We start from the raw sequence: 115,343 nt of genomic DNA, 5'->3' as shown, positions 1-115,343 counted from the left end.
GAAATCCCGCTGCATCTGGATGTGCGCGTGGCCGCCGACGGTGGCGCGCCGATTGCCGTCAGCAAACCCGACAGCGCGCAGGCCAAGGCGTTTCACGATCTGGCGGCAGATCTGATCGCCAAAGGTCAGGCCTGATCCGGTGGCCGCCATGAGCGAACTCAGCTTTCCGCCTCTGATGGAGGGGCTCGCGCTCAGCGGGGCAGAGGATCCCTTTGCCCTCGCCTGCCAAAAGGCAGTGCTGGGCTGTGATGCGGGTCTGGTGGTCTACAACCTGTCCCACGACCGGTTGCAGGCTGCCCTCGTTTTCGCACCCGAGGTCGCGCTGCAGCAGGCTATGACAATGCTGCCCGTCTGTGGCATTGCGCTGCAGAACGCCCTGGGTGCGCTGGCCCCGCCAGAGGTCGCGGTACATCTTCAATGGGATGGCGGCTTGCGCATCAATGGCGGCCGGTGTGGCCGCCTGCGCGCTGCCTCCAGCACGTCAGAGCCATCAGAGGTGCCTGATTGGCTGGTCATCGGTCTGGACCTGCCGCTTTGGCCGCCGGGCGAGGGTGAAACCGGCGATCACCCGGAGGACACAGCCCTATATGCCGAGGGCTGCGCCGATGTGGACGCAGGCCAGCTTCTGGAAAGCTGGGCGCGCCACGCGCTGCACTGGATCAACCGCTGGGAGGACGAAGGCACCGAACCCGTCCATGCCACCTGGCGGGGTCTGGCGCAGGATATGGGCGAGACCATAAGCCACAAGGGCCAGACCGGCACATTTCTTGGGGTGGATGAAGATTTCGGCCTGCTCCTGCGCGATGAGACAACCACCCATCTGATCCCTCTCACCACCCTACTGGAGACCCCATGATGCAGCTTGCCCGTGCCATTCATTTCGACGAGAGCGATCAGAACGTCTTTGCCAGCCCTGCCCGCACCGGCGAGTGGTGCATTTCCGGCGGGTTTGAGTTTTCAAACTGGGGCGAGGCCGATCTGATCGGCAAACAGCGTCAGGCCTTTGCCAACGGCTGGATGGGGCTGGAAACGGGTGGGCGGGCGACGTTTGTCGCAGTGACCAAGATTGAAGAGGCCGAGATGGCGACCCTCCGCGATCTGCTGGCCCAGCATTTTGTCACCTACTACGGCGCCCCAGGGATAGAGGCCGCGCGCCCCGTCGCCCAGGAAGAGCTGGCGCACATGGCTGACCTCTGCGCCGATCATGCCCCCAACACGCTGCTGACTGTGATGCGCGAACTGACAGAGGCCGGGGTAAAGGAGAGCTTTCGCGCCATCGAAGCGCAGGACGCAGGGCTGGAACAATTCGCCATCCACGTGACCGACGACTGAGATCGACAGCCTGACCAAATGACTGGCCCGAAAAACCGACTGGCCCGACAACAGAAAACGCCGCGCAGACCAGCGCGGCGTTTTGCATTTCGTCATTCCCAAAAGGCGACAGCGTTACGGTTTGGCGTTGAACACGAACAGGGCTTCGCCGTTGATCTGGTAGCTGTTGATCAGATCCTTTGCCTTGTCCGACACCAGCCAGTTCTCCAGCTCGGCCACCAGTTTCGTTTTCACATGAGGGTGCTTTTCCGGATTGACCGGCAGATAGGCGTATTGGTTGAACAACACGGGATCGCCGGAATACAGCAGCGCCAGATCTCCCTTGTTGGCAAAGTTGAGCCAGCTGGCACGGTCGGACATGATATAGCCGTTCATCCCTGCTGCCGTGTTGAGCGCAGCCCCCATGCCTGCCCCCACAGCATTGTACCAATCGCCAAACCCTTCCGGGGACAGATCGGCGGATTTCCACAGGCTCAGCTCTTTCTTGTGGGTGCCGCTGTCATCGCCACGGCTGACAAAGGCCGCTTGCGAGGCGGCAACCTTCTGCAAGGCATCCGCAGCAGAGCCAGCCTCTGCCACACCAGCCGGGTCTGCCTTGGGCCCGACAAAGACGAAATCATTATACATGATCTCACGGCGATGGGTGCCATTGCCGCCTGCCAGAAACGCCTCTTCGGCTTTCTTGGAATGGACCAGGATCGCATCCACATCGCCCGCCTCGCCCAGACGGATCGCCTGACCCGTCCCGACAACCAGCAACTGCACCTCAAGGCCCAGATCGGCCTTGATCTCCGGCAACAGCACCTCTGCGAGGCCCGAGTTATGGAAAGAGGTGGTCACCGCCATCTTCATCTCGTCCGCAAAAGCCGCCGTGCCCATAGCAACAGCAGCCAGCGCGCCCAACAACATGTGTTTCATTCGACAATATCTCCGTTCAAAAATGCACGTGCCTGATCTGTCTGCGGCCCTGCAAAAAACGCCTCGGCCGGGGAAAACTCCGCGACCTTGCCGTGCAGCACAAACAGAACCTCATCGGCCAGGCGTTGCGCCTGCCCCATATTGTGGGTCGACATGATCAGCCGCGTCCCCGACGCCGCGACCTCTGTCAGAATTTCCTCGATCTCGCGCGTGGCCCGCCCATCAAGGGAAGCACAGGGTTCATCCAGAAAAAGCAGCCGTGGTTTGCGGATCAGCGCGCGCGCCAGCGCCAGTTTCTGCCGCTCGCCGCCTGACAGCAGGACCGCGGGTCGTTGCAGCGCATCGCCGCCCAGCCCGATCCGCTCGGCCCAGATCGTCGCCTCCGCCAATGCCTCTTGGCGTGCCACCTTGTTGAGCCGCAGGGGATAGGCGATGTTTTCCACCACGGAACGGCGCATCATCACAGGGGTTTGAAACACAAACGCCTGTTGGCGTTGCGCCTGTTCCGTCGGACAAGCCCAGCTGATCTGCCCACCGCCGAGACGCAAAATCCCGTGCAACATCTTCAGCAACGATGTCTTGCCCGCGCCATTGGGGCCAATCACGATCGACGTGCCCTGCCCACCCAGCTGCAAATCAACGGGGCCCACCAGAACCTTGCCGCGCCTGCGCACCGACGCATTGCGCACCGAAACCGGAAACAGATCGCTCACCACCGGCCCTCACTCTCGGTTTTGCCCAGCCAGTGGATGGACAAATTCACCGCCACAGCCAGCGCAATCAGCACAAACCCCAGCCCCAGCGCCATGGCAAAATCCCCCTTGCCGGTCTCAAGCGCGATCGCTGTTGTCAGAACCCGTGTGGCATGGTCGATGTTGCCCCCCACGATCATGATCGCGCCGACCTCGCCGATGGCCCGGCCAAACCCGGCCAGCGCCGCCGTCAAAAGCGCGCGGCGCCCATCCCAGAGCAGGGTGCAGATCCGCTGAAACTGCGTCGCATTCAGGGAAATCAGCAGATCGTGATAGTCGCTCCACAAATCGCGCAGCGACTGATGCGCGATGGACGCGACCAGCGGCACGATGATGATGACCTGCGCGATGATCATGGCCGTTGGTGTAAACAACAGCCCCAGCACCCCGAACGGGCCAGCCCGTGACAGCATCACATAGACAATCAACCCCACCACAACCGGCGGCAACCCCATCAGCGCATTCAAAACCGCAATCGTTGCCCGGCGCATGCGGAACCGGCGCACCGCCAAAAGGGCGGCCAGCGGCAGCGCAATCAGGCAGGCCACCGCCAGGGCGCTGAGCGTCACCCGAAGCGAGCGCAGCGTGATCTCGACCAGATCCGCATCCAGCGTCACCAGCAGCCAGGCCGCCTGCATCAATCCGTCCCAAAGATCCGACATGTAAGCGGGCCAACTCTCCCTTGGGACCGGACGCACCGCTTCCCTGACTGCGTGTTTCGTTTCTCAAAATCACAATAATGCAGCCCCCAGAAGCCGAAAATGGCCCTGCGCCGGAAAAAGGACAATTTGACCGCAGCGCGTTAGCGCCACCAGCAAATCTGCGGACAAAAGGGGACAGGCACGCCACAGGCCTTCTGTTGCCGATAGCCTCCAATTGGAGCCGATTTACCCGAGGACGCGCCGCGAAAAGCGGGATTAAGTCACTGCATTTGCTTGCGTGCGAAATATGAACATGAAAGAACACCACCCCAAAGTGCCATCTCTGGCGCAGCTTTGAGGAAATGCCATGTTCGATCTGCAAACCATGCGCGATCAGCTCGCCAACCACTACGACCTTGCCCCCAATCCGGCGCTGGCAGAAGAGATGTCCGACATCTACAGCCGCATGGACCGTGTGGTCAGCCCCGCGGACTGGGTGATGTTTGCCCCCTATGTGGCCGCCATCCTCGAGCTGAAAAAAAAGCGCAACGCGGTGATCCTTGCCCACAACTACATGACGCCGGAAATCTATCACGGTGTTGCGGATGTGGTTGGCGACAGTCTCCAGCTGGCGATCGAGGCCGCAAAGGTCGAGGCTGACGTGATCGTCCAATGCGGCGTGCACTTCATGGCCGAAACCTCCAAGATCCTCAGCCCTGACAAAATCGTCCTGATCCCCGACATGGACGCAGGCTGTTCGCTGGCCGAATCCATCACCGCCGAAGGCATCGCAGAGATGCGGGCAAAATATCCCGGCGCGCCAGTGGTGACCTATGTGAACACCACCGCAGAAGTCAAAGCGGCCTCTGACATCTGCTGCACCTCTTCGAATGCGGCCCAGATCGTCGCGGCGCTTGACAGCGACACCATCATCATGACCCCGGATCAGTACCTGGCGCAGAACATCGCCCAGCAGGTGCCGCAAAAGAACATCGTCTGGTGGGAGGGCTCCTGCATCGTGCACGAGCAATACACCGCCAAGGATCTGCGCGACTTCCGCGAGTGGAACCCCGGCACGCGCCTGATTGCGCATCCCGAATGCCCGCCGGATGTGGTGAACGAGGCGGATTTCTCTGGCTCGACCAGCGGCATCATCAAATATGTCACCGACGAGAAACCGGAAAAAGCCCTGCTGATCACCGAATGTTCGATGGCCTCCAACATCGCTGACGCTCTGCCCGAGGTCGATTTTGTCGGTCCCTGCAACATGTGCCCCTACATGAAAATGATCACGCTGGAGAAAATCCTCTGGTCGCTGCACACCATGTCCGAAGCGGTAGAGGTTGACCCGGAGGTCGCCGAAGGAGCCCGCGTGGCGGTGCAGAAGATGATCGACCTCAGCCAGAAACTGGGGATCTGATCCTTGGACCGCCCCGGCGCACAGGGCACGACTGGCAACCCCGTGACGGAGGCCCCGGCCTCTGAACATGTTGATGTGCAGGCCCTGACCGAAGGCACCGCAACCTGCGATACCAGCCGCATCATCATTGTCGGGGCCGGCATGGCTGCGCTTTATGCGGCTCTTGAACTGGCGCCGCGCCCCGTGCTGATGATCTCTCCGGAAACGCTCGGCGATGGGGCGAGTTCGGCTTGGGCGCAGGGCGGTGTGGCCGCCGCGATGGACCAGGCGGACAGCCCTGCAGCCCATGCCAGCGACACCGTGCGCGCAGGGGCTGGCACCGTCGATGCGGCCGTTGCTGCCATGGTCACGCAGGTTGCACGCGACCATATTCTCGACCTCACCGATCTTGGCACCCCCTTCGATCGCACCCCGGACGGCGGATTTGTCATGAGCCGCGAGGCCGCCCATTCGATGGCGCGGGTTGTGCGGGTCAAGGGCGATCAGGCCGGCAAGCAGATCATGGAAACACTGATCGCCGCCGTCCGCGCCACACCCTCGGTACAGGTGCAGGAAGGCACGCAGGCGGTTCGTCTGGAATGCGTCGGCGATAGCGTGACCGGTGTCTGGGTCAGCGATGCCACCGGCACCTCTGCGCCGCTTCTGATCCGCGCCCCTGCGATCCTGCTGGCTGGCGGCGGATCAGGTGGGCTATTTGCCCATACCACCAATCCCCCCCGCATCCGCGGCCAGGTCATCGGCTTTGCCGCCCGTGCAGGTGCGCAGATCGCAGATCCTGAGTTTGTGCAGTTCCATCCAACGGCCTTTGACATTGGCGAAGACCCTGCCCCCCTCGCAACCGAGGCCCTGCGCGGCGATGGTGCGACGCTCATCAACGCCGAAGGCGACCGTTTCATGCTGGCCGCCCACCCCGACGCAGAGCTCGCCCCCCGCGACATCGTTGCCCGGGCGATCTTTGCCGAAACACAGGCCGGACATCGGCCCATGCTCGACACGCGCGCAGCCTTGGGCGCCGAGGTTCTGAGCCGCTTTCCCACCGTTGCCGAGACCTGCGCCCGCGCAGGCATTGACCCCGTGACAGAGCCGATCCCCGTCGCAGTCGCAGCGCACTACCACATGGGCGGCATCGACACCGACCTGCAAGGCCGCGCCAGTCTGGAGCGCCTCTGGGTCTGCGGCGAAGCCTCCTCGACCGGGCTACACGGCGCCAATCGGCTTGCGTCCAACGGGCTGCTGGAGGCGCTGGTCTATGCCCGCACGGCGGCCCAGGATATCGCCGCCACCCTGGGCCCGGCACCGGAGGATAGCGATCAGGCGCCGCCCGAACTGCATCTGACCTTTGCGCCCGCCACGACACCTGCGGCCCCCGCCAGTGCGATTGCAAAGCTGCGTGAGACGATGACCGCTCATGTGGGTGTGCGCCGCGACGAGGCCGGGCTGAAAACCGCGCTCGCCACAATCGAGACCCTGCTGGCGCACTACGGTGACGACGAGAGTTTTGCCAATATGTGCGCCACCGCCACCCTGATTGCTGCCGCCGCCCTCGCCCGCCGCGAGAGCCGGGGTGGCCATTTCCGCGATGACTTTCCCGCCGCGGACCCGGATCTCGCCCACCGCACCCGAATTACCCTCACCGAGGCCCGCGCCATCCGCGCCGCCGCCGCACAGGATCTGACATGACCCCGTCCTTTGCCACCCTTCCCGATCTGATTGTCGAACCGCTGGTCCGCGCAGCCTTGCTCGAAGACCTCGGCCAGAGCGGAGATGTCACCACCCGCGCAGTGATCCCTGCCGCCACCACCTATGAAGCCCGCCTGAACGCCCGCGACGCAGGTGTTGTTTCGGGGATGCAGATCGCCCGGATCGCCTTTCATCTGGTGGATCCTGCTCTGCGGATCGAAACGCTGGTCCCGGATGGCAGCCCCTGCACGCCGGGACAGACATTGATGACCATTTCAGGATCTGCCGCATCAATTCTGTCCGGTGAACGTGTGGCTCTGAACTTTGCTGGGCGTCTGTCCGGCATCGCCAGCCTCACCAACAGCTTTGTCGCCGAAACCAAAGGCACCCAGACCCGCATCACCTGCACCCGCAAGACCACGCCGGGGCTGCGCATGGTCGAAAAACAGGCCGTCCTGCATGGCGGCGGCTACAACCACCGTTACGGGCTGTCGGACGCCATCCTGATCAAGGACAACCACATTGCCGCCGCCGGCGGAGTCGCCGCGGTTCTCAAGGCCGCCAAGGCCAATGTCAGCCACATGATGAAGATCGAAATCGAGGTCGACACCCTTGCTCAGCTCGAAGAGGTTCTGGCAACGGGTGGCGCGGATGTGGTTCTGCTGGACAACATGGACACATCCACCCTCGCCAAGGCGGTCTCCATGGCAAAAGGCCAGCTGGTGACCGAAGCCTCCGGCAACATGCGCAAGGAACGCATTGCCGAAGTCTCAGCCACGGGAGTGGACTATATCTCTTCGGGCGCGCTGACCCATTCGGCCCAGACCCTGGACCTCGGCCTCGACTTCTGAGCCGCGCCTTCAGAACCTGACATGCAAACGGGGGCCAGTCGGCCCCCGTTTCCGTTTTCCCCGATCAGGCAGGTCAGCCGCCATGCGGCATGTTTTCGGCCGGCTCACGAATGGGGGTCGCAGACAGCATCACCACGCTCGCCCCCTCCATGTTGCGGACCTCATAGTCCGCCCCCTCGGCACCGGCCTGCACCTCTTCGGGCAGATGCGCGCAGGCCGCAGGCTCAATCGCGCACATCACCACATCCCGCCCGGTCAGCTGCGTCAGGCGAAAGGCCACCGCCAGATCATGCTGCAGACCCGACGCCTCGCCCGAGGGCAATGACAGATAGGTGCCTGTTACATAAATCGGCCCCGAAGCCGGGCTGATCTGCGCCGCCATCGCGCGGCTGTCGCCCTGCCAGGCCGTCACGTCGCGATGCTGCAGCAGGCTGAAAGCCACATAGATCAGCGCCAAAAACGCCAGAAGATTGCGCCCAAGCCTGTCCCAGCCGCCCCCACGCAGCGCCATCTGTTGGGAAAACAGCCCCAACAGCACCGCATAGTAGAGCCACACAAACCCCGACACCCGCGGCGGCAGGATAATGCCGGTCTTGATCGTCTGCACAAAAATCAACCCCATCCCCAGAGCAATGCCTGCCAGCGGATAGATCGCCCGCCAAGGATCCGCCTTGCCAACCAGCCAAACGGCCCAGGCAAACACCCCCAGCTGGAACACCGTCAACGGCAGGAAGTGAAAGGAGACAAGCGAGGCAGAAGACGACAGGAATGTCCCAATGATGCCCAGGTTCTCAAGGGCCGATGCCAGATCATGGGCCGGGTTGGGGTTCCGCCACTCGGCCATCGGCACGCCAAAGATGCCGTGGAACAGATAGTTCAGTGTATAGATCGACCCCATCGCCAGCGCGAAGGACAGGATGAACACCCCAAGCGTCAGCGCGAGATCCTTGGCCGAACGCCGCACATCCGCCCGCGTCAGACAAAACGCCAACAGGAAAAACGGAAACGTCGTATAGGCCATCAGCGCCAGTGGCACAAAAGGCACCAGCAACCAGCGGCATGTTCTGGCCGACAGAACCGTGCTGGCCAAGGCAAAGGTGGCGACAATTGCCATGCCGGGAATGAGCGTGTTGAACCACCAAGAGATCAACAGCGACGGCGCCGACAGTCCCGCGATCAGGGCAACAGCGCCCTTGCGCCACAACTCTTCCCGCGCGCCCAAGGCGTTATGGGCCAAACAGCCCAGCACAATCGCCCAAAGCCCGTTGTAGATCAGGCAATTGGCCCAGCTCGGCAAAAGCACATCGCGCATGTGCCACAGGTAATTCACCCAGCGCCCTTCGGTCAGGGTCTTGATATAGTAGATCTCTGCATCACCAAACAGCGCCGGATAGTCGTCGTGACGGATCAGCGGATCGGGCAGCTGAAATGCTGCCGCAACCAGCAACCCCATATAGGCCACCAGAATAGTCGCCCACAGGTGCCGGGACGTTCCCGAAACCGCGCGACCACCCAGCCCGGATGCGTCAGCAATATAGGTCATGACTTCACGCGATGAACGCCGGGGGCCGTGCCAGCTGCGCGGGCCTGCCGGGCAATGACCGCCGCACGCGCCTGGGCAATCTTGGTCACCATCGGGCGCGGCATCAGCGACACAACCCCGCGACGCAAGCGCCAGCCAAAGCTGCCTGCCAGCGGCACTTTTTGCCCTGTCGGCACTTCTGTATCAAGCACCGCCTGCGGCAGGCCTTTGCGCCCCGCTTCGTTGACGTACAAAACCGTGTTGTAGCGATACCAGGGTTCCACGCCGTCGGCCGATTTCAATGCCGGGCGTACACAGTCGAACGCAGTATAGCCGCGCGCTTCAAACAGCTCTTGCCAGAACGAAAGCGGCTGCTCGTTGATGTGGAACTCGCCGCCCTGCCCCGGAACCGCGGCGGAAAACAGCACGCGGTCGGCGTGGCGGGTCAGACCATCAACCAGCTTCGCCGACGCGGCGTTTGGCAGATGCTCCCCCACTTCCAGACTTTGGGCCATGTCAAATCTGCGGCCAAGATCGAAATCCTGTGTCAGATCTGCGGCATGAAACTGCGCCGCAGGAATGGCAAGGCGGCTGCGATCCACATAATCGCCATCCACACCCGCAACATCCTCAACACCTGCCTTGGCCCACTCGCTCAGCCAGACCCCACGTCCGCTGCCCAGATCAAGTACGCTTTGCGCTGCCAGCCAAGGCTGCACAGCCGCAATCAGCGCCTGCGCCGAGCTGCGGGCTCCGGTATCGATGTAGTCGTAGAACTCGTTCGAATAAACATGCGACATGACTGTCTGCTCCTGTTTTACGCGCCGACGCCGGCGTAAACCCAAAGTCGGAAAAAGAGGTAATTCTGAACCGGCAACAAGACCGCTGCGATCCCGGCTGCCAACCACGAAGGCCAGTCCAGCGCCGGCCCGACAAGACCGGTCAGAATGGCCGAGGTCACAAAGCCAAGGCCAATGGTGATGCAAAAGCGCAGGGCCTGACCGGGTTCCGCCAACTGCTGGCGAAAGGTCCAGACGGTCTGGCCGACATACTGGACCAGCACCGCAATCCCGAAGGCGAGCGCATTGGCGGCCCAGATCGCCAGCCCCAGCGACAGAAACCCGACATAAAGCATCACATACAGCGCCGCGACCGTAACACCGACGATGGCAAAGCGGATCAGATGCGCCGGGTCTTTATCCAGCAACGCGCGGATCATGAGGCTTCCTTTTGCTCCGCTGCAGCGCGAGCCGCGCTTTGTGTGGCGTTGCGACCGCTGTCGCGCGCCTCAGGGCCGAAATCCACCGGATGCGCCATTGGCTGGCCGGTTTCCTGCGACTGGAAATACAGCGGGCGTTGTTTGCTTTCCATGTAGAGACGGCCCACATACTCCCCCAGAATACCGAGAGTGAGCAGCTGGATCGCCGAGAAGAAGGAAATCGCCAACAGAACCGAAGCCCAACCTGCAACCGTGTTGAACAGGATCAGCGAGCCAAACACATAGATCGCCATGAAAACCGTCACCAACAGGCTGACAAAGGACAGCCGTGTGGCAATTTTCAGCGGTTTGGTGGAAAAGCCGGTCAGGGCATCTGTTGCAAAGCGCAGCATGGCCTTCAGCGGATATTTCGTCTCTCCCGCGACGCGGGCCTCTCGGACGTATTCCAGACCGATCTGATGGAACCCCGCCCAGGCAAACATGCCCCGAATAAACCGCGCCCGCTCCGGCATCTGCAACACGGCATCCAGCGATCTGCGGCTCACGAGGCGGAAATCGCCCGTATCCTTGGGAATATCCACGTCAGACAGCGCATTGAGCGTCCGGTAGAACAGGAAAGCGGTCGCTTTCTTGAACCGGGTTTCGCCCTGGCGTTCGGCACGGCGGCCATAAACCACGTCATAGCCGCGATCCATCATCATCATCATGTCAGGCAGAATTTCCGGCGGATCCTGCAGGTCGGCGTCCAGCATGAAGATACGCGCGCCTGTTGCGGCCTCCAGCCCCGCGGTCAGAGCAATCTGATGGCCACGGTTGGCTGACAGGCGAATGCCACGCACCACCGGATGACGCTTGTGCGCGGCTTCCATCGCGGCCCAGGTCTCGTCGCTGGAGCCATCATCCACCAGAATGATCTCAGCCCGCTCTTTCCAGGGTTCGATGGCCTGCACCAAACGGTCCACCAAAAGAGGGATGGACTCTTCTTCGTTATAGCAGGGTACAACAACGGATAGATGCACCTTCTCACCCCAGTTCTGTTTATCGTCTGCTCCTGACCGGAAGGACCATCCATCCGGCCGCCTGACGCTGTTAAGACAAAATCAGGGGGGTATTTTGCCCTGAAATGGTTAACGCGTTGTTCCGTTTTTGGAGACATAACGTGGCCAGAACATGGCGAACTGGCGGTCAATCGGGGGAAAAACAGCGATTTTTAACTGGTTTTGATGCGAAATCACAAACAATCGCGCGGCAAGCTCTCGCGCCATTCCTTAACGCAGACCTCGTCTTCTGCCGGTCCTTCGGTTGCCACAACCTTGCGCCAAAGGTGGAAATTCTCGCGATCCCCCTGCATCAGGTTGTCGGTATCAACCTGCACCTGCCAATCACCCCGCGCAAAGGTAAACCGCCACTGGCTGGAGAATGTCGCACTCGCCGGATCATCCGGATGGATCGCATAACGCATGGCCACGTGGCTGCCGACCTCCATACCATGCACCGGATCAATGGCCGCGCCATAGTCGTCGAAGGTCTCCAAAACCAGCGTTCCGTCGGCCTCTTCATAGGTGTTGGATGTGCCAGAGGGCGCGCGCGTCACCTCTGCCTCATAGGTCGGATACTCCCGCGCAGCGCCTGGCGCCTGCGCCGCGACCTCTTCAGCGACCGACCGTTCCGGCAGGATCAGTGCACAGCCCTCCAGATGCAGCGTCAGCGACACCGGCTCGGGCGAGGGCCAGACGATCGGCCAGTAGGACGTCGACAGCGCCAGCCGCAGCTTGTGGCCTGCCCGCAGGTGATGGGCACATTCGTTAAGCGCAAACTCAACCTCATAGCGTTTGCCGGGCACCAGCGGCGCGGCGGTTTCATGGCTGTCATCATGGCACAGGTTGCGCCCCCGGTAGGTGATGCGCTGCGACACGCCATCCGGCGCCACGTCACAAAGCCGCGCCATCACCTGCGCCACGGGCTTGTCGACAGAAAACGCCAGCCGCACCCGCGCCCGCCCCAGCAGCTCCAGCGGGGCATCCAGTGGCTGCGTCTCAAAACAGGTGGACAGCGCATCATCCCCCGCCTGATCGCCCGGCAGTTCATTGTCGATCCGCATGCCCGCGCAGAAATAGCCGCTCGCAGCACCAAGGCTTGCCGGATTTGACACCACCGCCACGCCTGCATCCGGGGTGGCCTGCAACAGGCCCTGTTGACCCAGATGATGCACCACCTCGCGCACATTCGCAGACGGCCAGGTTGTTTCGGCAATCCAGCGGCCCTGCCGGGGTTTGTTTTCCTTTGTCGGATTGAAATGCTCCTGCATGTAGGTGCGATAGTCGGGCAGAGCCTCTGCCCCGCTGTCTTCGCCCTTCAGCCATCGATCAAACCAGCGCAGCACCTCTGCGTGGAAATCATGCGCCTCCAGCTTGGAAATATGGGCATAGCGGTGTTCCCAAGGACCGATAAGCGCCTTGGCCGGGGCCTGCATCTGCGCGGCAAGGGCGGGTGGCGCATTCACATAGGCATCGGCCCAGCCAGTGATCGCAAGCACCGGCGCCTTGATCGCAGACCAGTCCTCGCAGACCGATCCATGTTTCCAGAAATCATCCCGCCGATTATGACGCAGCCAGTCCGCCGCCATGAAAGGCAGCGTCTCGATCCGCTCCACCCAGGCCGCGCGCCAGTCGGGGCGCAGATCTGGATCCAGCGGACGGGTTTGGTAGGCATGCATCTGCGACGCCCAGTTGGCATTGTCGCTCAGCAGGCAGCCGCCCATGAAATGGATATCATCGGCATAGCGGTCCACGGTTGAGGCCACGCTGACCACCGCCTTCAGCGCTTCGGGCTGGCGTGCGGCCAGTTGCAGACCGTTAAAGCCGCCCCAGGAAATCCCGATCATGCCGATATTGCCGTCACAACAGGGCTGCGCCGCAAGCCAGGCCAGAACCGCCTCGCCGTCGCTCAGTTCCTGTTCTGAATACTCATCATCAAACAGCCCCTCGCTGTCGCCCGTACCCGCGATATCCACCCGCAGACAGACATAACCTTCGGCTGCAAAAACCGGATGTGTGGTGGCGTCACGCGGCGCGGTGCCATCGCGTTTGCGGTAGGGCAGATATTCAAGGATCGCGGGAAACGGCCCCTCGCCAGCCGGAAGCCACATCCGCGCGGCAAGGCGACGACCATCCGGCAGCGGGATCCAGATATGTTCTTTTACTGTCGTCGTTGCGGCCATCTGGTTTCCCTTCTCAAGTGTCTGCGTTTTGATGCACCCGCCCCCCGGCAATAAACCGAGGCAGGCCGAGCCACCGCTGCCAGCCAAGATGATCCGTTTGCGACCGTCTCGCCCAGCCGCGACATCCGCCAGCCGGTGCTGGCAATACCCCCCGCAGGCCTAGTCTGTGCTGCCCGGCAAGATCGGCGCGGATTTCTCCAGCGCCAGCTCCGCATCGGAAAACACCCAAGGGCCCCGCACACCCGGCACCCCTTCGGGCGCGATCTGCATCTGGCGGTGTTGGATCTGCGGGTCGTCAAACGCCTGCCCGATGGTGTTGATCGGTCCCGCAGGCACGGTCGCGGCCTCCAGCGCCGCCAACAGATCCGCCTGCCCCCATTGCGCCAGCGCCGCCGCCAGCATCGGGGTCAGATCCCCCCGGTTGGCCACCCGCAGCTGGTTCGAGGCAAAACGCGGATCAGCCGCAAGCCCGGCCATATTCAGAACCTCGCACAGACGCGCAAACTGACCGTCATTGCCAACAGCAAGGATCACGTGGCCGTCGCGCACCGCCATCACCTGATAAGGGGCAATATTGGGATGCTCATTGCCCATTCGTGTCGGGCTGGTGCCGGTGGCCAGATAGTTCATGTTCTGATTGGCCAGCACAGCCGTGGCACAGTCCAACAGCGACATGTCGATATGCTGTCCGCGCCCGGTGCTATGGCGCTGCTCCACTGCCGCCAGAATGCCGATGGTACCATAGAGCCCGGTGACGATATCCGTGATCGCCACACCAACCTTCTGTGGCTCACCATCTGGCGCACCGGTGATCGACATCAGCCCGGACATGCCCTGCAACAGAAAATCATAGCCCGCCCGCGCAGCATAAGGGCCATCCTGCCCAAAGCCTGTGACCGAACAGTAGATCAGGCGCGGATTGATTTCCTTCAGGCTGTCATAGTCGAGCCCGTATTTCGCCAGCCCGCCCACCTTGAAATTCTCGATCAGGATATCGGCGCCCCGGATCAAATCCAGCACCGTCTGCTTGCCCTCTTCGGTGCGAAAATCGGCAGTCACACAGGTCTTGCCACGGTTCGCAGCATAATAGTAGGCAGCGGTCTTGTCGCCATCACGCTCAATGAACGGAGGGCCCCAGCGGCGCGTGTCGTCGCCCTCCGGGCTTTCGACCTTGATGACCTCCGCCCCCAGATCAGCCAGCGACTGCCCGATCCACGGTCCCGCCAGAATCCGCGCGAGTTCGACAACTTTCAGTCCTGCAAGCGGTGTCATGGATCCCTCCCCAGCTCCACGGGCCCAGCGCCCCCTCGTAGTCTGTCAGAGACTTAGCCCATGGCCCACGGCGGCGGCAATGAATTTGATCAAAAATACCGGCGATGCGCGCAGGCGTCGCAGCCGGTCAACGCCGATCTACTCGAACCACGCGGCCCAGCCGTCCAGATAATAGCCAACCAGCGCATGAGACTGGATAGAGTTCACCTCTGCGGGCACCTTTGCCATATCCGCGCTGAAAACCTGGGCGACCTGCCAGATCTCGTCGCTCAGATAGCGCAGCTTGTCAGGCAACATCAGGTCGCGGTCGCGCAGCGGCGACTGGCTGGCCATCACAAAGCCCCAGGCACCAAAGCTTGGCACATAGGTGTGATAGGGCCGCACAAAGAGCCCCTCGCCCGGCTGCTGGGGGTTGCGCGCAGCCGCCAGCGTGTTGGCAACCGACCAGTAAGCCTCGCGCGCAAACAGGGGCGAGCCGGCCTGCGTGACAACAATGCCCTGCCCGCTCAGCCGTTCGGCCAGCGCGCCATAGAACTGGCGGGAATAGAGTTTAGACAGCGCCAGGTTCTTCGGATCCGGCAGATCCACCAGAACCACGTCAAACAGGGCATTGCTCTGCTCGACAAAGCTCCAGGCATCCGCAGTCACCACCGCGACCCTGGCATCCTGCAGCGCATGATCGTTCAGCGGGGCAAGCTGTGGATGGTCGCGAAACAGCTCGGTTACTCGCGGATCAAGATCGACCAGCGTCACCGCATCGACATCGGGCCAGCGCAGTACCTCGCGTACCGCCATCCCGTCGCCACCTCCAAGGATCAGCACAGACCGCCGCCGCGGCGCCAACGCCAGCGCAGGGTGCACCAGCATCTCGTGATAGCGATACTCATCCAGCGTATCGAACTGAATGGAATGATCCAGAAACAACCGCACCCGATCGCGGTAGCGGGTGACTGTGATCTGCTGATACGGCGTGGCCTCACTCAGGATGATATCATCCTCATAAAGGCTCGCCTCGGCCACCGAAACCAGCCGTTCTGCCTGCACCAAACCCACGATGGTCAGCACAAAGGTCAGCGCCCAGACGCCAACCTGCTGGCGCGTTGCATCCTTGCGAAACAGCCACAACGACACCCCCGCAACGGCAAGGTTCAGCGCCCCGAACGCAAGGCTCGCCGACATCAGCCCCAGATGCGGGACAATCAACAGCGGAAAGGCAAGCGAGGCCGCCAGCGCGCCGATGTAGTCAACGCTCAGGACGTTCTCGAACCGGAACTGCGGCGCGCCCACCTCTTTCAGCACCCGCGCAATCAGCGGGATCTCCATCCCCGACAGGACACCGGTCGCAATCAGCAGCCCAAACAGCGGCAGCGACACGCTGCCTGCCCAGGCGTAGCTGTAAAACACCACCGGCGCCATGAAGCCGCCCACCAGCCCCAGAAGGATCTGCGCCCAGATGAAGCCCCCCATCGCCTGCCCGACAAAGCGCGAAGCCCAGGCACCAACCCCCATCGCGGACAGGAACACCCCGATCACCATGGAAAACTGGCGCACGGAATCTCCCAGAAGATAGCTGGACAGGGTTGCCGCAATCAGTTCGTAGATCAGGCCCGAAACCGCCACCAGAAAGGTGGCAGCCAACAGCCAAAGCGCCCGCATCCGGGCCTGATCTGCGACGTGGCTCATGACAGGATGACGGCCGCGATGATGATGGAAATCGCCACAAACAAAAATCCGATGACAATGGCCAGCGCCACATTCTGATCCTGTTCGATTTCCTTCAGGATGGGAAAGGGCGTCATCCAGTCCAGCACTTTCCACACGATCCACATGAGAGAGACACCAACAAAGGTGTAGACGACGGTGCTGATGATCTCAGCCAGCTGCACAGCTGCAAAATAGTCCATAGGATCCTCTTTCGCGTTACTTCACGCTTCTGTTTAGGGCATTGCCTGCGCTTGCCGCCCGGATAGAGGCGGTCAGGTCAGAGCTCGCACCACCGTAACCGGTGCGCGCGACATAGGTGGCGCTGCCAATGGCAATCGCCGCCAGCAGGCACATGAAAATTCGAAATGCGGTCATCTGCGTCCCTCACAGGCAGCGCCATGCCGAGACGGCAGATCCTGCTGGTTTTTCAGCCATATGGTTCGGGTCAATCCTCGTCCTCCCAATCGCTGCCAGCCATCCGCATCTTGCGGTTCAGCAGATGCCGCCCGCCCGGAAAAGCCGCCAGCAGGGCAAAGCCAAGAGCAAGCATGTAAAGCGCAAAGCCGGACGCCAGACCGCTATGCGCGCGAATGCGAATTTCCGACTGCTGCTGGGGCGCGGGCCCGCCTTTGGGGTTTGTCCAGATGCCGCTCTCATCCGGGTAGAGCCCCAGCGTATAGCTGCCCGCAACAGGCGCATGGAATTTCAGCTGCGCGGCGTTGTCGCCTTCGCTCCAGTTTTCCCCGCCTTCGCGGCCATAGTAATATTCCACACCCCGCGCAGCCGAAAACAGAAGCTGATCCTCCGGGTCGGTCAGCTCCAGCTCATAGGTGGCCCAGCTGTTACTTCCGTTGCCCCGCAAATCAACACTGACCAGATCTCCGGCGTTTTCCACCTCGAAGGTGAATTCTCGCGGCAGGTCCGCAGCGCGCACAGTTTGCCCGGGCAGCACCAGATCCCCCGAAACAGCCGAAAGGGACATACCGATGCCTGCACTCAGCACCACCCCCGCAAGGCCCAGCCAGATCAGAAATTTGCCGTTGGGAGTGCGCGGCATGGGCGACAAAGGATGCATCCGGTAGGATCGCGGCATAGAACAGCCAAAGCTCTCGGCAAAGGCGTATTTGTCCAACGCGACAGAGTGGTACACCTCACGCTCCATCCCGCTTTTGGAAAACGTCAGCATAGACGGTACGCAGTCCGCAGGCCCCGCGTTTTTCGCCTCGGCCCGGCTGCGCCCGTCCATGGCCAGATGCAGCACGCTGACAGAGGATGTCACCTTGTCGCTGCGCGGCACCCAGGTGAATTCCCCTTCGGCATAGATCACCCGGCTGTTGGAGGTCTCGTAATACACATAGCGGCGCCCACGCTCCCAGACGCTGAGGCGCGAATTTGCCGTCTCTGCGCTATGCGCCGACAGCCAGCAGTCGCTGCGATGGCGGCGGGTAAAGATCACTTCGCCCTGCTCGAATGTCAGCCAGGCATAGCCATGTGTGGGTGAAAAGATCTGGTAGTCGATCCACTGCCAAGTCCGCCCGCCCCAGCGCTCCTCCAGCTGCAACAGACCGATCACGGTATAGCGAACGCCAAAAATCTCGCCGCTCTGACCGATCTCCAGCATCGTGTCCGGACGGGGCGTTTCGTTGAATTTGCGCAGGGCGCGATAGCCCTCCACCGCATCCAGAGCGGTGCCACAATAGGGGCAGACATGGACAATCACCCGCCCACCGCCAAGCACGTCGAGCCCCGCGCCACATGCGGTGCAGTTCACCGCCAAAAGATCTGCAGCGCGGCTCATGTCTGACGCCCCGCGATTTCAAACGGATCCAGCCAACGCCCTTGAAACCACGTCTCGCCGTCCTCGTCCTGCTCCAGTGACAACAGCAGGCCATCGGGGCCCTGCAAATTGACATAGCGCTGGCGATCCCCCACCGCGATACGCTCATCGAAACTGCCGCGCACGGCAATGCACTCGGCTTCCGACGTTTCCGTAGCGGTGTAGTTGCGCCCCTTATGGGCAAACTCCGTACCCAATCGCGGCCAGCCGGCGATCACCGGCGCCAGATCGCCCGGAATGCGGCTTTGCAGGATCACGTCCCCCTCATCGACCGACAGCCAATATCGCGCCTCATCCGGGGCAACCGCCCAGAATTCATCCCAGGTGCCCCGTCCATAGGAAAACCGCGCATGTCCCAGAATATGCAGCGCAACGCCCTCCACCATGACCTGATCGTCCAGATGAAACAGCAACGGCGCGTCATGCATCACCCCACTGTCGCCCGCCGCCAGCGCCTGACCTGCGGACAAAAAGACACTCGTCCCGCAGGAGGAGCAGCTCATCTGGCGAATACTCTTGAGGGCAACAGGCAGCCCCGCGCCGCAATTGGGACAGTTGAACTCGGTCATGGGGCCAAGTTCCCCATCCCTGCCACGATGGCAAGCGGGAAAAACCTTACCAAACTCCCGCTCCGCGATAGGCGGCGTAACAGCACCGCAAGCGCAACACCCGATCAAAGGCATGGACACAGATAACTTGCCTACTAACTTTGTCGTAGTTGGAGAACTGCTATATTAGGGCGTTACAAACGATCATGTTAGCGCTAACTAGTGCGCAGGAGCGGACCGGGTGATTCGCGCCCTCCGCCGCATGAGACAACGGAGACGGACCATGACCCAGACCTGGCAGAAGCTGGCCAAGCATCGCGCAGATACCGCGGGGGTGCCGATCCTGTCGCTGTTTGACACGGCAAACCGGTTCGAGACGTTTTCGGCCGAAACCGACGGTCTCCTGCTGGATTACTCCAAAACCGCGCTCGACGCCACGGCGATGGACCTTCTGGAACATCTCACAGCCGAAGCAGGGCTCGCGGATCGCATCAGCGCCATGTTCCGCGGCGAGAAGATCAATACCACCGAAGACCGCGCCGTTCTGCACACCGCGTTGCGCGCCACTGCCGACACGGCGATCAAGGTCGATGGTGACGATGTTCTGCCCGCCATCCGCCACACCCTCCAACAGATGGAGAGCTTTGCCGAAGCCATCCGCACCGGAACCATCCGCTCCAGCACCGGCGCAAAATTCACCGATGTGATCAACATCGGCATCGGTGGTTCAGATCTTGGTCCGGCGATGGCCACCCTCGCCTTGGCCCCCTATCACGACGGACCTGCCTGCCATTTCGTGTCCAATGTGGATGGGGCCCATATCGCTGACACGCTAAAGGGGCTGGACCCGCAGACAACCCTGGTCATCGTCGCGTCAAAGACCTTCACCACCATTGAAACGATGACCAATGCCGAAACAGCCATCCGCTGGCTGCAGGCAACGCTCGGTGACAAAACCCCCGAACATCTGGCTGCCGTCTCCACCGCACTCGACAAGACCGCCACCTTCGGGATCGCGCCCGAACGGGTCTTTGGCTTTGCCGATTGGGTGGGCGGGCGATACTCCCTTTGGGGGCCGGTTGGCCTGCCGATCATGATCGCCATCGGGGCGGACAACTTCCGCGAGTTTCTGGCAGGCGCCGCAGCAATGGACGCTCATTTTCGCACCGCGCCCTTCCGCGATAACCTGCCGGTGATGCTGGCAATGGTCGGCATCTGGCACAACAACATCTGCGGCTACGACAGCCGCGCAATCCTGCCCTACGATCAGCGTCTGTCCCGCTTCCCCGCCTATCTCCAGCAGCTAGACATGGAAAGCAACGGCAAGAGCGTCGCGCTGGATGGCAGCCCCCTGCCCCGCGCCTCCGGCCCCATCGTCTGGGGAGAGCCCGGCACAAATGGCCAGCACGCCTTTTATCAACTGCTGCATCAGGGCACCCGTGTGGTGCCAGCCGAGTTCCTCATCGCCGCCGAGGCCCATGAGGCGGATCTGACCCATCACCACCGGCTGCTGGTCGCCAACTGCCTCGCCCAATCCGAGGCGCTGATGCTTGGCCGCTCGCGCGAGGACGCCCGCGCCATCGCCGCCAAACGCGGCTTCACCGGTGAGGCGCTGGAAGAGATGGCAGGACATCTGTCCTTTGCAGGCAACCGCCCGTCTGTAACCCTCGCCTATCCCAAACTCACGCCCTTCGTGCTCGGCCAGCTGATCGCGCTCTACGAACATCGCGTCTTTGTCGAAGGCGTGCTCTGGGGGCTGAACTCCTTTGACCAATGGGGTGTGGAACTGGGCAAGGAACTCGCCGTCAGCCTGCTGCCGCTGGTCGATGGCTCCGCCCCGGCCGACGCCCACGAGACCAAAGACGGCTCCACCCGCGGGCTGTTGTCCAAACTCACCTGATCCCCGCCGCCCCCTCCATTCCTCAGCCGACAGAGAGAAAGCCATGGTTTCCCGCGTCATTCCCGTCCAGTCCTTTGACCTCGTGCTGTTTGGCGCGACCGGAGACCTTGCCCGCCGCAAGATCCTGCCCAGCCTGTTCCACCGCTTCCAGATCGGCCAATTCGCGGATGATTGCCGCATCATCGGGGCCTCGCGCAGCGAAATGGACCGCAAGGGATTTCAGGACATGGTGGCCGATGCCATCCGCACCTTCGGGCAGGCAGGCGAGATCACCGAAGAGGAAATCACCGCCTTTCAGGACATGCTGCATTACACCGCAGTGGATGCGCGCGGCGAAAACGGCTGGGACACGCTTGCAACCCATCTGCGCGATGACGTCGTGCGCGCCTTCTACCTGTCGGTCGGTCCCAGCCTGTTCCCCGACATCGCAGGCCGACTGCGCTCTACCGGGATCGCCACCCCCGACAGCCGCATTGTGCTAGAGAAGCCCTTCGGCCACGATCTAGCCTCGGCGCAGGCGCTGAACGCCGCCTTGCGGGCCAATTTCGAGGAACACCAGATCTACCGGATCGACCACTATCTCGGCAAGGAAACCGTGCAGAACCTGATGGCCCTGCGCTTTGCCAACTCGCTGTTTGAACCGCTGTGGAATTCCTCTCACATCGACCACGTGCAGATCACCGTGGCCGAGAGCATCGGGGTCAAGGGGCGTGGCGAATACTACGACAAATCCGGCGCCATGCGCGATATGGTGCAAAACCACCTGATGCAGCTTCTGTGCCTCACCGCGATGGAACCCCCCGCCCGTTTCACCCCCAACGCCGTGCGCGACGAAAAGGTCAAGGTGATCGAGGCGCTGAACCCCGTCGCACCCGAGGCCATCGCCCGCGGCCAGTATCGCGGCCCAAGCGGCGAAGCCTACCGCGATCACGCAGGCAACCCCAACAGCACCACCGAAAGCTTTATCGCGATGAAGGTGGAGGTCGCCAACTGGCGGTGGGCCGGCACGCCATTCTATCTGCGCACCGGCAAATGCCTGCGCGCGCGCGAGTCGGAAATCGCCGTGTTCTTCCGTGATCCGCCGCATAACATCTTTGCCGAAGACACCGGCACCGGTGGCATCAAGGGCAATGTGCTGGTCATTCGCCTGCAACCGGACGAAGGCATCACCCTGCGCACCACCATCAAGGATCCCGGCCCCGGCGGCATGCGCCTCACGGGGGCCAATCTGGACATGACCTTTGCCGACAGCCTGCCAGAGGCCGGCCGGCCGCAAGACGCCTATGAGCGGCTCATCATGGATGTGATCCGGGGCAATCAGACACTGTTCATGCGCGGTGACGAGGTGGAGGCCGCCTGGGCCTGGGCCGACCCGATCATCGCAGGCTGGAGCGAGGCCAATGATGTTCCCCAACCCTATGACCCCGGCAGCTCCGGACCAGAGGACGCGCTGCTCCTGATGCACCGCGACGGCCGCCGCTGGCGCGGTATCGGCGACTGAACCGCCTGTCCCGCTCTTTCCTTGGGCCACCCCGGCCCAAGGCCACCCTACGCCCCTGAGGCACCTGCTGACTGAAAGAGGCACCCGAATGCGACTGAATGCGACCCTTACCGCCGTCACCGAACGGATCATCACCCGCAGCGCCAAGACCCGCACCGCCTATCTGGAACGGATGCGCGCCGCAAAATCCCAGGGTCCGGCCCGCGCACATCTGTCGTGCAGCGGTCAGGCCCACGCCTATGCCGCCACCGGTCAGGACCAGTCGAAACTCGCGACCGAGTCCGCAGGCCACCTTGGCATCGTGACTGCCTACAACGACATGCTCTCGGCCCATCAGCCGTTTGAAACCTACCCCGCCGCGATCAAGGAAGCCGTGCGCGAAATCGGCGGCACTGCGCAGGTTGCAGGCGGGGTTCCGGCCATGTGCGATGGCATCACCCAGGGCGAAGCGGGCATGGAGCTGTCGCTGTTTTCACGCGACGCCATTGCCATGGCGACAGGTGTTGCGCTCAGCCACAACGTCTTTGACGCCACCGTCTATCTCGGCGTCTGCGACAAGATCGTCCCCGGTCTGGTGATCGGCGCCCAGGTCTTTGGCCATCTGCCCGCCGTGTTCCTGCCCGCAGGCCCGATGACATCCGGCATCTCCAACGACGACAAGGCCAAGGTGCGCCAGAAATTCGCCGCCGGTGAAATCGGCCGGGACGAGCTGCTGAAATCCGAGATGGCCGCCTACCACGGCCCCGGCACCTGCACCTTTTATGGCACCGCCAACACCAACCAGATGCTGATGGAGTTCATGGGCCTGCACCTGCCCGGCTCCTCCTTCGTCAATCCCGGCACCGAGCTGCGCGACGCCCTGACCCGCGAAGGCGGCAAGCGCGCCTTGACCCTGTCGGCCCTTGGCAACCACTACACGCCGGTCTGCGATATTCTGGATGAAAAGGCCTATGTGAACGGCATCGTCGGCCTGATGGCCACGGGCGGTTCCACCAACCTGCTGATCCACCTGATCGCAATGGCCCGTGCCGGTGGCATCATTCTGGACTGGCAGGATTTTGCGGATCTTTCCGATATCGTGCCACTCTTGGCGCGGGTCTATCCCAACGGTCTGGCAGATGTGAACCACTTCCACGCCGCAGGCGGGCTTGGCTTCATGATCGGGGAGCTGCTCAATGCGGGCTTCCTGCATGATGACACTAAAACCGTCGCAGGCGAAGGTCTGGACGCCTACACCCACGAACCCTTCCTAGACGGCGGCGCGCTCACCTGGCGCAAGGGCAGCAGCGAAACCCTCAATAACAAGATCCTGCGCCCCGCGTCCGACCCCTTTCAGGACACAGGTGGCCTCTCCCGGCTGACCGGCAATCTTGGCACCGGCGTGATGAAGATCTCGGCCGTCGCGCCCGAACACCGCGTTGTCGAGGCACCCGCCCGCGTGTTCCATGACCAGGACGAGGCAAAAGCCGCCTTCAAGGCCGGGGAACTGGACAAGGGCGATGTCGTGATCGTTGTCCGCTTTCAGGGACCCAAGGCCAACGGCATGCCCGAACTCCACTCGATGACGCCCTTCCTTGGCATCATGCAGGGGCGCGGCCAGAAGGTGGCGCTGGTCACCGACGGGCGGATGTCCGGAGCCTCGGGCAAGATCCCCTCTGCAATCCACGTGGTTCCCGAGGCCCTGGATGGCGGCCCCATCGCCAAAATCCGCGACGGCGACATGCTGCGCGTCAATGCTGAAACCGGCGAGCTGGAAGTACTGGAAGAGGGCTTTCTGGCGCGCGAGGCCGTCGTTGCGGACCTTTCGGCCTATCAATACGGCACGGGCCGCGAGATGTTCGCCCTGTTCCGCAATTCTGTCACCTCCGCCGACACCGGCGCCACCGTATTCGGAGACTGAACCATGGCCATCACCCCGAAAGACGCCAGCATCCGCACCCGTGAGATCTGCAATCTCGCCCCGATCGTGCCTGTTCTGGTGGTCCATGATGTGGCCCACGCCCGCCCGCTTGCCGAGGCCCTGGTCGCAGGCGGCCTGCCCGCGCTGGAGGTCACATTGCGCACCCCCGCAGCGCTAGAGGTGATTGCCGAAATGGCCAAGGTCAAAGGCGGCGTTGTCGGCGCAGGCACATTGGTCACCCCCGATGATGTCACCCGCGCCATTGCCGCTGGCGCGCAGTTTGGCGTCTCGCCCGGTGCGACAGACAGCCTCTTGGATGCCTGCGAAGCACAGGGCCTGCCCATGCTGCCCGGTGCGGCCACCGCCTCCGAAGCGATGCGGCTTCTGGCGCGGGGGTATGACATGCTGAAGTTCTTCCCGGCAGAGGCCTCCGGCGGCGCGCCTGCCCTGAAAGCGATCGGCGCACCGCTGCCACAGATCAGCTTCTGCCCGACCGGCGGCGTAAGCCCGGATAACGCACACAGTTATCTGTCGCTGTCCAATGTGGTCTGCGCCGGTGGCAGCTGGGTGGCCCCAAGCAAACTGGTCGAAGCCGGAGATTGGGACGCTATCCGCGATCTCGCCCGCGCCGCAAGCCAGCTGGCGCGCTGATCCAGCCACTGACACAGCATGAAAAACGCCGCCCTGCCGATCACAGCAGGGCGGCGTTTTCACTTCACCGTTCAGGGCCTGTCAGCTTTCCGCCTTACCCCTCCAGCTCAGAGCGCCATGGCGGGTTGGCACCGGCCCGCGACACCGTGACAGCTGCCGCCTTGGCGCCATACTCCAGGCACGCCCGCAGCTGCTCTTCGGCGATGTCGCCGCGCGCCGCATCTGTCAGCACACCCGCCGCATGGGCCGCTGCCAGAAATCCTGCGTTGAACGTGTCCCCAGCCCCGACCGTATCGGCAACAACCGCCGAAACCGCAGGCACCGCGACCTCAAGACCGGACCGCAGGATCCCCCGCGCACCCTCGGCGCCGAGGGTCAGGATCACCAGCCCCGGCCCCGTTCCTGCCTCCCCCGCGAGAACCTGCCGGATCTTTGCCTCGATCGGGGCGTCGCCCGGATAGATCCAATGCAGATCCTCATCCGACACTTTCACGATACCGGCCCCCGCCACCATCGCCGCCAGCCTGCTGCGATAGGCCGCTTCGTCCTTGGCAAACCCCGCCCGCACATTGGGGTCGATCATGATCGTGCGCCGCCCCCGCTCGCGCGCGGCAAGGGCTGCATATGTCTCGGCCGCCGCGCCATTGCACAGGGAAATCCCGCCAAAGAACAGGGTGTCCACCGCATCCGGCAGCTCCGGCAAACGGTCAGGACGCAGATGCCCCCCGGCAGAGTTCTCGTCAAAGAAATGATACTCGGCATGGCCCCCGACCAGATGCACAAAGGCCAGTGTGGTGGGTTGGGCAGACACCTCCGACAGGCTGTGATTGACCCCGGACGCATCCAGCGCCGCCACCAGCTGCTGACCGAACAGATCGCTCGACAGGCCGGTAAACAGCCCCGCCTGCATCGCGCCCCCAGTCCCCAGCCGACCCAGCGCCACCGCAGTGTTGTAGACCGCGCCACCACAATGCGGCACAAACCCCATCTGCGCCGCCGCCCCTTCGACACGCGGCACCGCCGTTTCGACAGGCGCCGGGATCATGTCGATCAGCGCCTCGCCACAACAGAGAATCATTCAGTCTGTCCCTTCCAAGTAATCTGCGCAGGCAGCGCCGCTGCCAGGATCCTGTCGGCATTCACCATATCATTGCCATCAGCCCGCGCCTCAGCCTCGGCGGTGGCAAGCCCGTGGATGTGCCACCGCTCCACCAACCGCTGCCGCAGCACCGAGCGCGGCACATCAACCCGCACCGACAGATCCCACATCGGCGCCAGATCGCGCCAGCCGTCGCTGTCAAACAACAGGTAATTGCCCTCCAGAACCGCAACCTCGCACGCCCCGTCAACAGCCCCCGCCCCGGCAATTGCCAGATCAAGAGAGCGATCAAAGATGGGATAGATCACATCCCGATCAGATGCCAAGGCCGCCACCAGCCGCGCAAAGCCGCGCTGATCAAAGGTCTCTGGCGCCCCTTTGCGCGGCAGCAGATCGCGCTCTGCCAGCAGCCGGTTGTCCAGATGAAACCCATCCATTGGCACCACAGCCGCCTGCGTGCCTGCCGCACATAGCGCCTCTGTCAGACGGCTGGCCAGGGTGGATTTGCCGCTGCCCGGCGCCCCCGCAAGCGCCACCAGACGCCGCGCGCGCCCGGCCTGTTGCGGCCGTGCCTGCACCGCGTCGACCAGATCCGACAGGGCTGTCAGCGTGTCGGTCTTGCTCATACCTCTGCGAGCTCCGCTGCAGGTTCTGCCGCGCCGGTCATATAGGCCACCGCATCCGACATGCTGTGCGCCTTGGGGTCGATCACACACAGCCGCTTGCCCAGCCGGTGCACATGGATGCGATCCGCGACCTCAAACACATGCGGCATATTGTGGCTGATCAGGATGATCGGAATGCCCCGTGATTTCACATCCTGGATCAGCTCCAGCACCCTGCGGCTTTCCTTCACACCCAGCGCCGCCGTCGGCTCGTCCAGAATGATCACCTTTGAACCAAACGCCGCTGCGCGGGCCACGGCCACGCCCTGACGCTGCCCGCCAGAGAGCGTCTCGACGGCCTGATTGATGTTCTGGATGGTCATCAGCCCCAGCTCGTTCAGCTTTTCGCGGGCGATCTCCTCCATCCGGGCGCGGTCCAGCTGCCGCAGCAAATTCCCCCGCCAGCCGGGTTTGCGCAGCTCGCGCCCCATGAACATATTGTCCGCAATCGACAACGCAGGCGACATCGCAAGGGTCTGATAAACGGTCTCGATCCCCTCTTCGCGCGCATCAATGGGGCTGGTGAACTGCACCTTGCGCCCCTCCAGCCAGACCTCCCCCTCATCCGGGATCACCGCGCCGGAGATCGCCTTGATGAGCGAGGATTTCCCGGCGCCATTGTCGCCGATCACTGCCAGGATCTCACCGGGCATCAGGTCAAAATCACAGTGATCCAATGCGGTCACCCGACCATAGCGTTTGACCAGACCGCGGGCTTTCAAAATGGGTTCCATCACACCGATACCTTTCTGATCCACTGGTCCACGGCCACCGCCGCAATGATGAGAAGGCCGATCAACAGATAGGTCCATTGCGCATCTGCCCCCAGCAGGCGCAGCCCAAGGGTAAAGACCCCGACAATCAGCGCGCCAAAGAACGTCCCAAGGATAGAGCCGCGCCCCCCGAACAGCGAGATCCCCCCGATCACCACCGCCGTGATGCTCTCGATATTGGCCAGCTGACCCGAGGTCGGCGAGACCGAGCCGATGCGCCCGATCATCGCCCAACCGGCAAAGGCGCAGATCAGACCCGACAGCATATAGACCGAGATCAGCACGCGGTTCACCTTGACGCCTGACAGCTCTGCCGCATCAGGGTCATCCCCCACCGCATAGACATGCCGCCCCCAGGCCGTATGGCGCAGCACATAGGCCAGCAGGATCACCAGCAGCACCATGAAAATCACCCCATAGGTAAAGACAGCCCCGCCAAGCTTGATCTTTTCGCCAAACAGCTGCAGCAGCGGCGCCTCGGCGGCGATGGTCTGGCTGCGGATGGTTTCATTGGCGGAATAAAGGAAATTCGTCGCCAGCACGATCTGCCACATGCCCAGCGTCACGATGAATGGCGGCAGCTTCATCCGCGCCACCAGCCAGCCATTGATGAACCCGCAAAAGGTGCCGCAGATCAAACCGCAGACAACAGCGATTTCCGGCGGCAGGCCGTAGCGAAAGGTGAACTGCCCCATGACTACGGAACTCAGCACCATGATGGCGCCGACCGACAGATCGATCCCCGCCGTCAGGATCACAAGCGACTGCGCGCAGGCCACGATGCCCACAATCCCCACCTGCTGCAGGATCAGCGTCAGCGCAAAGGGGGAAAAGAACTTGCTGCCCAACAGCAGGCCAAACACGATCACCGACAGCACCAGCACGATGAGCGGCACCAGCGACGGCGTCACATGCAGAAGATGCTGGAATTTCTGGATGAAACTCTGATGGCCCTGATCGAACTCGGCCGTTTCCTGCGGGCTACCGGCGGCAGCGGCTTCATAGCTCTGCTGGGTAGACATGGTATCCTCCAAATCACCCACGCACCGGTGGGGTCAGTCCTTGTTTTCTGTCTCGATGCCCGCCAGTGCCGGGAAACATGTGCAGGCAAACCTGCGTCGGGAAAAAAGGGCGGCCTCAATGGGCCGCCCTCCCCATCACCAAGCGGGGATACGGGGCCCCGCAGGCTGCGCCCCGTCCATCGGCCTTACCCCCAGCAGAGGTTCATGCCCTCATTGGTGTCGATGCTCTCCACACCTTCGGCAGGCTGATCGGTCACCAGCGCCACACCCGTGTCAAAGAACGCCTTGCCCGGTGTCGGCTCCGGCTTTGCCCCGGTAGAGGCCCAGGCGCTGATCGCCTCGATCCCCTTGGACGCCATCAGCAGCGGATATTGCTGCGAGGTCGCACCGATCACACCGTCCTTGATGTTCTGCACACCAGGGCAGCCCCCATCGACAGAGACGATCAGCACGTCATTTTCGCGCCCGATCGCCTTCAGCGCCTCATAGGCACCCGCAGCGGCAGGTTCGTTGATCGTGTAGACCACATTGATCATCGGATCCTTGGCCAGCAGGTTCTCCATCGCGCGGCGGCCACCTTCCTCGTTGCCTGCGGTGATATCGTTGCCAACAATGCGCGGATCGGTCTCATCCCCCCATTTGTTGGGATCACCCAGATCAATGCCGAACCCCTGCAGGAAACCCTGATCGCGCAGCACGCCCACGGTCGGCTGGCTTACCGCAAGGTCCAGCATGGCAATCTTGGCATTGGCAGCCTCATCGCCCAGGCTCGCCGCCGCCCATTTGCCAATCAGCTCACCCGCCAGGAAATTGTCGGTGGCAAAGGTCGCATCTGCCGCGTCGATCGGCTCCAGCGGCGTATCAAGGGCAATCACCACAAGGCCCGCATCCCGTGCCTGCTGCACCGCCGGCACAATGGACGAGGTGTCAGAGGCGGTCAGCAAAATGCCCTTGGCGCCATCTGCAATGCAGGTCTCGATCGCGGCCACCTGGGTTTCATGGTCGCCGTCAATCTTGCCCGCAAAGGACTTGAGCGTCATGCCCAGTTCCGCGGCCTTCGCTTCGGCCCCTTCCTTCATTTTCACAAAAAACGGGTTGGTATCTGTCTTGGTGATCAGGCAGGCGGTCACACCCTCTGCCGCAAATGCAGACCCGGCCGTGGCCGCGAAACTCAATGCAGTACCCAAAAGCAATTTCTTCATGATGTCCTCCCTCAGCATCACTCATAAACCAACAAGGCCGTCGGACTGCCTCGTTGCCCAATAGGAGCCACGATTCTGCAGCTCGGGTCAATATATAAATCAACTTGACTTATTAAGTCGATATCCGCACTTTTCTCATGTCTCAAACCGTGATTAGGGTCCGCCGCATGGAACAAGAGCAAGTCAGATCCCTCAGCGGCGGCGTAAATCAGACAGGTGTGCGGGTTTTTAACGAACGCTTGATCCTGTCCCTGTTGCAACGCAACGGCCCCATGCCCGGCAGCGCACTCGCCCGTGGCACCGGCCTGTCCTCGCAGACCGTCTCGGTCATCCTGCGCAAACTGGAAACCGACGGGCTCCTGAAACGCGGTGAGGCGCAGCGCGGCCGTGTTGGCAAACCCTCGGTGCCGATGGGGCTCAATCCGGATGGGTTGTTTTCCTACGGGCTGAAGATCGGCCGCCGCAGCGCCGAGGTTCTGCTTCTTGATGTCTGTGGTGCGGTGCGCCAGCAACTGCGCCTGCGCTACCCCTATCCAACCCCACAGGTGGTGTTTGATTTCCTGCAAGACAGCCTGGCCCGGATCAAAACCGCCCTGCCCGCCGATCAGATCAGCCGCATCTGCGGCATCGGCATCGCAACCCCCTTCCAGCTCTGGACCTGGCACGAGCAGATCAACGCCCCGAAGGCCGCGCTGGATGACTGGAGATCACTTGATTTCGCAGCGGAAATTTCCCGGTTCAGCGATCTGCCCGTCCATGTCGTAAATGACGCAACAGCCGCCTGCCGCGCCGAACATATCTACGGTCGGGGCAAAGCCTATCGCGACTATGCTTATTTCTACCTTGCGGCCTTTATTGGCGGGGGCGTGGTGCTTAATCACCGCGTTCTGGAAGGCCCGCATGGCAACGCAGGTGCGCTTGGCTCGCTGCCCACGATCACCAAGGACGGCAAGGACGCAAAACTCCTTGATGTGGCCTCCATGCACCTGCTCGAACAGCGCCTCACAAATCAGGGCGAAGACCCGGACCGCCTGTGGCAACAGCCAATGGACTGGAGCGGGCTGGAACCCGCAGTAGAGCCCTGGCTGGATCAAGCCGCCGAGGCCATTGCCCGTGCCAGTCTGACCACCTGCGCCGTGTTTGATTTCGAGGCCATCCTGATCGACGGAGCCCTGCCCGCCGCAATCCGCACAACGCTGGTACAGCGCACCCGCGCCGCCCTTGCCACCCTCGACGCCCGCGGCCTGATCCTGCCCAGGATCGAAGAGGGCTCCATCGGCCCCAACGCCCGCGCCCTCGGCGCCGCCAGCGGCCCCATCATCTCCCAATACCTGCTCGACACCGACTCCGTCTTCAACGCAGCCCTGTAGCGACAATCTGTGCAGAATTTTACCAAATATTGAGCAGACGCCACCATCATGCTGTCAAACTGAAAGACTGCTTTTCGACAAATTGAGAGTTTTCTGCATGGCCTGCCTGCTTCTTCCGACAACCCCAAATAACCCGTTGCTTTCTCCAGATGACGAGCAGCGGGTCGGTGCGATGACATTGCGCCGGAACAGAAGGCTGCAGTTTGTCGAAAACGCATCGTTTGATCCGAGCATAACTTACTACGATGCCTCTTATGAGAATAGCCAGGCACACTCGACTCAGTTTTCCCAGCACATGGATGACGTGCTCAAACTTCTGATTGACCGTTATCCTGCTGGAAGTCGCCTCGTCGAAGTTGGCTGTGGCAAGGGCGATTTCCTCGACAAAGCAAATGACACAGGTCACTTTGTCTGCAGAGGTTTTGACACCACCTATACAGGGAATGCTCCCTATATCGAAAAGCGCTACCTGAAAGAAGATGATAGGATTGAAGCTGATATTGTTGTGCTAAGGCATGTCTTAGAGCATATCCCGCAGCCTCATACTTTTATTTCCATGCTAGCCAAGATCTTCGGCGAGGCTGAAATTTACGTTGAAGTACCAAATCTCGACTGGATTCTGGAAAACAATACCTTTTTTGACATCACCTATGAGCACGTAAACTACTTTAGCCAATATGCACTTTCCGCCCTATTCGGGTGCAAGACCAAGATGGCCAACCTGTGCTTCTCGGATCAATATCAGTTCGTCATCGCAAATCTTGCTGAAGCCACCACCCAATTCACCAGTGCGTATGATGGCGAAAACTGGGATGATGTTAGCTTCGACGATTTGTTTCCTGCGCTGACAAAACAGATAATAAATCTGGAAGGAATGACACAACATACAGGGAAATGTTACTTCTGGGGAGCAGCAACAAAGGGGTGTATGTTCCTTTGGCATGCGAACAGGCTCAATCGACTGGTAGACGTCGTACCATACGCAGTGGATATCAACCCAGACAAACAAGGTCGTTGGTTGCCAGGATCCAAAACAGCGATACGAGCCCCTGAAGATTTTTACAAAGACGCAAAGCCCGGTGACCTTCTCGTCATTTCCAACCCGGCCTACCAGCAGGAGATAAAATCCGAACTCTCCCACCGGGATCTCGATTTTGTTTCAGTGACCTGTATCTAGGCTCATTCGAGGTCTCAGAAACGCCAGCTTGTCATTTTGGCTTCTTTGCTCTCCCCACCAGTCAAAAAGCGCAGCTGATGCTGCGCTTTTTATTGTCTGTGGCGTTGTCAGAACTGGGTCAGCGGATACGTCGCAGGAAACCGCCTCTGGCCACCGTGATCAGCAGCCGGTCATGGATATCGGCGTCGATCTCGAACCGGTCATCTTCGCGCAGATAGGCTTCAACTGCGGTGCGGGGATTGTCCCCCTTGCCCCAGGGCCGGTCCGGGTAGGTGTCGTCATCCATGTCCTCAATCAGCGTATCAAACACCACGCAATAGCTGTCGACAGAGGTCAGATCCGCATAGGCGCGCAGCTCTTCCAGAACATGCTCGTGGGTGTGATTGCTATCCAGGCAGATCAGCACCTTTTTGTAGCCCTTGGCAAATTCCCTCACCTGCTGCACCACCGCCCCATCGATAGAAGAGCCCTGGATCATCTCGATGCGAGAGCGCATGGGATGGGCCTCAATGGCGGCGCGATTGTGGGGACGGATGTCGATGTCGATACCCAGAACCTTGCGCTGCGATTGCGCCGGGTCCAGCGTGGTGCCCGCTTCGATGGCCTCATGCATGTCCAGCTGCGCCAGCATCGACGCCGAGAAGATAAGTGAGCCGCCATGGGCAATCCCGGTTTCGATGATCAGATCGGGTTTGATCTGCCAGATCAGCTCCTGCATCGCCACGATGTCCTGCGGATACTGAATGATCGGACGCCCCATCCAGTGGTAGTTGTAGGAATACTGCGTATGCGCCGAGGCCCGCAGGAAGGCGAGTGCAGATTCCTGCAAACCGGTGTGGTTGCGCATCATATCGAGGCGGGCGGGGATATCGGCGGCAAAGGCTGTCATCTCTGGTCTCTCATTCTGTGTCATATGCTGTCTCGTGGATCAGGCCGGGATGGGATGTGAAATGGGCAAACGGGCCGGCGTGCTGTCGTCCGGTGGGCGCAGGCCGATCACCACCGGCGGATCATCCGGGTTAGCGGGGCGGGCGCCAAAGCGCAGCAAATCACGGCGGCCATATGTGTCGGCGATCGTCTCGGCCAATTGGCGCACCGTCGTGCCGGTGCCGCTTGAGATATTTACAGCGCCCTGCCGTGTCCCCAGCAGCTCGCGGATCAGCAGCTCTGCCGCCACATCAACGTCGAGAAAATCACGTACCTGATCCCCGGCGGACAGCTCCACGCTGTTCCCGGCCGCCAGCTGATGGTGCAGATAGGCAATCAGCCGGCGCGGATCCTCGCCTGCCCCATAGAGATAAAACAACCGCGCCCAGAGAAAGGAAACGCCAGCCAGCGGCAGCATATGCCCAAGCGCCAGTCCGCACGCCGTCTTGGCCGCTGCATAGGGCGAGCGCGGCGCAAGCGGGGCATCAGCCGCCACCGCACCCGGGCTCAGGTCATATTCCAGGCAGGTGCCGACCCCGACAAAGCGTTCCACCCCGGCCGCAATCGCCCCTCGCGCCATTGTCAGCGACCCGCTGAGGCAATCAAAGTTGCGCTCCGACAGCTGATACTGCCCAGGCTCTGCGTACCAAGCCAGGTGAAGCACACCGTCACATCCCGCACAGGTCTGCGCCCACCAGTCCTGCGACTGATCAAAAAGATCGGCGCATTCCACCACCTGATCCGCGGCCCCCATCCCATCAATCCGCCCATCGCTGCCCGCACGCACCACATGGCGCAGCGGAATACCCAGACCGCGCAGCTGCCGGGTGACAGCGCGTCCAACAAATCCCGTCGATCCGGTGAGCAATAGGCGCGAAATCGTCATGGCAGCACCGTCAGGCAAACTTTTGCATCAGATCACCCTCAGTCAGCGCCACCAGCGCCTGCTCGGCGGCTGCGACATGCAACGGGTTGTCCGCCTGCCCAAGGTTGAAGACGATATCATTCTCGCGGATATCAGGCGCTGCCTCGACGTGGCGCAGCGGCACGCTTGCGATCTCTTTCAGCACCTGCATCGTCTCCGCAGGACAATTGCCAAGCACCGCAACGCCCTCCGCTTGCAGCAGATCGGGCAGAACGACACAGATATATTGCAAGGCCGCCGCAAGCCGGATCTGCGCCATCAGATTTCTGATCGCTGGCCCCTGTCCCAGCCCGCGCAGACGCGCCGCCAAGGTGTAGGTATCAATCGGGTCACTGCCATTTTGCACCCGCAACGACAGCGCGACCAACATCCGTTCGATGATGATATGCTCAATCTGGCTACGCCGCTTTTGCAGATCGCTCAGCCCGCCTTGCTCTCTCGCCAGACCAAACAGGTAATCAAGCCCACCACGATAGAGATCCCAGCCTGACTGCACCTCATCAAGGCCCTGCTGCGCCCGTTCATCCCCTTCAAAGTGGCGGCTGACGGAATAGTAAAACGGCTCGGCCCCAAAAATCACATCCCCCGCACCCAAGTATTCGCAGGGCATGGTAAAGGCCCAGAAGGCAAGGTCATTGGCAAGCGGCGTGAGGTGTTTCTGCACCGTAACGCGAACCACCGAAATCTCTGCAAAAACCTTGTTGTCCAGCACATGCTCCAGCAGGCCCACATAGTTACCCTGGGGGACGGTCACCTGACCTTGCTGCTGATAGAGCGGTGCTCCATAGGCGCCTGTAACCAGATCCTTGTTGAGCCAGGGCGCATAGTAGATCCCGGCTTTTGGATTGGCATCCATTTGCTCAATCGCCCGGATCACCCCTTTGTAGGCGAGCCGATCATCATCCGCCAGATAAACCGCATATTCCCCAGCCGAGGCGCGCAAGGCCTTTTGCATGTTGCGCAGCGGCCCGATGTTTTCACTCTGGCGCATGTAACGCAACGGGAGCTGACCCTCCATCGCGGCCACGACCTCGGCGGTCTCATCTGGTGAGGCATTGTCCGACACAATCACTTCGACAGGCCACGGCAGCTGGTGCAGATCCTCAGCCAAAGACGCAAGCAACGTCCTCAGGTAAGAGGCCCGGTTAAAGGTCGGGATGCAGATGCTCAGTTTGATATCAGCCATGGTCAGCCTGCTTTCTTTTCGTAGATTGCACCCTGCAAAGGGGACACACGCCCCCCTTGAGCCGAGGCAGACAGTGGCGCGATGCTGGCGCTGCACTGCTGGCCTTGGGTGGCCTGCACCGGCGCCGGGCGTGGCATCACGGTCCAAAGTGTGGTGCCGTGGGTTTCAGTGATCCAGGCCAGATCGGCAGCGATCTCTTCGCGCAGGTTCCAGGGCAGGATCAGCAAGTGGTCCGGGGGGCTCTGATGCAGGGCATCTGGCGCCACCACCGGAATATGAGCCCCCGGCAGAAACCGCCCCTGTTTAAACGGGGCCGCATCCGCGATGTAGCTCAGCAGGCGACTGTCGATGCGGGCATAGTTGAACAGCGTCGTGCCCTTGGCCGCAGCCCCATAACCGGCAACCGTCTCACCCCGCGACCGGCAACGCACAAGGAAATCAACCAATGCGTCCGCCGCCTGATCTGCCTGCGCCTGCAGACCTGCGTAATAGCCCGGATCCTGAACACCCATCGCCCCCTCAGCCCCGCCTGCAGGCGGCACCGCCGTGGCTTCACGCGCGAGGAGCGCGCTGACGCTTGCCTCGGTCGCGTGCGCCGCGTCATCATGGCAGGCCCAGACCCGCAGACTGCCGCCGTGGGTGGACAATGTGCTGACGTCAAAAACCCGCAGGCCCGCTCCGGCCAGAATGCGCTGAACCGTGGTCAGCGACAGGTAAGAGAAATGTTCGTGATAAACCGTATCAAACTGCCCCTGCTCGACCAGTTGGCACAGATGCGGAAACTCCAGCGAAATCACCCCTTCACGTGCCAGCAACCCGGCCAGCCCCTTGGTGAAATCGTTGATATCGGGCACATGGGCATAGACATTGTTGCCGACAATCAGGTCAGCCCCTTGGCCCTTGCGCTCCTGGCGCAGGGCCTCTGCCGTCGCCGCGCCGAAAAAGGCCTGGCGGGTCTCGACCCCCTTGGAGCGGGCGACCTCAGCGGTGCTGGCGGTTGGCTCAAACCCAAGGCATGGCACCCCGGCGGCTACGAAATTCTGTAGCAGGTAGCCATCGTTCGAGGCGATCTCGACCACAAAGCTGTCGCCCCCAAGCCCCAACCGTTCAATCGCGCCATTGCAGAAACGGGTCGCATGGTTGAGCCAGCTGCGGGAGGTCGAGGAGAAATAGACATACTCCGCATCAAACAGCTCTTCTGCGGCGGCGAAATCCTCGGTCTGGACCAGATAGCATTGCGGGCAGAACAACAGGCGCAGCGGATAGTGAACCTCTGGCGTGCGCAGCTGTTCCGCCTTGAGATAGGCGTTGGACGGGGGCGCGTGGTTGAGGTTCAGAACCTCCTGCGACAGCTCGGTCGCGCAATGCCGACATTTCATGACAGCACCTCCTGTTTGGTGCGGGATGGACTAAGATTTGGTGCAATTTCGCAAAGCCGCGGCAGCGTCAGATCGCGCTCAGACACGGCGACCGGGGGCAGCGGCCATTGGATCGCGAGGTCGGGATCATCAAAGGCCACGCCTGCCTGATGGGCCGGGCTGTAGGGGCGCGAATGACTGTAGTGCAGCATCACATCGTCGCTCAGGGTCTGAAACCCGTGCGCAATGCCTTCGGGGATATAGACGCCACTGCCCGACGCCCCGTCCAGTTCCAGCGCGCACCACTGCCCGTAGGTGGCAGATTGCGGTCGCAGATCAACCAGCACGTCATGGATGCGGCCCGCAAGGCAGACAAGCAGCTTGGTCTCGGCAAATGGCGCGGTCTGATAGTGCATGCCCCGCAGCGTGCCCCTTCGGGTGCTGCGCGACAGGTTGGTCTGTGCCCACCGGCTGACCAGCCCCGCCTCTGCAAAGGTCTCGGCGCAGAACAGGCGACCAAAGGCACCACGGGGATCGGGATTGGCCGACCAGCCAATGCGATAAACCCCCTCCATTGCAAACGGTTCGATCTTCATGCGGCGGCCTCGAACCGGGCGATCTGCGCTTCGCTCACCTCACGGGGGTCGGCGCCGCCCTGCACCGCAGCGTACCAGCGCATGGTCTCTGCCACGCTGTCCTCAAACGCCCAGCGAGGCTGCCAGCCAAGCCGCTGCTGCGCCAGGGTGCTGGACAGGCACAGGCGTCCGGTTTCCACCGGATGAGCCGCTTCAGGGCCATCGCAGATCACGTCCAGATCTGCGCCGGGATAGGCACTGCCGGCCGCTTTGACCAACTCAGCCACGGATTTCTCTGCCTGGGCATCCGGCCCGAAGTTCAGCGCATCAGGGACGCTGCTGTCCTCCGCCTGCGCCAGGGCCTCGGCCAATTGCATATAGCCTGCAAGCGGGTCCAGAACATGTTGCCAGGGGCGCACAGACTGGGGAAAGCGCAGATGCAGCGACTGACCCGCCGCGATGGCGCGCACGATATCCGGCACGATCCGGTCATCCGCCCAATCGCCACCGCCGATCACATTGCCAGCCCGCGCGGTCACGATGCGAATGTTTTCCCGTTCGAGAAACGACGCCCTGTGGGAGGCCACCAACAGCTCGGTGGCCGCCTTGCTGGCGCTGTAGGGATCGTGGCCGCCCAGCTGATCGTCTTCGGTAAAGGCATGGCTGCCCGAGACCGGCGCATAGACCTTGTCGGTGGTGGCCACCACAACGGTCATCGCTACCCCATCCCGGCGCCTGCGGTTCATCACCCGCAGCAGTTCCAGAAGGTTCAGCGTGCCGGTCAGATTGCTGTCCCAGGTTTCAACCGGGTCCAGATAGGACTGGCGCACCAGCGGCTGCGCGGCGAGGTGAAACACAACATCGGGGCAATAGGCTGCGTAGTTGTCGATCAGGGCCGACCGGTCGCGCAGATCACAGATATCGCCGGGGATCAGCTCTTGCAGATTGGCAGCGGCAAACAGGCTCTGGGTCTCTGCAGGCAGGGCAAGCCCGCGCAAACGCGCCCCCTGTCGGGCCAGCATCAGCGCAAGCCAGGCCCCCTTAAAGCCGGTGTGACCGGTCACAAGGACCGATTTGCCCTGCCAGAACCCGCTCACGCCCAAACCTTCCACGGCGCCTGACCCGAAGACCAGAGCCCTTCCAGGTAATTCTTGTCGCGCTGGGTGTCCATTGCCGCCCAGAACCCACTGTGTTTGTAGACAGACAGCTGCCTGCGCGCGGCCAGACGTTCGATCGGCTCTTTTTCCCAGATCGTATCCGGCCCCTCGATACCATCAAGCGCAGACGGCTCGCAGACGAAAAAACCACCGCTGACCCAATGGTTGTCGCCCGCGGGCTTTTCCACGAACCGGGTCGCCGTATGCCCGTCCATCTCGATGCTGCCAAAGCGGCCTGCGGGCTGAACAGCTGTCACCGTGGCCTCTGTGCCCTGCGCACGGTGGAACGCAACCAGTGCCTTCACATCCACATCCGCAACCCCATCGCCATAGGTCATACAGAAGGTTTCATTGAGATACTGGCGCGCATGGGCCAGACGCCCGCCCGTCTGGGTCATCTCGCCGGTATCCAGCATGGTGACTTTCCAGGGCTCACAGTTCTTTTGCAAAAGCGCCAGCTCACCGGTGCGCATATCCACGCAGATATCCGCGTTATGCAGCACGTAGTTGGTGAAATATTCCTTGATCATATAGCCCTTGTAGCCACAGCAGATCACGAAATCGGTAAAGCCCTGCGCGCCAAAGGTTTTCATGATGTGCCACAGGATCGGTTTGCCGCCGATCTCGATCATTGGCTTCGGCCTCAGATGGCTTTCTTCGCTGATCCGGGTTCCCAGACCACCGGCGAGAATAACGACCTTCATGCGTTCCTCTTTTGCGTTGCAGTTTCACCGCGTGGCACCGGGATCGCATGGACGTGGTTAAGGGCGGGTGAATCTTACCGCAAAGACGACAAATTTATTCAATCCGCAGGCGGTTTCGCCAAAACGCAGTCCCGTACAAACACATCGTTGAGATAAGATTGCCCCTCCAGCACAAACGCAGTCTCTCCTGCCCGGTCAAACCCCTGGCTCAGGTAAAACCGTTTGGCAGGCAGGTTTTCGGCGTTTGAGGCCAACCAGACAGCGGGCACGCCCTGCTTTGCGCAATGGGCCAGCGCCGCCGACAACAGCGATCGCCCCAGACCGCGACCGTGGTGGCGCGGCTGAACATAAAGCGTGCGGATCTCGACATCCGGGCCACCCGCAACAGGCGCGGGAGCCCCCATATCGACGCGGATATAGCCATCAATCCCCATGCGGTTCTGCGACACGATGATATGACTAGTTGGCGCGGCAATCACCGCCCGCATCCGCGCGGGCGTGTATTCTTGCAGCACATAATCCGCAAATGCGGCCCCCACCCCCTCGCGCAGATAGGTCGCCACCCAGACCTCGACCGACAACGCCGCCAAGCTGGGCGCATCCGCCATTTCCGCCACCCGCAGGGTGAGATCCGGGTGGTCGGTCATGGCGTCATTCCTTGGTCTGCAAATACGATTGCGCGCTAGTGAACATGGACGCCCACAAAGGCACGCGACCTACGGGCGCAGGTCGGGCGCGGCCCGGCCTCTCAGCCGGGCAATCTCGCGCGCCTCACGCTCAAATCTCCTCCACATCCATCACGCCGTCCAGTGATTTCAGCGCGCCTTTGATCTGGGGGTTGATGGGAAAGGGCTGGCCCAGGTCCATCTCGACATCGCCGGGCAAGGCGGGGTCCTGGAGGTACATATAGACCTCCCCCCGCGAGGCGTTGCGGGCGGCTTTCTTTGCGTCTTCAAGAACTTGCGCAACCGTCGCCACCGCCTTTGCGTCCGAAACATAAACCCGAAGGGATGACCGGCCCGCATCGGCAATGGCGGCATCCACGGGCCCGACAGACCGCACCAGCAGCTTCAGCTGATCGCTTTCCATCGTCGCCTCTGCGGTGATCACCACCTTGGCGCCGGTGTCCAGAAACTCACGGCTCTTCTCCAGCACCTCGGAAAACAGCGTGACCTCATAAGCGCCTGACGTATCCGACAGCTGGGCAAAGGCAAAGCGGTTGCCGCGGGCGGATTTGCGTTCCTGTCGCCCGGCCACAACCCCGGCCATCTTGGCCATGAACGGGCCGCGCTCTGCCTTGGCGGTGACCTCATCCAGCGTCATCACATCCTTGCGCTTGAGCGCAGGCATATAGTCATCCAGCGGATGCCCCGAGAGGTAGAAACCGATGGCCTTGAATTCCTCGGACAGGCGTTCGGCGGGCAGCCAGTCGGGCACGTTGGGCAGTCGCGGTTCCGGAAGGTCTTCGCCCGCCTCGCCAAACAGCGACACCTGATTGGAGTTCTTCTGCTCCTGAATGGCGGCCGAGTAATCCACCAGCGCGCCGAGGCTTTCAAACACCCGGCGGCGGTTGCTGTCCAGCTGGTCAAAAGCCCCGGCCCGCGCCATCATCTCAAGCGGACGTTTGCCGACCTTTTTCAGATCGACCCTGCGGGCAAAATCAAACAGCGTCGCAAACGGTTTGTCCTGGCCGCTTTCACGCCGCGCCGCAGTCACCAGGCGCATCGCCTCCACGCCGACGTTTTTCAGCGCGCCCAGCGCATAGACCAGCTCTCCCTTGACCACATTGAAAGTCGCCTCCGAGCGGTTCACGCAGGGGGGCACATAGGGCAGGCCCAGGCCTTTCTTGACCTCTTCAAAATAGATCGCCAGCTTGTCGGTCAGATGGATATCGCAGTTCATGACGCCGGCCATGAACTCTACCGGGTGGTTCGCCTTCAGCCAGCCGGTCTGATAGCTGACCACCGCATAGGCGGCCGCGTGCGATTTGTTAAAGCCGTAGTTGGCGAATTTTTCCAGAAGGTCGAAAACCTCCGAGGCCTTCTTGGCAGGCACCCCGTTTTCCGCCGCGCCCTTTTCGAACTTGGGGCGTTCGGCGTCCATCGCCTCCTTGATCTTCTTACCCATCGCGCGGCGCAGCAGGTCCGCACCACCAAGGGTATAATTCGCCATCACCTGGGCGATCTGCATCACCTGTTCCTGGTAAACGATGATGCCCTGGGTTTCCTCAAGGATATGGTCGATCAGCGGATGCACGGATGTGATCTCGCGCTGGCCGTTCTTTACCTCGCAGTAGACCGGGATGTTTTCCATCGGGCCCGGACGATAAAGCGCCACAAGCGCCACGATGTCCTCGATACAGGTGGGTTTCATGCGCTTCAGCGCATCCATCATGCCGGTGGATTCCACCTGGAACACCGCCACCGTCTTGGCGCGGGAGTAGAGGTCATATGTAACCTTGTCATCCAGCGGAATGGCGTTGATCTGGTTCTCCGCCCCCTCTGGCGGGTCATAGAGCTGGGTGCCGTCTGCGGCGATATGCAGGTCGCGGCCCGACTGGAAAATCAGATCCATCGCGTTCTGAATGACGGTCAGTGTCTTCAGGCCGAGAAAGTCGAACTTTACAAGACCGGCCTGTTCCACCCATTTCATGTTGAACTGGGTGGCGGGCATGTCAGAGCGCGGATCGCGGTAAAGCGGCACCAGCGCATCCAGTGGCCTGTCGCCAATCACCACACCCGCCGCGTGGGTACCGGCAGAGCGCAACAGCCCCTCGACCTGCATGCCGTACTTCAGCAAGCGGTCAACGACCTCTTCGTTCTCCGCCTCCTCGCGCAGACGCGGCTCTTCCTTGAGCGAGTCCGCAATCGACATCGGCTTGACGCCCTCGACCGGGATCAGCTTGGACAGCCGGTCCACCTGGCCATAGGGCATCTGCAAAACCCGCCCCATGTCGCGCACCGCCGCCTTGGACAAAAGCGCGCCAAAGGTGATGATCTGCCCAACTTTATCGCGACCGTATTTCTCCTGCACGTATTTGATCACCTCTTCCCGGCGGTCCATGCAGAAGTCGATATCGAAGTCGGGCATCGACACCCGTTCCGGGTTGAGGAAGCGTTCGAACAGCAGGCTGTAGCGCAGCGGGTCAAGGTCGGTGATCGTCAGCGCATAAGCCACGAGAGAGCCCGCACCAGAGCCCCGCCCCGGCCCGACCGGAATGTCGTGGTCCTTGGCCCATTGGATAAAGTCCGCAACGATCAGGAAGTAGCCGGGAAAGCCCATCCCCTCGATGATGCCCAGCTCGAAATCGAGCCGCTCCTGATATTCCTCGACGCTCACCGCATGGGGGATCACAGCCAGACGCTGCTGCAGGCCCTCATTGGCGATGCGGCGCAGTTCGGCCACCTCGTCATCGGCAAACTTCGGCAGGATCGGATCGCGCCGATACGCCATAAAGGCGCAGCGTTTGGCGATCTCTACGGTGTTTTCCAGCGCCTCTGGCAGATCGGCAAACAGCGCGACCATTTCTTCCTGGCTTTTGAAATAGTGCTGCGCAGTCAGGCGGCGGCGCGGCTCCACCTGATCGACATAGGCCCCCTCTGCGATACAGATCATCGCGTCATGGGCCTCGTACATTTCCGTATTGGGGAAATAGACGTCATTGGTGGCAACCAGCGGCAGGTCCATCGCATAGGCCATCTCGATATGGCCGCGCTCTGTCAGCTGCTCCGCTTCGGGCTGGCCGTGCTCGCCCGGATGGCGCTGCAATTCCACATAGAGACGATCCGGAAAGATCGCTTTCAGCCGCTGCATCAATGCCTCGGCCGCCGAGCGTTGCCCCATCTGCAACAGCCGCCCCACCGGCCCGTCAGGCCCACCGCTGAGACAGATCACATCCCCTGCATATTGGGCCAGCTCTTCCAGCGTGACATGCGCCAGCTCACTGCCTTCGCGCATATACAGGCAAGAGTTCAGCTTCATCAGATGTTCATAGCCTGTCTCGCTCTGCGCGAGCAGCACCAGCGGCGCAGGCGGCTTGGGCCGCTCGCCGGGGGCGGGATCCGTGAACCGCAGATCCACCTGACAGCCCATGATCGGCTGCACCCCTGCACCGCTGGCAGAGACCGAAAACTCCAGCGCAGCAAACAGGTTGTTGCTGTCCGTCACCGCAATTGCGGGCATCTCGTATTTCTTGCACAGATCCGGCAGCTTTTTCAGCCGCACGGCACCTTCCAGCAACGAGTATTCGGTATGGGTGCGCAGGTGAATGAATCGGGGATTTTGGGTCATGGCGCCAAGCTACCGCCGCAGGCCGCCAGAAGGAAGCGGGAAGGCAGCGACGTGACGCCCAAGTCCGCGCAACCACTCGCAAGGAATGCGCAAAAATAAGGCAGGATTATTCCGCTTTGTTTGAAACTCTTTCCGCACCCTGCGCGCCAACCCAAGGCCAGAGAGGGTGAAACGGTTTAAAAATAACGGCATACAGCGGCACACCGCAATGATCTTGCGCCCCAATATTGTCTCATGGCAGAGTCACTTTTCCTTGCCAGACGGACAGCGCCCTTTCTAGGCTGTTGCCAACACAGGGAAAACCAACATCAAGACGCCCGCCATGTCTTCTACGTCGCATCGAAGGGATGGCACCCAGGGAAAACCAAGGTAACGCGACGGGTTTCTAACATGACGATCACCTTTCGATTGAACGGTGAAGAGGTCTCGCTCAAGGATGTTTCTCCGACGGCGACACTGCTGGACTGGCTGCGCGAAGACCGCGGGCTGACCGGCACCAAGGAAGGCTGCAACGAGGGCGACTGCGGCGCCTGCACCGTGATGGTGACCGACGCCAAAGGCGCCAAGCCGCTGAACGCCTGCATCCTGTTCCTGCCCCAGCTGCACGGCAAATCCATCCGCACCGTCGAAGGCGCGGCAGGCCCCGATGGCCAGCTGCATCCGGTGCAAGAGGCGATGATCACCCATCACGGCAGCCAGTGCGGTTTCTGCACGCCGGGCTTCATCATGTCGATGGTGACCGCCCACAAGAACGGCGCGTCCGACCACGATGACCAGCTGGCAGGCAACCTCTGCCGCTGCACCGGCTATGCCCCGATCATTCGCGCCGCCGAAGCCGCCAGCGCAGCACCGGTCCCCGACTGGATTCGCAGCGAGGATGCAGCCAACCTGCCAGCAACAGACGGCGATGCCGCCTCCCTGCGGCCCGGCTCTGCCGACGCATTGGCCGAAGCCTATGCCGCGCGGCCCGAGGCGACGCTGATTGCGGGCGCCACGGATGTCGGGCTCTGGGTGACCAAACAGCTGCGCGATCTGGGGGATGTGATCTTCCTTGATGGCTGCGATGACCTGAAAGACATCACCGAACAGCCCAACGGCAGCCTGCGCATCGGGGCGATGGTCGACATGAACCGCCTGCGCAGTACCCTCACCGCGCGCCACCCGTCTTATGGGGAAATGCTGCGCCGCTTTGCCAGCCAGCAGGTGCGCGCCGCCGCCACCATCGGCGGCAATATCGCCAATGGCTCCCCCATCGGAGACAATCCGCCCGCGCTGATCGCGCTTGGTGCAACGCTTGAACTGCGCAAGGGCGTCAGCCGCCGCAGCCTGCCGCTTGAAGAGTTCTTCATCGACTACGGCAAGCAGGACCGCCAGCCCGGCGAATTCGTCGAGGCCATCACCCTGCCCGCACGACCTGCCGAACAGGGTGATGCCCTGCGCGTCTACAAGCTCTCCAAACGCTTCGATCAGGATATCTCTGCGGTTCTGGGCGCGTTCAATCTGACCGTTGAGGACGGCCAGATCACCGCCGCACGCATCGCCTTTGGCGGCATGGCAGGTGTGCCCAAGCGCGCCAGCCACGTAGAGGCCGCGCTGATCGGCCAGCCCCTGTCCTCTGCCACGCTCGCCACTGCGCGGGGCGAGTTTGCCCGCGACTTCACCCCGATGAGCGATATGCGCGCCTCTGCCGACTACCGGCTGGAGGCGGCGGCAAATATGCTCGCACGCTATTTTGACGATCTGGGCCAGACGCAGACGCCCACCCATGTGCTGGAGGTGAAGTGATGGCTGTTGCAAAACCTCTCCCCCATGACGCGGCGCGTCTGCATGTGACTGGTCAGGCGCGTTACGTCGATGACATCCCGTCGCCGCGCGACACGCTGCATCTGGCCTTTGGCCTGTCGACAGTGGCCCACGCAGGCATCACCGCACTGGATCTGGATGCCGTCCGCCAAAGCGACGGCGTGGTGGCCGTGCTCACCGCTGACGATCTGCCCTTTGACAACGACGTCTCGCCCTCCGCCCATGACGAGCCGCTGTTGGCCGATGGATCGGTCCACCATATCGGCCAGCCGGTGTTTCTGGTGGTCGCCACCTCGCATCGTGCGGCACGGGTTGCGGCGCGCAAGGGTCAGATCAGCTATGCCGAACGCCCTGCCCTGCTGACGCTGGAGGACGCGCTGGCCGCAGACAGCCGCTTCGAAGACGGCCCCCGCATCTACACCAAAGGTGACGCAGACAGCGCCATCACCTCGGCGGCCCATGTGGTCGAGGACACATTCGATCTTGGCGGGCAGGAACATTTCTACCTTGAAGGTCAGGCCGCAATGGCCCAGCCGCAGGAAGACGGCGGCATGCTGGTCAACTCCTCGACCCAGCACCCGACCGAAATCCAGCACAAGGTGGCAGAGGCCATCGGCCTGCCGATGCACGCCGTCCGGGTCGAGACCCGCCGTATGGGCGGTGGCTTTGGGGGCAAGGAAAGTCAGGGCAACGCGCTGGCCGTGGCCTGCGCCATCGCCGCCCGTGCCACCGGCCGCACCTGCAAGATGCGCTATGACCGCGACGACGACATGACCATCACCGGAAAGCGTCACGCCTTCCGCATTTCCTATCGCGCGGGATTTGACGCAGAGGGGCGCATTCAGGGGGTGGAGTTCACCCATCTGGTCGATTGCGGCTGGGCACAGGATCTGTCGCTGCCGGTGGCGGATCGCGCCATGCTGCACAGCGACAACGCCTATCTGATCCCCGCAATTCGCATCGAAAGCCACCGGCTGAAAACCAACCGTCAAAGTGCGACCGCCTACCGTGGCTTTGGCGGGCCTCAGGGCATGGTCGGGATCGAGCGGGTGATGGACCACGCAGCCCATAAGCTGGGGCTCGACCCGGTAGAGCTGCGCCAGCGCAATTATTACGCGCCGATGCAGTCCGCCACCGCGCCAGCGGGCGCGCCCCACGACAGCTCTGTCCCCGCGCCGGATGCGGCAGGCGATCTTGCCTCTCGCGGGGCCCCGGCTGACCCCGCCGATGTCACCACACCGGCGGCAGATGTGCAGACAACCCCCTACCGTATGCCGGTAGAGGATTTCATCCTGCACGAGCTGACCGCCGAGCTGCTGAACACATCGGACTATGCAGCCCGCAAGGCGGACATCGCCACGTGGAACGCCGGGAATGACCGCTTCAAGCGCGGCATCGCGTTTTCGCCGGTAAAATTCGGTATCTCCTTCACGCTGACCCATCTCAATCAGGCGGGCGCGCTGGTGCATGTCTATCAGGACGGATCGGTCCACCTGAACCACGGCGGCACCGAAATGGGCCAGGGCCTGTTCCAGAAGGTCGCGCAGGTCGCTGCCAGCCGCTTTGGCATCTCGCTGGAAAAGGTAAAGATCACCGCAACCGACACCGCCAAGGTGCCCAACACCTCGGCCACGGCGGCCTCCTCCGGGTCGGACCTGAACGGCATGGCGGTCAAAGCCGCTTGCGACACCATCCGTGACCGCATGGCAGCCTATCTGGCCGAGCGCTACCAGCAGCCCGTTTCAGCGGTGCGCTTTGAGGGCGATCGCGTCATCATCGGCAGCGAAGAGCTGAGCTTTGAGGCGGCGGCGATGGAATGCTACACAGGCCGCATCAGCCTGTCGTCAACCGGGTATTACAAAACCCCGAAACTGGAATGGGACCGCATTCAGGGCAAGGGGCGCCCGTTTTTCTACTTTGCCTATGGTGCGGCCATCACCGAGGTGGTGGTGGACCGGCTCACTGGTGAAAACCGGACCCTGCGGGCAGATGTTCTGCATGACGCGGGGGCCTCGCTGAACCCCGCGCTGGATATCGGCCAGGTGGAAGGCGCCTATGTGCAGGGGGCTGGCTGGCTCACGACAGAGGAACTGGTCTGGGATCAGACCGGCAATCTGCGCACCCATGCGCCCTCAACCTACAAGATCCCCGCCTGTTCGGACCGGCCCGATGTGTTCAATGTCGCGCTTTGGAACGGCGAGAACCGCGAGGACAGCATCTATCGCTCAAAGGCAGTGGGGGAGCCGCCCTTCATGCTGGGCATCTCGGCCTGGCTTGCGCTCAGCGATGCGGTTGGGGCCTATGGCGGCAGCTACCCTGCGCTGAATGCGCCCGCGACATCCGAAGAGATCTGGCGCGCGGTGCGCCGCATCGCGCCGGAGGCCTAGGCAATGGGGTTCGACCTACAGGATCTGAGCCGCCAGATCGCGGCGCATGGGCCGGTGGTGCGGGTGGTGATTGCCGCCATCCGCGGCTCCTCCCCCCGCGAGGTGGGCGCCGCCATGCTGGTCTGGGACGGCGGCCAATCCGGCACCATCGGTGGCGGCACCCTAGAACATGAGGCCGCAGATGCCGCCCGCCGCCAGTTGCAGACCGGCAACCGCCGCCTGCAGACCACCCGTGCGCTTGGCCCCGATCTGGGCCAGTGCTGCGGTGGCTCTGTCACAGTGTGGAGCGAAATCTACAGCGCCGATGACCTCGGTGATCTGGACACAGACATCATCCTGCGTCCACTGGATCGCAAAGGCGCAGACACCCCGCCACTGGCACTACGCCGCCAGATGGGGCTCGCCCGCAGCCAGGGACAGCGCCCGGAACCGCAGCTCAGCGATGGCTGGTTTCTGGAACCCGTGCACCGCCCCGACACCCCACTGTGGATCTGGGGGGCGGGCCATGTCGGCCGCGCCCTGGTCGATGTTCTGGCGCCTCTGCCTGATCTCGACATCACCTGGGTCGATACCGGGCCCGAGCGGTTTCCGCCGGATGTGCCGGGCCATGTCACGGTTTTGCCCGCTGCTGATCCTGCGCTTTTGGTCAGCCATTGCCCTGAAAATGCACATCATTTGGTGCTTACCTATTCCCATGCGCTGGATCTGGCGCTATGCCACGCCCTGTTGCAGCGGGGGTTCTCCTTTGCCGGGTTGATCGGATCTGCGACCAAATGGGCGAGATTTCGGTCGCGGCTGGCGGATTTGGGGCATCGCCCTGACCAGATCGCAAGGATCACCTGCCCGATTGGGGATCCTGCCCTCGGCAAACATCCGCAGATGATTGCGGTCGGGGTGGCGGCAGAGCTCTTGCGCATGGGCGCCACAGACGAGTTGAAGAAGGACAGACGCGCGTGACACACCCTCTCCTGAGCCTGCAGGGCCTGACCAAGGCCTATCCCGGAGTGGTCGCCAACGACCAGGTCTCCTTTGATATCGGCGCAGGAGAGGTTCACGCCCTGCTTGGCGAAAACGGCGCCGGGAAATCGACCCTGGTCAAGATGATCTACGGGCTGGTGAAACCCGACAGCGGCACCATGCTGTTGCGCGGGGAACCCTATACCCCAAGCGAGCCGCGTCAGGCCCGCGCCGATGGCATTGCGATGGTCTTTCAGCATTTTTCGCTGTTTGACGCGCTGAACGTGGCGGAAAACATCGCCCTTGGCATGGAAAACCCGCCCGCGATGCGGGATCTGGCAAGCCGCATCCGCGAGGTTTCGGAAACCTATGGCCTGCCGCTTGATCCCTATCGCACGGTTGGCGATCTCTCAGCAGGCGAACGCCAGCGGGTCGAAATCATCCGCTGCCTGCTGCAAGATCCCAAGCTGCTCATCATGGATGAGCCCACTTCGGTTCTGACCCCGCAGGAGGTGGATATCCTGTTCCAGACCCTGCAGAAGCTGCGCTCCGAGGGCACCTCGATCCTGTATATTTCCCACAAGCTCGAAGAGATCCGCACCCTGTGCGATCACGCCACCATCCTGCGACTGGGCAAGAATGTGGGCGAATGTGTCCCGGCCGAGACCTCGGCGCGGGATATGGCCGAAATGATGGTGGGCACAGCGCTGCAGACACCCGAACGATCAGGCCGCGCCTTTGGCGATGTGGCGCTGGATATCACCGGGTTGTCGGTGCCTGCTCCATCGGCCTTTGGCACCGCGCTGAAGAATGTCCATCTCACTGTTCGCAAAGGGGAAATTCTTGGCATTGGCGGGGTTGCAGGAAACGGCCAGGACGAGCTGCTTGGCGTTTTGTCGGGCGAGACGCTGACCACCGACGATGCGGTCAAGCTGGAGGGCGCGCCGGTCGGCCACCTCGGCCCGGTTGCCCGCCGCCGCCTCGGCATTCTCGCAGCACCCGAGGAACGTCTGGGCCATGCCGCAGCCCCGGATATGAGCCTGACGGAAAACGCCATGCTGACCGCCGCCACCCGCGAAGGGCTGGCGAGCCGGGGGTTTCTCAAATGGGGCCTGGCGCAGGAGTTTGCCGAAAAGGTCATCGAGCGCTTTGACGTGCGCACCCCTGGTCCGCAAAACGCCGCCCGCTCGCTGTCGGGGGGCAATCTGCAGAAATTCGTCATCGGCCGTGAGGTGCTGCAAAGCCCCGAGGTTCTGGTGGTGAACCAGCCGACCTGGGGCGTGGATGCCGCCGCCGCCGCCGCGATCCGCCAGTCGCTGCTGGATCTGGCCGCGGGCGGCACCGCCGTGATCTGCATCAGCCAGGATCTCGACGAGCTGATGGAGATCGCCGACAGTTTTGCCGCCCTGAACGAAGGCCGCCTGAGCGCACCCCGCCCCACCGCGGGGCTGAGCGTTGATGAAATCGGCCTGATGATGGGTGGCGCGCATGGGATGGAGGTTGCGCATGTCTAGCGCAGCGACCCTGCTGATCCCCACCAAGGGCCGCGTGTGCGGGTCGGTCGGGACTGTGAGTATTTTTGGAAAGATGACAGGCACGCAGGCACAGATCTGCGACCGGGGGGAACAACAACAATGATCCGGCTAGAAAAGAGACCACAGCCGTCGCGTGTCTGGTCGATGGCAACGCCGCTGGTGGCGGTGCTGGCGACCATGATTGCAGGCGGGCTATTGTTTGCGGCGCTTGGCAAGAACCCGGTCGAGGCGATCCGCACCATTTTCTGGGATCCGCTGTTTGGCGAATTTGCCTTTTACTACCGTCCGCAGCTTTTGGTGAAGGGCGCGCCCCTGGTGCTGATCGCCATCGGCCTGTCCCTGGGCTTTCGCGCCGGGATCTGGAACATCGGCGCCGAAGGCCAGTATATCATGGGCGCCATCTGTGGCGCCGGTGCAGGCCTTGCGTTTTATCCCGCGGATTCTGCGCTGATCTTTCCCCTGATGGTGGTGGCCGGCGCGCTTGGCGGCTGGGCCTGGGCGATGATCCCCGCTGTGCTGAAGACCCGCTTTGGCACCAATGAGATCCTGGTCTCGCTGATGCTGGTCTATGTGGCCGAGCAGTTCCTGGCCTCGGTTTCGCTTGGCCTGTTGAAAAACCCCGAAGGCTTTGGCTTTCCCGGTTCGCGCAACCTGCAGTCCTGGGACGCCGCCCATAATGCCGAGCTGATCACCGGCACCGGCATGCACTGGGGCGTTGTGGCGGCGCTGATTGCGGTGATATTTGCCTATGTGCTGCTGAACCGTCACATGCTGGGCTACCACATCCGCCTGAGCGGCGAGGCCCCGCGTGCCGCACGGTTTGCAGGCGTGAACCCCACCCGGCTGGTGCTGTTCTGCCTTGGCACCTCTGGCGCGCTGGCGGGTCTTGCGGGCCTGTTTGAGGTCTCTGGTCCCTCTGGTCAGATCTCCATCGATTTCAACGTGGGCTACGGCTTTACCGCGATCATCGTCGCCTTCCTGGGCCGGTTGCACCCCGTGGGCATCCTGCTGGCCGGGGGGCTGATGGCGCTGACCTACATTGGCGGCGATATCGCGCAGTCCAACATGGGCCTGCCTTCGGCGGCGATCCAGGTGTTCCAGGGGATGCTGCTGTTCTTCCTGCTGGCGCTGGATCTCCTGACCAATTTCCGCATTGCGCTCAGCAAACCCGAGGTGGTGTGACATGGATCTTTCTGCAATCAATCCCGTCCTGCTGGTCGCCTCACTGATGGTGGCGGCCACACCGATCCTGATCGCCGCGATCGGAGAGCTGGTGGTGGAGAAATCAGGCGTTCTGAACCTTGGCGTCGAAGGCATGATGATCACCGGCGCCATCGCAGGTTTTGCCACCGCGGTGGAAACCGGCTCCCCCCTGCTGGGCTTTTTTGCGGCCGCCTTTGCCGGGGCTGCGCTGTCGGTGCTGTTTGGCTTTCTGACACAGATTGCGCAGGCCAATCAGGTGGCGTCGGGTCTGGCGCTGACGCTGTTTGGCCTGGGGCTGTCGGCCTTGATGGGACAATCCTATGTGGGGGTGAAACCGCCGCAGATGAGCGACATCCACATCCCCGTCCTCAGCGATCTGCCGGTGGTTGGCCCGATCCTGTTTGGCCATGACATCATTCTCTATTTCGGCATCGCGCTCACCGCCGCGGTCTGGGCGCTGCTGAAGTTCTCGCGCGCCGGGCTGGTGCTGCGCGCGGTGGGGGAAAACCACGATGCCGCCCATGCGCTTGGCTACAAGGTGATCCGTATCCGTCTGATGGCGATCCTGTTTGGCGGCGCCTGTGCGGGCATTGGCGGCGCCTACATCAGCCTCATCCGGGTACCGCAATGGACCGAAGGCATGACGGCTGGTGTTGGCTGGATCGCGCTGGCGCTGGTGGTCTTTGCCAGCTGGAAGCCCTGGCGCGCGCTGCTTGGTGCCTATCTTTTTGGCGGCGTCACCGTTGTGCAGCTCAATCTGCAGGCCGCAGGCGTTGCCATCCCGGTCGAGTATCTGGCAATGTCGCCCTACGTGATCACAATTATCGTGCTTGTTATCCTTTCCGCGGACAAGAGCAGCGCACCCGCCGCCCTTGGCCGCAATTTCCACGCCTCCCGCTGATCTGGCGGGGGTCGCTCATCGTCCAGGGCCCTCTCCTGGGCGTAACAACCAAAACGGGGAGTCCGTAAAGATGAAATTGAACAAACTGCTGACCAGCGCCGCTGTGGCGTTTGGCCTGGCAACCGGCGCCGTGGCCGCAGATGACAAAACCAAAGTCGGCTTTGTCTATGTTGGCCCGGTGGGCGATGGTGGCTGGACCTACGAACATGATCAGGGCCGCAAGGCCGTGGTCGAGGAATTCGGCGACAAGGTCGAAACCGTCTACGTCGAAAACGTGGCCGAAGGCCCCGACGCCGAGCGCGTCATGACCCAGATGGCGCTGGAAGGCGCGGATCTCATCTTCACCACCTCCTTTGGCTACATGGATCCAACCATCAACGTTGCCAAGAAATTCCCGAACGTGAAGTTCGAGCACGCCACCGGCTACAAGCGCGCTGACAACGTCTCGACCTATTCTGCCCGCTTCTACGAAGGCCGCGCCGTTCAGGGCCACATCGCAGGCCAGATGACCGAGAGCAACATCATCGGCTATATCGGCTCCTACCCGATCCCCGAAGTGATCCGCGGCATCAACTCTGCCTATCTGCACGCCAAGGAAGTCAACCCCGACGTTCAGTTCAAAATCGTCTGGGCCTTCACCTGGTTTGATCCTGCAAAAGAAGCTGACGCTGCCAAGGTCCTGATCGAACAGGGCGCAGACGTGATCCTGCAGCACACCGACTCCACCGCGCCGCAGGCCGCCGCTCAGGCCGCAGGCAATGTGATCACCTTTGGTCAGGCCTCGGATATGGCGGAATACGGCCCCAAGCCGCGCGTCTCCTCCATCATCGATGACTGGGCGCCTTACTACATCGCCCGCACCAAGGCGGTTATGGACGGCACCTGGGAAAGCAGCGACACCTGGGACGGCATCGGCGCCGGCATGGTGAAAATTGGCGAGATTTCCGACGCTGTTCCGGCAGAGATCAAAGCCTCTGCCCTGGCGCTCAAGGCTTCGCTGGCAGATGGCAGCTACCACGCCTTTACTGGCCCGATCAAGAAACAGGACGGCTCTGACTGGCTGGCAGACGGCGAAACCGCCGATGACGGCACCCTGGCCGGCATGAACTTCTACGTCGAAGGTCTTGAAGGCGACATCCCGCAATAAGCGGCTCGCACCGTCTGACTGATGAAACAACACGAAAGGCCCGCCTCCTCTGGCGGGCCTTTTTCGTGGGGCCATGACCGGCCAGCGGCGATGGCAGACGTCGCAGGGGCCCATGCCCTTGCCCCGTCATCTTTCCATAAATACTCAAATTCGGGGCGCGCGGCGCAGCACCTCAGTCGCGGCGAAACACCCGCAGCGCCAGCAGCACGCGCGAGCCCGCAGTCACCAGACACAGCGCGCCAAAGACCCAGGCCATGGGGGCAAACCATGCAGGCAGCAGACACAGGAGCACGAAAAAGCCGATGGTCTCTGCCCCTTCCAGCAGTCCGCCAGTGAAATAGAGCGTTTTGACGCCGCGCGCATCGCTCTTCATCTTGTGCTTTTCCGCCAGCACCGCGTAGCCCAGAAAACTGGTGCCATTCACATAGAAGGTCATCAGCAAAAACGCCCCGGCGACGCCGTTTTGCACAGGATCGGCCAGCACAAAGGCAAGCGGCACCGCGCCGTAGAACAGGAAATCGCAGGTGATATCAAGATAGCCGCCAAAGTCGCTGGGCTCGCTGGCGCGCGCCACCGCACCGTCCAGACCATCGGCCAGCCGCGACAGAAGCAACGGCAGCAAGGCCAGCGCAAACAGGCCACAGGCGATCATCACCGCCGACAGCAACCCCAGCGTCAGCCCCAGCAATGTCACCTGATTGGCACTGATACCTGCGCGCGCAATCACTGCGCCCTGGGCGTTCAGAACCGGATCAATCAGCGGGCGGATCTTTGAATCAAACATATCTGTCCCTACTCCGAGCCCGGTGTCATTGCCATTCACGATTGCGCCACGGCTTTGAAACAGGCCAGCGCGCGCCTGCGGTGATTTTGCACAACATATGGGATTTTTGGGGCTTTTGGTTGCTGCGAACTCATGCCACGCTCTGCGCCATGAACACCGATTTGATCAGCCTGGATGGCACCCCCGCAAGCGCCCTTGCCTTTGGCACCATGCAATTTGGCGGCCGCGCCGACGCCGCCCAATCAGCCGAGATGTATGCCGCCTGCCGCGCTGCAGGCATCACCCATTTCGACACCGCCTGGGTCTATACCGACGGGCGCAGCGAAGAGATCCTGGGCCAGTTGATCCGCGACGCGCGTGACAGTCTGCTGATCGCCACCAAGGTTGCCTATACCGGTGGTGCGGGCGCCGAGAATATCCGCCGCCAGCTGGATCAGTCGCGCGCGCGGCTGGGGCAGGATATGGTCGATATCCTGTATCTGCATCGCTACGACGAAGACACCGATCTGCGCGAAACGCTTGCCACACTGGCAGAGCTGCGCGCGGCGGGGCAGTTTCGCTATCTCGGCCTGTCGAACTTTGCCGCCTGGCAGGTGATGAAGACGATCATGATCGGGCAGGAATTTGATCTGCGCCCGGCGATCCTGCAGCCGATGTATTCGCTGATCAAACGTCAGGTCGAGGTCGAGATCCTGCCGATGTGTGCCGATCAGGGGATTGCCGTTGCGCCCTATTCTCCGTTGGGCGGCGGGATGCTGACGGGGAAATACGCTGCGGGTCTTGCGGGCGACACGGCCGCGGGCAGCAGCCGGGGGCGGCTGGATGATGATCCGCGCTACCGCGAACGCTATGGCCAGCCCTGGATGCTGGACAGCGCGCGTGCCCTTGCGGATCTGGCCGCAGAGCTTGGGGTAGAGCCTGCGAGCCTCGCAGTGGCCTGGGCGGCAGGCTATGGCGCGCAGGTGACACCGATCATCTCTGCCCGCTCCCTGGAGCAGCTGCGCCCGTCGCTGGCGGCGCTGGAGATTGACATGACGCCCGCGCTTTATGAACGGATTTCGGCGCTGTCGCCGCGCCCTGCCCCGGCAACTGACCGGTTGGAGGAACAGGCATGAGCGATCAGATCCTTGATGTGATCATCATTGGTGGCGGGCTTGCCGGGCTCAGCGCCGCAGCCGCGCTCAGCCCTCTGCGCAGCACCCTCGTGCTGGAGAGCGAAAGCGCGCTCGGCTATCATTCTTCCGGGCGTTCTGCCGCGATGTTCGAGGCCCATTACGGCCCCGGCCCGGTGCAGGTGCTGACACAGGCCAGCGAGGCCCATCATCGCAGCAATGGCTATCTCAGCCCGCGCGGCATGATGCTGGTCGCAGGCCCCGATCAGGCAGAGGAATTTGCCGCCGATTGTGTGAGCCTGTCGCTGACAGAGATTCCCGTGGAACAGGCGGTGCAGATGGTGCCGGTTCTGAACCCCGCCGCGGTGGGCTTTGCCGCCTATCACGACACAGCCGAGGATCTGGATGCCGACCGTCTGCTACAGGATTTTGCCAAGGTCACGCGCAGCCACGGCGGGGTGATCCGCACCGATGCGCAGGTTACGGCGCTGCAGTATGCTGCCCCTGACGGTATGTGGCAGGTCGACATCACCACTGGATCAGGGGCCGCGCGCAGCACCGAAACCCTGCGCTGCCGCAGTGTCGTCAATGCCGCCGGTGCCTGGGCCGATGAAATCGCCGCGCTGGCGAATATTGCCCCGATTGGGTTGCAGCCCAAACGCCGCTCCATGGCGCGGCTGCCTGCCCCCGGTGGCCATGATGTCACCACCTGGCCGATGATCATGGGGGTGGGCGAATGCTGGTATGCCAAGCCGGACGCGGGCAAACTGCTGGTCTCCCCTGCCGATGCCGATCCGGTCGCGCCCCATGATGCCTATGCCGATGACATGGTGCTGGCCGAGGGGCTGGCCCGCTACGAAGAAATGGTCAGCGAGCCCGTGACGCGGGTGGAACACAACTGGGCCGGTCTGCGCAGTTTCGTCAGCGACGGCGTGCCGGTGATGGGTCCCGATCCGGATCAACCCAGCTTTGTCTGGTGCGCCGGTCAGGGGGGCTATGGCGTGCAGTCCTCACCGGCTGCCGGGCGGTTGATTGCCGCTTTGATGACAGGCGCGGCACCGGAGATTGACGCGGCCACTTTGGCCGCTCTCAGCCCGGCACGTCTGCGCGGGGTGTAACCGGTCGGGCAAGCGGGCCAATTCCAAACGGCCCGACACACATGAGCCCGACACATATGGAAAGGACAAACAATGGCCGTGAGATCCGTCCCTGGCGCAGCCTCTGTCGTGGCCCCGGCTGATGACGCGACCTCGCCCAAGCTGTTCTCTCCCTCTGCCGCGCGCAACCTTGCGCCGCTTGCAGATCTGATCGCCGCGATTGCCCCTGCCGCGCGCCCGGACCGCCCCCAGCCCAAGGCGCTGGAAATCGCCAGCGGCACCGGTCAGCACATCACGGGCTTTGCCGCGCGCTGCCCGCATATCCTGTGGCAACCAAGCGAGGTCGATCCGCTGCGCCGGGCCAGTATCGATGCGCATGTGCGCGATCATGTGAGCAATCAGGCGAGCCCAAACATTGCCCCGGCGCTGCATCTTGATGCCACCGAAACCGACTGGCCCGCAGGGCTGGGGCGCTATGATCTCATCACGTTGTGCAACCTCCTGCATCTGATCAGCGCGCCCGAAGCCAGAACCCTGATTGAAGGTGCCGCGCGCCATCTGGCGCCGGGGGGTCGGCTGATGATCTACGGCCCGTTCATGCGCGCCGGAGAGCTGACATCCGAGGGCGACCGCAGTTTCCACGCCAAGCTGACCGCCCATGACCCCGACGTGGGCTACAAGGATGACTTCGACGTCATGGACTGGATGCAGGCCCAAGGGCTGGAGATGGCAGAGGTGGTGGAGATGCCCGCCAACAATCTTGCCCTGATTGCGGAAAAACCGGCCTGAGCCGCCCCAAAACCGCATCCGGCTGATCGAGATCAAAGTCCGGGACCGGGTGTCGCCTTACGCATTCCATTACCTGAATGTGAAAGGACCCCACATCATGAACTGGCATGACAAACTCACCCAGACTCGCGACCGGCTGCGCCGGCTGAACCGCGCCATTCCCCAGACCGCGCAGGCCTTTGGCGGGCTTGGCAAAGCAGTCAAGGAGGGGGGCGTTCTGGAGTTCAAGCAAAAGGAATTCGTGGCCCTTGGCATCGCGGTCGCGCTGCGGTGCGAGGACTGTATCGGCCTGCATGTCGAGGCCCTTGTGCGGGCGGGCGCCAGCCGCGAAGAGCTGGGCGATGTGCTGGCCATGTCGATCCAGATGGGGGGCGGCCCATCGATGATGTATGCCTCAAAGGCGATGGCCTGTTTTGACGAGCTGACCGCCTGATATCGCGCCTGTCTTGGGTGCCGGGTCGGGCCACTGATGGTCCCTGGCCCGCCCCCCTTCACCCGGCCACGGCAGAGCGTAGACTAAAGGCCCCACAAAAAGCCCAGAGCCAGCAGACCAACCGGGGCGCCCCTGCCACAACAATGCCCGGTTCCCTTTACCGAAAATTAGATGCGAATGCCCAATAGTCGCCGCAACGCATTTGCCTCAAAACAAGGGAAAATTGAAAGTTGCTTGAAAATCAGACGCCTGCCCCTTCCCCGATGCCTGCCTCGCCCGCCCAAAGCCCCGCCGCCGCTGTCGATGCCGACCATCTGGTCGCATTGGCCAAGGCCACATCTTTGGGGGATGGCGGCCTGCAAACCGCGCGTCTGCTGAATGAGGCGCTGGCGCTTGACCCCCAGCACCACGAGGCCCAGATCCTGCGCGAACGGCTTTATCAGACCTTTGTGCCGCGCTGGCATTTTCCGATGCTGGCCGATCAGGCCCGCAATCAGGCCTATGCCGCGGCCATTGCTGCCAAGGTGCGCCCCGGTGACATCGTGCTCGACATTGGCTGCGGTGCCGGGCTGACCGCCATGCTGGCCGCGCGGGCCGGCGCGCAGCACGTCTATACCTGCGAACAGCAACCCCTCATCGCCGAAGCCGCCCGTCAGGTGATCGCCCGAAACGGGCTGGCGGATCGGATCACCGTCATCAGCAAATGGTCCCATGAGATTGTCATTGGCAGCGACATGCCGGAGCCTGCGGATGTGGTGATTTCCGAAATCGTCGATACGGTTCTTCTGGGCGAAGGCGCGCTAGCGACGCTGACCCATGCGATGGGTGCGCTGGCCAAACCCGGCGCACGGGCCATTCCCGAAACCGGGCGTCTGCTGGCACAGCCTGTCGAGGCGGCGCATCTGGCGCAGCAGTGGCAGCCGCAATACGCCGAAGGCTTTGATCTCAGCGCCTTTCACCATTTCGCCAATGTGGCGCAGATCACTCCGGGGGAGTTTTCCGCCAGCCCGCCGCGCTCGCTTGGCCCGGCGCAGGAGCTGTTCACCTTCGACTTCACCCGCCCCAGCATCGATCCCGGCCACAGCCAGCGCAGGCTGACCTGCGCCATGCCCGGCACCCTGCATGCGGTGCTTGTCACCTTCGAGATGCAGCTGGCAGAGGGCATCGCGGTCAACAACGGTCTGGCCTCTGATGGTCACTGGGGGCGCACCGCCTATCTGACGGAGACCCCATGTGTGGTCAAAACCGGCGCGGTGGTGTCGCTCACCGCGCAGCATGACGCCGCGCAGCTGAGCCTCAGCATCGACAGCACCCGCCCCGCCGCAGCCGCCCCCCAACCCGCGCAGGACAGCGACGCCGCCATCTGGCTGAACCCCGCCTGGGCCGTCCCGCAGGACACCACAGGTCCCTGGCTGCCCCCTGCCCCCTCCCCCGAGGGCCGCCCGACCATCCCCTCGCAGGCGGCCTTTCACTAGGCGGGGCGACATGAGAACAAAGGCGGGGCCACCCTCCCCGCCTTTGTCTTGCAGGAAGGTTTGGGCTTGAATTACTTTCACGTATTTCAAAATTCCAAGAGCACACAGAGCATGAGTAACACCAGTTTTAGCCCTTCAGTTTGCAACGATTTAGGGAATTACGTTTACCGTCTGATCGACCCACGCAACGGGGAAACGTTCTATGTTGGCAAGGGGAGAGGAAACCGAGTCTTTGCCCACGTAAACGCCGCCCTGACGCTCGAAGCCACTGAGGACCAAACCAGCGCCAAGATTGAGCGAATTCACGATATCCGCCGAAGTGGGCTGGAAGTTATCCACGTCATCCACCGCCATGGCGTGCCAGATGAGGCGATTTTTGAGGTCGAGGCCGCCCTTATCGATGCTTACTCCGGGTTGTCCAACATTGCAGGAGGTCATAACAGCAATGACCGGGGCCCAATGCACGCGACCCAAATTATTGACAAATACGACCTTCCGGAAATCGATTGGGAACCAGAACACAAACTGGTCCTCATCAACGTAAATAAATTTGAGTCATCTGGACGCGATGCACTCTACCAACAGGTTCGTTTTTCGTGGCGCATTGATCCCCGCAAGGCGGAAAAAGCCGATTATCTCCTTGCAGTTGTACGCGGGGTTGTGGTTGGAGCATTTGAAGCGGATACGTGGCACCCAGCGACACCGGAGTTTTTTCCAGAGATTGAGCACCCCGACGCCAAGCGACACGCCTTTATTGGACGACCGGCATCTGATGAAATTTGGACACTTTACTGCGGAGAGCGAGGCAAACGCATCGCCGTCGACAAGATGAAACACATCCAAAACCCAATTCGGTATTGGAATATCTAAACCCCTTCCCTCCAACGAAAAAAGCCCCGGCGCGGTGCCGGGGCTTTTGTTTTTGGTCAGGCTTAGCCGTTGACGCGGATGGTTTCGTTCTTCGGATCGTAGGGGCTGTCGCAGGTGACGACGGCGTCCCACAGTTTGTCCTGGATCTTCACCTTCAGCTTGGTGCCTTCCACCGCCATTTCAGGCTTCACGTACCCCATGCCGATGGATTTCTCGAAGGCGACCGAGTAGCCGCCGGAGGTCAGACGGCCCACACGGGTGCCATCCTCGGCATAAAGCGCCTCTCGACCCCAGGGATCGGCATCTTCCGGGCCGTCGATCAGCAGGGTGCAGCACTTCACGCGGACGCCGGTTTCGACCAGCTTGTCCTTGCCGTGGAAGTCCTTCTCCAGATCAACAAAGCGCGGCAGGTCGGCTTCCAGCGGGGTCGCGTCGCGGCCCAGCTCGTTGCCGAAGGCGCGGTAGGATTTCTCCTGGCGCAGCCAGTTCTGGGCACGCGCACCCACCAGCTTCATGCCATGCTTCTCGCCGGCTTTCTCCAGCAGGTCGAACAGGTAGTTCTGCATCTCGATCGGGTGATGCAGTTCCCAGCCCAGCTCACCGGTGTAGGCCACGCGGATCGCGTTGACCGGGCACATGCCCAGTTCGATCTGACGAGCCGACAGCCAGGGGAAGCGCTTGTTGGACAGTGCGGTTTCCGGATCTGCGTCGACGATCACCTCTTTCAGCACATCGCGGGACTTGGGGCCTGCGATGGCGAAGACGCCCCACTGGGTGGTCACGTCCTGGATCTCGATGTAGCCGAATTCCTCCATCTTGTCCTCAGCCGCCTTGCGCAGGAAGTCGGCGTCATACTCGGACCAGGCACCGGCGGAGACGAGGTAGTAGTTGTTCTCGCCGTTGCGCACGATGGTGTATTCGGTGCGGGTGGTGCCGAAGGCTGTCAGCGCGTAGGTCAGGTTGATGCGGCCGACCTTGGGCAGTTTGTTGCAGGTGAACCAGTCGAGGAACTGGGTGGCACCGGGGCCTTTGACGACGTGCTTGGTAAAGGCGGTTGCGTCGATCAGACCAACGCCTTCGCGGATTGCCTTGGCTTCGTCCACAGCGTGCTGCCACCATTTGCCACGACGGAAAGAGCGGCTCTCTTCGTCGAAGTTTTCAGGCGCATCCACGGGGCCGAAGTAGTTCGGGCGTTCCCAGCCGTTGACCCAGCCAAACTGTGCGCCGCGCGCTTTCTGGCGGTCGTAGGCGGGGGCGGTGCGCAGCGGGCGGGCTGCCGGGCGCTCTTCGTCCGGGTGGTGCAGGATGTAGACGTGCTCATAGCACTCTTCGTTCTTGCGGGCCGCGAACTCGGTGGTCATCCAGTTGGAGGAGTAGCGTTTCGGGTCGAGCGACGCCATGTCGATCTCGGCTTCGCCATCCACCATCATCTGCGCCAGATAGTAGCCGGTGCCGCCAGCGGCGGTGATGCCGAAGGAGAAACCTTCTGCCAGCCACATGTTGCGCAGGCCCGGTGCCGGACCAACCAGCGGGTTGCCGTCGGGGGTGTAGCAGATCGGACCGTTGAAGTCGTCTTTCAGGCCGGATTCGGCGCAGGAGGGCACGCGCTCTGCCATTGCCATGTACTGGTCGGCAATCCGGTCCAGATCCAGTGGGAACAGGTCGGCGCGGAAGCTGTCGGGTACGCCGTGTTCGAAACGTGCAGGCGCGCCGTGCTCGTAGATGCCGAGGATCCAGCCACCGCGCTCTTCGCGGGCGTAGGATTCATTGTCGGCGTCACGGATGACCGGGTGCTCCGGGTTGCCGGCTTCGCGCCATTTGACCAGCTCGGGGTCCTGATCCATGACGATGAAAGTGTGTTCAACCGGGATCGCAGGCATCTTGATGCCCAGCATCTTGGCGGTGCGCTGTGCGTGGTTGCCCGATGCGGTCACGACGTGCTCTGCGGTGATGACCACCTGCTCGTCGCTCTCGATGAGGTTGCCGCCTTTTTCCACCATCTTGGTGCAGGTGACTTCCCAGTGGGTGCCGGTCCAGTGGAAGGCATCGGCCTGCAGTTTGCGGTGGATTTCAACGCCGCGCTGACGAGCGCCCTTGGCCATCGCCTGGGTCACGTCTGCGGGGTTAATGTAGCCATCTTCGGTGTGGTAGATCGCGCCTTTCAGGTCGCCGGTCTCGATCAGCGGCCAGCGTTCCTTGATCTGCTCGGGGGTGAGCCACTCGTAGTCCACGTCGCAGGTTTCCGCGGTGGAGGCATAGAGCATGTATTCGTCCATGCGTTCCTGGGTCTGCGCCATGCGCAGGTTGCCCACCACGGCGAAACCCGCGTTCAGGCCGGTCTCTTCCTCAAGGGTCTTGTAGAAATCGACCGAGTACTTGTGGATGTGGGTGGTCGCATAGGACATGTTGAACAGCGGCAGCAGGCCAGCTGCGTGCCAGGTCGAGCCGGAGGTCAGCTCGTCCCGCTCGATCAGCATGACATCGTCCCAGCCTGCCTTGGCCAGATGATAGGCAATGGATGTCCCGACGGCACCACCGCCGACGACCAATGCTTTGACTTGGGTTTTCATGGGCCCGATCTCCCGAATAGATGACTCGTTGCACGGAGTTATGCCCGGCCTTGCGGTTTCGCTCCAAATCCATCCGACCCAAAACATGACAAAACCGACCTAGGGTCGCCCAGAATGGCGGTTTCTGGGGGGATCTGACGGATTTGAGGGAAAGCGTTGCGGGTTTGGCCTCTGGTTTTGCACCAGTTTGTGCCCCGCCACAGCAGGAGATTCCCGGCGTCGCCGGGTGCGGGCACGTGGCCCAGGCGTCGGTGTCTGACGTGCCGTTGGGTATTCGGTCTGTCGGCCAGTCTGCGTTTCCAGATGCCGGGGCCATGCTGTGTAATGAGGCCCCGGAGCGGGTAGAATAAGAAGGCGGCGCCGCCCATGGGCGGAAGGTGGATGGGGGTTGCCCCCATACGCGGGATATCAATCATGCGTGCCCCTGCCAAAGGGCCCGTTTCCTTGGGGTGACAGACGTGCCAGGCCTGCCAGAGATCGCGATCCTGACCAATATGGCAGAGCCATCCAAAGCAATTCCGACCACAGCGTGCGCAGCTATGGCAACACCCCTGCCCCCGGATCTGGCACCGGACCTGGCTATGGATCTGGCTATCGATCTGGCCGCGGGGTCAAACCTGCCCGCACCAAGGCGGTCAAAAGAGGCCCAACGCCGCGCCGATCATCCAGAGGCTGAGGCCAATCCAGGTCGCAGACAGGCCCCAGAACAGCAGCGGATTGCGCTGGCGGTCCACGGGGTCAATGAAATCCGCCCGCCCCGCGCGCAATGCGGACCAGCTCCACAGCAGAAACAGGATCCCCCAGAACAATGGCAGTTCCATCACCACGGCGAGCCAGATGCAGAGCAGGCCAAGTGCCGCACGCCAGGGCCGTGGGCTGTGGTCGGTTGCGGGGGCGGCTGTTGCCCCGGCAGGATCGCCCGCCGCCTGTACCATGAACGCCGCCCCCTGACTGTCCGCCGCCATCAGGCGGCCATCCTGCAGATCCCTGGTGATTTCTCCCCCGATGCGCTGCACCGCGCTGCGCGCACCATCCAGCGAGGGCACGGCAAAACAGGGCATCCAGTAGCGGAATTTGCCACGGATCGTCTCTGGCACCTCTTCGGCCTGCGCCACAAGGCTGCCGTCGGGGTGGCGGATGTCATAGACCGGCCATGGGGTCTCTGCGATCTTGTGAAAGCTCCAGCCGAACAGCGCCCCGTAGAACCCTTCGATCAGGGTGATATCGGGCACGTGGTGATACCGGCGCAGCACCTGACCCGGAGTGGCCTGATGCGGCGATAACTGCGGTGCGGGCGCCATCAGGGTGCTGCCCTGAACAAGGGTGAACCCGGCCCCTGCCGGATCCCGTACAAGCGCGATGCGCGTTGCCCCGTCAAAGTCATGCGGCTCGATCTCGATGATGGTGCCGGGGTGGCCGCGTGCGATGTCGACGGCCTTGTCCAGATCGTCAACCTGCACATAAGACATCCAGAAGGAGGGCATGTCGATCTTGGCCAGAAACTCCGGCATCGGGAAAACAGCCGCAGCCGGATCGCCGTTTTGCGTGGCAAAAGCGTAGGTTGTGTCCTGCTCAAATCGCCAGCCAAAGAGGGTGCTGTAGGCTGTCTTGGCCGCAGCCATGTCGTAGGTGGACAGGTCCGTCCAGGTGAAATGTCCGACAGAGGTCATGTCGTCTCCCATATGCAAATTCATCCCGCAGCTAGCACGGGCCAAACGGACAAATCTTGCGGAGTTGGTGGTGGCAGGGCGCTGGGGTCAATCGCAGCTGAGCGTGCTGCCGCGACGAATGCAGATCCCGACGCTGCGCGCCGTGCTGCCGTTGCCGAACGCCTGACCGCTGCGGCGCGCAGGGGCGGCGCCATCCGCCCCCAACAGGCCCTTCACCGACTGAAACAGATCGTCTTGAACTGCGGGCATATTGCGCGCGACGCCAGAGCCTGCGGCAGACACCATGCTGCCGATGAGCCCTGCTCTTTCGTCTGCGGGGGCAAGGCCGGTCTGCGGCAGATGCGCCGCGATGCGGGGGCCGGTGGTTTGCGACCTGGTCGCCTGGGCATGGCCGGGTCGGGTTTGACCGGGATGCAGCGGGTCGCGGGGCGCGGTATGGGTTTCGTCAGCCTGCCCAAACCGCAGGCGCACGCTGGAGACATAATCGCCCACGCTCAGATCCTGCCACTGGCCAAACGGGTCGCGTGACTGGCGTTCATAGTCGACAGCGGCGATGATTGCGGCACAGACAAGGGCAAAGGCCGCCACGCTTTTGATACTCATACCCGGATCCCCGACTCGTCCCGCATTGATCCCAACCTGATGCCACACCGTTTTTGGAGGCTCTGCCCGAGCCCCCTTAGTTAAGACGCCTTAACCAGCAAATCAGGCGAGAGTTGGGCCAAGCGGGCAACCACGGGATGATTTCTGTCCTACCGGCCCCTGCTGGCGCAGCAGGCGGGTCACATTTCCAGGATCTTGCCGGGGTTGAGGATGTTTTCCGGGTCCAGCGCTGCCTTGATCGCGGCCATGTAGCGGGTGGTGTCGCCCAGCTCTTGTGTCAGGTAGGGGCGTTTGCCCTGCCCGATGCCATGTTCGCCCGTGCAGGTGCCCTCCATCGAGATTGCCAGCTCGTTCAGCCAGCCGACGTAGGTGTCTGCCTTTGCGCGCTCTTCTGCGCTGTCCATGTCGATCAGCAGCAAGGCGTGGAAATTGCCGTCGCCCACATGGCCCACCATCGGCGCCAGCAGGCCCATGTCTTCGGCTTTGGCCCGTGCGGCGCTGACACATTCCGCCAAACGGGAGATCGGCACGCAGACGTCGGTAGAGATACCCTTGGCGCCGGGTCGCAGCTGCAGGCAGGCCCAGTACATGTCATGGCGCGCTTGCCACAGCTTGCTGCGCTCCTCGGCGGTAGAGGTGGCCGCGATGTCAAAGCCTCCGAACTCTTCTGCGATGGAGGCAAACATATCCGTTTGCTCGACAACACCGGCGTCGGAGCCGTGGAACTCCAGCAGCAGCAGCGGCACCTCGGGCAGGTTGAGACCGGAATAGGCATTGGCCGCGCGCACGCTGAGCGCATCCAGCAGTTCGATGCGAGCCACGGGAATGCCGTATTGAATGGTCATCATCACCGCCCGGCAGGCATCATCGACGCTGTTGAAGGCACAGCGCGCCGAGCGGATCGCCTCAGGGATGCCCTGCAGACGCAGGGTGAGTTCGGTGATGAGGCCAAGCGTGCCTTCGCTGCCGACCAGCAGCCGGGTCATGTCATAGCCTGCCGACGACTTTCGGGCCCGCTGCGCTGTGCGGATCACGCCACCGTCGGCCATCACCGCCTCAAGCGCCAGAACATTGTCCTTCATCGTGCCGTAGCGCACGGCATTGGTGCCAGAGGCACGGGTTGCTGCCATGCCCCCGAGCGAGGCATTGGCACCGGGATCGATGGGAAAGAACAGGCCCTGATCGCGCAGATAGGTATTGAGCTGCTCACGGGTCACACCGGGCTGCACCACCACATCCAGATCCTCCGGGTGCACGGCGAGGATCTTGTCCATTTTCATCATGTCGATGCAGATCCCGCCAGCGGGCGCGTTGACGTGTCCCTCCAGCGAGGTGCCGGTGCCAAAGGGGATAACCGGAACGCCATGTTCGGCGCAGGTTTTGACGATCTCGCTGACCTCTGCGGCTGAGGTGGGAAAGACCACCGCATCGGGGGCCTGATTGGTGATCCAGGTGGTTGTGTGGCCGTGCTGTTCGCGGATCGCTTGGCCCGTCTGCAGCTGGTCGCCAAACCGCGCTTTCAATGTGTCGATGGCAGCGGCGATTCCCGCCTCGTTGCGCGGCAATGTGGTGGCTTGCACCATGGTTCTGTCTCCCCCCCTCAGGCCCGGCTGGATGGGCCGGACATTTCACCTGTTAACCTAAGGTCCGGCAATGGGGTTGGGCAATACCCAGTAGCGGGTATCCCGCAGGCTGGCGGAGATTTACCGCCGCACCTGCGTCAGATGGCCCGCCCCCGCTGGCCGGGGGCGGGCAAGAAGCAGGCGGGGCGCAGATCAGACCCCCAGTCTGCCCCCCAGTCCGTCCCTCGGGCAGCCCACCAAGTCAGCCGCCCAGGGCGATACCCTCGCGGCGGGGATCAGCGGCGCCTTTCAGCCCTTCACCGATTTCGATCACATGCAGGCCTGAGGTCAGATCGCGGGTGTTCACCTCGAACCCCATCTCGCTCAGCGGCTGTTCAAGGGCTGTGGCCTCGGTGCCGGCTTCAAGATCATAGGTGCCAAAGCGGTTGACCAGATGCGGCAAGCCGACGGCCTGCTGGACATCCATCCCCCAGTCAGCCCAGGCGACGATGGTCTTTGCCACATAGCCGATGATGCGGCTGCCACCGGGCGAGCCGACCGCCAGCGCGGGTTTGCCGTCCTTCAGAACGATGGTCGGCGCCATGGAGGAACGCGGCCGCTTGCCCGGTTCAAGCCGGTTGGCAATCGGCACCCCGTCGCGATGCGTCCGGAAGGAGAAATCGGTCAGTTCGTTGTTCAACAGGAACCCCGCCGCCATCACCCGCGAGCCAAAGCCGTTTTCGATGGTTGTCGTCATCGACAGGACGTTACCGTATTGATCCACGATGGAGATATGCGAGGTCGAGGGAAATTCGATCGACTCGTCATCTGCAAAATTCAGGGCGTGATCAAAAGCGGGATTGCCCGGTGCCACCTCTGGCAGCGCATCGTCCCCCGACAGCAGGTTTGCCCGGTCAGCCAGATAGTCCTGTGCCACCAAGCCCTTGGTCGGCATTGGGACGAAATCGCTATCGGCCATGTAGCGGCCACGATCCGCAAAGGCGAGACGCGAGGCATCGCCGATCAGCCGCCAGGCCTCGGGATTGTCAGCGCCAAGGGCTGCGAGATCATAGTTGCCCAACATGCCAAGGATCTGGCCCACGGTCAGCGCCCCGGAGGACGGCGGCCCCATGCCACAGGCCTCGAATGCGCGGTAGGTGACACAGACGGCGGGGCGTTCCTTGACCTGATAGAGAGCCAGATCCATCGCCGACAGCAGCCCCGGATTTCCCTCTGCCCCGCGCACTGCAGAGGTGATCGCCTCTGCGACGGGACCGGTATAGAACCCCTGCGCGCCATCGCGGGCGATATGGCGCAGCGTGTCGCCATAGGCGGGGTTGGTCAGGGTTGCCCCCTCTGCCAAGGGTGTTCCACCCGGCAGGAAATAGGCGGCGGTCTCAGGCCAGCGCGACAGGCGGTCAGCGTCGCGTTCGATCAGACCGGCCAGACGTGGCGACACGCTAAAGCCGCCATCAGCCAGCGCAATCGCGTCCTCGAACAGGCTGGGCCAGTTGGCCTGTCCCCAGCGCCGGTGCGCGGCCTCCATCAAGGCAGGTGTGCCCGGTGTGCCGACAGAGCGCCCGCCGACAACGGCATCAAAGAACTTCATCGGTTCGCCGTTTTCGTCCTGAAACAGACGTGGCGTGGCCGTCAGCGGCGCGGTTTCGCGACCATCCAGCGTGGTCACTTCGCCGGTTTTGGCATCATACCAGACCAGAAACGCACCACCGCCAAGGCCGGAGGATTGCGGCTCTACCAGACCCAGCACGCTTTGCACGGCGACCATCGCATCTGCGGCCGTGCCACCTGCCTTCAGCACCTTGGCCCCGGCAGCAACCGCATGAGGATTGGCTGCGGCCACCATCCAGTTGTCGGCCTGCACCGGTGTCCCTGCGGCCTTGGCCTGCAATGCGGCGGCGACCTCTGGGCTGATGTCGGAAAACTCTGCCGCAACGGTTGCAGCGGCACCTTCCGGGGCAACGGCGTCGGCGGCCTCCTGCGCCATGGCGGCGCCTGCAGTGGCACCGGCGGCGAGCATCCCCAAAACAACGGCTGAATAGCGCATGATCCTCTCCCTGATTTTTGTGAAATGACAGCAAATATGATGCCATTCACCTTAGAGGAGAATTCCGCGCTGAGAAGGAAAAAGGGCAAGGCCCCCTGCACGGTTCCGCATCACTGGCGGATCCCCGCAAAGGGCCACTGCTGCCGCTTCCTCACAACATCGAGGGCACAACCTGATCCGGCGGTCGGTGGCCGTCTTCGAAGGTCTTGATGTTCAAAAGGACCTTTTCGCCCATCTCAAGGCGGCCTTCGATGGTGGCAGACCCCATATGCGGAAGCAGCACCACGTTTTCCAGCTCGCGCAGGCGGGGGTTGATGTCCGTGCCGTGCTCGTACACGTCGAGCCCGGCCCCCGCGATTTCACCGGCCCGCAACATCCGGGTCAGCGCGTGTTCGTCGATCACCTCTCCGCGGGATGTGTTGACGATCACCGCGTCGGGTTTCAGCAGCTTGAGCCTGCGGGCGTTCATCAGATGAAAGGTCGAGGGGGTCGAGGGGCAGTTGATGGAAATCACATCCATACGGGCCACCATCTGATCGAGGCTTTCCCAATAGGTGGCCTCGAACCGCTCTTCGATCTCAGGGCGCAGGCGGCGGCGGTTGTGGTAATGCACCTGCATGCCAAAGGCCCCGGCGCGGCGCGCCACAGCCTGACCAATGCGCCCCATGCCGAGAATTCCCAGACGGCGCCCGGCCAGACGCCCGCCCAATAGCGCCGTGGGCGACCAGCCTTCCCAGTCGCCTTTCTGCATGATGGCGAGCCCTTCGGGGATACGGCGCACAACGGCCATGATCAGCGCCATCGCCATATCGGCAGTGTCATCCGTCAAGACACCCGGGGTGTTGGACACCAGAATGCCGCGCTGGCGGGCGGTGGCGACGTCGATATGATCCACACCTGCGCCATAGTTGGCGATCAGCTTCAGCCGCTCTCCGGCCTGGCCCAGAAGACCTGCATCGATGGTGTCGGTGACGGTTGGCACCAGCACATCGGCGTCCTTGACTGCGGCGGTCAGCTCGGCCCGGCTCATGGGGGTGTCATCGTCGCGCAGACGCACATCGAACAATTCGCTGAGCCGGGTTTCCACCGGTTCCGGCAACCGTCGCGTTACGACAACACTCAGACGTTCTCTTGCCACTGCTGGTCTCCCTCACCATTGCAATTCTTGTTCCTTTTGGCATCGTGGCTCAGGACGCGGGCAGGCACAAGAACCATCCCGCGCACCGGTCCATCTGACGCGGTTTTCTTTCAGGCAAAGGTGCAGACCCGGACGCAGATCGCGGGCAGATCACCGGGGCGGTTGCGTCCCTCACATAAGAAACCCGCACCCCCATCAGCCAGACCGGTCACAGCAGGCATGACACAGCGTCAGAAAGAAGCGAGCAGGCAGTGAACACAACGAAGGCATCTTTTCTGCGGTCCGCGTTGGCCGCATTTTGCGTGACCCTTGCAGGTTTTGGCGGCGCAGCCGCACCCGGCGTGGCGGAGGCCAAGGAAGCCCGTGGCCCGGTGACCAATCTGCCCTTGCCCCGTTTCGTGTCGATGAAAGCCGCCGAGGGCAACGTGCGCCGTGGTCCCTCGCTTACGCATAAGATCGACTGGGTGTTCAAACGTCGCGGCATGCCGCTGGAGATCACCGCCGAATACGGCCACTGGCGACGGGTCCGCGACCGCGATGGTGCGGGCGGTTGGGTGCATTATGCGTTGTTGTCCGGGGCGCGCACCGTGCTGGTCGAGGAAGACATGCTGACCGTCCGCGCCCGTCCCGAAGTGAATGCCCCGGTCACTGCAGCCTTTGAAATGGGCGTCGTTGCACGCCTTGGCAAATGCCACCTTGATTGGTGTTCGATCTCTGCCGGTGGCTATCGCGGCTGGGCGCCCAAGGAAAAGCTGTGGGGCGTGGCCCCGGACGAGCTGCGCGACTAGGATCAGCCCCCATCAACGGGGCGGATCGCCAGTGCGGTGCCGCCGAGATTGCGAAAGCTCTTCTGGCGGCAGGAAAAGACCAGGATCTGCAGATCGCTTGCCTGCAGGGTCAGCGCGTCAAATAGGGCCTCGATCCGGGCGTCATCGGTGTAGACCAGCGCATCATCCAGAATGACCGGAATGCCCTGACCGGACTGCGCCAGAAGCCGCGCAAAGGCCAGCCGGACCAGCAGCGCCAGCTGTTCCTGCGTTCCGCCCGACAGCTGGGTCAGGCTTTCTTCTGTTGCCCCCCGTGCGAGCTGGCTGGGCAGGACGCTGTCGGCATCCACCTGCAATTCCGCCTCGGGCCAGAGCCTGCGCAGAAGCGGGGCGAGTTCGCCCATCAGCGGGCCAAGATACTGGGCCTGCGCCCCGTCCTGTGCCGCCTCAAGCGCCTGATCGAGCCGCTGTAGCGTCGCCATCTCGAAAGTCACGGCGGCATGGGCTTTTTCCTGCACCGCGAGCAGATCCTGCACCTCTGCCAGCTCTTCCTCGACGGCGTGGCTGGCGTGGGTTTCGATGCGACTGTCGAGCACGGCGAGATCACGGGCGATATCCTGCAGGCGCGCCTGGGTTGTTGCCTGCACCGAGCGGGCCCGCTGCGCTGCGGCACGCGCCTGATCCAGATCGGGGGCTGAGGCCAAGAGCCCCTCGAGCTCTGCCTGGGCGCTGTGCACATCCTCTGTCAGCCTTGGGCGGTCGGCCTCCAGCTCTGCGAGAGTGGCGCGCGCGGTGGCGTTGTCTCCCAGCACCTGCGCGGTGCGTTCCAATTCGGCCAGTGCCGCCTCGGCGCGCGCGCGGGCCAGCTGCGCCGCCTCCTGTGCGCTGGCCTGGGTGTGCCGTGCTTTGGTCAATGTGGCCTGGGCCTGCGTCAGCGCCTGTTGCGCCTCTGCCTGTTCCGCCTCCAGCACTCTGCGATCCGCCTCTGTCCCCTCGGCATCAGCGGGGGCTGCGGGCAGTGCATCCAGTTTGGCCACCAAGGCCTCCCGCCCGTCGGGGGCAAGGGCGCGCTGGGTGGCTTCTGCCTCCTTGAGGCGACTGGCGGCTTCGCTGCGGGTCAGATGCGCGTCACGGGCCGCGTCCAATGTGTCAAACCCGGCCGCGTGCAGAGCCTCCGCCAGCGCGCTTTCGGCCTGTGGCAGGGCATCGCTGTCCCCAGTGCGGGCGGGCTGCACTGTCAGCGCGGCCAGCCCCGGCACATCCAGCGTTGCGGTATCGGTCAGCGCGACCTCTGCCCCGTCGGAAAGCACTGCGCCATCCAGTGTCAGCACGGGATCTGCCCCCGCGTGATACCGCACAGACAGGGTTGCCGCCGATGCCGCACGGGCATGACGGGCCAAAGCCACCGCCTGGGCCTGCTGTTCAAGCCGCGTGAGGCATTGGGCATCCGGGCCCTGCGCCGCCAGCCTGCGGTCCGCCGCCATCGCCGCCTGCAATTTGTCATATTCTGCCAGCTGCGCCGTCAGTTCGCGCCTGCGCCCGGCTGACAGGCGGGCATTTTCGGCCTGCAGCGCATCGGCAACCGCCTTGCCCGCCGCTGTGACCCTGTCCTGCGCCGCCCTTGCTGCGTTTTCGGCCAGCTGCAGTTCTTGCGTCGCGGTCTGAGCGGTTGTCGCCGCGCGCTCCTGTGCGGTGGAGGTTGTCTGCACGGCGTCCTTGGCGCGGGCGTGATCGGCCAGACGTGCTGTCAGTGTCTCAATGCGACCGATGGCCTGATCAAGCCGCACCCGCGCCAGATCAAGCCCGCGGGTGGCCTGTTCGCATTTTTCGCGATGGCGCTCGGCTGTGGTCAGTGCTGCCTCGGCCTCGTCCAGGCGCTGCTGGCGGGCGCGCTGTTCGTCGGGATCCTGCAGCTCTGCCTCTTCGCGGCGCAGGGCCTGACGCTGATCCAGTTGGTCGCGCAGCTCTCGCACCTGTGCCGCCAATGTATCGCGACGCTCTGTCAGTTCGGCCAAACGGGTTTCGGCCTCTGCCAGCGGGCCATTGGCGCGGGCGCGGCCCTGTTTGGTCACCAGCCGGTCAAGTTCGGCGCGGATCTCGCGGCGGAGGCTCTCCATCTGCTGACCGCCGGTGACTGCGCCGATTTCGCCACTCAGCGACGACATCAGGTCGCGGCGTGCGCCCAGTGTTTCCTTGGCGTCGGAGAAATCGGTCAGCCCCTGCCGCACCCAGAGCATCGCAGCCGGGCCATCGTCCTTGGGCGGGGTGATGAGATCCCTGAGCCAGGCCTCGGCGGCATCAGCCTGATGCAGGAGCGTCCCGCCCTGCCAGACCCGCACGCTGCCCTTGCCTGCAGATTTGGTGAAATGCTTGGCCACGCGGTAGTCAACGTCCCGATGGCTGAGCGTGACTTCGATCTCGGGGTCCCCCCCGGCGTGAGGCGCCAGCGCGCGCACGTCCTTGTCCCAGGATTTTGCATCCTTGAAGAACAGTGCATGCAGCGCGTCAAAGATGGTGGATTTGCCCTGTTCGTTTGGCGCGCTCAGCAGGTTGAGGCCGGGCGCGATGCCGTTGATTTCCACCGGGTCGGTAAAGCGTCGGACGTTTTGCAGCCGGATCGAGGTCAGTCTCATTCGGCGTCCTTTCGCACAAAGGCATAAAGCCGGTTGAGCGCAGCCGCAGCCACATCGCGGCTGTCCTGTGACTGCGCCACATCCTGGCTGTCGTGCAACAGAGCCTCTGCCGCGGCACGCAGCGCACCGGTGGTGGCGATCTGGTCGAGATCCTCGGCCCGGTGTTCGACCCGCAGCCCCGAAGTGTCGAGGTCGAGATGGCGAAAGGCGGGGGCGTGGTCCTGAACCTGTTGCATCAGGGTGATGCGCTGATCCGCCCGCACCCAGCCGCGCGCGCGCAGCCGCACCAGCGTTTCCCCCCACGTGCTGCGATCCTGCGGCAAGACGCGCATCAGCTCTGCCGTGATGTCCTGTGTCGGGCTCAGCTCCAGCGCCAGATCCTGCCAGTCGAACTGGCCCACCGGGATCTCCTTCACCACGGGTGGCGCGCCGGGTTGGGAGAATTCGACCAAAAGACAGCTGCCGCGACCGGGATGTTTGAAGCGGTCGCGCTCTGGCGTGCCGGGATACTGGCTGCACGCATCCAGGGTGAACCGCCCATGCCAATCGCCAAGCGCGAGATAATCCAACCGGGCACTGGCGGCGCGATTGCTGGCAATGGTGTCGGCGCCGTTCTGGTCGCGGTCGAAATCAAGCACCGCGCCGTGGGCCAAGCCGATGCGCAGCTGGCCGTCTGTTGTGGCGGCGGTGTCCATCCAGGCCGTGCGGTCATGCCCTGCAAACCGGTGCAGACAGGGCGCAGGCAAAAGCACGGCCCCCGGCGCCATCTCGACCGGCTCGGCCGTCATCAACAGGTGCACATTGTCCGGCTTGTGGCGCGCCATTTCGGCCCACAGGGGCTCGGCTGCGCCACTGTCGTGATTGCCGGGAATGATCCACCATGCGACGCCATCTGCCCCGCCCATCGCAGCAAGCGCCTGGCGGATCACCCGCGACGACGGCGTTTCGGTATCAAAGAGATCCCCCGCAATCAGCACATGGCCCGCCTGTTCAGCCACTGCGATCTCTGCCAGGCGGGCAAGACTGGCCTGACGGGCCAGCTGGAGCGCGGCGCGGGTGTCTTCGTCGAATTGGCCAAACCTCTTGCCCAGATGGAGATCAGAACAATGCAGAAAGCGCAGGCGGGTCATGCAGGGTGGTGTCCTTTCGCGGGCGTCTTGGCTGGCGGTTTCGGCCCGCCGCGGGGCGGGGAGATCTTGCGGGGCTGAGCAGCAGAAGTGACAGAGCCACGCCGGGCCGTCAACGGAGGCAAACCCTCCCCTGCCCGCCCGCCCATCGCAGGCAGTGAGTCGCAAATCCGTGTCATCAGCGCGCAAATTGGAGCCAATCGGCGCAGAAAACCCGCGATAAACTCAAAAGCGCGGCAATATGCGGCCCTCTTACCCCAAGCAGGCAATTGCGCCCGCGGCTCAGCTGATTTACATGGGGGACCGTATATATGTCCGTTTCCCCTGCGGGACAGATCCGCACCGCCCCTATGGCTGGTCCGCGTCCCCCGCTTGAAAGACCCCACGGGTCAGGCAACGGCGCCCATCCATCAGGTGCAGCGGCTGATCGCTCACCCCAGTTTCCGATATCGCTGAAAAAAGGTTGTGGAATATGGCAGAAAATTCGACCCCCGACATTTTGTATACCATCGTAGACGAAGCCCCCGAGCTGGCCAGCGCCTCGCTGCTGCCGATCATCCGCAGCTTTGCCGCAGCGGCGGGCGTCTCCGTCGGGACCAAGGACATTTCGCTGGCTGGCCGTATCCTTGCGACCTTCCCCGAAGCCCTGAGCGACGAGCAGCGTCAGAGCGATGACCTGGCAGAGCTGGGCCAACTGGTGAAGACCCCCGAGGCAAATGTCATCAAGCTGCCGAACATCTCTGCTTCGGTGCCGCAGCTGACCGCGGCCATCAAGGAACTGCAGGCGCAGGGTTTTGCGTTGCCTGATTATCCGGCGGATCCGGCAACCGACGCGGAAAAAGAGATCCGTGCGCGGTATGACACCATCAAGGGGTCGGCGGTGAACCCGGTGCTGCGCGAAGGCAACTCTGACCGTCGCTCTGCCAAGGCCGTAAAGAACTTTGCCCAGAACAACCCCCATTCGATGGGCGCATGGTCCGCAGACAGCAAGACCAAGGTCTCCTCGATGCCGGGCAATGATTTCTATGCCAACGAAGTCTCTGCCACCATTTCTGCCGCACAGGCCGGCACCGCGAAGATCGAATTCGTCGGCAAGGATGGCGCAGTCACCGTGTTGAAAGACAGCTGGCCGCTGGAAGAAGGCACCGTTGCGGATGCGACCTTCATGTCGGCCAAGGCGCTGTCGTCCTTCCTCAAGGACGCGATCGAAGACACCAAGGCCGACGGCACCATGTTCTCGCTGCACATGAAGGCCACCATGATGAAGGTCTCTGACCCGATCATCTTTGGCCACGCGGTAAAGGCATGGCTGGGTCCGGTCTGGGACAAGCACGGCGCAGCCATCGAAGCGGCTGGCGGGTCTGCGAACTCGGGTCTGGGCGCGGTTCTGGCGACCATCGACGGCATGGACAACGCCGACGAGATCAAGGCAGAGATCGCCGCACTGGACCGTCCGTCCATGTATATGGTCGACAGTGACAAGGGCATCACCAACCTGCACGTGCCGTCGGATGTGATCATCGACGCCTCGATGCCTGCGGTGATCCGTGCAGGCGGCAAGGGCTGGGATGAGACCGGCGCCAAGGGCGACACCAACTGCGTGATCCCCGACCGCTGCTATTCCACCGTCTATGACGAGACCATCAACTTCTTCAAAGCCAACGGCGCGCTGGATGTGACCACCGCGGGTTCCGTCGCGAACGTTGGCCTGATGGCACAGAAAGCCGAAGAGTACGGCTCGCATCCGACCACCTTTGAAGCGCCTGCCGATGGCACCATCCGCATCGTGCTGGCCAATGGTGAGACGCTGCATTCCCACGAGGTCGAAGCGGGTGATATCTGGCGTTCCTGCACCGTGAAGAAGGCCCCGATCGAGAACTGGATCGAACTGGCGATGGATCGTCAGCGTCTGACCGGTTCCGAGGCGATCTTCTGGCTGGACGAAAACCGCGCCCATGACGCGGAGCTGATCAAATACGTGAAGCCCGCATTGGAAGCGGCAGGCAAATCCGACCTGTTCCAGATCCTCGCCCCGCGTGAGGCGACAGCCCAGTCGCTGAAAACCATCACCGCAGGCAAGGACAGCATCGCCATCACCGGCAACGTGCTGCGCGACTATCTGACCGACCTGTTCCCGATCCTGGAACTGGGCACCTCGGCCAAGATGCTGTCGATCGTCAAGCTGATGAACGGCGGCGGTCTGTTTGAAACCGGTGCTGGCGGGTCGGCCCCCAAGCACGTGCAGCAGCTGGTTGAGGAAAACCACCTGCGCTGGGATTCCATGGGTGAGTTCTGCGCCCTCGGGGAATCGCTGAACTTCCTCGCCGACAGCAAGGGCAACGCCAAGGCCGGTGTGCTGGGTGCCGCTGCAGAGGCGGCGACACAGGGCATTCTGGATCACAACCGCTCGCCCTCGCGCAAGGTGGGTGAGCCGGACAACCGCGCCAGCCACTACTGGTTCGCCCGCTACTGGGCCGAAGCACTGGCTGCGCAGGGTGATGATGCCGAACTGGCGGCACATTTCGCCCCCATCGCGGCTGAACTGGCGGCCAAGGAAGAGGCCATTCTGGCCGAGTTGGCGGCGGTTCAGGGTCAGGCGGCTGATCTGGGTGGCTACTACCACACCGATCCGGCCAAGACCGCAGCGATCATGCGCCCAAGCGCGACGCTGAACGCGATCATCGGCTGATCCGGCCCAACATTGAAAACACCAAAGCGCCCGGAGAGATCCGGGCGCTTTTGCTTTGTTTGGTTGAATGTGCGGCGTCTCAGCCGGTGCGCTGATCCTGATGCGGCACCTCTGCGTCGGTTTCGATGGCAGATGCTGCCCGCACGAATGCCCGAAGAAGACGACGCTGCGCCCGTTTGTGCAGCAGGTATTCCGGCGCCCATTGAACACCCACAAAGAACGCGTGGTGAGGGTCTTCGACGGCCTGGATCATTCCCTTGCTATCGCGCCCCACGACCTGAAGCCCCCGACCCAGAACGCTGACGGCCTGATTGACGGTGCAGTTCACCTCCAGTTCCAGCCGGTCCATCACGCGACGCAGGCCGCTGGTGCTGATGAGAGAGACCTCTTGCCGGGCCATCAGCCGGGTGTCGAGATCCACCCCGTAGAAGGCTGCGGCGTCATTGTAGATGCTGCCACCCCGTGCCAGATTGAGCCACTGGCACCCGCCATTGACCGCTAGGACCGGGATCTGGCTGCCGCTGTCGTGACGCAGCAGGTCCAGCAGATGCGGAGGCAGGACAACGGACCAGCCGTGGCTCTGGAACTGGGCAAAGGGCACCACGTTGTCAGCGGTGATCTCTGGCTGCTCGGCCACCTTGCTGCCGACGATCGCGATGCCATCGACGTAGTCGCGGTCGACCGGTTGCGTCCAGGGCTGTTTGACGACCCGCGCTCCCGCCAGGCGCAGGGCAGCAGCCAGAAGGCGGGCCTCGCCGGTGGGGTGTTCTGGTGGCGTCAGCAGTGCAATAACAGGTCGCATACTCGGCACTCCGTCAAAATCTGGAATGAACGTCTTGGCCGAAACGATCCGATCCACTGCCGGTGGCAGGGGGGCCCAAAGCAAGTTCTGGGGTGGCTCACGTTCATTCAGTGAAGGTCTTGGGGGCACAACACGCCAGATGGGTATCCGTTCCAAGGCCGCTACAATTTTAACGTCTTATTTGCGCGGGATGCGCGCAGATCGCCCCATTTGGCGGCCCCAGATCAGCAGCGCAGGCCGAATAATTCAGGATAACGCGAACGATAACAGTAGGTTGCAAAAATGCGCCGCGACCCGCGCAAAGTTGCGGATCAGCCCGCCGTGTGATCCGCGATCAGCCCCCGCAAGACAAAGTCGGCCGTGCTTGGGCTGTTGGCAAAAGGAAGGTCATAGACGATGGCCAATCGGCTGAGCGCCTTGACGTCGACATCGTGGGGCATGGGTGACATCGGGTCGATGAAGAAGAACAACCCGTCCAGCCGCCCTTCGCAGATCATCGCGCCCAATTGCTGATCGCCACCCAGCGGGCCGCTTTTCAACCGCGTCAGATTCAAATCCGGCAACAGGTCAAGGATACGTCCCCCCGTGGTGCCGGTGGCAAACAGCTCTGCCTTGGTCAGATCCTTGGCATGGGCCTGCACCCAGCTGACCAGCGCGTCCTTTTTGGCGTCATGCGCGACAAGAGCCAGCCGCAGTGGCGCGTTTTGTGATCTGTCAGCCATTCGAGCTCTCCGGTGGGTGGGGTGTTTCATCGATAGACTAGACAGCTATCGGTCGGCGGCAAAGGGCAATTCCTGAGCCGCTGTGCGATCCTGCAGGGCAACCTGTGCACCTGCCTATGCGATGGGCAGCTTGCATCGTGGATGGCGCACGCCTATTTCTGACTGTATTAGTCAGGTTTAAGGATTTCAACATGACACACGCCCCTTCCGCCCCGTCTCAGCCCAAGCCCCCGCGCCCCCTGCCCCGCATCCTGACCGTCAAGACGGCCTATCGGCTGACCCCCAACATGATCCGCGTGACCTTTGCCGGGCCTGAACTGGCAGGGCTGCCAGAAGGGCGGGAGGGGGCCAACTGCAAGCTGATGCTGCCCGAGCCGGGCGAAAGCCGGGAGGGGTTTGTTGCGCGGCTTCAGGACGGCCAGCAGCCCCTGCGCCGGACCTACACGGTGCGCCATTACCGGCCAGATCTGCAGGAAATGGACATTGATTTCGTGGCTCATGGCGACACTGGTCCGGCATCACGTTGGGCCCATCACGCGCAGCCGGGTGATTTTCTTGGCTTTGCCGGTCCCGGCCCTGTGAAGGTCGCGCAGTTTGACGCAGATTGGTATCTGGTGGCGGCGGATCCTTCTGCCCTGCCGGTGGCGGCCGCAACGCTGGAGGCGATGCCACGCGATGCCAAAGGGGTCGCCATCTTCGAGATCACCGATGCGGCTGACCGGCAGGACATTGACGCACCTGCGGGCATTGAAATGCACTGGCTGGTTCATCCCGATCCGCTGAACGCCTCTGACCAGCAGGAGCGGCTGATCCGCTCGCTGGACTGGCCAGACGGGCGGGTGCAGACCTGCATCGCCGGGGAGTCCGGTGTCATCCGTTCGCTGCGGGCCTTTCTGCATCAGGAAAAGGCATTGGCGCGCGCAGATACCTATATCTCGGGCTATTGGAAAATTGGTCTGGTCGAGGATGAACATCAGGCCATGAAACGCGCCGAAGGCTGATGCAGATCAGGCGCCCCTCGCCTTGGGGCGCCTGCGGTCCCGTCATAACGGCGTGCGGCGGCGAGTTGTTGCGCCTTGCGTGTCAAACCGGTGGCGGGTGCGGTTGGCCAGCGCCACAAGGGTGAGCATCACGGGCACTTCGACCAGCACCCCCACGACCGTTGCAAGAGCTGCGCCGGAGTTGAGGCCGAAAAGGCTGATGGCGACGGCCACGGCCAGCTCGAAGAAGTTCGATGTCCCGATCAGCGCACAAGGGGCCGCGATCCGATGCGGCACCCGCAGCGCATAGGCCGCACCATAGGCAATAAGAAAGATCCCATAGCTCTGGATCAGGATCGGCGCTGCAATCATTGCGATCACGGTCGGGCGTTCCACGATGACCTGCCCCTGTAGCCCGAACAGGATCACCACGGTTGCGATCAGACCGACAACCGACAGCGGTTTGACCGCGGCCAGAAACCCATCGATCCGATCCTGGTGTGCAAGACGCTGCCGCGTCCACAGCCCAGCCAGAAGCGGCAGCAGCACGAACAGCACCGCCGACAGGATCAGCGTGCTCCACGGCACCTCGATATCGGTGACACCCAGCAGGAATGCCACGATGGGGGCAAAAGCCACGACCATGATCACATCATTCACCGACACCTGCAGGAGCGTGTAACTCTCGTCCCCCTTGGTGAGCTGTGACCACACAAAGACCATTGCGGTGCAGGGCGCTGCACCCAAAAGGATCAGTCCCGCGATATATTGCTGCGCATCACCGGGCGCGATGAAGGGGGCAAAGACCACCTCGAAGAACAGCACGCCCAGCGCCGCCATGGAAAAGGGCTTAATCAGCCAGTTGACCACAAGCGTGATGGCCAGCCCCCTGGGCTGACGGGCGACGTCCTTGAGACTGGCGAGATTGACGCCGATCATCATCGGATAGACCATCGCCCAGATCAGAACCGCAACCACCAGATTGACGCTGGCGATCTCGGCTGCGGCGATGGCGGCGACCAGCCCGGGCGCCACATTGCCCAGGCAGATCCCCGCCACCATTGCCAGGGCGACCCAGAGGCTGAGATAGCGTTCAAAGATGCTCATGCCGGGTGGCTCCGTTCTGTGGTGTCATTGAGCCGCCCCGCTACCAGCGCGCTGACGGCAACCATTGCCGCCGCTGTCCCAAGGCAGGCAGGCACCCCGCCGAGTTGATAGGTCAACCCTGACAGAACCGTGCCCAACAGGCGCCCGCCCGCGTTGGCCATGTAGTAAAACCCCACATCCATTGTCACGCGCTCCTCCTTTGAGAAGGCGAGGATCAGATAGGAATGGAGGGAGGAATTCACTGCAAACAGGCCGCCAAACACCATCAGCCCCAGCACCAGCAAGACTGTCAGCCACATGGCAGGCGCGCCGGCCAGCAGCACGGCAATGGCAAGCGCGGCAGGGACAATCGCAAGCAGCGTGGCCCAGTTGCGGGCTGCGGCGATCAGGTCTGCCTCGCTGCGCTGGGCAGCGCGCAACAGCCGTGGAGCCGCAGCCTGAATGGCTCCGTAAAAGATGATCCAGACCGCCATGAACGTCCCGATCATGAAAAAGGCCGCGCGATTGCCCGCCGCGCTGCCATCTGAAAGCACCGCGTAGAAATAGACCGGAATGCCAACCACGAACCACACATCCCGCGCCCCAAACAGAAAGACGCGGGCGGCAGACAGCCAGTTGATATTTGCGGACTTGGAGAAGACTTCCGAGAATTTGGCGCCCTTGCGCCCGGCGGGCAAACCGGACGGCATTGCCAGCCCCACCGCAAGAAGGATCGCCGCCAGCACCGCGGCCATAGCCAGCGTGGCCCCGGTAAAGCCAACCGTGGCCAAAAGCGCCGCGCCCAAAAGAAAGCCAAGCCCCTTGACCGCGTTCTTGGAGCCCGTGAGGACTGCCACCCAGCGAAACAGGCCATCGCCCTCCTTGGGGGCGAGCAGCTTGACCGCAGATTTGGAGGCCATCTTTGCCAGATCCTTGGCAACGCCGGAAAGCCCCTGCACCACCATCACAAAGACGACGGAGGTTGCGATCTGCCAGCTGGGATCCAGCTGTGACAGCGCCAGAAGCGCGCCAACCTGCAGCGCGAGCCCGGCATAGAGTGTCCTGGTCAGACCAAACCGGGCGGCGAGCCAGCCCGCCGACAGGTTGGTAACCATGCCCGCGATTTCATACAGCACAAACAGATAGGCCAGCTGCACCGCGCTGAAGCCCAGCGTGTGAAAATGCAGCAAAACCAACATCCGCAGCGCCCCATCGGTCAGCATGAAGGCCCAATAGGCTGCGGTCACCGCCACATAGGCCGACAGTCCCTTTGGGGGCTCGGCTGTTTTGGGGGCCGGTGTCACAGGCTGTCACCCACCATGCGGGCGACATCGACCAGACGATGGGCATACCCCATTTCATTGTCGTACCAGGCGTAAACCTTCACCTGCGTGCCGTTCACCACCAGGGTCGATAGTGCATCCACAATCGAGGAGCGGGTGTCATTGGTGTAGTCCGCCGACACCAGCGGGCGTTCTTCATATCCGAGGATTCCGGCCAGCGGGCCTTCGGCGGCGGCCTTGAACAGGGCGTTCACCTCTTCCGCGGTGATCGCGCGGTCCAGTTCAAAAACGCAATCGGTGATCGAGGCATTGAGCAGCGGAACCCGTACAGCATGGCCGTTCAGCTTGCCCTTGAGGTCCGGGTAGATCAGCGTGATCGCGGTGGCAGAGCCCGTTGTGGTCGGGATCAGCGAAGTCAGAGCCGACCGTGCGCGGCGCAGATCCTTGGCCGGACGGTCCACAATGGTCTGGGTGTTGGTCACATCATGGATCGTGGTGATAGACCCATGTTTGATCCCGATTTCCTCGTGCAGAACCTTCACCACCGGGGCCAGGCAGTTGGTGGTGCAGCTCGCTGCGGTCACGATGCGGTGGCGGGCCGGTTCATAGACGTCGTTGTTGACGCCATAGACGATATTGGCCGCATCCCCGTCCTTGACCGGGGCGGAGACGACGACCTTTTTGACGCCCGCGTCGAAATAAGGCGCCAGCTTTGCCTCGGTCTTGAAGACACCGGTGCAATCGATGACCACATCGACACCTTCAAGCGGCAGATCCTCGATGCGCTGTGTGCAATGGACCGGCAGGCGGGTGCCGTCGATAGTGATGCTGTCGGCATCATGAGAAAACGTCGCCTGCCAGCGGCCATGAACGCTGTCGAACTCCAGCAGATGCGCGTGCATCTCGGGCGAGCCGACCGCGTCATTGATCCATGCAATTTCCGCTCCGCTTTCCAGCAGCGGTTTCAGGGCCAGTTTTCCCATCCGGCCAAGGCCATTTAGCGCATATACAGTCATGTTCATTCCTTTGTCCTGAGCGGCGCTGGGTTGCAGGCGCAGTCAGTGGTTGCGGGCGATGTCATCCACCGCATTTTGCAATGAGATCCGATCCAGTTCTGCCAGCGGCAGCGCCGCAAAGGCGAGGATCCGGTTTTTCAGGGTTCCGTAGGCCTGCTGAAACGCGAGGCTTCGCTCTGCCTCGGTGCCCTCGGCCTTGACCGGGTCGGGCATGCCCCAATGGCCGGATATCGGCTGACCTTCCCAAGTGGGGCATTCCTCGTTTGCGGCCTGATCGCAGACGGTAAAGACAAAATCAAAGCGCGGTGCATCTGCACCCATGAACTCCCCCAGGTTTTTGGCGCGCAGGCCAGAGAGATCATGCCCCTTGCTGCGCAGCACCTCAAGCGCGAAGGGGTTCAGTCTGGAGGACGGCAGCGTTCCGGCAGAATAGACGTCAAAGCGGCCTCCACCGACACTGCGCAACAGACATTCGGCAATGATGGAACGGGCCGAATTTCCGGTGCAGATGAACAGCACATTATAGGGACGGCTGGGCATGGTCGCCTTGTCAGGCTCTGGCAGAGGCGAAGTGGACGGCAGGCACAGTTCTGGGCGGCCACGGCAGCAGTCGCGCATCAGCGCATCCAGTGTTTCGCGCATTCCGCCCATGTCGACCTGATAGTACAGCCAGGTGCCCTCGCGGGTCTGCGTCACCAGCCCGGCCTGCATCAAAGCAGACAGATAGGACGACAACGTACTGGGTTTCACATCAAGTGCAGTGCTGATTTCGCCAGCGGGCACACGATCGGGGAAACGGCGCATGAGCAGCCGAAACACCGCGAGACGCTGAGGGTGTCCAAGGACAGACAGGCGGAGGGGAATCATTTGTTCCATATTTCGCGTTTTATCGAAATATAGCTATCAAGCAATCCTCTATTTGTGCAGGCACAGGAAAAACGGGCCCGCAGGCCCGTTGTTGTATTGCTGGTGATTCAGTCGATGCGATCAGGCTAATGCGCCCTGCTGCGGTCTCAGTCGTATTGAAGCTGTCCGGTGTAGGCCTGCCGCGACACGATCCCATGCACCATGGCCGAGAGGGTTGTCAGATCCGCCACCGGAAGGCCGATCGCCTGTTGCAGCCTGTGCGCATAAGGCGGCAGATCCGTGCATTCCAGCACGATGGAGGTCACATCGGGATAGCGCGCCACCAGATCCCGCCCCACGGCGCAGAGCTCCTCTGCCAGCAGATCTGCGTCGATGTCGGTTTTCTCATCCTTGAGGATCACGCTGGAAAATTCGGGCTGGTCCTGCATCCCTGCAACCGCGACCGGCACGTGCCCGGCACCGACGGCTTCGAAGTGGGCATCGGTCAGGGCAGACTGGCGCGCGGTGATGACCCCGACCCTGCCCTTGCCGCCTGCCATCTGATGCATCAGTGGGATCTGGATCAGGCTGGAGGAAAACACAGGGATGGAAACCGCTTCGGCCAGTTCCTTTTGGTAAAGCGCCATGAACCCGCAGCTGCCGGTAATTGCAGCACAGCCTGCCTGTTCCAGCGCCTTGGCGCCTTCGATGAACGGGGCAAAGAATTCAAGGCTCGGGCGCTCCAAAAGCTCTGCAATCGTAGCGCCGCGCACCAGGTGTTTCATGATCTTGAACGGCTGGCTGTTCACACAGCGGATATGGCCCGGCGGCTTGGCAAAATGGGTGTCCAGACACAGCACACCAATCACGTTTTCAGACATCAATCATGCCTCTTCTTCTGGGGTTTCAAGGTCAGTTAAAGCGGGTCGTTTCGTAAGGGCGGCAATCAAGGTTCGGGGCCCTTCCGCTCAGCATGTCGGCCAGCAGCTCTCCCGTTTTGGGCGCCATCATCAGCCCGTAGTGGGAATGGCCAAACCCGGCAAAGAGGCCCGGATGATCGGGGAACTCTCCAATCATCGGCAAGCTGTCCGGAAACGAAGGGCGACGCCCCATCCAGAAGGTTGCGGTCTCTGTGTTCAGATCCGGGAATGCCGCCTTGGCCTGGGCGCGCATGCGCGGCTCCTTGGCGGGATCGACGGGGGCGTCGACCGCTGCGAATTCGGCCTGACCCGCCACCCGCAGCCCGCCCTCCATCGTGCTGGCGACGAACTTGGCGTCTGTGTCCATGACGGAATTGTTCAACTCGATCCCGGCGGCCTGAAATTCCAGGTGATAGCCACGCTCTGCCGCAAGCGGGACAGAGATCCCCAGTGGTTTCAGCAGTTCAGCCGACCAGGCACCCATGGTGATGACCAGCTTGTCACCTGTGAGCGTGTCGCCATCGCACTGGACGGTCCAGCCGGTTTCCGTTCGCAACAGCGCAGTGACAGACTGGCGCAGGATCTCGACACCCAGCCTCTGGGCCTTGTCTGCGAGCACTTCCATGATGCGGCCCGGCGACAGGGCACGGGCCTGATTGTGGATCAGGACAGCCGCCTGAAACTCTGACGACAGGGCGGGTTCGATCTGGCGCAACTGATCGGCGCCCACCAGTTCCAGCTGCGCCCCCTTCTCTTGCCGGATGCGATAGTCAATCGACGTCAGCACATCCGGATTGATCTGGCGAAAAGCGTGGACATAGGCGCTGTCCTTGACCAGATGTTCCTGCCCGGTGCCCGCCAGGTGCCTGCGGTAAAGATCAATGGAGGGCATGCAGAGCGCTTCCATCCCGTCGGAGATCTCGCGCACCCGGTCAGCGCGACCGTGGCGTAGGAATTCCAGCCCCCAGGGCACCATGCGCGGCCAGTAGGTCGGCCGCACGCTGAGGGGGCGATATTTGCCAAACAGCATTTCCGGGATCTTTTTCCAGGTGCCTGGCATGGACTGGGGAATGATGGACCAGGGGGAAATCACCCCGGCATTGCCATAAGATGTCTCCTGCCCCGGCGCGCCACGATCCACCAGCCGCACCGAGAGGCCGCGTTCAGCCAAGGAGAGGGCAGTGCAGAGGCCAATGGCCCCTGCGCCCAGGACGATAACCTGTTCCTGCATCAGATCAGACCGCCTGTGCCTTGGCTGCGCGGGATTGCACCAGCTGGCTGATGATTGCCGGGCTTGCGATCAGCAAGGCAACGAGATCCGCCTGCAAGGACGGTGCGATGAACACCAGGCCTGCGACCGCCATCAACACCCTGAATGCCACCCCCATCGGGGCCAGCCAGTAGCCGACCACAGCTGCGGACAGGGCGATCACCCCGGCGATGCAGCTCGCGGCGGTGTAGGTGAACTCCCACAGGTCAAACCCGGTGGAGGACACGAACAGCAAGACAGGCGCATAGACAAAGGCCATCGGCGCCACCACCTTGCCAAGCCCGAGCGAGAAGGCCGACAGACCTGTGCGGAAGGGGTTGGAGTTCGCAATCGCCGCCGCTGCGTAGGCAGAGGTACAGACCGGTGGTGTGATCTCGGCCACGACCCCGTAGTAGAGGACGAACATATGGCTCGCGATTGGCGGGATGCCCAGCTGCGCCAGCGCAGGCTGTGCCACCGAGACCAGCATGATGTAAAGCGCGGTGGTCGGCACGCCCGCCCCCATCAGGATGCAGGCAATTGCGATGAAAACGAGGCTGATGAACAGGGTGAGATCGGCAACCGAGAACAGCTCCCACGCGCCGAAGGTAAACAGCCCGTGCAGGTCAGAGCCAAGGTTCGCCGCCGCCTGCGTCACCATAAAGCCGATCCGGAAACCAACGCCGGTTGTGTTGATGACACCGATCACGATGCCCACAGCCGCCGACGCAGCGCCCACAGCCAGCGCGTATTTCACCCCGGTTTCCAGCGTGTCTGCCATCTCTGGCAACGTCGTGCGCGTCTGCGGATTGAAACAGGCCAGCACGGCGCCTGCCACCAGAAGGGCCGACATGCCCGGTTCAAACCCGCCGCCCAGATATTTCCAGACCACAAATCCGATAAACAAAGCCGGATAGATCAGCGTTGCCGGTGTCTTGATACGGCTCATGCCAGCAATCAGCGCAAGCGAAATGCCGCAGAAGGCCGACATATAGGGGGTGTAGCCCGAAAACAGCACCGCCAGCAGCCCCACAAGAGGCACCAGATTGGCCCAACCATCGCGCCAGACTGCGCCCAATTTGGGCAGCATCTCGGCCGACATCCCCTTGAGCCCAAGGCGACGGGCCATCAGGTGCACGACGGCAAAGACGCCGACATAATGCAACAGCGCCGGGAAGATCGCCGCAATCACGATGGTGGTGTAGGGCACCTCGAGGAACTCGGCCATGATGAAGGCAGCAGCCCCCATGATCGGAGGCGTGATCTGCCCCCCGGCCGAGGCCGCGGCCTCTACCCCGCCTGCGAAATGGCCGGGATAGCCCAGACGTTTCATGTTGGGAATTGTCAGCGCTCCGGTGGATACGGTGTTGGCCACCGATGAGCCGGAGATGGTGCCGAAGAAGGCCGAGGACACCACGGATACCTTGGCCGGACCACCGGTGTAGCGGCCTGCCAGAATGGTTGCGTTGTCGATGAACAGCTGTCCCAATCCGGTGCGCTGCGCGATGACGCCAAACAGCACAAAGTGGAACACGATGGTCGACACCACCCAAAGAGTGACCCCAAAGATGCCTTCCTGCGGGAAATACATCGAGGACACAAAGGTGCGGAACTTTACCCCCGGATGTTGCAGCAATCCCGGGAACCAGGGGCCAAACAGCGCATAGGCAATGAACACGCTGATGATGAGCGGCAGGATCCAGCCAAGCGTGCGGCGGGCAATGTCCAGGACCAGCAGGATGAGGATGCAGCCAAACACCATGTCGTAGGTGTTAGGATTGCCCATGCGAAAGGTCTGCTCTTCAATGCCAAGCGCAGGCACCCCATGCCAGGCAAACCCCAGATACAGTGCAGATGCGGTGCCAAGCATCATCAGAAGGATGTCGAAATACGGCACCCCGCCCAGACGGAAGGCGCCGCCTTTGGCCCCTTTGTCGCCTTTGGATTTGAACAGGGGAAACAGTGCGTAGGTCAGGATGAACAACCCCGACAGATGCCAGCCCATGTGCCAGAAGTCCGGCGGCAGGGCAAAGCCTGCTGTCAGGTAGTGATAGGTGGCAAAGGCCAGCGCGACATATCGCAGGAACTTCGCAAACCCGTCCGAGACCTGACGCGTCGCAGCGCCTTCGTCATATTTTTCTTCAATCGCGGCGAGTTCTTCTGCGGTGAGGTCTCGCGCCTCAATGTGCGATGTGTCGCTCATTGCTCACCTTTCTGGATGCAAGGGAGTAAAAAACGGGCGGCGTCATTGACTGACGACCGCCCGGGGGGAGAGGGTCGGTTTTCAGGTGCGCGCGGTCTTAGTCGAGCAGACCGGCTTCCTTGTAGAACTTCTCGGCGCCAGCATGCAGCGGCACGCCCAGTGCAGCGATGCCATCCAGCGCGGTGTCCGGGGTGATCTGCTTGCCCTTGGCATGACCATTGTCGAGCAGCTTGCGGGTGTTGTCGTTCCACAGCGCCTGAGTGATGCCATAGACCAGCTCTTCCGGCAGGTCAGAGGAAACCACGAGAAGCGCCGAAACCGCAGGGGTCTTGACCTCGTAGTCAACGCCTTCGTAGACGCCGGCCGGGATCTTGGAGGGGATATAGGCAGGGATCAGTTCGTTGATCTTGGCCAGGTCCTCATCCGTGAAGCTGTGCAGTTCCATGCCCTTGGTGGTGGCAAGCTGCACCATCGCGGAAACCGGCCAGCCTGCGGCATAGAAATAGCCATCCAGCTGACCATCCGCGAGCCGTTCTGCGGACTGGCTGTTGTTCAGCTCTGCTTCGTCCATGTTGTCGCGGGTGACGCCCCAGGCTTCGAGCATCTGCAGCACAGCGACTTGCGTGCCCGAGCCGGCCTGCGCGATGCCAACACGTTTTTCTGCCAGATCACCCAGATCGCCCAGCGACTGGCCCTTGGGCAGCACCAGGTGCAGGTCTTCGGGGTAGAGGTTTGCCACGATGCGCAGTTTCGGATGCGCCTTGCCCTCGAACTTGCCCTCACCCAGATACATGGCGCGGGTCACGTCGGCTGCTGCCATGCCGGCCTCCAGCTCGCCGTTTTGAACTGCGGTGTTGTTGAACACAGAAGCAGTGGTGGATTGGGCAATCGCGATCAGGCCGGGAACGCCACACTGACCACCCTGATCGCAAGGGCGCGCGCCGGGCGGCGAGGAAATGCCGTTTGCGATGGTCCCACCGATGGGGAAGTAGGTACCACCGGCACTGCCTGTACCAATGCGGAAGAATGTCGGGCTCTGGGCGGCTGCGGCTCCGGCCAAAAGGGCAACCGCAGCAACGGCGCCGCTCAGTCGGGAAATGAAACTCATTGAACTCTCCTGTTGGTTGGCCGGTCTTGGTGCACCGGCACGTTATCGCCTAATCATGGGATAGAGGTTGGATAAATACAAATTTTAATATCTTCACTTAAGCAAAGTTTGACTTATGAATGAAGCTGGGATTTTTCCCACCAACAGGAGGCCACATGAACCTGTCTCAGATGACCGCCTTTCGTGCCGTGATGAGCTCTGCCTCTTTGTCGGAGGCGGCAGAAAAGCTGGGCCGCACCCAGCCAGCGGTCAGCCTGGCGATCCGGTCTCTTGAAGAAACCCTTGGCCTACAATTGTTTGAGCGGCGTGGCAGACAATTGGTCCCGGTGCCAGAGGCGCAGTATCTCTATGCCGAAACCCGCGAGATCCTGGACCGGGTGAACAGCGTGACCGGCACAATGAAGAGCCTGCAGGCAGGACAACGCGGCAGTCTCAACCTTGCCTGCATGCCGGGGCCATCCACCTTTTTGTTTCCCCGCTTTGTCAGCCGCAGTGTCGGGGACAACCCGGAAATCCACGTCTCATTGTCGTCGCGGACCTCCCCCCAGATCCGGGAACTGGCCGCGACCCAAGGCATTGATTTCGGTTTCGCAGATATGATCGGGCGGGCCCCTTCGCGTGGGACGTTCCGCCAGGAGACGATTTCGGCGGATTGTTACTGCGCAATGCCCCACGACCATCCCCTTGCCGCCAAAGAGACAACGGACTGGGAGGATCTCGACGGGGTTCCGCTTGGGCTTTTGCAAAGCACCCATATCAGCCACAAACAGACCGTGGCCCAGTTGCAGGCGGTGGGCGCGCAAGCCAATGTCGTCTTGGACAGCCAGTTCTTCCTGCCGATGATGCCCTTTATCAGCGCCGGGCGCTGCCTGTCGGTTGTGGACCCGCTGACCGCCGTCACTGAGCAAGAGATCAGCATGACCGGTGGTCAGGTCGTGTTTCGCAGAATGGCGCATGGGTTTCGCTATGAATACACCATCGTCTCTCCCATTTTCCGGCCTCTGTCACAGCTGGCGTCGCGGCTCAAGATCGGCTGGCAGGAAGAGGTCATGGGACTGTTGCATCAACTGGGGGCCAATCCGCAGATGACGGCGGATGACAGCGCAGAGACTGCCCCCTAGGATCAGGATGCATCCGCGGCCAACAGCGTCCCCACACCATCCAGCGCCTGACTGAGCCGTTTCACAAACTCTTCCGCCAAGGCAGAGGGCGGGCGGTGTGCCGGTTGCATGATCGAGATATCAAGCATCACATTCGGCGCAAAGGGCCGGAACACCACCGGACGGGGGCCGGGCGCGATATTGAGATAGCCCGCCGCAGTGATCGGATCGCAGATGCAATAGCAAAGGTCGCGCTCTACCAGGGTCAGGGCAGGATGAAAGGTGCGCAGCTCAAACCGGTGTTCAAACCGGGATTTCTGCTGATCAAAGGCCGCAAGTGTCGCTATCAGGTTGGGGTGGCCTTCCTGCAGCGCAGCCATCGGTTTGCCCGACAGGTCGCGCGCTTCGATCTGATCCTTGGCCGCCAGCGGATCGCCTGCTGGCAGGGCGCAGACGCATTCCATCCGAAAATCCACCGTCCGGATCGCTGCAGATGGTTTGGGGGTCTCACCGAGACCGATGTCATATTGCTGGGAGGCCACCCATTCCTCGATCACCGGCGAGGCCCGCATCATCAGCGAGGCGCGCACATCCGGTTTGTCCTGCAGGAACTCCCCCAACAACTGCGGCATCAGCAGGTTTGCCGCGGCAGGCATGCAGGCAATGTTCAGTCGGCCCTTCGTCAGCGCGCCGATTTCCCGCATGGTGCGCGTTGACAGGCTCAGCCGCTCCAGGATGGCCTCTGCCTCGCCGAGGAAATACTGCGCTTCGGGCGTTGGGACCATCTTGCCCCGCTGCCGCAGAAACAGCGCGATCTCCAGCTCTGCCTCCAGATTGGCGATAAGGGCGCTGATTGCGGGCTGAGTCCGGCCCAAAATCCGGGCGGCCTCAGAGACTGATCCGCTGCGCATCACTTCGCGAAAGGCCTGAAGTTGGCGGATGCTGAGATTCATGGCGCATTGATATCCTTGAGCATTTTCCAACCCCATAACAAAAATCTATTCGTTAATCAATTTAATCGCTTTGACTTAATACGTCCCGATCGCGAGGGTCGCCCCACCAATGCAGTGCCTGCAGAGCTGGCCTGCACTCAACACATGGGAGGGGAAGATGACCCGTGCCTTCAGTATCCTGCTAACCGTGCTGATATGTCTGGTCGCACTGGGTCAGTTCGTCCAGGTGATCACCCGCTACGTGCTGGAAATCCCGGTCATGGGGCTTGAGGAAAGCCTGCTTTACCCGACGCTGTGGCTGTACATGCTGGGGGCGGTGAACGCCTCTCGCGAGAACACGCATATTCGCGCCAATGTGCTGGAAATCTTTCTGTCGAGCGAGCGCCAGCATCAGGTTCTGGCGGTCATCGGCGAAGTCATCAGCCTGGCCGTTGGCCTGTGGCTGACATCTTGGGCGTGGGATTTCTGGAAATACTCCCAGCGGGTCTGGCGCGAGAGCCCGACGCTCTATCTGCCGACCTTTTACGTGGATGCCGCGCTGTTCATCGGCATGGCCCTGATGATGATCTTTACCGCCTTGCAGCTGGTGCAGCACATCCGCGCCCTCCTGTCGCCGATTGCGGCCCACACCTCTACCCCAAAGGAACTCTGAGATGATCGAGATTGCGCTTCTCGCGGTATTTGTGCTGGTCGTTCTTCTGACGCTTGGCGTGCCGCTGCCCTACTGTTTCGGCGCAGGCCTGATGGTGATGTATTTCGTCGGCGACGTGGTCATGAAGGGCAATATGCTCTGGGGCTTTCAGCAATTGGGCAATCCCGTCCTGCTGGCGATCCCGCTGTTCGTGCTGGCAGGGACGATCATGTCTGTGTCGGGCATTGCGGCCAGTCTTCTGAACTTCGTCAATATCTTCATCGGTCACCTGCGCGGCGGCCTGGGCGTGGTTGCAACCGTGTCCTGTGCGCTGATTGGTGCGATTTCGGGCTCTGGCCTGACCGGTGTGGCGGCAATCGGCCCGCTGTTGATCCCCGAAATGGAGAAACAGGGCTATCCTCGTGAATACGCAACTGCGCTGATTGCCAATGCCTCTCTTCTTGGCCTGCTGATCCCGCCCTCTGTCACCATGATTGTTTATGGCTGGGTCACAGACACGTCGATCCTGGCCTGTTTTCTCGCCACGCTTGGCCCGGGCCTTCTCATCATGACCAGCTTTTCCGTGGTCAACATCCGCATGGCGCGCAAGTTCCCGCTGCAGCTGAACGACCCCCCGAAGGGTGCGGCCTTTGTCGCCGAGGCGACCAGCCGCGGGCTGAAGGCCACCCCGGCCCTGCTGATGCCCGTAATCATTCTGGGCGGCATCTATGGCGGCATCATGACCCCCACCGAAGCCGCAGCCGTGGCCGTGATCTATGCCGTGCCAGTGGGCTTTCTGATCTACAAGGGTCTTGATCTGCGCACCTTCCTTGGCGCGGGTCGTGAGGCGGCGACCTCTGTGGGGGCGATCATGCTGATGATCCTGTTTTCGATGATCCTCAGCCAGATGTTCGTGCTGCAAAGCGTGCCGCAGGCCATTGTCGAAGGCATCTTCTCCATCACCGAGAACAAGGCGCTGCTGCTGATCCTCATCAACATTCTCTTGTTCCTTGTCGGCATGGTGGTGAACGACGTGACGGCCATCATTTTGATCGCCCCGCTGTTGTTGCCGCTGATGCAGGCCATCGGCGTGAGCCCGATCCAGTTCGCCGCAATCATGGGCGTCAACACCGCCATGGGTGGCGTCACCCCGCCTTATGCATCGATCCTGTATCTCGGCGCCCGCGTCGGTCAGGTGCCGGTGACAAAGGTGATCCGCCCGGCCATGACGCTGATCCTGCTTGGCTATCTGCCAGTGGTCTTTCTGACCAGCTTCTGGCCGGACCTGTCGCTCTGGCTGCCGCGTGTCTTTGGCTACTGAGACCCGCCAGCCTCTCCCTTCACAACAACCAAACCACCAACAGAGGAAACCACAATGAAGACCTTTCTGAAGTCCACCTGCATGGCAGCGGCCATGATCGCAACCGCGGGCCTCGCGATGGCAGACACACTGAAGATCAGCCACATCCGTCCGCAGGGTGCGACGATCGACAACGAACTGCGTGCCTTTGCTGAGGATCTGTCGGCCGCGACCAATGGCTCGCTGGAGCTGAACCTGTTCCCGGCCTCTGCGCTTGGCGACTATACATCGGTGCAGGAACGCATCTCTGTTGGTGCAATCGACATGGCCGTTCAACCCGCCGCAACGGCCGTTGATCGCCGCATGCAGATCTCTGCCTTTCCTTATGTGGCCGCGAACTGGGCCGAAGCCAAGAAGATCTACGGCCCCGGCGGCGCCATCTATGACGCGATGAAAGAGCTGTATGCCAAGCAGGACATCACCATGCTGGCGGCCTATCCGGTGTATTTTGGCGGCGTTGCGTTGAACACCGAAGCGGTTGATCCTGGCAATCCGACCTCTGCCAAGGGGATCAAGGTGCGCGTCCCCGGCATCAAGAGCTTCCAGCTGACAGCGGATGCGCTTGGCTATATCTCCTCTCCGATCCCCTTCTCCGAGGCCTTCACCGCAGTGCAGACCGGTGTGGTTGACGGCGTGGTCGGCTCTGGTGCCGAAGGCTACTATGCCTCCTTCCGCGATGTGACCACCACCTATGTGCCGGTAAACACCCACTTTGAAGTTTGGTACATGATCATCAACTCCGGCACCTTGGCCGAGCTGTCTGACGCAGATCGCGCAGCACTGGAACAGGGTGCAGTGGCGTTTGAAGCCAAACGTTGGGAAACCGCCGAGGCAGATCAGGGCGCCTTTGAACAAAAGCTTGCAGACAATGGCGCCACCATCGTGTCGCTGAGCGACGCCGAACTCGCCGCCACGGCAGAGCACGTGCGCGCGCAGGTCTGGCCGCAGGTTCTGGAAGATGTCGGCGCTGACTGGGGTCAGGCCATCCTCGACAAGATTGCAGAGTAACCCCTGCAATCCTGACGGAAAGGCGCGCACCTCCCCGCGCCTTTCCTTTTCTCCCCAATTCATTTTCCTCTCTTGCCCCTCAAAGGAGCCACAGAGATGTTCAGATCCCTACGCCCGGATGGGGCGGATGATGTCACCCTGACACTCAACGGCCAGCAGATCACCGTCCCTGCGGGCCAATCCGTCTGGTCTGCGATTGCCCTTGCCGGTCAGCCGATCACCCGCAGGGCCGCCCTCTCCGGTGCGCCGCGCAGTGCCTATTGTGCGATGGGGGTCTGTTTCGAATGCATGATGGAAATCAACGGCGTGCCAAATCAGCAGGCCTGCCTGCGTCAGGTCGAGCCCGGCATGACGATCAACACCCAGACCATTCTTGAAGACAGCAGGATCACCGATGCAGAGCTTTGACTGCGCCATCGTAGGGGCGGGCCCCGCCGGCATGTCCGCCGCTCTCACCCTTGCCGAACGCGGCCTGCGGATCGCCGTTCTGGACCGCGGGCAGCGGGCCGGTGGGCAAATCTATCGCTCAGCCAGCCAAAGCCCCCTGCCCGATGCCTCCGTTCTTGGCCCCGACTACACGAAGGGGGCTGATCTCATTGCGCGGTTCGAGAAGGCCGACGTGACCCATCTTAGCGGGGCAGACGCCTGGCACCTGGGCGATGATGGCCGCATCCTGTTTTCGCAGGATCACTGCACCCATGAGCTGCACTGCCGCGAGATGCTGCTCTGCCCCGGGGCGATGGAGCGCCCGATGCCAATCCCCGGCTGGACCTTGCCGGGGGTGATGACCGCAGGTGCGGCCCAGGTGATGCTGAAATCCGATGCAACCGTGGCCGATGGCGCAGTTTTTGCCGGCTCTGGCCCGCTGTTGTATCTGATCGTTGCGCAATATCTGCGCCTTGGTGTGCCGATTGCCGCAGTCGTGGATACCACGCCCAAGGACAACTATCTCGCCAGCGCCCCTCTTTTGCCCCGCGCACTGAAACAGGCCCGGCAACTGGCCAAGGGGCTCGGCCTTCTCAACGAAATCCGTCGCTCCGGCGTTCCGGTTTTTCGCTTTGCCAGCAAGCTGCAGGTGCCCGGCCGCGAAACAGCCGAAGGGCTGCGGTTTGATGCAGGGGGCAAGACCCATGACATCGCGGCTGAGACCGTGTTTCTGCACCATGGGGTTCAGCCGAACCTCAATATGACCCGCGCGATGGAGCTGGATCATATGTGGAATGCGCAGCAGCTGTGCTGGCAGGTGGTGACAGACCCGTTTGGTCAGTCTTCTGTGCCGCATGTCTCTGTCGCCGGTGATGGCGGGGGCATCATCGGGGCTGACGGTGCATGCCACGCAGGGCAGCTGGCCGCTCTCAACATTCTATACCGCCTGAACCGGATCACCCTCGCACAGCGGGACACAGAGGCCGCATCCCCCCTTGCGGAACTGGCCGCGATGGCCCCGTTTCGCGCCTTTGTCGATCGGCTTTACCGCCCTGCGGAGGCCCTGCGTCTGCCCCAGGAAGACGACACGCTGGTGTGCCGCTGCGAAGAACAGACCCGCAGAGATCTGCGCAGGGGCTTTGACCTTGGCGCCCGTGATCCAAACGCGCTGAAGTCCCTCACCCGCTGTGGCATGGGGCCCTGTCAGGGGCGCCAATGCGGCCACATCGTTGCGGGCCTGCTGAGCGACTGGCGTGGCGATAGCGCCGAAGACACCGGCTATTACCGACTGCGCAGCCCGCAGCGCCTGCTGACGCTGGAAGAGCTGAGCCGGTTTGACCACGTCGCCCCAGCGCAGGCACTCCCCACAAGGCAGCAAAACGAGGCCCCGGAATGAAATCGGATGTTCTGATTATCGGTGGCGGCATTCAGGGCTGCGCCACTGCCTATCATCTGGCCCGCGAGGGCGTCTCTGTCACGGTGGTCGAAAAGGATTATGTCGCGCGCCATGCCTCTGGCGTCAACGCAGGCGGCGTCCGCCTTCTGGGCCGCGACATGGCCGAAGTCCCCCTCTCCAAGGCTTCGATGGAGATGTGGCAGACCCTGGATGACGATCTTGGGCTCGACACGGGGTTTCGCCGCCAAAGCATCATCAATATCGCCGCAGATGACCAGGACATGGCCACGCTGCGGACCCGCGAGACCAAGATGCACGCCGAAGGCTACACCCACGAACGCATCATCGATCAGCCCGAACTGAGAGAGCGGCTGCCCCAGGTCAACCCGTCCTGCGTCGGCGGCGTGATCTCGGAACTGGACGGCTATGCCATCCCCTACAAGGCCACCTCTGCCTTTCGCCTCGCCGCTGAACGCCACGGGGCACGTATCATCGAAGGCGAAGAGCTGATCAGCCTGCGCCGCCTTGGCCCCAGCTGGCTCGCTCAGGGCAGTCGCAACCGTTTTGAAGCGGACACCGTGGTCAATTGTGCAGGCGCCTGGGCCGACCGCATTGCCCTGATGATCGGTGACAACGTCCCCCTCAGCCATGCGGCCCCGATGCTGATGATCACCACCCGTGTGCCGCATTTCGCCTCTCCCGTGGTGGGGGCCGTGAGCCGCCAGCTCAGTTTCAAGCAGTTTGAAAACGGGACGGTTCTCATTGGCGGTGGGGCCAAGGGCTTTGCCGATCGGGCCAAAAACCAGACGCGTCTGGACTATGCCAAACTGGCGAGTGCCGCCCGCACCACTGCCGATTTCTTTCCGATCATGCGACAGGCAAGCATCAACCGCATGTGGGCCGGGCTTGAGGCATATATGCCTGACAACCTTCCCGTCATCGGCCCCGCCGACAATGCAGATCGCGCCTTCCATGCCTTTGGCTTTTCGGCCCATGGCTTTCAGATGGGCCCCATCGTGGGTCAGGTTCTGGCCGATCTCATCCTCAACGGACAAAGCCGTTTTGGCTTGTCCGCCTTCCGGATCAACCGCTATGACCGCAAGGTCCTCTAACAGGAGCCTCACATGAGCATCACCCGCATCGAAACCGGCCAACGCATGAGCCGCATCGTCAAACACAATGGCACCGCCTACCTCTGCGGCCAGACCTCGCAGGCGGCAACCGTTGCCGAGCAGACCCGCGAGATCCTCGCCAAGATCGAGGACCTTCTGGAAAAGGCAGGCAGCGACAAGACCCGCATTCTGCGCTGTGAGATCTGGCTCGCGGATATGGCGGATTTCGACGAGATGAATGCCGTTTGGGATGCCTGGGTGCCCGAAGGCCACGCCCCTGCCCGTGCCTGCGGCGAATCCAAGCTCGCCCGCGAGGTGCTGAAGGTGGAAATGCTGGTGACCGCAGCCTGCGACGCCTGAGGGCGCCCTGCCGATAAACGGGGGCGACCACATCGGGGCTCCCGCAGGTTTCATGCGCGGACCACACCCCGACTGCCCCCGCCTGTCGCCCCTTCCGACAATGCCAAGACCGCCTCCGGGCGGTCTTTTCACGCCATCGACACTCTCAGGTCCGCCTCCCGATGACCTGAACAGGGGCATGACCCTGCCTGCGTGCGGCAGGAGGCCACCTCATGCACGCTGATTTCGACCGTGCGACCTTAGGGTTGGTGAAGTGGGAAGTCCGCTGGACTATTCCAAACGGAGTCTCGCCATCGCATATGCGAGCAAAAACGCACATGCCGCTCCGGCACAGATAAATGTGGCGCGCAAGGCGAATTCTCGACCGAGTTCCTGCTCCAGAACTGAGACCAGCAGCCCGCCGGTCATGGCCCCCAATGGCATCGAGCCCCAGCCGAAGAAACGGTAAATGCTGTTGACCCGCCCAAGCAGGGCTGACGGAATACGCCTTTGCCGCCACGATACCGTGATGACATTCCACAGCATTGCTGCGGCCATCACAAAAAACAGCGCCGTTGCCATGGCATAGGCAGACTGGCTCAGTCCGATAGATAGATAGCCAGCACCCCAAGTCGCAATTGACAGATACAGGCATCTTTGTGTTCCGAAAAAACCGACGAGCTTTGGGGCAAGAAGGCTTCCCGTAACGGCCCCAAGTGCCGCGACAGACAGAACGAGCCCGTAGGCATAGGCGGACATCGCCAGCACATCCTGCGCAAATAGAACCTGAACTGTGATCGTCGCCGTCGCGATAAAGTTGGCGATCCCCAAAACGACGGCAAGCCGCAGCAGCAAGGTATCGGCTCGCATGAAGGCGACCCCTTCCACGAGAGCTTGGCGAAAACGCGTCTTCGTCTGCGCCTTTGGCGCGAGTGTGATCATCCAAACAAACCCGGCGGACAAAACCAGAAGGGCCGCGTCAACACCGAAGGGGATGCCGATGCCCGCAGCGATCAGCGCACCAGCCAGTGGTGGCCCGATGAACTGATTTGTCAGTTGCTCACTGCTCCAGAGTTGCCCATTGGCCGCCTCCAGGTCTTTCGAGTCGACGATGGACGGCAGCATTGTCTGAGCGGCATTGTCTCTCAACACTTCCGCTGAGCCCAAAACAAAAGCTAACCCCGCCAGCACCCACACTGCGCCCTCCGCTGGCTGGTTCACAGCCAGCATAAGGATCGCCAGCGCGATAGCAGCGCGCAAGAGGTCGGCTCTGGCAATCAGCTTGTTGTGTTCAGCATTGTCGATAATGACGCCCGCCGGAATCGCAAAAAGCAGCCACGGCAGCCGACTTGCCGCTGCTACCGCACCAATGGCCATTGGATTTTGCGACATCAGGGTCGCCAGCCAGGGCAAAGCGAGGACAACAAGTCCATCGCCAAGATTGCTCAAGGTGCCAGCCCCCAAGAGAAGGCGGTAATTCCGGTTTCTGATAAGAAGAGGTGCCGCCAATATTCAACCCTTTTGCAACTTGATACATCGTGGCATGGCCCAGCAGGTGCGGCAAGCTAACAGGGATGGATTTGCGGAACGCTCACCTTTCAGGTGAGCATCTTTGGCCTTATTGGACGACTTCGGCGGTTCGGTCCTGTCTTGGTGAGCAGCCGAATTTGCGGGCATATTCTCTCGAGAACTGAGCCGGGCTTTGGTATCCGACCCCATAGGCTATCTCAGAGACTTTTGCGCCGGTGGTTTGAAGTTCATTGCGGGCATGAAGCAGGCGCAGGTCTTTCTGGTATTGCAGCGGAGAGTTGCCGGTAACTGCTTTGAACTGTTCAAAAAAGGCCGAGCTGCTCATACCCACGCGGGCGGCGAGCTCTCTCACGACAAGGGGTTTGCCCAGGTCCGACCGGATCTCACTTGTTGCCACGAAGATCCGGCTGGCCGTGTTTTCATGCCACAAAAGTTTCTGAAGCGTGCCGCCATGTTGCCCGATCAGCAGACGAGCGTGGATTTCCCGCGCCGTGATCGGCGCCAGCATGTGCCGTTCCTCTTCGGTTTTGCACTGGCAAAAATATCGGAGCAAGGCCGCCTGCAGATCGTCATCAGTGGGTGTGAGGCAAATTGAAAACGGATCTGACCCATGGTTGGCAGATGACTGGGGCACACCCGGAGCAAGGGCGCGAAGGACATCCAGATCCAGCGGAAAGACAAGCGCGACATAGGGATGATCGGGCGTGGCCTCGGTGATCCTGGAAACAACGGGCAGCGCATTGCTGACGATCAAAGACTGCCCGGCCCGCACGGTGAGCGTTCTGGTGCTGGTCCCAACTTCTTTCGCACCTTGCAGGACCGCGCACAACAACGGACGGTAGACGTTTGCGTCATGTTGGGTGGTCGTTGGATGGATGAGAAACACCGCCCCGCCATCTTCACATCTCAGCGCACCTTCGGTGACGCCTGAGTGATCAAGCCGCGCCCAAACATAGTCCAACAACGCCTGAGGTCCCATGAATGCCTCCTTTCGGTCGCCCCACCCGTAGCACGCATCCAAGGCAAGCACTTGCCCAAAACTTCAGATTGCGGAGGATTGTGCAAGAAAACTGGAGAATACCGAAAGATACATCCCGCCTTGGTGAGTATCGTGTGAACAGGACGCGAGGGAGTTGAGATATGAAAACCATACTTATTACCGGGGCTTCGTCGGGCATTGGCGCGGCGACGGCCCGGCATTTTCAGGCAAAGGGTTGGAATGTCATCGCCACGATGCGCACCCCAGCAAACAGCCCCGAGCTTGGCGCGTTGGAAAACGTGCATCTGGCCCGACTGGATGTGACGGATGCGGGTTCAATTGCCACGGCCGTCGCCGAAGGCATCGAACGGTTCGGGCAGATTGATGTTGTGCTGAACAATGCAGGCTATGGCGCTTATGGGGCGCTAGAGGCCTTTTCAATGGAGCGGATCCGGCGTCAGTTTGACACCAATGTACTTGGGGTGATGGAAGTGACCAAGGCCGTTCTGCCCCATTTCCGGCAGAACCGGTCGGGCACGATCATCAATGTCTCGTCCTTTGGCGGGCAGATCACCTTTCCACTTGGCGCGCTTTATCACGGCACCAAATTTGCAGTTGAGGGGCTTTCGGAGGCGCTCCACTACGAGTTGGAGCCCCTTGGCATTCGGGTCCGGATTGTCCAGCCGGGCATGATAAGAACCAACTTCGGGGGCAGTTCATTCGATTTCGCCATGGATGAAAACCTGCCCGACTACGCACCGATGGTAGAAGCGATGGGGCGCCTGTTTGGTAAGCTGGCGGCGAACCCTTCTGCGCCTGAAACCGTTGCGCAGGTCATTTGGGATGCCGCCAACGAAACCGGAAGCCGCCTGCGATTTCGCGCGGGACCTGACGCAGAAGAGCTGCTCGATGCGCGCAAACATCAGGATGACGAAACCTTCATCGGTGGTCTCAAGCAAATGATGGCGCCCTGAAGATTGCCAAACACTTCATAGAAACAGAGGATGATCCATGTATCGCAAAGCAATCGAAAAAGGCGGCCTGGCCGTCGTGACCGGGGCGGCAAGCGGCGTCGGCAAGGCCGCTGCCCAGCGATTTCTGCAAGACGGTCTGGGAGTTGTGCTTGTCGATCTGGCGGGTGAGGTTTTGGACCAAGCCGAGGCGGAACTGCGCGATCTGGCAGGCACCGACGCGATCGTTCAGGCCATTGCCACGGATGTCTCTGACGCCAACGCGATGACCGCCTTGGCGGATCAGGTCTTTGCCCTCGGAGAGGTGGCCGTCCTGATGAACAATGCCGGTATCGCACTGCCGACCGGCAGCTGGGAAAAAACGGAAAACTGGCGCAACCTGTTGGAGATCAACCTCTTTGGGGTGGTAAATGGCGTCCATGCCTTCCTGCCACGCATGATCAAAGCTGCGCGTCCCGCCGTGGTCATCAACACGGGGTCGAAACAGGGCATCACCACACCGCCCGGAAACCCCGCCTACAACACCAGCAAAGCCGCCGTGAAGGTGATGACAGAAATGCTGGCACATGATCTGCGCCAGGCCGAGGCGAAAATCTCCGCCCATCTGTTTGTGCCAGGGTTCACCTATACTGGCATGATAAAGAAGTTCATGCCGGAAAAACCCAGCTCTGCCTGGACGAGCGAAGAGGCAATCGACTACCTGATGATGCGCATGTCGAACGGGGATTTCTATATTCTCTGTCCGGACAACGACGTGTCAGAAGAGCGCGACCGTAAACGTGTTGAATGGGCCCTGGGCGACATTATCAACAACCGCCCGGCGCTCTCACGCTGGCATTGCGACTATGCCGATGCCTTTGCCGCACACGAGGCATCGGACTAGCCATCCCAGAACAGCAAACACCAGATAAGGCCGGTGCACCTGTTCGGGCAACACTGCTGACACCTCGCCTAACCGGCTGGCAGAAAACTATAAAAGCGCAGTGGCAAATGTCCTGTCCGCACATGTCCCACCGTCCCCCAAAAAAATTGATGGCGGCACACCTGCCAATGAACCTGCCAATGAATTCGTCTAGGCCGCGGAACTGTCTTTTTCGGGCTCTGTCCGCTCATGAAGCAACCCTTGCCATTCGCTATCCAATGTTGCTTCGGCTCGTGACTGAAGATCACATAACCAAGCGGGCACCACCGGGTGGGCATCATCTTCGCTGGTAAGTTTTATCGCGGCGCCGGCCTGTTCTGAGCTGACAATGCTTTTCAGCATCCTGATCCCCAGTCTCCAGTCGTGTGGATCATCGAATTTGCGCATCCGGTCCGTGGTGAACAGCTTGTGGATCAAGCGGCGCCTTAGCTGTGCTGCGCTGTGGGCCTCTTCCGGGCTATCGGGGCTGTGTTCATCGCTGTGCTCGGCCAGTTCACCGACCGCAGGTAGGGCAAAGGACAGCCCGGCGCGAAGGCTGTGTTCGTCTTGGTTAAAGACCCGGCGCAGCCGTGCCGGAACGATACCCACCCGCGCAATTTCAACACCAATCCAACCGCCGCTTTTGGGCAGACAGGACCAATCCGCAGGCACCTCTACCTGTATGCCGTTCAGGGACATATCGTGGCTTGCACCTTTGACCTTTCCCTCGCCCGTATGGAGCATGACCGGCTCATGCAGCTCAAACCGCTCTTCGCTGCGAAGAAGCGGCGGCGTGATGGCGATCTTTGCCACCAAGAGCAACACAATCATGTTGACCACAGACCAGAACGCAACAACAGGCATCAGGTGGCTGGAAGCGATGATCTGGAAATTGTAGCTTGAGTTCATGGCAAGGCCGATAGCCATCAAGCCGCAAAGAAAAAGACAGATTGCAACCGTTGCCGTGTCTTGAATCTCTGTTCCCTCACCGCCTTTGGGGGTGACCTTGAACGCGTGACCGTGCGGTTTCAGCAAGGTGGCAAGCACCACAGGCAGCAGCCGGAAGGCTTGCAGAACGCCATGTGCCATCGTTGCCAGCGGATGGTATTTTCCCGGCGCGAAGTGCTGCACAGCGGCAATGGCCGCAACAATTGCCGGAAATTGGTAGGACATCACCGTGTCAAAGGATGCATTGACCAGCGGCGGCACACCCGTGAGCATGAAAATGGCAGGTGTCACCATCGCGATCGTCTGGCCAAGCGACTGGGTGATCCAATGGAACGGCAGGAAGAACAAGCGCTCGTACCACTTGAGGCCGGGGCCCCCGAACGGTCCCTCGCGAAGAAACATGATTTGGATTGCGCCCCGCGCCCATCGGGCCCGCTGGATGAAGAACGCATTGATGTTCTCTGGTGCCAGTCCGAACGCCAGACGCTCATCCAGATAGCGCGTCACATAGCCTTTCCGCTTGAGCGCCAGCGTCAGGAGCATGTCTTCGGTGATGGAGCCCGATGGCAGCTTGTTGCCGATCTCCTCCAAGGCACTACGCCGCACGATCCCGTTGGAGCCGCAACAAAAGGCACAATCATACCCGTCGCGCCCCGGCATGATTGTCTCGAAAAAGAAGCGCTGATCGTCAGGCATAACCTTGCTCATGTTGAGTGAGGTCTGCATCGGGTCAGGGTTGAAGAAGTTATGGGGGATCTGGACGATACCGATTTTCGGATCTTCGAAAAATCCCATTGCCCGGTAGAGAAAATTCTGTTGCGGAATAAAGTCCGCATCAAGAACGAGGAAAAAAGGGGCAGACGTGCGCGCAACCGCAGCATTGATATTGCCAGCCTTTGCATGGGCATTGTCGGCGCGGGTCAGGTAGCCGGCCCCCAAGCGTTTGCTCATCTGCTGCAACCAGTCTCGCCGACCATCATCCAGAACCCAGACATTCAGCTTTGCTTTTGGCCAGTCCAGCTCTGTCGCGCCAACAATTGTCTTCTCGAGGACTTCGGCAGGCTCGTTGTAGGTCGCGATGAAAATATCAACCTCGGGCAGTTCACTGGGGGTCATGTGGCGCAACCGGGTCTCGTGCCTGTCTGCTTCCGGGGTACGGTTTGTGCGGCGCAACATGTAGGCGTAAAGCACCGCAGTATCGAGCCAGGCCAGCATCTCGACCACAAAGACGCCCCAGACAAACACCCCCGTGACAGTGAGAACATTGACCGGCAGGACCGTTTCGAACAGCCGCCATATCAGGTAGCGCAGGACAACCACGGCCAATCCTGCCACGACCAGCCGGTCGGCCACAGGATTGTTGCGCCAGCGGTTCCCGAACAGCAGGATGGCCGCAGCAACCAAAAGGAGCGGTACAAGGGACTCAGCCTGCATCGGACGCGCCGAACCAGTCCCCTGAGTTTCCCGCAGCGAGCGACGGCGCAATGCCCCGCAGCAGTTCCTCAAACCAATGGCCCGCAACGGTCAGCATGGTACCGAATTCGCGATCAAAACGCACCTCAGCAGTGCGCCCGACATCGCAGAAGTTCTGCGCCACCCCAGCCACGCCAACATCCGCCGGAGCAAGGCGCAGCATCACCGACAGGCTGCCTTCGGTGAGATTTTCCGGCTCAGCCGCAAGCAGGCCGGTGGCCCGCTGGCTGCCTGCCCCGCGCAGCGCCTCGACAGTGGCGAGAAAGGTCTCGTCCGATCCCCGCAGGCGCACCCGGGCCGTGTCTCCGGGACGGATCGCCTCAAACGCCGTTTCATGCACAAAAACCTCGACGAACCGGCGCGAGCAGTCGAGCAGCTGCAACACTTCATCACCCGAAGCGATCACGGCCCCCTTGGCCGGAGTTGCCGACCAGACCACAGCCCCTGTCGGCAGCCGCGGGGCAAACCGATCGAACCGGCCGACCTCCTCGCGCAGCGCTTCGATCTCCTGAAGGAGGCCCACGCGCTGTGCCGCGATGCGGGCCTTACGGCCCTTGAGATCAGCCAAACGGATTGCGACTTCATCCCGGCGCTGCCGGGCATAGCTGCCATCCTCTGTGCCCAAGCCGGGAAGAATGCCATCCTGGATCCCGGCAATGCTCCGCACGGTTTCCTCGACCGCGGCGGTCAGGCGGATGACCTCGCCGTTTGCCTCAGCCGCAAGCGAAACCGCTGTCTCAGCCTGCGCCTGCGGCACCGAACCATTGGCAGAGAGCTGCGTAAACCGCAGAGCCTCTCGCGCGAGCCTGTCCTGCCGCTCGCGGGCCGCTGCCAGCTCCCCGCGCAAACCACTCAGCTGTGCTTCCAGAACTTCCCGGGCCAGCGTTTGCACCCGCTCCATCCGGACCACCAGTCGCTGATCCAGTTGGCTAAGCGTAGAAATTTCCGTGCTGATCGAAACCTCCTCCCGAGCCAGAATGCTGCTTCTGGCTTCCAATCGCGCAAGCTCGGTCCGGCTGGATCTAGAGGCTTGAAGTTCCACGATTGTAGAAGTCGGCAATACAGGAGTTGCAGGTGTGAGCGCGTCCGACATGAGGGCCCCGTCAAAGGGGCTCTTGACGGAAATAATAGGCGCGTTCACCACTGCGGCCCGCGAAATGTAACTTGTTAAATGCGGTATAAAAACCGCAAGCGCGGCACCAAGACAGGCAAGGCCCGTCGCAATCCGCATCGTTCGCTTCAGTTTCATGGCGAGACTCGGCGATTGATTTGCAAGATGTTGGAGCATCCCAGCGCCGGGTTAACTGTTGGTTTCCGATCAGCGCCCGCCGGTGAAAATCTGGTTAAAATGCCACCAATCACCCCTCAACCAACACCAGAACTCCGGGCCCCTGAATGCCGCTCATACTGGCGAATGGCCGTTCTTCCGCCGCTGCGCTAATCGAAGGTGCTTTGAATGTTCGCGGATGTTTCAAGAAGGGCTTTCTCGATCACGCTTTGCTGCTTTGCAAAACGTGATGATGGAACCGGAACCGAAATCGCATGCAGCTCACCGCTCCAATCGGTAAAGGCAAATCCGATGGCCGAGACCCCCCTGGAATGCTCATCAAGATCATAGGCCAGCCCCTTGGCCCGGACTTCTTCAAGTTCATCCATCAAAACCGCCAGATCAGACTGGATACCATTGCGCGTCCACTCGTTCGTAATCAGCTTGATTGCCTCGTCTTCGGGAAGATGCGCCAGACAGGCCTTGCCATTGGCTGTTGTGGTTAGCGGGAAAACCTCCCCCACCTGTGAGACGGTGGTCAGCCGATGCGTCCCCGGCACCTGATCCAGAAACACCATGCCAATCCCACGCATGACGGCAAGGTCAGTGGTTTCGCCTGTTTTCTGCGTCAACTCAGTCAGCAGCAGACGGCAATGTTCGACAATGTTGTATTGCGCAGCCCCCGCAAGCGCGCTGAGTTCCGGCCCCAACCGCAGCCCGCCTCCGTTCGCGTCCGTGATGACCAGCTTTTCCTCTGCCAGAGCCGAGGTGATTCTCTGTACCGTAGAGCGGGGCAGACTGACCTGCTCTGCGATTTTGCCAAGGCTCATCCCCGATTGCGTTTCTTTCAAAACGTGCAGAATCGCAACGGCCCGCGAAATGACCTGAATGCCAGATCTGTCTTTTTTATCTTCTTTTTCAATCATTTGAGAAACTCTTTGCTCGCATTGAATCCTGCGAGGTTCCTTGGATCCTTGCCATATTAGTGTACCGCAATGCAGTACATGTCAACCGCATTGCGAGTTTATTATTGACCGCATTGCGGTGCATATGCATCACTATGCGAGACAGGTGGGAGGAGCCACCCTGACAGTTTGAAATCAGAAACGCCGGGATTCCGGCGAACAGAGGAGGTATGCCAGATGGTTGAAATCCGCGGCATCGAGTTCCAAGCGAACGACGACAACGACATGGGACTGGAGTTTGTGAACCTCAGCCACCGCTATGGCTTTCAATGTCCGAACTGGCCCTATTTCAAAGACGTTCAGATCGACCGGAAACACTACATGGCCAAATCGGGCGTGTTGAGCCAGACGATCACCACAACCATGCATGTGACCACCCATATCGACGCGCCTGCGCACGTTGTTCAGGGGACCCCCTTCATTGACGAAGTGCCGCTGCCGCATTTCTTTGGCACGGGTCTGGTGGTTTCGATCCCCAAGAAAAAATGGGAACCGATCACCGGCGAAGATCTGGAAAAGGCCTGCGGTCACGCGATCCGAAAGGGTGACGTTCTGATCATCAACACTGGCTGGCACAAGCAATACGAAGATGGTGACTACTTCGCCTACTGCCCGGGTCTTGTGCCTTCAGCCGCAGACTGGATGGTTGAAAAGGGCGTGAAGGTTGTCGGTCACGACACCCAAGCCAACGATCACCCGCTGGCCACCGCCATTGGCCCGCAGCGCAACGGTCCGATCCTTCCGCATCTGGAAGAGGAATACAAAGAATGGTCCGGGGGTCGTGACTGGAAAGATGACTTCCCCGAATGGGAACCGGTCCATCAGAAACTCTTCTCGAACGGCATCCTCGGCATCGAGAATGTCGGCGGTGATCTTGATCACGTGACCGGCAAGCGCGTCACCTTTGCCTTCTTCCCCTGGAACTGGGACCGCGGCGATGGCTGCATCATTCGCCTCGTGGCGATGATGGACAAGGATCAGGCCTATCGCATCGAAGCGGGCGAAGACTTCTGATCGCTCACGCAGCCGCCGCCGGCATCCGGCGGCCTCCAAAGCCAACACCATGAGGGTTCCCCATGCATCTCAAGCGGTTCAAAGACGCCCAACCCTACGAGGCCCCAAACCATCATGGGTGCCATGGGCTGCGCCTTCAGGGGTTCGAAGAGGGCGGCCCCACCAACCAGTGGATCGGGTTCAGCCAGTTCCTGCCGGGAGGTGGCGCAGGGCCCGACGCGACCCCGTTCGAAAAAGTCTATGTCGTCCTTGAGGGCGAGATGACCGTCGTCGTCGACGGCACGGAAACCGTGTTGGGCGCCATGGACAGCTGCACCATCGCCCCCGGCGAACTGCGCACGATCGAGAACCGCTCGAACCTGACCTGCAAGATGCTGGTCGTCATTCCATTTCCCCCGGAGACTTAATCCATGAACCCCCTTTCGATGTTCGACGTGACAGACAATGTCGCCCTGATTACCGGAGCCTCGGGCGCATTCGGTATGGTCGCCGCGCGTATTCTGGCCGGAGCGGGTTGCAAGCTGGTGCTGGTCGCGGGAAATCAGACTGCCCTCGACGAAATCGCCGGTGAATGCCGCGGTCTTGGTGCCGAGGTGACGGCCATCAACACCCGCCCCACTGATGAAGACATCTGCAATGACCTCGTGGCGCGGGCCGTCACGGCCTATGGCAGCCTCGATATTCTGGTTGTGGCCTCGGGCATGAACAAGGTCGCGCTGGTCAACGACATGACGCCAGAGACGTTCAGTGCCGTTATGGAGGCGAATGTAACCCAAAGCTGGCTTTTGGCCCGCGCTGCCGCAGGTCACATGAAGGCCCAGGGCTCGGGCAAAATCGTTCTTGTCAGCTCGGCGCGTGGATTGCTGGGCCACCCGGCAGGCTATTCGGCCTACTGCGCCTCAAAAGCGGCGGTCGATGGTATCACCAAGGCGTTGGGTTGCGAACTTGGCCCCACAGGCATCACCGTGAATGCCATTGCGCCAACCGTGTTCCGTTCACCGCTGACAGCTTGGATGTACGAGGACACCGAAGAAGCCACCAAAATCCGCCAAGGCTTTCTGGCGCGGGTCCCAAGGGGGCGTTTGGGCGAACCAGAGGACCTTTCCGGACCGCTTCTTTTCCTCGCCTCCAAGGCGTCTGATTTTTACACCGGGCATATCCTCTATGCCGATGGCGGCTATACGGCGGGCTAAGGGGATGATCGCCAAGAAACAACAAATCGCGGTCATAGGCGCAGGGCTGATGGGTCACGGCATTGCCCTGACGCTGGCCAAGGCCGGGCAATACGTGGCGATCACCGATCCGGTCGCGGCCGCGCGCGACAGTGTGGCTGCGCGTATCCGCCAAAGCATGGAAGCCATGAGCGATGATGAGGCCGTGATCGCCAAGGCACTGAAGATGATCGAGGTATTTAACACGACCAGCGGAGCAGTGCGCGCGGCTGACGTGGTGTTTGAAGCTGCGCCCGAGAAAATGACCCTGAAGCAGAAGATCTTTGCCGAAGTTGAAGAGCACGCACCAGATCACTGCATCCTGGCGTCGAACACATCTGTGATGCCAATCACCGAGATCATGTCAGGCCTGCGCCTGAAATCGCGCGCGGTAGGCACCCATTGGTGGAACCCGCCACACCTGATCCCGCTGGTCGAGGTCATCAAGACCGAGTGGACAGATCCGACCATCGCCGACACGATGTTTGACCTGCTGTCCGACGCCGGGAAAACCCCCGTCATGGTCGAAAAGGATGTGCCAGGGTTCATTGGCAACCGCCTGCAACACGCTCTTTGGCGCGAAGCGGTGAGCCTTGTTGAAAACGGCATTTGCGATGCCGAGGCCGTGGACACGGTTATCAAGTCCAGCTTTGGGCGTCGCCTCGCGGTGCTGGGACCGCTGGAAAATGCCGATCTCGTGGGCACCGATCTGACCCTCGATATCCACGACAACGTGCTGCACGACATCGATGCGCGTCAGGGGCCGTCGCCCTATCTGCGGCAGCTTGTAAAGGACGGTCGGCTGGGCATGAAATCCGGCCAAGGTTTCCGGACATGGACCAAGGCTGAGGCCGATGCGCTGCGCGCGCGCGTCGCCAGCCATCTCAAGAAACTGGACACCATTCTGTAATCGACAACACAATGCTGACGGCGAGGCCGACACAGGGAGGAAAGATCATGAGAACCAAAACCACGGCTCGCCGGTCCTTTTTATTGGGTGCAGCTGCGTTCATGGCAGCGCCAGCGATTTTGAAAAACTCGCGCGCCTATGCCGCGACCCCCACCTTGCGCGTTGGCCATGTCAGCCCGCGCACCGGACCGCTGGCAGGATTTGCCGAAGCCGATGAATACGTGCTGGGAGGCATCGAAAAGGCTTTTGCAGGCGGCCTCGAGAACAACGGCAAGACCTGGAACGTCGAGATCATCTCGAAAGACAGCCAGTCAAACCCCAACCGGGCCGCCGAAGTGGCCGCCGACCTGATCCTTGGTGAGGAGGTTGACATCATCGTCGCCGCCTCGACCCCCGACACCGTGAACCCGGTTTCTGATCAGGCCGAAATCAACGAAGTGCCCTGCATCACCACCGACTGCCCGTGGCAGCCTTATTTCTTTGGCCGCAACGGCGTTGAAGGCGAAGGCTTTGCCTCAACTTACCACTTCTTCTGGGGGCTTGAGGACATCATCGGCGCCTTCCTCGACATGTGGGGCCAGTCTGGCGTCGCCAAAAAGGTTGGCGGCTTGTTCCCCAATGACGCGGACGGAAACGCATGGGGCCATCCTGAGCTGGGCCTGCCCACACCGCTGGCCGCCGCTGGATACGATCTGGTCGATCCAGGTCGCTACCAGCCGCTGTCGGACGACTTCTCGAACTATATCGCCGCTTTTAAGGACGCCGGCTGCGAGATCGTCACCGGCAACATGATCCCGCCGGACTTTGCCACCTTCTGGGCGCAGGCCGCACAGCAGGGCTTTAATCCCAAGGTCGTGACCATAGGCAAGGCGCTGCTGTTCCCATCGGTGATTGAATCGCTGGGGGATCGGGGTGACGGATTGTCATCCGAGGTCTGGTGGTCGCCAAGCCACCCGTTCTCCTCCTCGCTGACCGGAACATCGGCAGGCGATCTGGCAGGCGGCTATTCGGCGGCCACAGGCCGTCCCTGGACGCAACCCATCGGCTTCAAACATGCGCTGTTCGAAGTTGTGGCAGACGTGATCAAGCGCGCTGAGGATCTGGAAGATCCCGAAGCCATCGTTTCCGCCATCACCGGCACCAACCTCGACACCATCGTGGGCAACGTGAATTGGGCCAACGGTCCGATCAACAACGTCACCAAGACCCCGCTGGTCGCAGGCCAATGGCAGAAACAGGGCGACGCCTATGATCTCAGGATCGTTGCCAATTCGGCCGCGCCGAACATCCCAATCACGGCTGATCTGAAAATTCTGGGCTGACACCCCAGGGCGGTTCCGGCGTATCCGGCACCGCCCCATCTAATCGAGGCAGGCATGAGTAAACTCCTGAAATTGGACACCCTTTGCAAAGCCTTCGGCGCCGTCAAGGTCGCGGATGAACTGAGCTACGAGGTGCAAACAGGCGACGCGGTAGGTGTGATCGGGCCGAATGGGGCAGGCAAGACGTCAATGTTCAACCTGATCACGGGCACGATGCGCCCAAATAGCGGAACCATCACCTTTGACGGCCAGGATGTGACCGGCTGGAGCGCCGCAAGGCGCAGCCATTCCGGCATCGCGCGCTCGTTTCAGGTGCCACAGCCGTTCTCCGGAATGACCGTTTTTGAAAACGCGATGATTGCGGCAACCCAATCGGCAGGTCTGCATGGCCACGCGGCTGAACGGTTCTGTCTAGAGGTGCTCGACCAGACCGAACTTTTGGCCAAGGCCAACCAGCAGGCCGGTAGCCTGACCCTGCTGGAACGCAAACGGCTGGAACTGACTCGCGCGCTCTGTGCCAAGCCAAAGCTGCTCCTGCTCGACGAAATCGCGGGCGGACTGACCGAGGCGGAGTGCAAGTCTCTGGTTCGGACGATCAAGGACATCCACGCCAGCGGCGTCACGATCATCTGGATCGAACATGTCGTGCACGCCCTGCTTGAGGTTGTCGACCGCCTGATCGTGATTGATTTCGGCAAAATGATCGCCATGGGCGCCCCCCGCACGATCATGGACAGTGCTGAGGTCAAGGAAATCTATCTGGGGATTGAAGCAGATGCCTGACCCCATCCTTCAGACGCAGGGGCTTGATGCTCACTACAACGACTTTCAGGCGCTTTACGGCGTGGATATGCATGTCGGCAAAGGTGAAGTGCTTGCCATCATCGGCGCCAACGGGGCTGGAAAGACCACGCTGATGCGCTCAATTACCGGCCTGCTCGGCAACGGTCCCGGCCAGATCAGCTATCACGGGGAAGACATCAGCCAGCTGCGCGCCGACGAAGTGGCCTGGCGTGGCCTCGCGATGGTGCCCGAGGGACGCCAGCTGTTCCCGTCCCTCTCGGTGCGCGAAAACCTGATGATCGGCGCGCAGGTCGGCCGCAAGGGCCCCTGGACTCTCGAGGCAGTCTACAAGCTGTTTCCCATTCTGGACGAACGCAAGGACCAGCAATCGACCTCACTTTCAGGCGGGCAGCAGCAGATGGTCGCGATTGGCCGTGCGCTAATGGCCAACCCCGATCTGATCCTGTTTGACGAAATCAGCCTCGGCCTTGCCCCCATCATCATCAAGGACATCTACGACGCGCTGCCCGGCATCATCGGCGAAGGCATGAGCGCCATTATCGTCGAGCAGGATATCTCCAAGGCGCTGTCGGTCTCATCGCGCGTCTATTGTCTGCAGGAAGGGCGCATCTCGCTTGAGGGCGCCTCGGACACTGTTTCGCACGAGGAGATTTCCCGCGCCTATTTCGGGATCGAATGACATGGATTGGCTGAACGCAATCGTGCAGGGCACACTTCTGGGCGGGCTCTACGCCCTGTTTGCCGCAGGTCTGTCGCTGATCTTTGGCGTCATGCGATTGGTGAATATCGCGCATGGTGACCTGATCGTGCTGGCGGCCTATCTTGGTCTGACTGTCACCACCGCCACGGGTCTGCACCCGCTTTTGGCACTCTTGATCGTGGTGCCGACGATGGGGGTGATCGGGTATGTGCTGCAACGTCAGCTGCTCAATCAGACGCTGGGCGACGACCTGTTGCCGCCGCTCCTTGTCACCTTCGGGCTAAGCGTGATTTTGCAAAACGCGCTGCTGGAGTTCTACACCGCCGATCCGCAAAAAATGGACGCAGGTGCGCTGGAAACTGCAAGCTTTGCGGTGGGCAGTCTGACGCTGGGCGTATTGCCGGTGCTGACCTTTGGTGTCGCCGTCTTGGTGATCTGGGGCCTGCAATGGACCTTTTATCATACAGCCATCGGCCGTGCCTTCCGCGCAGTCTCGGACAATCAGGACATTGCACAGCTTATGGGCCTCAACCGTCGCCACGTGTTTGGTCTGGCCATGGCGCTGGCGCTGGGTGTCACGGCGATTGCGGGTATTCTCCTGGGCATCCGCACCAGCTTTGACCCCTCGATTGGCGGAGGCCGCCTGATCTTTGGCTTCGAAGCCGTCATCATCGGTGGGCTTGGCAACCTTTGGGGCACCTTGGCCGGAGGCGTGATCCTTGGCGTGGCCCAGACCGTGGGCGCCAAGATTGATCCCGGTTGGCAGATCCTTGCCGGGCACCTTGCCTTTCTCTTCATCCTTGCCGTTCGCCCGAATGGCCTGTTCCCGAGGATCGACGCATGAGCCTTCAGGACTATACCGTTTCGCGGTCTTCCAACGCTGCCCGTATTGCCGCTGTTGTAGCAGCACTTGTGCTGATTGCCTTGATCGCCGCCCCGTGGTGGGCGGGCCGCGCAGACATGCGCCTGATGGGAGAGTTGTTTCTCTACCTCGCGCTGGCCTCGCTCTGGAACCTGATGGCGGGCTATGCCGGTCTGGTTTCAGTCGGCCAGCAGGCCTACGTGGGCTTTGGCGGCTACATGCTATTTGCCCTGACCATGTTCGCAGGTCTTCACCCGATTGCCGCCATTGCCGCTGCGGGTCTGCTGGGCGCCCTGGCCTCGATCCCTGTGGCGGTGCTGATCTTTCGCCTGCGCGGTGCCTATTTCGCCATTGGCACATGGGTGATCGCCGAAGTCTTCCGCCTTGGCTTTGCACAGGTTTCCGCCCTTGGTGGCGGCTCTGGCTCCTCCTTGCCCGTTGCCGTCGTCAAATCGCTGGCGTCCAAACGCGCCATGCGTGAAGCGCTCAGCTACTGGCTGGCGCTGGGGGCGGCTGTTGTGGTTGTCACCGCCGTCTACCTGTTCCTGCGATCGCGCAAGGGCCTGGCCTTGACCGCGATCCGCGACAATGAACTGGCAGCGGGCAGCCTGGGCATCGATATCTGGCGGACCAAGTTCACGGTCTACGTGGTCACCTCAGCGCTTACAGCCATGATCGGCGCACTGATCTTCCTGCAAAAGCTGCGCATCTCACCCGATGCCGCCTTCAGCGTCAACGATTGGACAGCATTTGTGATCTTCATCGTGGTGATCGGCGGCATCGGCACCATCGAAGGCCCGATCATCGGCACGCTGGTGTTTTTTGCCCTGCGCGAAACCCTGGCGGATCTTGGCACCACCTACCTGATCGTTCTCGGCGTCGTGGCGATCGTCATGATGCTGAAAGCCCCCAAGGGCATCTGGGGCGTCATCCGCAGCCGATATGACCTGCAACTATTCCCGCTGGGCTATCGCGTGATCGCCCCGAAACCAGACAATGGAGCCTAGCCAATGGCCAAGCAGAAAACCATCATCACCTGTGCTGTGACCGGCGCGATCCATACGCCCACCATGTCGGACGCCCTGCCTTATACCTATGATGACATCGCCCAGCAGGCGATTGAAGCCGCAGAGGCCGGGGCATCGATCCTGCACATGCATGCGCGCGACAATGAAACCGGCGCGCCCTCGGTTGACCCCAAGGATTTCGTCCCGTTCCTGCCGCGTATAAAGCAGGCCACCGACGCTGTGGTCAATATTTCCACGGGCGGCTCGCTGACCCTGTCGATCCAGGATCGCATCCGCCCCGCCGCCACCTTCAGCGCCGAGATGTGCTCGATGAACATGGGCTCCATGAACTTTTCGTTTCACCCCCTGGCAGATCGCTACAAGGACGATGACTGGAAGTTCGACTGGGAAAAGAACTATGTTGCCAATTCCGATGGCAACATCTTCCGCAACACCTTCCGCGATATCAAGGAAGCCGCCGAAACGCTGGCGCCACATAACATCAAGTTCGAGCATGAATGCTATGATGTGGGCCACCTCTATAATCTAAAGTTCTGCATGGAAATCGGGCTGTTCAAGGCCCCGATCTTCATCCAGTTCGTGATGGGTATCTTGGGGGGCATCGGCGCCGATCTGGAAAACCTCGTCTTCATGAAGAAGACAGCGGACAAACTGTTCGGCGACAGCTACCGCTGGTCGATCCTTGCTGCCGGAGCAGCCCAAATCCCTATGGCCACCAGTGCCAGCCAACTGGGGGGCAACGTTCGGGTCGGCCTGGAAGACAGCCTGTTTATCCAACGCGGCAAACTGGCAGAGTCGAACGCCCAACAGGTCACCAAGATCCGTCGCATCGTCGAAGAACTGGGCGGCGAGGTCGCCACGCCCGATGAGGCCCGCGAAATACTGGACCTGAAGGGGGGGGGCAGGGTTGCTTTTTGACGCCCGCAAAAGCCAACCGATTCCATCGTTGCCATGCACCCTGCTCTGGCACCGACGCTGGGTGATCTGAACAGGGCTGGGCAAATCCGCCCACCCCTGTCCGGCCTGCCTTTGCTTGTGTGCAGCAGGAGTTGGCGTCATGTGGGGGGTTTCGGGCGAGCGTTTTGTGCCCTTGGTTCTGCGCTGGCGTTTTTGGAGATTGCCCGAGGTGGAACGCAGAGGGCCCCGCGGAAGCGAGGTTAGGGGCTTTGATATTTTGGGGTATTTGGTTGCGGGAGTAGGATTTGAACCTACGACCTTCAGGTTATGAGCCTGACGAGCTACCTGGCTGCTCCATCCCGCGGTGTTTGTTGTTTTTGGAATTGTATTGAGGATTTTTCTAGGT

The 115,343-nt window shown here is 61.8% G+C and carries 101 protein-coding genes and 1 tRNA gene (1 of these 102 running past the window's edge); 48 read left to right on the top strand and 54 right to left on the bottom strand.

The genetic code is table 11. The features are described 5' to 3' along the window. The 3 genes in view from apbC to KUV39_RS15285 are tightly spaced (at most 13 nt apart) and all read left to right on the top strand, a layout consistent with a single transcriptional unit that may run on beyond the window. Positions 1 to 135 carry the 3' end of an iron-sulfur cluster carrier protein ApbC gene (gene apbC / locus KUV39_RS15295; protein WP_008562157.1) on the top strand. The gene continues 930 nt to the left of window position 1, outside the view, so 135 of the gene's 1,065 nt are visible here — the last part of the coding sequence; its start codon lies off the left edge, out of view; its stop codon occupies positions 133 to 135. A 13-nt stretch (positions 136 to 148) separates the two neighbouring features. Continuing rightward, the gene (locus KUV39_RS15290) at positions 149 to 856 is read left to right on the top strand and encodes a DUF4444 domain-containing protein (RefSeq protein WP_209035413.1); all 708 of its coding nucleotides are present in this window, start codon (positions 149 to 151) and stop codon (positions 854 to 856) included. Then, on the top strand, positions 856 to 1,332 hold the full coding sequence (locus KUV39_RS15285) for a DUF6505 family protein (protein WP_037303089.1): 477 nt from the start codon (positions 856 to 858) through the stop codon (positions 1,330 to 1,332). Before KUV39_RS15290 ends, KUV39_RS15285 begins: the two co-directional genes overlap by 1 nt. Before the next feature lie 114 nt (positions 1,333 to 1,446). Here the strand turns inward: KUV39_RS15285 and KUV39_RS15280 are convergent, their stop codons facing one another. The 3 genes from KUV39_RS15280 to KUV39_RS15270 are packed head-to-tail and all read right to left on the bottom strand — an operon-like array spanning position 1,447 to position 3,664. After that, the gene (locus tag KUV39_RS15280) at positions 1,447 to 2,250 is read right to left on the bottom strand and encodes an ABC transporter substrate-binding protein (protein ID WP_222460216.1); all 804 of its coding nucleotides are present in this window, start codon (positions 2,248 to 2,250) and stop codon (positions 1,447 to 1,449) included. Beyond that, positions 2,247 to 2,963, bottom strand: coding sequence for an ATP-binding cassette domain-containing protein (locus tag KUV39_RS15275; RefSeq protein ID WP_008562639.1), 717 nt, complete (start codon positions 2,961 to 2,963; stop codon positions 2,247 to 2,249). The genes KUV39_RS15280 and KUV39_RS15275 overlap by 4 nt, the downstream gene beginning before the upstream one ends. After that, positions 2,960 to 3,664: an ABC transporter permease gene (locus KUV39_RS15270; protein WP_222460215.1), complete on the bottom strand. Its 705-nt coding sequence runs from the start codon at positions 3,662 to 3,664 to the stop codon at positions 2,960 to 2,962. Before KUV39_RS15270 ends, KUV39_RS15275 begins: the two co-directional genes overlap by 4 nt. Before the next feature lie 346 nt (positions 3,665 to 4,010). On the opposite strand from KUV39_RS15270, the gene nadA reads away from it, so the two are divergent. Genes nadA through nadC form a run of 3 tightly spaced genes read left to right on the top strand, consistent with a single transcriptional unit; the run spans position 4,011 to position 7,594 of the window. Further along, positions 4,011 to 5,063 carry a quinolinate synthase NadA gene (gene nadA, locus KUV39_RS15265; protein ID WP_008560047.1) on the top strand — a complete coding sequence of 351 codons (1,053 nt, stop codon included), beginning with the start codon at positions 4,011 to 4,013 and terminating at the stop codon, positions 5,061 to 5,063. Positions 5,064 to 5,066: 3 nt separating this feature from the next. Further along, positions 5,067 to 6,743: an L-aspartate oxidase gene (locus KUV39_RS15260; RefSeq protein ID WP_222460214.1), complete on the top strand. Its 1,677-nt coding sequence runs from the start codon at positions 5,067 to 5,069 to the stop codon at positions 6,741 to 6,743. Then, positions 6,740 to 7,594 carry a carboxylating nicotinate-nucleotide diphosphorylase gene (nadC, locus tag KUV39_RS15255; RefSeq protein ID WP_008559622.1) on the top strand — a complete coding sequence of 285 codons (855 nt, stop codon included), beginning with the start codon at positions 6,740 to 6,742 and terminating at the stop codon, positions 7,592 to 7,594. Before KUV39_RS15260 ends, nadC begins: the two co-directional genes overlap by 4 nt. A 73-nt stretch (positions 7,595 to 7,667) precedes the next feature. Here the strand turns inward: nadC and KUV39_RS15250 are convergent, their stop codons facing one another. The 11 genes from KUV39_RS15250 to KUV39_RS15200 all read right to left on the bottom strand — a co-directional run bounded on the left by KUV39_RS15250 (position 7,668) and on the right by KUV39_RS15200 (position 18,937). Further along, complete coding sequence (locus KUV39_RS15250) at positions 7,668 to 9,137, bottom strand: hypothetical protein (RefSeq protein WP_244998394.1); 1,470 nt, start codon at positions 9,135 to 9,137, stop codon at positions 7,668 to 7,670. Further along, complete coding sequence (locus KUV39_RS15245; protein WP_222460213.1) at positions 9,134 to 9,916, bottom strand: methyltransferase domain-containing protein; 783 nt, start codon at positions 9,914 to 9,916, stop codon at positions 9,134 to 9,136. The genes KUV39_RS15250 and KUV39_RS15245 overlap by 4 nt, the downstream gene beginning before the upstream one ends. A gap of 17 nt (positions 9,917 to 9,933) precedes the next feature. Continuing rightward, complete coding sequence (locus KUV39_RS15240; RefSeq protein WP_222460212.1) at positions 9,934 to 10,335, bottom strand: GtrA family protein; 402 nt, start codon at positions 10,333 to 10,335, stop codon at positions 9,934 to 9,936. Then, positions 10,332 to 11,354 carry a glycosyltransferase family 2 protein gene (locus KUV39_RS15235; RefSeq protein WP_222460211.1) on the bottom strand — a complete coding sequence of 341 codons (1,023 nt, stop codon included), beginning with the start codon at positions 11,352 to 11,354 and terminating at the stop codon, positions 10,332 to 10,334. The genes KUV39_RS15240 and KUV39_RS15235 overlap by 4 nt, the downstream gene beginning before the upstream one ends. A 212-nt stretch (positions 11,355 to 11,566) precedes the next feature. Further along, on the bottom strand, positions 11,567 to 13,555 hold the full coding sequence (locus KUV39_RS15230) for a CocE/NonD family hydrolase (protein WP_222460210.1): 1,989 nt from the start codon (positions 13,553 to 13,555) through the stop codon (positions 11,567 to 11,569). Between the two features lie 159 nt (positions 13,556 to 13,714). Further along, positions 13,715 to 14,827, bottom strand: a complete 1,113-nt coding sequence (locus KUV39_RS15225) for a CaiB/BaiF CoA transferase family protein (RefSeq protein ID WP_222460209.1) — start codon at positions 14,825 to 14,827, stop codon at positions 13,715 to 13,717. Between the two features lie 138 nt (positions 14,828 to 14,965). Then, on the bottom strand, positions 14,966 to 16,510 hold the full coding sequence (locus KUV39_RS15220; RefSeq protein ID WP_222460208.1) for a polyamine aminopropyltransferase: 1,545 nt from the start codon (positions 16,508 to 16,510) through the stop codon (positions 14,966 to 14,968). Continuing rightward, positions 16,507 to 16,731 (bottom strand): DUF350 domain-containing protein, encoded by a 225-nt coding sequence (locus tag KUV39_RS15215; RefSeq protein WP_008562343.1) that lies wholly within the window; start codon positions 16,729 to 16,731, stop codon positions 16,507 to 16,509. The genes KUV39_RS15220 and KUV39_RS15215 overlap by 4 nt, the downstream gene beginning before the upstream one ends. Before the next feature lie 16 nt (positions 16,732 to 16,747). Further along, positions 16,748 to 16,906, bottom strand: coding sequence for a hypothetical protein (locus tag KUV39_RS15210; RefSeq protein WP_008561785.1), 159 nt, complete (start codon positions 16,904 to 16,906; stop codon positions 16,748 to 16,750). Between the two features lie 70 nt (positions 16,907 to 16,976). Next, positions 16,977 to 18,329: a DUF4178 domain-containing protein gene (locus KUV39_RS15205; protein ID WP_008562013.1), complete on the bottom strand. Its 1,353-nt coding sequence runs from the start codon at positions 18,327 to 18,329 to the stop codon at positions 16,977 to 16,979. Then, positions 18,326 to 18,937: a DUF4178 domain-containing protein gene (locus KUV39_RS15200; protein WP_222460207.1), complete on the bottom strand. Its 612-nt coding sequence runs from the start codon at positions 18,935 to 18,937 to the stop codon at positions 18,326 to 18,328. Before KUV39_RS15200 ends, KUV39_RS15205 begins: the two co-directional genes overlap by 4 nt. Positions 18,938 to 19,199: 262 nt before the next feature. Here KUV39_RS15200 and pgi point away from each other — a divergent pair, with 262 nt between their 5' ends. The 4 genes from pgi (at position 19,200) to eda (ending at position 24,868) form a co-directional block, all read left to right on the top strand. Continuing rightward, positions 19,200 to 20,816, top strand: a complete 1,617-nt coding sequence (gene pgi / locus KUV39_RS15195; protein ID WP_222460206.1) for a glucose-6-phosphate isomerase — start codon at positions 19,200 to 19,202, stop codon at positions 20,814 to 20,816. A gap of 43 nt (positions 20,817 to 20,859) precedes the next feature. Further along, positions 20,860 to 22,317, top strand: a complete 1,458-nt coding sequence (gene zwf / locus KUV39_RS15190) for a glucose-6-phosphate dehydrogenase (protein WP_222460205.1) — start codon at positions 20,860 to 20,862, stop codon at positions 22,315 to 22,317. An 88-nt stretch (positions 22,318 to 22,405) separates the two neighbouring features. Next, positions 22,406 to 24,217, top strand: coding sequence for a phosphogluconate dehydratase (gene edd, locus KUV39_RS15185; RefSeq protein WP_222460204.1), 1,812 nt, complete (start codon positions 22,406 to 22,408; stop codon positions 24,215 to 24,217). 3 nt (positions 24,218 to 24,220) lie between these two features. Further along, positions 24,221 to 24,868 (top strand): bifunctional 4-hydroxy-2-oxoglutarate aldolase/2-dehydro-3-deoxy-phosphogluconate aldolase, encoded by a 648-nt coding sequence (eda, locus tag KUV39_RS15180; protein ID WP_222460203.1) that lies wholly within the window; start codon positions 24,221 to 24,223, stop codon positions 24,866 to 24,868. A 94-nt stretch (positions 24,869 to 24,962) separates the two neighbouring features. On the opposite strand, the gene KUV39_RS15175 is transcribed toward eda, so the two are convergent. The 5 genes from KUV39_RS15175 to KUV39_RS15155 all read right to left on the bottom strand — a co-directional run bounded on the left by KUV39_RS15175 (position 24,963) and on the right by KUV39_RS15155 (position 29,629). Next, entirely contained in the window at positions 24,963 to 25,946 is a 984-nt protein-coding gene (locus KUV39_RS15175; protein ID WP_222460202.1) for a carbohydrate kinase family protein, read from the bottom strand. Next, on the bottom strand, positions 25,943 to 26,593 hold the full coding sequence (locus KUV39_RS15170; RefSeq protein WP_222460201.1) for a nucleoside/nucleotide kinase family protein: 651 nt from the start codon (positions 26,591 to 26,593) through the stop codon (positions 25,943 to 25,945). The genes KUV39_RS15175 and KUV39_RS15170 overlap by 4 nt, the downstream gene beginning before the upstream one ends. Continuing rightward, positions 26,590 to 27,366, bottom strand: coding sequence for an ATP-binding cassette domain-containing protein (locus KUV39_RS15165; protein WP_222460200.1), 777 nt, complete (start codon positions 27,364 to 27,366; stop codon positions 26,590 to 26,592). Before KUV39_RS15165 ends, KUV39_RS15170 begins: the two co-directional genes overlap by 4 nt. Continuing rightward, positions 27,366 to 28,427, bottom strand: a complete 1,062-nt coding sequence (locus KUV39_RS15160; protein ID WP_008563236.1) for an ABC transporter permease — start codon at positions 28,425 to 28,427, stop codon at positions 27,366 to 27,368. Before KUV39_RS15160 ends, KUV39_RS15165 begins: the two co-directional genes overlap by 1 nt. A gap of 185 nt (positions 28,428 to 28,612) precedes the next feature. Beyond that, the gene (locus tag KUV39_RS15155; RefSeq protein ID WP_037303086.1) at positions 28,613 to 29,629 is read right to left on the bottom strand and encodes a sugar ABC transporter substrate-binding protein; all 1,017 of its coding nucleotides are present in this window, start codon (positions 29,627 to 29,629) and stop codon (positions 28,613 to 28,615) included. Positions 29,630 to 29,796: 167 nt separating this feature from the next. On the opposite strand from KUV39_RS15155, the gene KUV39_RS15150 reads away from it, so the two are divergent. Then, entirely contained in the window at positions 29,797 to 30,999 is a 1,203-nt protein-coding gene (locus KUV39_RS15150; protein WP_222460199.1) for an ROK family transcriptional regulator, read from the top strand. A gap of 97 nt (positions 31,000 to 31,096) precedes the next feature. Next, positions 31,097 to 32,176 carry a class I SAM-dependent methyltransferase gene (locus KUV39_RS15145; protein ID WP_222460198.1) on the top strand — a complete coding sequence of 360 codons (1,080 nt, stop codon included), beginning with the start codon at positions 31,097 to 31,099 and terminating at the stop codon, positions 32,174 to 32,176. A 118-nt stretch (positions 32,177 to 32,294) separates the two neighbouring features. Here KUV39_RS15145 and KUV39_RS15140 read toward each other — a convergent pair whose 3' ends face one another. The 9 genes from KUV39_RS15140 to dnaE form a co-directional block, all read right to left on the bottom strand. Then, positions 32,295 to 33,089: a cephalosporin hydroxylase family protein gene (locus KUV39_RS15140; RefSeq protein ID WP_242656132.1), complete on the bottom strand. Its 795-nt coding sequence runs from the start codon at positions 33,087 to 33,089 to the stop codon at positions 32,295 to 32,297. A 15-nt stretch (positions 33,090 to 33,104) separates the two neighbouring features. After that, positions 33,105 to 33,989: an NAD-dependent epimerase/dehydratase family protein gene (locus KUV39_RS15135; protein WP_222460197.1), complete on the bottom strand. Its 885-nt coding sequence runs from the start codon at positions 33,987 to 33,989 to the stop codon at positions 33,105 to 33,107. Between the two features lie 10 nt (positions 33,990 to 33,999). Then, a complete protein-coding gene (locus tag KUV39_RS15130; RefSeq protein WP_222460196.1) occupies positions 34,000 to 35,214 on the bottom strand; it encodes a glycosyltransferase family 2 protein in 1,215 nt (404 codons plus the stop codon). Positions 35,215 to 35,216: 2 nt separating this feature from the next. Beyond that, on the bottom strand, positions 35,217 to 36,593 hold the full coding sequence (locus KUV39_RS15125) for a class I SAM-dependent methyltransferase (protein WP_222460195.1): 1,377 nt from the start codon (positions 36,591 to 36,593) through the stop codon (positions 35,217 to 35,219). Continuing rightward, positions 36,590 to 37,168 (bottom strand): dTDP-4-dehydrorhamnose 3,5-epimerase family protein, encoded by a 579-nt coding sequence (locus KUV39_RS15120; RefSeq protein ID WP_222460194.1) that lies wholly within the window; start codon positions 37,166 to 37,168, stop codon positions 36,590 to 36,592. The genes KUV39_RS15125 and KUV39_RS15120 overlap by 4 nt, the downstream gene beginning before the upstream one ends. Further along, positions 37,165 to 38,244, bottom strand: coding sequence for a CDP-glucose 4,6-dehydratase (rfbG, locus tag KUV39_RS15115; RefSeq protein ID WP_222460193.1), 1,080 nt, complete (start codon positions 38,242 to 38,244; stop codon positions 37,165 to 37,167). Before rfbG ends, KUV39_RS15120 begins: the two co-directional genes overlap by 4 nt. Continuing rightward, entirely contained in the window at positions 38,241 to 39,008 is a 768-nt protein-coding gene (gene rfbF, locus KUV39_RS15110; RefSeq protein ID WP_222460192.1) for a glucose-1-phosphate cytidylyltransferase, read from the bottom strand. The genes rfbG and rfbF overlap by 4 nt, the downstream gene beginning before the upstream one ends. Before the next feature lie 98 nt (positions 39,009 to 39,106). After that, positions 39,107 to 39,655, bottom strand: a complete 549-nt coding sequence (locus KUV39_RS15105) for a GNAT family N-acetyltransferase (RefSeq protein ID WP_222460191.1) — start codon at positions 39,653 to 39,655, stop codon at positions 39,107 to 39,109. A 130-nt stretch (positions 39,656 to 39,785) separates the two neighbouring features. Further along, on the bottom strand, positions 39,786 to 43,298 hold the full coding sequence (gene dnaE, locus KUV39_RS15100; protein WP_050673934.1) for a DNA polymerase III subunit alpha: 3,513 nt from the start codon (positions 43,296 to 43,298) through the stop codon (positions 39,786 to 39,788). A 390-nt stretch (positions 43,299 to 43,688) separates the two neighbouring features. On the opposite strand from dnaE, the gene xdhA reads away from it, so the two are divergent. The 7 genes from xdhA (at position 43,689) to KUV39_RS15065 (ending at position 53,231) form a co-directional block, all read left to right on the top strand. Next, positions 43,689 to 45,083 carry a xanthine dehydrogenase small subunit gene (gene xdhA, locus KUV39_RS15095; RefSeq protein ID WP_222460190.1) on the top strand — a complete coding sequence of 465 codons (1,395 nt, stop codon included), beginning with the start codon at positions 43,689 to 43,691 and terminating at the stop codon, positions 45,081 to 45,083. Further along, positions 45,083 to 47,488 (top strand): xanthine dehydrogenase molybdopterin binding subunit, encoded by a 2,406-nt coding sequence (gene xdhB, locus KUV39_RS15090; protein WP_222460189.1) that lies wholly within the window; start codon positions 45,083 to 45,085, stop codon positions 47,486 to 47,488. Before xdhA ends, xdhB begins: the two co-directional genes overlap by 1 nt. Before the next feature lie 3 nt (positions 47,489 to 47,491). Then, positions 47,492 to 48,445 (top strand): xanthine dehydrogenase accessory protein XdhC, encoded by a 954-nt coding sequence (gene xdhC / locus KUV39_RS15085; protein ID WP_222460188.1) that lies wholly within the window; start codon positions 47,492 to 47,494, stop codon positions 48,443 to 48,445. After that, positions 48,442 to 49,959 carry an ABC transporter ATP-binding protein gene (locus KUV39_RS15080; protein ID WP_222460187.1) on the top strand — a complete coding sequence of 506 codons (1,518 nt, stop codon included), beginning with the start codon at positions 48,442 to 48,444 and terminating at the stop codon, positions 49,957 to 49,959. The genes xdhC and KUV39_RS15080 overlap by 4 nt, the downstream gene beginning before the upstream one ends. 120 nt (positions 49,960 to 50,079) lie before the next feature. Beyond that, positions 50,080 to 51,162, top strand: coding sequence for an ABC transporter permease (locus KUV39_RS15075; protein ID WP_037302688.1), 1,083 nt, complete (start codon positions 50,080 to 50,082; stop codon positions 51,160 to 51,162). Position 51,163: 1 nt separating this feature from the next. Beyond that, a complete protein-coding gene (locus KUV39_RS15070; protein WP_008561847.1) occupies positions 51,164 to 52,084 on the top strand; it encodes an ABC transporter permease in 921 nt (306 codons plus the stop codon). Between the two features lie 70 nt (positions 52,085 to 52,154). Further along, positions 52,155 to 53,231, top strand: coding sequence for a BMP family ABC transporter substrate-binding protein (locus tag KUV39_RS15065; RefSeq protein ID WP_008562595.1), 1,077 nt, complete (start codon positions 52,155 to 52,157; stop codon positions 53,229 to 53,231). Positions 53,232 to 53,403: 172 nt separating this feature from the next. Here the strand turns inward: KUV39_RS15065 and KUV39_RS15060 are convergent, their stop codons facing one another. Further along, entirely contained in the window at positions 53,404 to 54,015 is a 612-nt protein-coding gene (locus tag KUV39_RS15060; RefSeq protein WP_222460186.1) for a CDP-alcohol phosphatidyltransferase family protein, read from the bottom strand. 149 nt (positions 54,016 to 54,164) lie between these two features. Between KUV39_RS15060 and KUV39_RS15055 the strand changes: the two genes are divergently transcribed. From KUV39_RS15055 to KUV39_RS15030, 6 genes are all read left to right on the top strand, one after another. Then, entirely contained in the window at positions 54,165 to 55,130 is a 966-nt protein-coding gene (locus tag KUV39_RS15055) for an aldo/keto reductase (protein ID WP_046211356.1), read from the top strand. Then, on the top strand, positions 55,127 to 56,245 hold the full coding sequence (locus KUV39_RS15050; RefSeq protein WP_222460185.1) for an NAD(P)/FAD-dependent oxidoreductase: 1,119 nt from the start codon (positions 55,127 to 55,129) through the stop codon (positions 56,243 to 56,245). Before KUV39_RS15055 ends, KUV39_RS15050 begins: the two co-directional genes overlap by 4 nt. 72 nt (positions 56,246 to 56,317) lie before the next feature. Then, positions 56,318 to 57,013, top strand: a complete 696-nt coding sequence (locus tag KUV39_RS15045) for a DUF938 domain-containing protein (protein WP_222460184.1) — start codon at positions 56,318 to 56,320, stop codon at positions 57,011 to 57,013. A gap of 97 nt (positions 57,014 to 57,110) precedes the next feature. Further along, positions 57,111 to 57,446: a carboxymuconolactone decarboxylase family protein gene (locus KUV39_RS15040; protein ID WP_008562377.1), complete on the top strand. Its 336-nt coding sequence runs from the start codon at positions 57,111 to 57,113 to the stop codon at positions 57,444 to 57,446. A gap of 230 nt (positions 57,447 to 57,676) precedes the next feature. Next, on the top strand, positions 57,677 to 58,921 hold the full coding sequence (locus KUV39_RS15035) for a class I SAM-dependent methyltransferase (RefSeq protein WP_222460183.1): 1,245 nt from the start codon (positions 57,677 to 57,679) through the stop codon (positions 58,919 to 58,921). Between the two features lie 111 nt (positions 58,922 to 59,032). Beyond that, complete coding sequence (locus KUV39_RS15030; RefSeq protein WP_222460182.1) at positions 59,033 to 59,791, top strand: LEM-3-like GIY-YIG domain-containing protein; 759 nt, start codon at positions 59,033 to 59,035, stop codon at positions 59,789 to 59,791. Between the two features lie 62 nt (positions 59,792 to 59,853). Here KUV39_RS15030 and KUV39_RS15025 read toward each other — a convergent pair whose 3' ends face one another. The 6 genes from KUV39_RS15025 to KUV39_RS15000 all read right to left on the bottom strand — a co-directional run bounded on the left by KUV39_RS15025 (position 59,854) and on the right by KUV39_RS15000 (position 69,399). Then, on the bottom strand, positions 59,854 to 62,361 hold the full coding sequence (locus KUV39_RS15025) for a GcvT family protein (RefSeq protein ID WP_008562445.1): 2,508 nt from the start codon (positions 62,359 to 62,361) through the stop codon (positions 59,854 to 59,856). Between the two features lie 635 nt (positions 62,362 to 62,996). Next, positions 62,997 to 64,031, bottom strand: coding sequence for a VOC family protein (locus KUV39_RS15020; protein WP_244998393.1), 1,035 nt, complete (start codon positions 64,029 to 64,031; stop codon positions 62,997 to 62,999). A gap of 87 nt (positions 64,032 to 64,118) precedes the next feature. Beyond that, entirely contained in the window at positions 64,119 to 64,634 is a 516-nt protein-coding gene (locus KUV39_RS15015) for a hypothetical protein (protein WP_222460180.1), read from the bottom strand. 179 nt (positions 64,635 to 64,813) lie between these two features. Continuing rightward, positions 64,814 to 66,217: an FAD-binding oxidoreductase gene (locus KUV39_RS15010; RefSeq protein ID WP_050673945.1), complete on the bottom strand. Its 1,404-nt coding sequence runs from the start codon at positions 66,215 to 66,217 to the stop codon at positions 64,814 to 64,816. Positions 66,218 to 66,458: 241 nt separating this feature from the next. Beyond that, positions 66,459 to 68,261, bottom strand: a complete 1,803-nt coding sequence (gene ggt / locus KUV39_RS15005; protein WP_222460179.1) for a gamma-glutamyltransferase — start codon at positions 68,259 to 68,261, stop codon at positions 66,459 to 66,461. 151 nt (positions 68,262 to 68,412) lie between these two features. Then, positions 68,413 to 69,399 carry a 2-hydroxyacid dehydrogenase gene (locus tag KUV39_RS15000; RefSeq protein ID WP_008561080.1) on the bottom strand — a complete coding sequence of 329 codons (987 nt, stop codon included), beginning with the start codon at positions 69,397 to 69,399 and terminating at the stop codon, positions 68,413 to 68,415. Positions 69,400 to 69,650: 251 nt separating this feature from the next. Between KUV39_RS15000 and KUV39_RS14995 the strand changes: the two genes are divergently transcribed. Continuing rightward, the gene (locus KUV39_RS14995; protein ID WP_008561729.1) at positions 69,651 to 70,187 is read left to right on the top strand and encodes an SH3 domain-containing protein; all 537 of its coding nucleotides are present in this window, start codon (positions 69,651 to 69,653) and stop codon (positions 70,185 to 70,187) included. Positions 70,188 to 70,189: 2 nt separating this feature from the next. Here the strand turns inward: KUV39_RS14995 and KUV39_RS14990 are convergent, their stop codons facing one another. Then, positions 70,190 to 72,799, bottom strand: coding sequence for an AAA family ATPase (locus tag KUV39_RS14990; RefSeq protein ID WP_222460178.1), 2,610 nt, complete (start codon positions 72,797 to 72,799; stop codon positions 70,190 to 70,192). Beyond that, a complete protein-coding gene (locus KUV39_RS14985; RefSeq protein ID WP_222460177.1) occupies positions 72,796 to 73,929 on the bottom strand; it encodes a metallophosphoesterase family protein in 1,134 nt (377 codons plus the stop codon). The genes KUV39_RS14990 and KUV39_RS14985 overlap by 4 nt, the downstream gene beginning before the upstream one ends. A gap of 469 nt (positions 73,930 to 74,398) precedes the next feature. Between KUV39_RS14985 and KUV39_RS14980 the strand changes: the two genes are divergently transcribed. Further along, complete coding sequence (locus tag KUV39_RS14980) at positions 74,399 to 76,615, top strand: NADP-dependent isocitrate dehydrogenase (protein WP_222460176.1); 2,217 nt, start codon at positions 74,399 to 74,401, stop codon at positions 76,613 to 76,615. A 79-nt stretch (positions 76,616 to 76,694) separates the two neighbouring features. On the opposite strand, the gene KUV39_RS14975 is transcribed toward KUV39_RS14980, so the two are convergent. Both KUV39_RS14975 and KUV39_RS14970 read right to left on the bottom strand, forming a co-directional pair. Continuing rightward, positions 76,695 to 77,417, bottom strand: coding sequence for a gamma-glutamyl-gamma-aminobutyrate hydrolase family protein (locus tag KUV39_RS14975; protein ID WP_222460175.1), 723 nt, complete (start codon positions 77,415 to 77,417; stop codon positions 76,695 to 76,697). A gap of 311 nt (positions 77,418 to 77,728) precedes the next feature. Beyond that, positions 77,729 to 78,139, bottom strand: coding sequence for a methylglyoxal synthase (locus tag KUV39_RS14970; protein ID WP_222460174.1), 411 nt, complete (start codon positions 78,137 to 78,139; stop codon positions 77,729 to 77,731). Between the two features lie 191 nt (positions 78,140 to 78,330). Between KUV39_RS14970 and KUV39_RS14965 the strand changes: the two genes are divergently transcribed. After that, on the top strand, positions 78,331 to 79,140 hold the full coding sequence (locus KUV39_RS14965; protein ID WP_222460173.1) for a siderophore-interacting protein: 810 nt from the start codon (positions 78,331 to 78,333) through the stop codon (positions 79,138 to 79,140). Positions 79,141 to 79,182: 42 nt separating this feature from the next. Here KUV39_RS14965 and arsB read toward each other — a convergent pair whose 3' ends face one another. From arsB to KUV39_RS14925, 8 genes are all read right to left on the bottom strand, one after another. Continuing rightward, positions 79,183 to 80,226 (bottom strand): ACR3 family arsenite efflux transporter, encoded by a 1,044-nt coding sequence (arsB, locus tag KUV39_RS14960; protein WP_222460172.1) that lies wholly within the window; start codon positions 80,224 to 80,226, stop codon positions 79,183 to 79,185. Next, complete coding sequence (gene arsJ, locus KUV39_RS14955; RefSeq protein WP_222460171.1) at positions 80,223 to 81,509, bottom strand: organoarsenical effux MFS transporter ArsJ; 1,287 nt, start codon at positions 81,507 to 81,509, stop codon at positions 80,223 to 80,225. The genes arsB and arsJ overlap by 4 nt, the downstream gene beginning before the upstream one ends. After that, positions 81,506 to 82,504, bottom strand: coding sequence for an ArsJ-associated glyceraldehyde-3-phosphate dehydrogenase (locus KUV39_RS14950; RefSeq protein WP_222460284.1), 999 nt, complete (start codon positions 82,502 to 82,504; stop codon positions 81,506 to 81,508). The genes arsJ and KUV39_RS14950 overlap by 4 nt, the downstream gene beginning before the upstream one ends. A 42-nt stretch (positions 82,505 to 82,546) precedes the next feature. Next, positions 82,547 to 83,380 (bottom strand): metalloregulator ArsR/SmtB family transcription factor, encoded by an 834-nt coding sequence (locus KUV39_RS14945; RefSeq protein ID WP_222460170.1) that lies wholly within the window; start codon positions 83,378 to 83,380, stop codon positions 82,547 to 82,549. 137 nt (positions 83,381 to 83,517) lie between these two features. Continuing rightward, the gene (locus KUV39_RS14940; protein ID WP_050673956.1) at positions 83,518 to 84,231 is read right to left on the bottom strand and encodes an aspartate/glutamate racemase family protein; all 714 of its coding nucleotides are present in this window, start codon (positions 84,229 to 84,231) and stop codon (positions 83,518 to 83,520) included. Between the two features lie 31 nt (positions 84,232 to 84,262). Then, entirely contained in the window at positions 84,263 to 85,501 is a 1,239-nt protein-coding gene (locus KUV39_RS14935; RefSeq protein ID WP_222460169.1) for an NAD(P)/FAD-dependent oxidoreductase, read from the bottom strand. Positions 85,502 to 85,505: 4 nt separating this feature from the next. Further along, positions 85,506 to 87,722, bottom strand: a complete 2,217-nt coding sequence (locus tag KUV39_RS14930) for a TRAP transporter permease (protein WP_222460168.1) — start codon at positions 87,720 to 87,722, stop codon at positions 85,506 to 85,508. A gap of 97 nt (positions 87,723 to 87,819) precedes the next feature. After that, positions 87,820 to 88,830 carry a TAXI family TRAP transporter solute-binding subunit gene (locus KUV39_RS14925; protein ID WP_008559142.1) on the bottom strand — a complete coding sequence of 337 codons (1,011 nt, stop codon included), beginning with the start codon at positions 88,828 to 88,830 and terminating at the stop codon, positions 87,820 to 87,822. Between the two features lie 155 nt (positions 88,831 to 88,985). Here KUV39_RS14925 and KUV39_RS14920 point away from each other — a divergent pair, with 155 nt between their 5' ends. Beyond that, positions 88,986 to 89,951 carry a LysR family transcriptional regulator gene (locus KUV39_RS14920; RefSeq protein WP_046211375.1) on the top strand — a complete coding sequence of 322 codons (966 nt, stop codon included), beginning with the start codon at positions 88,986 to 88,988 and terminating at the stop codon, positions 89,949 to 89,951. 2 nt (positions 89,952 to 89,953) lie between these two features. On the opposite strand, the gene KUV39_RS14915 is transcribed toward KUV39_RS14920, so the two are convergent. After that, positions 89,954 to 90,883: a LysR substrate-binding domain-containing protein gene (locus KUV39_RS14915; RefSeq protein WP_037303074.1), complete on the bottom strand. Its 930-nt coding sequence runs from the start codon at positions 90,881 to 90,883 to the stop codon at positions 89,954 to 89,956. A gap of 157 nt (positions 90,884 to 91,040) precedes the next feature. Here KUV39_RS14915 and KUV39_RS14910 point away from each other — a divergent pair, with 157 nt between their 5' ends. The 7 genes from KUV39_RS14910 (at position 91,041) to KUV39_RS14880 (ending at position 97,176) form a co-directional block, all read left to right on the top strand. Next, positions 91,041 to 91,535 carry a TRAP transporter small permease gene (locus KUV39_RS14910; protein ID WP_222460166.1) on the top strand — a complete coding sequence of 165 codons (495 nt, stop codon included), beginning with the start codon at positions 91,041 to 91,043 and terminating at the stop codon, positions 91,533 to 91,535. Position 91,536: 1 nt separating this feature from the next. After that, positions 91,537 to 92,835, top strand: coding sequence for a TRAP transporter large permease (locus KUV39_RS14905; RefSeq protein WP_222460165.1), 1,299 nt, complete (start codon positions 91,537 to 91,539; stop codon positions 92,833 to 92,835). A 54-nt stretch (positions 92,836 to 92,889) separates the two neighbouring features. Next, positions 92,890 to 93,882 carry a TRAP transporter substrate-binding protein DctP gene (gene dctP, locus KUV39_RS14900; protein WP_008562558.1) on the top strand — a complete coding sequence of 331 codons (993 nt, stop codon included), beginning with the start codon at positions 92,890 to 92,892 and terminating at the stop codon, positions 93,880 to 93,882. Positions 93,883 to 93,978: 96 nt separating this feature from the next. After that, complete coding sequence (locus KUV39_RS14895) at positions 93,979 to 94,290, top strand: (2Fe-2S)-binding protein (RefSeq protein WP_008563192.1); 312 nt, start codon at positions 93,979 to 93,981, stop codon at positions 94,288 to 94,290. Next, positions 94,277 to 95,704 carry an FAD/NAD(P)-dependent oxidoreductase gene (locus KUV39_RS14890; RefSeq protein WP_222460164.1) on the top strand — a complete coding sequence of 476 codons (1,428 nt, stop codon included), beginning with the start codon at positions 94,277 to 94,279 and terminating at the stop codon, positions 95,702 to 95,704. The genes KUV39_RS14895 and KUV39_RS14890 overlap by 14 nt, the downstream gene beginning before the upstream one ends. Continuing rightward, positions 95,701 to 96,816 (top strand): NAD(P)/FAD-dependent oxidoreductase, encoded by a 1,116-nt coding sequence (locus tag KUV39_RS14885; RefSeq protein ID WP_222460163.1) that lies wholly within the window; start codon positions 95,701 to 95,703, stop codon positions 96,814 to 96,816. The genes KUV39_RS14890 and KUV39_RS14885 overlap by 4 nt, the downstream gene beginning before the upstream one ends. Before the next feature lie 12 nt (positions 96,817 to 96,828). Further along, complete coding sequence (locus KUV39_RS14880) at positions 96,829 to 97,176, top strand: RidA family protein (RefSeq protein WP_008563097.1); 348 nt, start codon at positions 96,829 to 96,831, stop codon at positions 97,174 to 97,176. 270 nt (positions 97,177 to 97,446) lie between these two features. On the opposite strand, the gene KUV39_RS14875 is transcribed toward KUV39_RS14880, so the two are convergent. Next, positions 97,447 to 98,664 (bottom strand): MFS transporter, encoded by a 1,218-nt coding sequence (locus KUV39_RS14875; protein WP_222460162.1) that lies wholly within the window; start codon positions 98,662 to 98,664, stop codon positions 97,447 to 97,449. Positions 98,665 to 98,773: 109 nt separating this feature from the next. Further along, positions 98,774 to 99,664 (bottom strand): AraC family transcriptional regulator, encoded by an 891-nt coding sequence (locus tag KUV39_RS14870; RefSeq protein WP_222460161.1) that lies wholly within the window; start codon positions 99,662 to 99,664, stop codon positions 98,774 to 98,776. 161 nt (positions 99,665 to 99,825) lie between these two features. Between KUV39_RS14870 and KUV39_RS14865 the strand changes: the two genes are divergently transcribed. Both KUV39_RS14865 and KUV39_RS14860 read left to right on the top strand, forming a co-directional pair. Then, on the top strand, positions 99,826 to 100,638 hold the full coding sequence (locus KUV39_RS14865; protein WP_222460160.1) for an SDR family oxidoreductase: 813 nt from the start codon (positions 99,826 to 99,828) through the stop codon (positions 100,636 to 100,638). 37 nt (positions 100,639 to 100,675) lie between these two features. Further along, complete coding sequence (locus tag KUV39_RS14860; RefSeq protein WP_222460159.1) at positions 100,676 to 101,518, top strand: SDR family NAD(P)-dependent oxidoreductase; 843 nt, start codon at positions 100,676 to 100,678, stop codon at positions 101,516 to 101,518. 189 nt (positions 101,519 to 101,707) lie between these two features. Here the strand turns inward: KUV39_RS14860 and KUV39_RS14855 are convergent, their stop codons facing one another. The 3 genes from KUV39_RS14855 to KUV39_RS14845 form a co-directional block, all read right to left on the bottom strand. Beyond that, positions 101,708 to 103,918, bottom strand: a complete 2,211-nt coding sequence (locus tag KUV39_RS14855) for a glycosyltransferase family 2 protein (protein WP_222460158.1) — start codon at positions 103,916 to 103,918, stop codon at positions 101,708 to 101,710. Continuing rightward, the gene (locus tag KUV39_RS14850) at positions 103,908 to 105,206 is read right to left on the bottom strand and encodes an HlyD family secretion protein (protein ID WP_222460157.1); all 1,299 of its coding nucleotides are present in this window, start codon (positions 105,204 to 105,206) and stop codon (positions 103,908 to 103,910) included. The genes KUV39_RS14855 and KUV39_RS14850 overlap by 11 nt, the downstream gene beginning before the upstream one ends. A 188-nt stretch (positions 105,207 to 105,394) precedes the next feature. Continuing rightward, entirely contained in the window at positions 105,395 to 106,150 is a 756-nt protein-coding gene (locus KUV39_RS14845; RefSeq protein ID WP_222460156.1) for an IclR family transcriptional regulator, read from the bottom strand. 216 nt (positions 106,151 to 106,366) lie between these two features. On the opposite strand from KUV39_RS14845, the gene KUV39_RS14840 reads away from it, so the two are divergent. From KUV39_RS14840 to kce, 10 genes are all read left to right on the top strand, one after another. Further along, complete coding sequence (locus KUV39_RS14840) at positions 106,367 to 107,203, top strand: cyclase family protein (RefSeq protein ID WP_222460155.1); 837 nt, start codon at positions 106,367 to 106,369, stop codon at positions 107,201 to 107,203. Between the two features lie 62 nt (positions 107,204 to 107,265). Beyond that, on the top strand, positions 107,266 to 107,610 hold the full coding sequence (locus tag KUV39_RS14835) for a cupin domain-containing protein (RefSeq protein WP_222460154.1): 345 nt from the start codon (positions 107,266 to 107,268) through the stop codon (positions 107,608 to 107,610). Between the two features lie 3 nt (positions 107,611 to 107,613). Next, positions 107,614 to 108,396, top strand: coding sequence for an SDR family NAD(P)-dependent oxidoreductase (locus tag KUV39_RS14830; RefSeq protein WP_222460153.1), 783 nt, complete (start codon positions 107,614 to 107,616; stop codon positions 108,394 to 108,396). Between the two features lie 4 nt (positions 108,397 to 108,400). Continuing rightward, positions 108,401 to 109,324 carry a 3-hydroxyacyl-CoA dehydrogenase family protein gene (locus KUV39_RS14825; RefSeq protein WP_222460152.1) on the top strand — a complete coding sequence of 308 codons (924 nt, stop codon included), beginning with the start codon at positions 108,401 to 108,403 and terminating at the stop codon, positions 109,322 to 109,324. Positions 109,325 to 109,371: 47 nt separating this feature from the next. Continuing rightward, complete coding sequence (locus KUV39_RS14820; RefSeq protein WP_222460151.1) at positions 109,372 to 110,646, top strand: ABC transporter substrate-binding protein; 1,275 nt, start codon at positions 109,372 to 109,374, stop codon at positions 110,644 to 110,646. 54 nt (positions 110,647 to 110,700) lie between these two features. Further along, positions 110,701 to 111,429 carry an ABC transporter ATP-binding protein gene (locus KUV39_RS14815; protein ID WP_222460150.1) on the top strand — a complete coding sequence of 243 codons (729 nt, stop codon included), beginning with the start codon at positions 110,701 to 110,703 and terminating at the stop codon, positions 111,427 to 111,429. After that, complete coding sequence (locus tag KUV39_RS14810; RefSeq protein WP_222460149.1) at positions 111,422 to 112,129, top strand: ABC transporter ATP-binding protein; 708 nt, start codon at positions 111,422 to 111,424, stop codon at positions 112,127 to 112,129. Before KUV39_RS14815 ends, KUV39_RS14810 begins: the two co-directional genes overlap by 8 nt. A gap of 1 nt (position 112,130) precedes the next feature. Beyond that, positions 112,131 to 112,994, top strand: coding sequence for a branched-chain amino acid ABC transporter permease (locus tag KUV39_RS14805; protein ID WP_222460148.1), 864 nt, complete (start codon positions 112,131 to 112,133; stop codon positions 112,992 to 112,994). Continuing rightward, positions 112,991 to 114,019 carry a branched-chain amino acid ABC transporter permease gene (locus KUV39_RS14800; RefSeq protein ID WP_222460147.1) on the top strand — a complete coding sequence of 343 codons (1,029 nt, stop codon included), beginning with the start codon at positions 112,991 to 112,993 and terminating at the stop codon, positions 114,017 to 114,019. Before KUV39_RS14805 ends, KUV39_RS14800 begins: the two co-directional genes overlap by 4 nt. Positions 114,020 to 114,022: 3 nt before the next feature. Continuing rightward, positions 114,023 to 114,958 carry a 3,5-dioxohexanoate:acetyl-CoA acetone transferase gene (gene kce / locus KUV39_RS14795; protein WP_222460146.1) on the top strand — a complete coding sequence of 312 codons (936 nt, stop codon included), beginning with the start codon at positions 114,023 to 114,025 and terminating at the stop codon, positions 114,956 to 114,958. Positions 114,959 to 115,224: 266 nt separating this feature from the next. Here kce and KUV39_RS14790 read toward each other — a convergent pair. After that, positions 115,225 to 115,301, bottom strand: a tRNA-Met gene (locus KUV39_RS14790). Positions 115,302 to 115,343 lie beyond the last annotated feature (42 nt).

The organism is Phaeobacter italicus (genome assembly GCF_019801785.1).
In the GTDB taxonomy this organism is placed as follows: Bacteria; Pseudomonadota; Alphaproteobacteria; order Rhodobacterales; family Rhodobacteraceae; genus Phaeobacter; species Phaeobacter italicus.
The sequence above is the reverse complement of the archived record's forward strand: the minus strand, read 5'-3'. Positions and strand labels throughout refer to the sequence as shown.

Coding starts and splice junctions, on each gene's coding strand:
- KUV39_RS15290 (WP_209035413.1), top strand. CDS start 149: ATGAGCGAACTCAGCTTTCCGCCTCTGATGGAGGGGCTCGCGCTCAGC.
- KUV39_RS15285 (WP_037303089.1), top strand. CDS start 856: ATGCAGCTTGCCCGTGCCATTCATTTCGACGAGAGCGATCAGAACGTC.
- KUV39_RS15280 (WP_222460216.1), bottom strand. CDS start 2,250: ATGAAACACATGTTGTTGGGCGCGCTGGCTGCTGTTGCTATGGGCACG.
- KUV39_RS15270 (WP_222460215.1), bottom strand. CDS start 3,664: ATGTCGGATCTTTGGGACGGATTGATGCAGGCGGCCTGGCTGCTGGTG.
- nadA (WP_008560047.1), top strand. CDS start 4,011: ATGTTCGATCTGCAAACCATGCGCGATCAGCTCGCCAACCACTACGAC.
- nadC (WP_008559622.1), top strand. CDS start 6,740: ATGACCCCGTCCTTTGCCACCCTTCCCGATCTGATTGTCGAACCGCTG.
- KUV39_RS15250 (WP_244998394.1), bottom strand. CDS start 9,137: ATGACCTATATTGCTGACGCATCCGGGCTGGGTGGTCGCGCGGTTTCG.
- KUV39_RS15245 (WP_222460213.1), bottom strand. CDS start 9,916: ATGTCGCATGTTTATTCGAACGAGTTCTACGACTACATCGATACCGGA.
- KUV39_RS15240 (WP_222460212.1), bottom strand. CDS start 10,335: ATGATCCGCGCGTTGCTGGATAAAGACCCGGCGCATCTGATCCGCTTT.
- KUV39_RS15230 (WP_222460210.1), bottom strand. CDS start 13,555: ATGGCCGCAACGACGACAGTAAAAGAACATATCTGGATCCCGCTGCCG.
- KUV39_RS15225 (WP_222460209.1), bottom strand. CDS start 14,827: ATGACACCGCTTGCAGGACTGAAAGTTGTCGAACTCGCGCGGATTCTG.
- KUV39_RS15220 (WP_222460208.1), bottom strand. CDS start 16,510: ATGAGCCACGTCGCAGATCAGGCCCGGATGCGGGCGCTTTGGCTGTTG.
- KUV39_RS15215 (WP_008562343.1), bottom strand. CDS start 16,731: ATGGACTATTTTGCAGCTGTGCAGCTGGCTGAGATCATCAGCACCGTC.
- KUV39_RS15210 (WP_008561785.1), bottom strand. CDS start 16,906: ATGACCGCATTTCGAATTTTCATGTGCCTGCTGGCGGCGATTGCCATT.
- KUV39_RS15205 (WP_008562013.1), bottom strand. CDS start 18,329: ATGAGCCGCGCTGCAGATCTTTTGGCGGTGAACTGCACCGCATGTGGC.
- KUV39_RS15200 (WP_222460207.1), bottom strand. CDS start 18,937: ATGACCGAGTTCAACTGTCCCAATTGCGGCGCGGGGCTGCCTGTTGCC.
- pgi (WP_222460206.1), top strand. CDS start 19,200: ATGACCCAGACCTGGCAGAAGCTGGCCAAGCATCGCGCAGATACCGCG.
- zwf (WP_222460205.1), top strand. CDS start 20,860: ATGGTTTCCCGCGTCATTCCCGTCCAGTCCTTTGACCTCGTGCTGTTT.
- edd (WP_222460204.1), top strand. CDS start 22,406: ATGCGACTGAATGCGACCCTTACCGCCGTCACCGAACGGATCATCACC.
- eda (WP_222460203.1), top strand. CDS start 24,221: ATGGCCATCACCCCGAAAGACGCCAGCATCCGCACCCGTGAGATCTGC.
- KUV39_RS15175 (WP_222460202.1), bottom strand. CDS start 25,946: ATGATTCTCTGTTGTGGCGAGGCGCTGATCGACATGATCCCGGCGCCT.
- KUV39_RS15170 (WP_222460201.1), bottom strand. CDS start 26,593: ATGAGCAAGACCGACACGCTGACAGCCCTGTCGGATCTGGTCGACGCG.
- KUV39_RS15165 (WP_222460200.1), bottom strand. CDS start 27,366: ATGGAACCCATTTTGAAAGCCCGCGGTCTGGTCAAACGCTATGGTCGG.
- KUV39_RS15160 (WP_008563236.1), bottom strand. CDS start 28,427: ATGTCTACCCAGCAGAGCTATGAAGCCGCTGCCGCCGGTAGCCCGCAG.
- KUV39_RS15155 (WP_037303086.1), bottom strand. CDS start 29,629: ATGAAGAAATTGCTTTTGGGTACTGCATTGAGTTTCGCGGCCACGGCC.
- KUV39_RS15150 (WP_222460199.1), top strand. CDS start 29,797: ATGGAACAAGAGCAAGTCAGATCCCTCAGCGGCGGCGTAAATCAGACA.
- KUV39_RS15145 (WP_222460198.1), top strand. CDS start 31,097: ATGGCCTGCCTGCTTCTTCCGACAACCCCAAATAACCCGTTGCTTTCT.
- KUV39_RS15140 (WP_242656132.1), bottom strand. CDS start 33,089: ATGACACAGAATGAGAGACCAGAGATGACAGCCTTTGCCGCCGATATC.
- KUV39_RS15135 (WP_222460197.1), bottom strand. CDS start 33,989: ATGACGATTTCGCGCCTATTGCTCACCGGATCGACGGGATTTGTTGGA.
- KUV39_RS15130 (WP_222460196.1), bottom strand. CDS start 35,214: ATGGCTGATATCAAACTGAGCATCTGCATCCCGACCTTTAACCGGGCC.
- KUV39_RS15125 (WP_222460195.1), bottom strand. CDS start 36,593: ATGAAATGTCGGCATTGCGCGACCGAGCTGTCGCAGGAGGTTCTGAAC.
- KUV39_RS15120 (WP_222460194.1), bottom strand. CDS start 37,168: ATGAAGATCGAACCGTTTGCAATGGAGGGGGTTTATCGCATTGGCTGG.
- rfbF (WP_222460192.1), bottom strand. CDS start 39,008: ATGAAGGTCGTTATTCTCGCCGGTGGTCTGGGAACCCGGATCAGCGAA.
- KUV39_RS15105 (WP_222460191.1), bottom strand. CDS start 39,655: ATGACCGACCACCCGGATCTCACCCTGCGGGTGGCGGAAATGGCGGAT.
- dnaE (WP_050673934.1), bottom strand. CDS start 43,298: ATGACCCAAAATCCCCGATTCATTCACCTGCGCACCCATACCGAATAC.
- xdhA (WP_222460190.1), top strand. CDS start 43,689: ATGACGATCACCTTTCGATTGAACGGTGAAGAGGTCTCGCTCAAGGAT.
- xdhB (WP_222460189.1), top strand. CDS start 45,083: ATGGCTGTTGCAAAACCTCTCCCCCATGACGCGGCGCGTCTGCATGTG.
- xdhC (WP_222460188.1), top strand. CDS start 47,492: ATGGGGTTCGACCTACAGGATCTGAGCCGCCAGATCGCGGCGCATGGG.
- KUV39_RS15075 (WP_037302688.1), top strand. CDS start 50,080: ATGATCCGGCTAGAAAAGAGACCACAGCCGTCGCGTGTCTGGTCGATG.
- KUV39_RS15070 (WP_008561847.1), top strand. CDS start 51,164: ATGGATCTTTCTGCAATCAATCCCGTCCTGCTGGTCGCCTCACTGATG.
- KUV39_RS15065 (WP_008562595.1), top strand. CDS start 52,155: ATGAAATTGAACAAACTGCTGACCAGCGCCGCTGTGGCGTTTGGCCTG.
- KUV39_RS15060 (WP_222460186.1), bottom strand. CDS start 54,015: ATGTTTGATTCAAAGATCCGCCCGCTGATTGATCCGGTTCTGAACGCC.
- KUV39_RS15055 (WP_046211356.1), top strand. CDS start 54,165: ATGAACACCGATTTGATCAGCCTGGATGGCACCCCCGCAAGCGCCCTT.
- KUV39_RS15050 (WP_222460185.1), top strand. CDS start 55,127: ATGAGCGATCAGATCCTTGATGTGATCATCATTGGTGGCGGGCTTGCC.
- KUV39_RS15045 (WP_222460184.1), top strand. CDS start 56,318: ATGGCCGTGAGATCCGTCCCTGGCGCAGCCTCTGTCGTGGCCCCGGCT.
- KUV39_RS15040 (WP_008562377.1), top strand. CDS start 57,111: ATGAACTGGCATGACAAACTCACCCAGACTCGCGACCGGCTGCGCCGG.
- KUV39_RS15030 (WP_222460182.1), top strand. CDS start 59,033: ATGAGTAACACCAGTTTTAGCCCTTCAGTTTGCAACGATTTAGGGAAT.
- KUV39_RS15025 (WP_008562445.1), bottom strand. CDS start 62,361: ATGAAAACCCAAGTCAAAGCATTGGTCGTCGGCGGTGGTGCCGTCGGG.
- KUV39_RS15020 (WP_244998393.1), bottom strand. CDS start 64,031: ATGACCTCTGTCGGACATTTCACCTGGACGGACCTGTCCACCTACGAC.
- KUV39_RS15015 (WP_222460180.1), bottom strand. CDS start 64,634: ATGAGTATCAAAAGCGTGGCGGCCTTTGCCCTTGTCTGTGCCGCAATC.
- KUV39_RS15010 (WP_050673945.1), bottom strand. CDS start 66,217: ATGGTGCAAGCCACCACATTGCCGCGCAACGAGGCGGGAATCGCCGCT.
- ggt (WP_222460179.1), bottom strand. CDS start 68,261: ATGCGCTATTCAGCCGTTGTTTTGGGGATGCTCGCCGCCGGTGCCACT.
- KUV39_RS14990 (WP_222460178.1), bottom strand. CDS start 72,799: ATGAGACTGACCTCGATCCGGCTGCAAAACGTCCGACGCTTTACCGAC.
- KUV39_RS14985 (WP_222460177.1), bottom strand. CDS start 73,929: ATGACCCGCCTGCGCTTTCTGCATTGTTCTGATCTCCATCTGGGCAAG.
- KUV39_RS14980 (WP_222460176.1), top strand. CDS start 74,399: ATGGCAGAAAATTCGACCCCCGACATTTTGTATACCATCGTAGACGAA.
- KUV39_RS14975 (WP_222460175.1), bottom strand. CDS start 77,417: ATGCGACCTGTTATTGCACTGCTGACGCCACCAGAACACCCCACCGGC.
- KUV39_RS14970 (WP_222460174.1), bottom strand. CDS start 78,139: ATGGCTGACAGATCACAAAACGCGCCACTGCGGCTGGCTCTTGTCGCG.
- KUV39_RS14965 (WP_222460173.1), top strand. CDS start 78,331: ATGACACACGCCCCTTCCGCCCCGTCTCAGCCCAAGCCCCCGCGCCCC.
- arsB (WP_222460172.1), bottom strand. CDS start 80,226: ATGAGCATCTTTGAACGCTATCTCAGCCTCTGGGTCGCCCTGGCAATG.
- KUV39_RS14950 (WP_222460284.1), bottom strand. CDS start 82,504: ATGACTGTATATGCGCTAAATGGCCTTGGCCGGATGGGAAAACTGGCC.
- KUV39_RS14945 (WP_222460170.1), bottom strand. CDS start 83,380: ATGGAACAAATGATTCCCCTCCGCCTGTCTGTCCTTGGACACCCTCAG.
- KUV39_RS14940 (WP_050673956.1), bottom strand. CDS start 84,231: ATGTCTGAAAACGTGATTGGTGTGCTGTGTCTGGACACCCATTTTGCC.
- KUV39_RS14935 (WP_222460169.1), bottom strand. CDS start 85,501: ATGCAGGAACAGGTTATCGTCCTGGGCGCAGGGGCCATTGGCCTCTGC.
- KUV39_RS14930 (WP_222460168.1), bottom strand. CDS start 87,722: ATGAGCGACACATCGCACATTGAGGCGCGAGACCTCACCGCAGAAGAA.
- KUV39_RS14925 (WP_008559142.1), bottom strand. CDS start 88,830: ATGAGTTTCATTTCCCGACTGAGCGGCGCCGTTGCTGCGGTTGCCCTT.
- KUV39_RS14920 (WP_046211375.1), top strand. CDS start 88,986: ATGAACCTGTCTCAGATGACCGCCTTTCGTGCCGTGATGAGCTCTGCC.
- KUV39_RS14915 (WP_037303074.1), bottom strand. CDS start 90,883: ATGAATCTCAGCATCCGCCAACTTCAGGCCTTTCGCGAAGTGATGCGC.
- KUV39_RS14910 (WP_222460166.1), top strand. CDS start 91,041: ATGACCCGTGCCTTCAGTATCCTGCTAACCGTGCTGATATGTCTGGTC.
- KUV39_RS14905 (WP_222460165.1), top strand. CDS start 91,537: ATGATCGAGATTGCGCTTCTCGCGGTATTTGTGCTGGTCGTTCTTCTG.
- dctP (WP_008562558.1), top strand. CDS start 92,890: ATGAAGACCTTTCTGAAGTCCACCTGCATGGCAGCGGCCATGATCGCA.
- KUV39_RS14895 (WP_008563192.1), top strand. CDS start 93,979: ATGTTCAGATCCCTACGCCCGGATGGGGCGGATGATGTCACCCTGACA.
- KUV39_RS14890 (WP_222460164.1), top strand. CDS start 94,277: ATGCAGAGCTTTGACTGCGCCATCGTAGGGGCGGGCCCCGCCGGCATG.
- KUV39_RS14885 (WP_222460163.1), top strand. CDS start 95,701: ATGAAATCGGATGTTCTGATTATCGGTGGCGGCATTCAGGGCTGCGCC.
- KUV39_RS14880 (WP_008563097.1), top strand. CDS start 96,829: ATGAGCATCACCCGCATCGAAACCGGCCAACGCATGAGCCGCATCGTC.
- KUV39_RS14870 (WP_222460161.1), bottom strand. CDS start 99,664: ATGGGACCTCAGGCGTTGTTGGACTATGTTTGGGCGCGGCTTGATCAC.
- KUV39_RS14865 (WP_222460160.1), top strand. CDS start 99,826: ATGAAAACCATACTTATTACCGGGGCTTCGTCGGGCATTGGCGCGGCG.
- KUV39_RS14860 (WP_222460159.1), top strand. CDS start 100,676: ATGTATCGCAAAGCAATCGAAAAAGGCGGCCTGGCCGTCGTGACCGGG.
- KUV39_RS14855 (WP_222460158.1), bottom strand. CDS start 103,918: ATGCAGGCTGAGTCCCTTGTACCGCTCCTTTTGGTTGCTGCGGCCATC.
- KUV39_RS14850 (WP_222460157.1), bottom strand. CDS start 105,206: ATGAAACTGAAGCGAACGATGCGGATTGCGACGGGCCTTGCCTGTCTT.
- KUV39_RS14845 (WP_222460156.1), bottom strand. CDS start 106,150: ATGATTGAAAAAGAAGATAAAAAAGACAGATCTGGCATTCAGGTCATT.
- KUV39_RS14840 (WP_222460155.1), top strand. CDS start 106,367: ATGGTTGAAATCCGCGGCATCGAGTTCCAAGCGAACGACGACAACGAC.
- KUV39_RS14835 (WP_222460154.1), top strand. CDS start 107,266: ATGCATCTCAAGCGGTTCAAAGACGCCCAACCCTACGAGGCCCCAAAC.
- KUV39_RS14830 (WP_222460153.1), top strand. CDS start 107,614: ATGAACCCCCTTTCGATGTTCGACGTGACAGACAATGTCGCCCTGATT.
- KUV39_RS14825 (WP_222460152.1), top strand. CDS start 108,401: ATGATCGCCAAGAAACAACAAATCGCGGTCATAGGCGCAGGGCTGATG.
- KUV39_RS14820 (WP_222460151.1), top strand. CDS start 109,372: ATGAGAACCAAAACCACGGCTCGCCGGTCCTTTTTATTGGGTGCAGCT.
- KUV39_RS14815 (WP_222460150.1), top strand. CDS start 110,701: ATGAGTAAACTCCTGAAATTGGACACCCTTTGCAAAGCCTTCGGCGCC.
- KUV39_RS14810 (WP_222460149.1), top strand. CDS start 111,422: ATGCCTGACCCCATCCTTCAGACGCAGGGGCTTGATGCTCACTACAAC.
- KUV39_RS14805 (WP_222460148.1), top strand. CDS start 112,131: ATGGATTGGCTGAACGCAATCGTGCAGGGCACACTTCTGGGCGGGCTC.
- KUV39_RS14800 (WP_222460147.1), top strand. CDS start 112,991: ATGAGCCTTCAGGACTATACCGTTTCGCGGTCTTCCAACGCTGCCCGT.
- kce (WP_222460146.1), top strand. CDS start 114,023: ATGGCCAAGCAGAAAACCATCATCACCTGTGCTGTGACCGGCGCGATC.